This window comes from Pedobacter westerhofensis (genome assembly GCF_900182595.1).
In the GTDB taxonomy this organism is placed as follows: Bacteria; Bacteroidota; Bacteroidia; order Sphingobacteriales; family Sphingobacteriaceae; genus Pedobacter; species Pedobacter westerhofensis.
The window spans coordinates 57,672-173,014 of the sequence record NZ_FXTN01000009.1; the positions used below are offsets into that span (position 1 = coordinate 57,672).

98 protein-coding genes, 2 tRNA genes and 1 riboswitch (2 of these 101 cut by a window edge) are annotated in these 115,343 nt (G+C 43.1%); of the genes, 44 read left to right on the forward strand and 56 right to left on the reverse strand.

The genetic code is table 11. The annotated features are described in order from the left end of the window. Positions 1–212, forward strand: partial view of an ABC transporter permease gene (locus tag FN831_RS17480; RefSeq protein WP_142529483.1) — the 3' end only. 1,009 nt of this gene lie to the left of the window's left edge; the window shows 212 of its 1,221 coding nt (coding positions 1,010–1,221); its start codon lies beyond the left edge, outside the window; it ends in the stop codon at positions 210–212. A gap of 150 nt (positions 213–362) precedes the next feature. Here the strand turns inward: FN831_RS17480 and FN831_RS17485 are convergent, their stop codons facing one another. Further along, entirely contained in the window at positions 363–2,771 is a 2,409-nt protein-coding gene (locus FN831_RS17485; RefSeq protein WP_142529484.1) for an alpha/beta hydrolase family protein, read from the reverse strand. Positions 2,772–2,958: 187 nt separating this feature from the next. Here FN831_RS17485 and FN831_RS17490 point away from each other — a divergent pair, with 187 nt between their 5' ends. Next, entirely contained in the window at positions 2,959–4,263 is a 1,305-nt protein-coding gene (locus FN831_RS17490; RefSeq protein ID WP_185960521.1) for a DEAD/DEAH box helicase, read from the forward strand. A 59-nt stretch (positions 4,264–4,322) separates the two neighbouring features. Here the strand turns inward: FN831_RS17490 and mazG are convergent, their stop codons facing one another. The 4 genes from mazG to mnmD form a co-directional block, all read right to left on the reverse strand. Further along, the gene (gene mazG, locus FN831_RS17495) at positions 4,323–5,132 is read right to left on the reverse strand and encodes a nucleoside triphosphate pyrophosphohydrolase (RefSeq protein WP_142529485.1); all 810 of its coding nucleotides are present in this window, start codon (positions 5,130–5,132) and stop codon (positions 4,323–4,325) included. A 34-nt stretch (positions 5,133–5,166) separates the two neighbouring features. Then, positions 5,167–6,279, reverse strand: coding sequence for an AI-2E family transporter (locus FN831_RS17500; RefSeq protein WP_142529486.1), 1,113 nt, complete (start codon positions 6,277–6,279; stop codon positions 5,167–5,169). 141 nt (positions 6,280–6,420) lie between these two features. After that, a complete protein-coding gene (locus tag FN831_RS17505; RefSeq protein ID WP_142529487.1) occupies positions 6,421–7,374 on the reverse strand; it encodes an aldo/keto reductase in 954 nt (317 codons plus the stop codon). 113 nt (positions 7,375–7,487) lie between these two features. Next, complete coding sequence (mnmD, locus tag FN831_RS17510) at positions 7,488–8,186, reverse strand: tRNA (5-methylaminomethyl-2-thiouridine)(34)-methyltransferase MnmD (protein WP_142529488.1); 699 nt, start codon at positions 8,184–8,186, stop codon at positions 7,488–7,490. A 49-nt stretch (positions 8,187–8,235) separates the two neighbouring features. Between mnmD and FN831_RS17515 the strand changes: the two genes are divergently transcribed. Then, a complete protein-coding gene (locus tag FN831_RS17515) occupies positions 8,236–8,580 on the forward strand; it encodes an MmcQ/YjbR family DNA-binding protein (RefSeq protein WP_185960522.1) in 345 nt (114 codons plus the stop codon). A 100-nt stretch (positions 8,581–8,680) separates the two neighbouring features. Continuing rightward, positions 8,681–9,385: an OmpW/AlkL family protein gene (locus FN831_RS17520; RefSeq protein WP_142529490.1), complete on the forward strand. Its 705-nt coding sequence runs from the start codon at positions 8,681–8,683 to the stop codon at positions 9,383–9,385. A gap of 56 nt (positions 9,386–9,441) precedes the next feature. Here FN831_RS17520 and FN831_RS17525 read toward each other — a convergent pair whose 3' ends face one another. Next, the gene (locus tag FN831_RS17525) at positions 9,442–11,481 is read right to left on the reverse strand and encodes a M13 family metallopeptidase (protein WP_142529491.1); all 2,040 of its coding nucleotides are present in this window, start codon (positions 11,479–11,481) and stop codon (positions 9,442–9,444) included. A gap of 495 nt (positions 11,482–11,976) precedes the next feature. Here FN831_RS17525 and FN831_RS17530 point away from each other — a divergent pair, with 495 nt between their 5' ends. Continuing rightward, positions 11,977–12,522: a GNAT family N-acetyltransferase gene (locus tag FN831_RS17530; protein WP_142529492.1), complete on the forward strand. Its 546-nt coding sequence runs from the start codon at positions 11,977–11,979 to the stop codon at positions 12,520–12,522. Between the two features lie 57 nt (positions 12,523–12,579). Continuing rightward, complete coding sequence (locus tag FN831_RS17535; protein WP_142529493.1) at positions 12,580–15,255, forward strand: valine--tRNA ligase; 2,676 nt, start codon at positions 12,580–12,582, stop codon at positions 15,253–15,255. Positions 15,256–15,328: 73 nt separating this feature from the next. Here the strand turns inward: FN831_RS17535 and FN831_RS17540 are convergent, their stop codons facing one another. From FN831_RS17540 to FN831_RS17565, 6 genes are all read right to left on the reverse strand, one after another. Further along, complete coding sequence (locus FN831_RS17540) at positions 15,329–17,770, reverse strand: TonB-dependent receptor (protein ID WP_142529494.1); 2,442 nt, start codon at positions 17,768–17,770, stop codon at positions 15,329–15,331. Between the two features lie 2 nt (positions 17,771–17,772). Further along, on the reverse strand, positions 17,773–19,125 hold the full coding sequence (locus FN831_RS17545; protein WP_142529495.1) for an HTTM domain-containing protein: 1,353 nt from the start codon (positions 19,123–19,125) through the stop codon (positions 17,773–17,775). After that, positions 19,112–20,230, reverse strand: coding sequence for an imelysin family protein (locus FN831_RS17550; protein WP_142529496.1), 1,119 nt, complete (start codon positions 20,228–20,230; stop codon positions 19,112–19,114). The genes FN831_RS17545 and FN831_RS17550 overlap by 14 nt, the downstream gene beginning before the upstream one ends. Positions 20,231–20,299: 69 nt before the next feature. Continuing rightward, positions 20,300–21,391 carry a DUF4856 domain-containing protein gene (locus FN831_RS17555; protein WP_142529497.1) on the reverse strand — a complete coding sequence of 364 codons (1,092 nt, stop codon included), beginning with the start codon at positions 21,389–21,391 and terminating at the stop codon, positions 20,300–20,302. Between the two features lie 95 nt (positions 21,392–21,486). Continuing rightward, complete coding sequence (locus FN831_RS17560; RefSeq protein ID WP_142529498.1) at positions 21,487–22,128, reverse strand: response regulator transcription factor; 642 nt, start codon at positions 22,126–22,128, stop codon at positions 21,487–21,489. 100 nt (positions 22,129–22,228) lie between these two features. After that, a complete protein-coding gene (locus tag FN831_RS17565) occupies positions 22,229–22,690 on the reverse strand; it encodes a type I restriction enzyme HsdR N-terminal domain-containing protein (protein ID WP_142529499.1) in 462 nt (153 codons plus the stop codon). Between the two features lie 55 nt (positions 22,691–22,745). Here FN831_RS17565 and holA point away from each other — a divergent pair, with 55 nt between their 5' ends. Both holA and FN831_RS17575 read left to right on the forward strand, forming a co-directional pair. Next, positions 22,746–23,771: a DNA polymerase III subunit delta gene (holA, locus tag FN831_RS17570; RefSeq protein WP_142529500.1), complete on the forward strand. Its 1,026-nt coding sequence runs from the start codon at positions 22,746–22,748 to the stop codon at positions 23,769–23,771. A 19-nt stretch (positions 23,772–23,790) separates the two neighbouring features. Continuing rightward, on the forward strand, positions 23,791–24,195 hold the full coding sequence (locus FN831_RS17575; protein WP_142529501.1) for an EVE domain-containing protein: 405 nt from the start codon (positions 23,791–23,793) through the stop codon (positions 24,193–24,195). A 69-nt stretch (positions 24,196–24,264) separates the two neighbouring features. Here FN831_RS17575 and FN831_RS17580 read toward each other — a convergent pair whose 3' ends face one another. After that, positions 24,265–24,786, reverse strand: coding sequence for an acyl-CoA thioesterase (locus FN831_RS17580; RefSeq protein WP_142529719.1), 522 nt, complete (start codon positions 24,784–24,786; stop codon positions 24,265–24,267). 77 nt (positions 24,787–24,863) lie between these two features. Here FN831_RS17580 and amyA point away from each other — a divergent pair, with 77 nt between their 5' ends. Further along, positions 24,864–26,351 (forward strand): alpha-amylase, encoded by a 1,488-nt coding sequence (gene amyA, locus FN831_RS17585; protein ID WP_142529502.1) that lies wholly within the window; start codon positions 24,864–24,866, stop codon positions 26,349–26,351. A gap of 28 nt (positions 26,352–26,379) precedes the next feature. Here amyA and FN831_RS17590 read toward each other — a convergent pair whose 3' ends face one another. Further along, the gene (locus FN831_RS17590; RefSeq protein ID WP_142529503.1) at positions 26,380–27,645 is read right to left on the reverse strand and encodes a type IX secretion system plug protein; all 1,266 of its coding nucleotides are present in this window, start codon (positions 27,643–27,645) and stop codon (positions 26,380–26,382) included. Then, positions 27,645–29,564 carry an ABC-F family ATP-binding cassette domain-containing protein gene (locus FN831_RS17595; protein ID WP_142529504.1) on the reverse strand — a complete coding sequence of 640 codons (1,920 nt, stop codon included), beginning with the start codon at positions 29,562–29,564 and terminating at the stop codon, positions 27,645–27,647. The genes FN831_RS17590 and FN831_RS17595 overlap by 1 nt, the downstream gene beginning before the upstream one ends. A gap of 167 nt (positions 29,565–29,731) precedes the next feature. Here FN831_RS17595 and FN831_RS17600 point away from each other — a divergent pair, with 167 nt between their 5' ends. After that, positions 29,732–30,763, forward strand: a complete 1,032-nt coding sequence (locus FN831_RS17600) for a quinone-dependent dihydroorotate dehydrogenase (protein WP_142529505.1) — start codon at positions 29,732–29,734, stop codon at positions 30,761–30,763. Positions 30,764–30,835: 72 nt separating this feature from the next. Here FN831_RS17600 and FN831_RS17605 read toward each other — a convergent pair whose 3' ends face one another. The 3 genes from FN831_RS17605 to FN831_RS17615 all read right to left on the reverse strand — a co-directional run bounded on the left by FN831_RS17605 (position 30,836) and on the right by FN831_RS17615 (position 31,926). Continuing rightward, positions 30,836–31,018: a spore protein gene (locus FN831_RS17605; RefSeq protein WP_090555001.1), complete on the reverse strand. Its 183-nt coding sequence runs from the start codon at positions 31,016–31,018 to the stop codon at positions 30,836–30,838. A gap of 36 nt (positions 31,019–31,054) precedes the next feature. Next, positions 31,055–31,128, reverse strand: a tRNA-Cys gene (locus FN831_RS17610). 48 nt (positions 31,129–31,176) lie between these two features. Then, the gene (locus FN831_RS17615; RefSeq protein ID WP_142529506.1) at positions 31,177–31,926 is read right to left on the reverse strand and encodes a TrmH family RNA methyltransferase; all 750 of its coding nucleotides are present in this window, start codon (positions 31,924–31,926) and stop codon (positions 31,177–31,179) included. Here FN831_RS17615 and tamL point away from each other — a divergent pair. Continuing rightward, a complete protein-coding gene (tamL, locus tag FN831_RS17620) occupies positions 31,917–34,286 on the forward strand; it encodes a translocation and assembly module lipoprotein TamL (protein ID WP_142529507.1) in 2,370 nt (789 codons plus the stop codon). The genes FN831_RS17615 and tamL overlap by 10 nt on opposite strands. A 48-nt stretch (positions 34,287–34,334) precedes the next feature. Here the strand turns inward: tamL and FN831_RS17625 are convergent, their stop codons facing one another. The 4 genes from FN831_RS17625 to FN831_RS28165 are packed head-to-tail and all read right to left on the reverse strand — an operon-like array spanning position 34,335 to position 37,735. After that, on the reverse strand, positions 34,335–34,865 hold the full coding sequence (locus tag FN831_RS17625) for a hypothetical protein (protein WP_142529508.1): 531 nt from the start codon (positions 34,863–34,865) through the stop codon (positions 34,335–34,337). Between the two features lie 37 nt (positions 34,866–34,902). Further along, positions 34,903–37,224 (reverse strand): patatin-like phospholipase family protein, encoded by a 2,322-nt coding sequence (locus FN831_RS17630; protein ID WP_246101608.1) that lies wholly within the window; start codon positions 37,222–37,224, stop codon positions 34,903–34,905. A 23-nt stretch (positions 37,225–37,247) separates the two neighbouring features. Next, positions 37,248–37,565: a TspO/MBR family protein gene (locus FN831_RS28275; protein WP_262711888.1), complete on the reverse strand. Its 318-nt coding sequence runs from the start codon at positions 37,563–37,565 to the stop codon at positions 37,248–37,250. Continuing rightward, positions 37,457–37,735 (reverse strand): TspO/MBR family protein, encoded by a 279-nt coding sequence (locus FN831_RS28165; protein WP_246101609.1) that lies wholly within the window; start codon positions 37,733–37,735, stop codon positions 37,457–37,459. The genes FN831_RS28275 and FN831_RS28165 overlap by 109 nt, the downstream gene beginning before the upstream one ends. 128 nt (positions 37,736–37,863) lie before the next feature. Between FN831_RS28165 and FN831_RS17640 the strand changes: the two genes are divergently transcribed. Continuing rightward, positions 37,864–38,412: an acyl-CoA thioesterase gene (locus FN831_RS17640; RefSeq protein WP_142529509.1), complete on the forward strand. Its 549-nt coding sequence runs from the start codon at positions 37,864–37,866 to the stop codon at positions 38,410–38,412. 37 nt (positions 38,413–38,449) lie between these two features. Here FN831_RS17640 and FN831_RS17645 read toward each other — a convergent pair whose 3' ends face one another. After that, positions 38,450–39,343: a LysR family transcriptional regulator gene (locus tag FN831_RS17645; protein WP_142529510.1), complete on the reverse strand. Its 894-nt coding sequence runs from the start codon at positions 39,341–39,343 to the stop codon at positions 38,450–38,452. Between the two features lie 206 nt (positions 39,344–39,549). Here FN831_RS17645 and FN831_RS17650 point away from each other — a divergent pair, with 206 nt between their 5' ends. Further along, complete coding sequence (locus FN831_RS17650; RefSeq protein ID WP_142529511.1) at positions 39,550–41,511, forward strand: glycoside hydrolase family 127 protein; 1,962 nt, start codon at positions 39,550–39,552, stop codon at positions 41,509–41,511. A gap of 404 nt (positions 41,512–41,915) precedes the next feature. Continuing rightward, positions 41,916–42,016, forward strand: a riboswitch (SAM riboswitch). A gap of 56 nt (positions 42,017–42,072) precedes the next feature. Continuing rightward, entirely contained in the window at positions 42,073–43,245 is a 1,173-nt protein-coding gene (locus FN831_RS17655; RefSeq protein WP_142529512.1) for a cysteine desulfurase family protein, read from the forward strand. On the opposite strand, the gene FN831_RS17660 is transcribed toward FN831_RS17655, so the two are convergent. From FN831_RS17660 to FN831_RS17675, 4 genes are all read right to left on the reverse strand, one after another. Next, the gene (locus FN831_RS17660) at positions 43,196–44,149 is read right to left on the reverse strand and encodes a bifunctional helix-turn-helix transcriptional regulator/GNAT family N-acetyltransferase (protein ID WP_142529513.1); all 954 of its coding nucleotides are present in this window, start codon (positions 44,147–44,149) and stop codon (positions 43,196–43,198) included. The genes FN831_RS17655 and FN831_RS17660 overlap by 50 nt on opposite strands. 224 nt (positions 44,150–44,373) lie before the next feature. Further along, positions 44,374–44,718 carry a hypothetical protein gene (locus FN831_RS17665; RefSeq protein ID WP_142529514.1) on the reverse strand — a complete coding sequence of 115 codons (345 nt, stop codon included), beginning with the start codon at positions 44,716–44,718 and terminating at the stop codon, positions 44,374–44,376. 136 nt (positions 44,719–44,854) lie between these two features. Beyond that, positions 44,855–45,061 carry a response regulator gene (locus FN831_RS28450; RefSeq protein WP_394348328.1) on the reverse strand — a complete coding sequence of 69 codons (207 nt, stop codon included), beginning with the start codon at positions 45,059–45,061 and terminating at the stop codon, positions 44,855–44,857. Between the two features lie 400 nt (positions 45,062–45,461). Next, positions 45,462–46,364: a glycerophosphodiester phosphodiesterase family protein gene (locus FN831_RS17675; RefSeq protein WP_142529516.1), complete on the reverse strand. Its 903-nt coding sequence runs from the start codon at positions 46,362–46,364 to the stop codon at positions 45,462–45,464. A gap of 185 nt (positions 46,365–46,549) precedes the next feature. Here FN831_RS17675 and FN831_RS27745 point away from each other — a divergent pair, with 185 nt between their 5' ends. After that, positions 46,550–46,723: a hypothetical protein gene (locus FN831_RS27745; protein WP_185960523.1), complete on the forward strand. Its 174-nt coding sequence runs from the start codon at positions 46,550–46,552 to the stop codon at positions 46,721–46,723. A 13-nt stretch (positions 46,724–46,736) separates the two neighbouring features. On the opposite strand, the gene FN831_RS17680 is transcribed toward FN831_RS27745, so the two are convergent. After that, on the reverse strand, positions 46,737–47,702 hold the full coding sequence (locus FN831_RS17680; protein WP_142529517.1) for a DNA/RNA non-specific endonuclease: 966 nt from the start codon (positions 47,700–47,702) through the stop codon (positions 46,737–46,739). Positions 47,703–48,083: 381 nt separating this feature from the next. Here FN831_RS17680 and FN831_RS17685 point away from each other — a divergent pair, with 381 nt between their 5' ends. Further along, entirely contained in the window at positions 48,084–49,460 is a 1,377-nt protein-coding gene (locus FN831_RS17685; RefSeq protein WP_142529518.1) for an aspartate kinase, read from the forward strand. Between the two features lie 526 nt (positions 49,461–49,986). Here FN831_RS17685 and FN831_RS17690 read toward each other — a convergent pair. The 4 genes from FN831_RS17690 to FN831_RS17705 all read right to left on the reverse strand — a co-directional run bounded on the left by FN831_RS17690 (position 49,987) and on the right by FN831_RS17705 (position 57,285). After that, positions 49,987–51,711: a RagB/SusD family nutrient uptake outer membrane protein gene (locus FN831_RS17690; RefSeq protein WP_142529519.1), complete on the reverse strand. Its 1,725-nt coding sequence runs from the start codon at positions 51,709–51,711 to the stop codon at positions 49,987–49,989. Positions 51,712–51,777: 66 nt separating this feature from the next. Beyond that, positions 51,778–55,254: a TonB-dependent receptor gene (locus FN831_RS17695; protein WP_221931353.1), complete on the reverse strand. Its 3,477-nt coding sequence runs from the start codon at positions 55,252–55,254 to the stop codon at positions 51,778–51,780. 238 nt (positions 55,255–55,492) lie between these two features. Then, a complete protein-coding gene (locus FN831_RS17700) occupies positions 55,493–56,596 on the reverse strand; it encodes a FecR family protein (protein WP_142529520.1) in 1,104 nt (367 codons plus the stop codon). Positions 56,597–56,655: 59 nt separating this feature from the next. Next, positions 56,656–57,285: an RNA polymerase sigma-70 factor gene (locus tag FN831_RS17705; protein ID WP_185960524.1), complete on the reverse strand. Its 630-nt coding sequence runs from the start codon at positions 57,283–57,285 to the stop codon at positions 56,656–56,658. A gap of 173 nt (positions 57,286–57,458) precedes the next feature. Here FN831_RS17705 and FN831_RS17710 point away from each other — a divergent pair, with 173 nt between their 5' ends. Beyond that, positions 57,459–59,261, forward strand: coding sequence for a glycoside hydrolase family 35 protein (locus FN831_RS17710; RefSeq protein WP_142529522.1), 1,803 nt, complete (start codon positions 57,459–57,461; stop codon positions 59,259–59,261). 123 nt (positions 59,262–59,384) lie between these two features. Here the strand turns inward: FN831_RS17710 and FN831_RS17715 are convergent, their stop codons facing one another. After that, positions 59,385–59,537 carry a lmo0937 family membrane protein gene (locus tag FN831_RS17715; RefSeq protein ID WP_142529523.1) on the reverse strand — a complete coding sequence of 51 codons (153 nt, stop codon included), beginning with the start codon at positions 59,535–59,537 and terminating at the stop codon, positions 59,385–59,387. Positions 59,538–59,733: 196 nt separating this feature from the next. Here FN831_RS17715 and FN831_RS17720 point away from each other — a divergent pair, with 196 nt between their 5' ends. Together FN831_RS17720 and FN831_RS17725 are read left to right on the forward strand one after the other, a co-directional pair. After that, complete coding sequence (locus FN831_RS17720) at positions 59,734–60,492, forward strand: SDR family NAD(P)-dependent oxidoreductase (protein ID WP_142529524.1); 759 nt, start codon at positions 59,734–59,736, stop codon at positions 60,490–60,492. 157 nt (positions 60,493–60,649) lie between these two features. After that, positions 60,650–61,285, forward strand: a complete 636-nt coding sequence (locus tag FN831_RS17725) for a DNA-3-methyladenine glycosylase family protein (RefSeq protein WP_142529525.1) — start codon at positions 60,650–60,652, stop codon at positions 61,283–61,285. A gap of 138 nt (positions 61,286–61,423) precedes the next feature. On the opposite strand, the gene FN831_RS17730 is transcribed toward FN831_RS17725, so the two are convergent. Then, positions 61,424–61,645 (reverse strand): hypothetical protein, encoded by a 222-nt coding sequence (locus FN831_RS17730; RefSeq protein WP_142529526.1) that lies wholly within the window; start codon positions 61,643–61,645, stop codon positions 61,424–61,426. On the opposite strand from FN831_RS17730, the gene FN831_RS17735 reads away from it, so the two are divergent. Both FN831_RS17735 and FN831_RS17740 read left to right on the forward strand, forming a co-directional pair. After that, on the forward strand, positions 61,644–62,177 hold the full coding sequence (locus FN831_RS17735; RefSeq protein ID WP_142529527.1) for an RNA polymerase sigma factor: 534 nt from the start codon (positions 61,644–61,646) through the stop codon (positions 62,175–62,177). The two genes, FN831_RS17730 and FN831_RS17735, sit on opposite strands and share 2 nt — an antisense overlap. 211 nt (positions 62,178–62,388) lie before the next feature. Further along, positions 62,389–62,862, forward strand: a complete 474-nt coding sequence (locus tag FN831_RS17740; RefSeq protein WP_246101611.1) for an OmpA family protein — start codon at positions 62,389–62,391, stop codon at positions 62,860–62,862. Between the two features lie 126 nt (positions 62,863–62,988). Here the strand turns inward: FN831_RS17740 and FN831_RS17745 are convergent, their stop codons facing one another. Both FN831_RS17745 and FN831_RS17750 read right to left on the reverse strand, forming a co-directional pair. Then, on the reverse strand, positions 62,989–63,324 hold the full coding sequence (locus FN831_RS17745; RefSeq protein ID WP_142529528.1) for a hypothetical protein: 336 nt from the start codon (positions 63,322–63,324) through the stop codon (positions 62,989–62,991). A gap of 375 nt (positions 63,325–63,699) precedes the next feature. Further along, positions 63,700–65,019: a PQQ-dependent sugar dehydrogenase gene (locus FN831_RS17750; RefSeq protein ID WP_142529529.1), complete on the reverse strand. Its 1,320-nt coding sequence runs from the start codon at positions 65,017–65,019 to the stop codon at positions 63,700–63,702. A gap of 113 nt (positions 65,020–65,132) precedes the next feature. Here FN831_RS17750 and FN831_RS17755 point away from each other — a divergent pair, with 113 nt between their 5' ends. From FN831_RS17755 to FN831_RS17770, 4 genes are all read left to right on the forward strand, one after another. Next, positions 65,133–65,846 (forward strand): DUF2490 domain-containing protein, encoded by a 714-nt coding sequence (locus tag FN831_RS17755; protein ID WP_142529530.1) that lies wholly within the window; start codon positions 65,133–65,135, stop codon positions 65,844–65,846. Between the two features lie 83 nt (positions 65,847–65,929). Beyond that, positions 65,930–66,202, forward strand: a complete 273-nt coding sequence (locus FN831_RS17760) for a hypothetical protein (protein WP_142529531.1) — start codon at positions 65,930–65,932, stop codon at positions 66,200–66,202. A 184-nt stretch (positions 66,203–66,386) separates the two neighbouring features. After that, the gene (locus FN831_RS17765; protein WP_142529532.1) at positions 66,387–68,009 is read left to right on the forward strand and encodes a GAF domain-containing sensor histidine kinase; all 1,623 of its coding nucleotides are present in this window, start codon (positions 66,387–66,389) and stop codon (positions 68,007–68,009) included. Between the two features lie 155 nt (positions 68,010–68,164). Then, on the forward strand, positions 68,165–71,362 hold the full coding sequence (locus FN831_RS17770; protein ID WP_142529533.1) for a PAS domain S-box protein: 3,198 nt from the start codon (positions 68,165–68,167) through the stop codon (positions 71,360–71,362). Positions 71,363–71,427: 65 nt separating this feature from the next. Here FN831_RS17770 and FN831_RS17775 read toward each other — a convergent pair whose 3' ends face one another. The 4 genes from FN831_RS17775 to FN831_RS17790 form a co-directional block, all read right to left on the reverse strand. Then, entirely contained in the window at positions 71,428–72,300 is an 873-nt protein-coding gene (locus tag FN831_RS17775) for an inositol oxygenase family protein (protein WP_142529534.1), read from the reverse strand. A gap of 36 nt (positions 72,301–72,336) precedes the next feature. Further along, entirely contained in the window at positions 72,337–73,965 is a 1,629-nt protein-coding gene (locus FN831_RS17780; RefSeq protein WP_142529535.1) for a sodium/sugar symporter, read from the reverse strand. A 102-nt stretch (positions 73,966–74,067) separates the two neighbouring features. After that, complete coding sequence (locus tag FN831_RS17785) at positions 74,068–75,663, reverse strand: RagB/SusD family nutrient uptake outer membrane protein (RefSeq protein WP_142529536.1); 1,596 nt, start codon at positions 75,661–75,663, stop codon at positions 74,068–74,070. A gap of 21 nt (positions 75,664–75,684) precedes the next feature. Beyond that, complete coding sequence (locus FN831_RS17790; RefSeq protein ID WP_142529537.1) at positions 75,685–78,687, reverse strand: SusC/RagA family TonB-linked outer membrane protein; 3,003 nt, start codon at positions 78,685–78,687, stop codon at positions 75,685–75,687. A 173-nt stretch (positions 78,688–78,860) separates the two neighbouring features. On the opposite strand from FN831_RS17790, the gene FN831_RS17795 reads away from it, so the two are divergent. Both FN831_RS17795 and FN831_RS17800 read left to right on the forward strand, forming a co-directional pair. Continuing rightward, the gene (locus FN831_RS17795; RefSeq protein WP_142529538.1) at positions 78,861–79,871 is read left to right on the forward strand and encodes a LacI family DNA-binding transcriptional regulator; all 1,011 of its coding nucleotides are present in this window, start codon (positions 78,861–78,863) and stop codon (positions 79,869–79,871) included. Between the two features lie 87 nt (positions 79,872–79,958). Next, entirely contained in the window at positions 79,959–81,419 is a 1,461-nt protein-coding gene (locus FN831_RS17800) for a glycoside hydrolase family 28 protein (RefSeq protein ID WP_142529539.1), read from the forward strand. Positions 81,420–81,584: 165 nt separating this feature from the next. Here the strand turns inward: FN831_RS17800 and FN831_RS17805 are convergent, their stop codons facing one another. From FN831_RS17805 to FN831_RS17815, 3 genes are all read right to left on the reverse strand, one after another. Continuing rightward, positions 81,585–82,403, reverse strand: coding sequence for a hypothetical protein (locus tag FN831_RS17805; protein ID WP_142529540.1), 819 nt, complete (start codon positions 82,401–82,403; stop codon positions 81,585–81,587). 133 nt (positions 82,404–82,536) lie between these two features. Then, entirely contained in the window at positions 82,537–83,301 is a 765-nt protein-coding gene (locus tag FN831_RS17810; protein WP_142529541.1) for a LytR/AlgR family response regulator transcription factor, read from the reverse strand. 2 nt (positions 83,302–83,303) lie between these two features. After that, positions 83,304–85,025: a tetratricopeptide repeat-containing sensor histidine kinase gene (locus FN831_RS17815; protein ID WP_142529542.1), complete on the reverse strand. Its 1,722-nt coding sequence runs from the start codon at positions 85,023–85,025 to the stop codon at positions 83,304–83,306. A 274-nt stretch (positions 85,026–85,299) separates the two neighbouring features. Here FN831_RS17815 and FN831_RS17820 point away from each other — a divergent pair, with 274 nt between their 5' ends. Beyond that, positions 85,300–85,491, forward strand: a complete 192-nt coding sequence (locus tag FN831_RS17820; protein WP_142529543.1) for a hypothetical protein — start codon at positions 85,300–85,302, stop codon at positions 85,489–85,491. 371 nt (positions 85,492–85,862) lie between these two features. Here the strand turns inward: FN831_RS17820 and FN831_RS17825 are convergent, their stop codons facing one another. The 6 genes from FN831_RS17825 to FN831_RS17850 all read right to left on the reverse strand — a co-directional run bounded on the left by FN831_RS17825 (position 85,863) and on the right by FN831_RS17850 (position 92,383). Further along, positions 85,863–86,228 carry a hypothetical protein gene (locus FN831_RS17825; RefSeq protein WP_142529544.1) on the reverse strand — a complete coding sequence of 122 codons (366 nt, stop codon included), beginning with the start codon at positions 86,226–86,228 and terminating at the stop codon, positions 85,863–85,865. 317 nt (positions 86,229–86,545) lie between these two features. Continuing rightward, positions 86,546–86,617: transfer RNA gene (locus FN831_RS17830), tRNA-Arg, on the reverse strand. Between the two features lie 133 nt (positions 86,618–86,750). Next, on the reverse strand, positions 86,751–87,281 hold the full coding sequence (locus FN831_RS17835) for a hypothetical protein (RefSeq protein ID WP_142529545.1): 531 nt from the start codon (positions 87,279–87,281) through the stop codon (positions 86,751–86,753). Positions 87,282–87,468: 187 nt separating this feature from the next. Further along, positions 87,469–90,291 (reverse strand): lantibiotic dehydratase, encoded by a 2,823-nt coding sequence (locus FN831_RS17840; RefSeq protein WP_142529546.1) that lies wholly within the window; start codon positions 90,289–90,291, stop codon positions 87,469–87,471. A gap of 62 nt (positions 90,292–90,353) precedes the next feature. Then, positions 90,354–91,037 (reverse strand): sensor histidine kinase, encoded by a 684-nt coding sequence (locus FN831_RS27750; protein ID WP_185960525.1) that lies wholly within the window; start codon positions 91,035–91,037, stop codon positions 90,354–90,356. Between the two features lie 626 nt (positions 91,038–91,663). Beyond that, positions 91,664–92,383, reverse strand: coding sequence for a LytR/AlgR family response regulator transcription factor (locus FN831_RS17850; protein WP_185960526.1), 720 nt, complete (start codon positions 92,381–92,383; stop codon positions 91,664–91,666). A 288-nt stretch (positions 92,384–92,671) separates the two neighbouring features. On the opposite strand from FN831_RS17850, the gene FN831_RS17855 reads away from it, so the two are divergent. After that, positions 92,672–93,229, forward strand: coding sequence for a TetR/AcrR family transcriptional regulator (locus tag FN831_RS17855; protein ID WP_142529549.1), 558 nt, complete (start codon positions 92,672–92,674; stop codon positions 93,227–93,229). A 120-nt stretch (positions 93,230–93,349) separates the two neighbouring features. Next, entirely contained in the window at positions 93,350–94,723 is a 1,374-nt protein-coding gene (gene mgtE / locus FN831_RS17860) for a magnesium transporter (RefSeq protein WP_142529550.1), read from the forward strand. A gap of 182 nt (positions 94,724–94,905) precedes the next feature. On the opposite strand, the gene FN831_RS17865 is transcribed toward mgtE, so the two are convergent. Further along, positions 94,906–95,712 carry a phytanoyl-CoA dioxygenase family protein gene (locus tag FN831_RS17865; protein WP_142529551.1) on the reverse strand — a complete coding sequence of 269 codons (807 nt, stop codon included), beginning with the start codon at positions 95,710–95,712 and terminating at the stop codon, positions 94,906–94,908. 298 nt (positions 95,713–96,010) lie between these two features. Continuing rightward, positions 96,011–96,787 (reverse strand): SDR family NAD(P)-dependent oxidoreductase, encoded by a 777-nt coding sequence (locus FN831_RS17870; RefSeq protein WP_142529552.1) that lies wholly within the window; start codon positions 96,785–96,787, stop codon positions 96,011–96,013. A gap of 58 nt (positions 96,788–96,845) precedes the next feature. Between FN831_RS17870 and FN831_RS17875 the strand changes: the two genes are divergently transcribed. Beyond that, positions 96,846–97,064, forward strand: a complete 219-nt coding sequence (locus tag FN831_RS17875) for a hypothetical protein (protein WP_142529553.1) — start codon at positions 96,846–96,848, stop codon at positions 97,062–97,064. 68 nt (positions 97,065–97,132) lie between these two features. Here FN831_RS17875 and ychF read toward each other — a convergent pair whose 3' ends face one another. Then, positions 97,133–98,227 (reverse strand): redox-regulated ATPase YchF, encoded by a 1,095-nt coding sequence (ychF, locus tag FN831_RS17880; RefSeq protein ID WP_142529554.1) that lies wholly within the window; start codon positions 98,225–98,227, stop codon positions 97,133–97,135. A 131-nt stretch (positions 98,228–98,358) separates the two neighbouring features. On the opposite strand from ychF, the gene FN831_RS17885 reads away from it, so the two are divergent. Further along, positions 98,359–98,844 (forward strand): hypothetical protein, encoded by a 486-nt coding sequence (locus FN831_RS17885; RefSeq protein WP_142529555.1) that lies wholly within the window; start codon positions 98,359–98,361, stop codon positions 98,842–98,844. 23 nt (positions 98,845–98,867) lie between these two features. Here the strand turns inward: FN831_RS17885 and FN831_RS17890 are convergent, their stop codons facing one another. From FN831_RS17890 to FN831_RS17900, 3 genes are all read right to left on the reverse strand, one after another. After that, the gene (locus tag FN831_RS17890) at positions 98,868–99,560 is read right to left on the reverse strand and encodes a YgaP-like transmembrane domain (RefSeq protein ID WP_142529556.1); all 693 of its coding nucleotides are present in this window, start codon (positions 99,558–99,560) and stop codon (positions 98,868–98,870) included. Positions 99,561–99,562: 2 nt separating this feature from the next. Further along, complete coding sequence (locus tag FN831_RS17895; RefSeq protein ID WP_142529557.1) at positions 99,563–99,808, reverse strand: hypothetical protein; 246 nt, start codon at positions 99,806–99,808, stop codon at positions 99,563–99,565. A gap of 188 nt (positions 99,809–99,996) precedes the next feature. Beyond that, a complete protein-coding gene (locus FN831_RS17900) occupies positions 99,997–100,449 on the reverse strand; it encodes a KTSC domain-containing protein (protein WP_142529558.1) in 453 nt (150 codons plus the stop codon). Between the two features lie 216 nt (positions 100,450–100,665). Between FN831_RS17900 and tatA the strand changes: the two genes are divergently transcribed. The 9 genes from tatA (at position 100,666) to FN831_RS17945 (ending at position 111,000) form a co-directional block, all read left to right on the forward strand. After that, positions 100,666–100,827: a twin-arginine translocase TatA/TatE family subunit gene (gene tatA, locus FN831_RS17905; RefSeq protein ID WP_142529559.1), complete on the forward strand. Its 162-nt coding sequence runs from the start codon at positions 100,666–100,668 to the stop codon at positions 100,825–100,827. Positions 100,828–100,877: 50 nt separating this feature from the next. After that, positions 100,878–101,555, forward strand: a complete 678-nt coding sequence (locus tag FN831_RS17910; RefSeq protein WP_142529723.1) for a response regulator transcription factor — start codon at positions 100,878–100,880, stop codon at positions 101,553–101,555. Between the two features lie 8 nt (positions 101,556–101,563). Then, positions 101,564–102,928, forward strand: coding sequence for a sensor histidine kinase (locus tag FN831_RS17915; RefSeq protein WP_142529560.1), 1,365 nt, complete (start codon positions 101,564–101,566; stop codon positions 102,926–102,928). 69 nt (positions 102,929–102,997) lie between these two features. Beyond that, positions 102,998–104,287 (forward strand): TolC family protein, encoded by a 1,290-nt coding sequence (locus tag FN831_RS17920; protein WP_142529561.1) that lies wholly within the window; start codon positions 102,998–103,000, stop codon positions 104,285–104,287. A 6-nt stretch (positions 104,288–104,293) separates the two neighbouring features. Continuing rightward, complete coding sequence (locus tag FN831_RS17925; RefSeq protein ID WP_142529562.1) at positions 104,294–105,397, forward strand: efflux RND transporter periplasmic adaptor subunit; 1,104 nt, start codon at positions 104,294–104,296, stop codon at positions 105,395–105,397. 31 nt (positions 105,398–105,428) lie between these two features. Beyond that, on the forward strand, positions 105,429–108,584 hold the full coding sequence (locus tag FN831_RS17930; protein ID WP_142529563.1) for an efflux RND transporter permease subunit: 3,156 nt from the start codon (positions 105,429–105,431) through the stop codon (positions 108,582–108,584). 495 nt (positions 108,585–109,079) lie between these two features. Then, positions 109,080–109,733: a DUF6266 family protein gene (locus FN831_RS17935; RefSeq protein WP_142529564.1), complete on the forward strand. Its 654-nt coding sequence runs from the start codon at positions 109,080–109,082 to the stop codon at positions 109,731–109,733. Positions 109,734–109,747: 14 nt separating this feature from the next. Beyond that, positions 109,748–110,407, forward strand: coding sequence for a DUF6266 family protein (locus tag FN831_RS17940; protein WP_142529565.1), 660 nt, complete (start codon positions 109,748–109,750; stop codon positions 110,405–110,407). A gap of 44 nt (positions 110,408–110,451) precedes the next feature. Then, positions 110,452–111,000 carry an ORF6N domain-containing protein gene (locus tag FN831_RS17945; protein ID WP_142529566.1) on the forward strand — a complete coding sequence of 183 codons (549 nt, stop codon included), beginning with the start codon at positions 110,452–110,454 and terminating at the stop codon, positions 110,998–111,000. Between the two features lie 63 nt (positions 111,001–111,063). Here the strand turns inward: FN831_RS17945 and FN831_RS17950 are convergent, their stop codons facing one another. Continuing rightward, positions 111,064–112,053: a YihY/virulence factor BrkB family protein gene (locus FN831_RS17950; RefSeq protein ID WP_142529567.1), complete on the reverse strand. Its 990-nt coding sequence runs from the start codon at positions 112,051–112,053 to the stop codon at positions 111,064–111,066. A gap of 163 nt (positions 112,054–112,216) precedes the next feature. On the opposite strand from FN831_RS17950, the gene FN831_RS17955 reads away from it, so the two are divergent. The 3 genes from FN831_RS17955 to FN831_RS17965 form a co-directional block, all read left to right on the forward strand. Beyond that, the gene (locus FN831_RS17955; protein ID WP_142529568.1) at positions 112,217–112,654 is read left to right on the forward strand and encodes a DoxX family protein; all 438 of its coding nucleotides are present in this window, start codon (positions 112,217–112,219) and stop codon (positions 112,652–112,654) included. An 83-nt stretch (positions 112,655–112,737) separates the two neighbouring features. Beyond that, a complete protein-coding gene (locus FN831_RS17960; RefSeq protein WP_142529569.1) occupies positions 112,738–113,325 on the forward strand; it encodes a hypothetical protein in 588 nt (195 codons plus the stop codon). Between the two features lie 88 nt (positions 113,326–113,413). Beyond that, positions 113,414–115,343, forward strand: the 5' portion of a protein-coding gene (locus FN831_RS17965; RefSeq protein WP_142529570.1) for a PIG-L family deacetylase. Its footprint extends 506 nt past the window's final position; the window shows 1,930 of its 2,436 coding nt (coding positions 1–1,930); its start codon is at positions 113,414–113,416; its stop codon lies off the right edge, out of view.

The window sequence follows — 115,343 nt, forward strand, 5'->3', positions numbered from 1 at the left end:
TGGGTTTAGGCCTGGGTCTGCTGCAGCAGTATACCCATATCTTTAAGCTCAACCAATCGTCTTATTACCTGGCCTATGTGCCGATAGAATTTCATTTTGCAGATGTCCTGTTACTGAATCTGGCAACGCTGGTGATCTGTCTGATTGTGCTGATTGTACCTTCAATGCTTGTGAGCAGGGTCTCTCCGCTGAAAGCGATCAGGTTTAAATAATATCTTCCGGTACGCAAAACTGTGGTAGGATTGTACCTCAGAACGTAATGAATCAGCTAAGTACGCTGCGAGTGCGCTATTTTTATCAAAATAGCGCACTCGCAGCGTACTTATAGCTCTTTTATAGCGCTGCAAAGCAAAATCACAAGGCTACCTGGCGTTTTTTACATAAGTGTCTAACCAGTTGTTCATCTCCCATAGCATATGCAGCAGGTTTTCTTTACCTCTGTAACTATGTGCCTCGAATGGCAGAAATACAAACCTTGTGGTGCCGCCAAATCCTTTGATTGCATTAAATAAACGCTCGCTGTTGATTGGGAAAGTACCCTGGTTATCGTCAGCATCTCCATGGATCAGCAAAATTGGTGTTTTGATCTTGTCAGCATAACTAAAAGGGCTCATCTCATAATACAACTGAGGGACTTCCCAGTACGTACGCTCCTCATTCTGAAATCCGAAAGGTGTTAATGTCCTGTTATAAGCGCCACTGCGGGCAATACCTGCTTTAAACAGCTTTGTATGTGCCAGCAGATTTGCTGTCATGAAGGCACCATAACTATGTCCGCCAACAGCCATTCTGTTTCTGTCGCCCACACCCAGGTCAGACAATTTATTGACTGCAGCTTCTGCATTCGCTACCAGCTGCTCTACATACGTGTCGTTTGGTTTTTTGCCATCTTTAGCAACGATTGGCATTTCAGCTTCGTCAAGAACAGCATATCCCTGCGTTACCCAGAAGATAGGAGAAGCCCAGATGATGGTTGTAAAGCGGTCTTTTGATCCCCTGATCTGCGCAGCATCCGAAGCTGAGTTAAATTCACGTGGATAAGCCCATATTAAAGTTGGCAAAGGACCGTCTTTTGCTTTGTCATATCCTTTTGGCAAGTACAGGTTGCCGGTAAGATCTACCCCGTCTGCACGTTTGTAAGAAATTTTTTCTTTGCTGATGCCATCAAGACCTGGATAGGGGTTGCCAAAGCTTGTCACCTGCTGGTCTGCCATTCTCAGCTTCAGGTTTTTGATGAAATAATTTGGCACCTCTTTCTGTGATTCCCTTCTGGTGAGCAGAACCAGGTTGTTGGCATCTATTACATCAGCCACATACTCATACGAACCTTCGGCGCTGCGCCAGATGATTTCGTTTTTCTTTGCGGCAAGATCAAATTTTGCCAGGAAAGGCAAATCTCCCTTTGGCGAAGAACCCACGGTATTGTTCATGAGTAATTTTGTACCATTATCTACGGTCTGCACCACATGGCGGCCAAATTTATTCTTCGTGGTAACAGGATCTCCGGGATCGTTATAGGCATCCGTCTGGTTTAGCGCGTAGAGTGTTTCCAGCACGCCCGTTGTTGGGTTGTAGCGGCTTACTTTAGTGGTTTGTTTGCTGCGTAGGCCTTCATAAACCAGGGCTAGCGCCGCATCTCCCCATGAAGTTCCGCGGTAACGGGCTTCGGTTTTAAACAGTTCTTTTGGGGCAGCAGTAAATGGCGCGCCCAGTGCAAAAACGGCATCATGAAACTGAACTTTCTTTTTGATCAGCCCGCTGTCTAAAGGCATTGCCCAGGTTACGGTTGCGGCTTCATCATCCCTCCAGTCATAATCCCGGGCAACATTTTGTGTATTGTCATAGCCGGAAGGCGTACCCTCTGTAGAAGGAAGTTCTGCAAGTACTTTTACCGTTTTGCCGGCCAGGTCGGTGATTTTTACCGTGGATGGGAAGCCCCTGTAGGTAACCAGATAAGAGAAGGGCTTGTTGATCGTTTTCTGTAAAACGTATTTTTTATCAGGCGACAAGCTCAGTGTGGTGTAGATGGCAGGCTGGCCTACAGGTGTTTCTACTCCATTTTTATTTTTCACAAGCTGTGAAGTGCCAAAAAATTCAAATAACTGTTCATCATAGGGCGATTTGATCAGATCCTGATAAGTAGGGCTTGGCGAAGCTTTGCCCAGGTTCTGCTGCACTGTAGGTCCTTTAGGCATTAATGGTTTTGCAGGAACAGCACTTGCCGGCTTTGTAGCCACACGGTATAAAAGCGTCTCGTTATCAACCCAGTTGATGCCATTGCCCAATACCACATTCAGGGGCTGCTTATTTACTTTAGTAGCTTTTGCAGAAGCTACATCAATAATATACAGGTCTACTCCCTTCGCAGTGGTGTTGGTAAAGGAAATTTTGGTCTCTCCCGGATTCCATTCCGGAATACCGGCAAACAGCGGAACAGGCAGACCGCTGATTGCAGACGTTTTGCCTGTCTTCATGTTCTTCAGGCTGAAATTGCTGATAAAGGCTTGTCTGCTCAGGGAGAAGTTGGCAGGGTTTATCCTTAATCCTGCAATGCGGAACTCAGGCATGGCGAGCTGCTCAACAGAAGGGTAGGAGTTGCGTTCGCTCAGCAGCATCCATCCGGCTTTGCCGTCAATACTTATTGTGGGAGTTGGTTTTGCCAGGAGTAAGTCGGCCATAGCTTTCGGCGGCAGCTGATAACTGACCGCATCCTGAGCAAATACCCCCAGCGATGTGCTGAGTAAGAACAGGCTTAGTAGCGTTTTTTTCATAAGGGTAAAGAATTAGTTAATCCGCTAAAATACAATTTCCGCATATGGAAACGGCGCTGATTGTATCAAAATGTTGATACAATCAGGCAGGGCGAATCAGCTCAATTTGGCATTTCCCCGAGGATCATACTGGATATTAGGCATATTTGCGTAAATTTGCAGCAATATCAATTTTAACTGGAAAACTGTGTCGTTAGATAAATTAAAACTTAGTAAGTCCCTGGTAACAGCAATGACTGATGCCGGCTACTTAACCCCAAAAGAAATTCAGGCTAAAACTATGTCGCGTATTCTTGGGGGGCAGGATGTACTTGCTGTAGGACCTGAAGGATCAGGAAAAACAACAACCTATGTTCTGGGCGTTTTAATGCGTTTGAAATATACGAAGGATGATGCGCCGAAGGTGCTGATCCTGGTGGCCGATAAAGACCGTGCGATTGCGGTGATCGACCAGTTTGTTTCGCTCAGCAAGAACAGGGACCTGAACATCGTTGGATTGTATGGTACCGGTGGAGTAGAGGCCGAAGTAAATGAGCTGGTGCTGGGTATCGATATTGTTGTGGCAACACCCCCACGTGCCAGGGCAATCTATCTGAAACTGGGCTTAAACCTGAGTAAACTGCAAACCTTTATTGTGGATGATGCAGAACTGATTATCAAACAGGGGATGCAGCTACCGGTTTGTGAGCTGGCCAGAAGCGCAGGTAAATGTCAGCATCTGGTTTTCACCGAGGTGATCCATGAAAAACTGACCAAGATGACCGACCAGTTCCTGAATTTTCCTACAGTGATCGAGGTTGAAGACTTTGGTGATACCAAAGCTGAAACGGTAACACAGGTGCTTTATCATGTGCCCAACTATAAAACCAAGGTTAATCTGCTGCATACATTGCTGCGTGATGACGAGGTGTTTGATAAGGTGGTCGTTTTCGTGAATACTCGATTGGCTGCACAGAAATTAACAAAAAGTATTGCCAGCAGCAGGGAGATGGAGTTTTCAATGTTAAAGCCCCTGCATTTTGATGAAGATGGCTTTGATGATTTTGAAGACTTTAAAGAAAGTCCTGAAGCAAGAGTACTGGTAGTTGCCAATGAAGGCGAAGGCGCATTAAACCTGGATGGTGTTCCTTTTATTTTCCACTTCGAAGTACCTGAAGAGAAAGAAACCTTCCTGGGCAGGATCATTAAAAACAAAGAAAACCCTGAAGAGGTGGTGGCCATTACTTTCGCTACTGATATGGAGCTGATCCAGGTTAAAAAGATTGAGCAGTCTATCGGCCAGAAGATGGAACTTTCAGACTTGCCGGATGAATTGCTCATCGAAAAAGCCTCTAAGCCAAAAGGATTGGATAAAAACCGTGTCGTAAAAACAAAAACTGATGAGCCTGCCGGTGGTGGTGCTTATCATGAGAAAAAAGAAAGCAACACCAAAACCTATAATTATGGTATTGGCCAGAAGGCTAAAATGACCATGAAAAAGAAGCATTCTTAGGTTAATCTATAATATTCAATAAAAAAGGCAGATCAACGATCTGCCTTTTTTATTGAATATTATTTCACTGTTTTTGCCTCGTTCCAGTAGACATCCATTTCTGCCAGCGTCATATCCTGAAGAGCTTTCCCGCTTTCCTGGGCTTTGCTCTCAATATACTGGAAGCGTTTGATGAACTTCTTATTGGTTTTCTCCAGCGCATTCTCCGGGTTAATACCGATAAACCTGGCATAGTTCACCAGCGAAAAGATCAGGTCGCCAAATTCACTTTCTGCTTTCTCGATGTCGATAGCCTCATTATCTACCACATTATATTCGTTTTTGAACTCTGCCAGCTCTTCCTCTACCTTTTCCCAAACCTGCGCCTTATTGTCCCAGTCGAACCCAATTCCACGGGCCTTTTCCTGTATCCGGCCAGCCTTAACCAGGGCAGGTAATGAAGCAGGAACACCTCCAAGTACAGACTTGTTTCCTTCTTTAAGTTTAATCTGCTCCCAGTTTCGTTTCACATCGTTTTCATCCTGCACCTCTACGTCGCCATAAATATGCGGATGACGGTTAATCAGTTTATCGCAAACACTGTTCAGCACATCCACAATGGTAAAATCATTGGTTTCTGATGCAATCCTTGCATAAAATACCAGGTGCATCATCACGTCCCCAAGTTCTTTTTTTACTTCCTGCAGATCGCCGTCAAGGATAGCATCAGACAGTTCGTAAGTTTCTTCTATGGTGAGGTGGCGCAGCGTCTCCATGGTTTGTTTTTTATCCCAGGGGCATTCTGTTCTCAGTGAATCCAGTATGGTTAACAATCTCAAAAATGCTGATGAGGGATCTGTTGCGGTTACAGGAGGAATAGTATTGGGCATGGCTATATGATTAAAAAGGCAAAAGTACAATTTTCTATTCAGGTTCTTCCAGTTTGATCTTTTTGGTGATGCGGTAAACCTTTCTCTTTTTCGCTGGATTGGCTTTTTCGCCAAGCAGAATTCCCCAGGGCTTTAGCTCATCCACCCTGTCAAATATGATTTTTAACATCGCCAGATAAGGGATGCAGAGGAACATGCCGGAGATCCCCCAGATCATTTCTCCCACCACAATACCTATAAAGGCGAACAGGGCATTGATCTTTACTTTTGAGCCCACTACAAGAGGCATCAGAATATTGCCGTCAAGTGCATGTACAGCAACGAAGGCAATAATCACCAAAAGTACCTTTGCTGCACCGGCTGTAGCAAAAGTAATGAGTATACTGATCAGCAGGGCAGAAAATATGCCTACATAGGGAACAAGATTAAATATTCCGGTAATCAGGCCCAGCAATACTGCATATTTTACACCAAGGATGGTCAACCCAATCATCATCAGCCCGGTTACGATCAGCATCTGCAAAAATAAACCAAGGATGTAGCGTTTAATGATGTACTGAATTTGACCCACTATATCGCTGACTTTTTGTTCGTGTTCTTCTTTGAAGACAGCCTTTAAAAACGAATACAGCACTCCGCGGTAATTTAAAATGAAGAAGGTAAACAAAAGCAGAAAAGCAAGGAATAACAGGGTTGAGGATAGTGTCATCAGCGTAACACCTACCAGCGTGGCACTTGTTGCTATCGCATTTGCTGCACTGTTTTTAAGATAATCTATTTGTTTATGTGCATTCACATGGAAAGTTCTGGATACCCAATGCTGCAATTCCTCAAAAGAATGCGTGGCCTGCTGTTTCAGCAATGGCCAGTCTTGCCCCAGATCGCTTAGTTGATTGGCCAGAAAAGCCATTATTCCTGCAATTACAGCGATCATGACTACTACAGAAACGATTGATGCCAGGCCTCTTTTAAACCTGCATTTGAACTGCAGGAAATTGGCCAGGGGCAACAGTAAAAAAGCGAGCAGGAACGATGCCAGTAATGGTGCAAGGATACTCTGTCCAAGAATGGCAAGATAGCCCAGACAGATGATTGCAAATAAAACCAAAGCCAGTTTGGCATAAAAGGGCAGGTAAATGTGTCTCATCAAATGTGGTGTTTAAGCGTTATTTCTTCTAAAAGACAAATGCCCTGCCAGAATTAACGGACAGGGCAATATGATATGCTGTTCATGGAGGCGTTTCCGTCTACCACTCCAGCAGTTTAAAATGCTGTACTGAATTTCAAGTTACGACCAGGCGCTGGCTTCATCCAGAATAGAAATATCTTCTATATCCAGTTTCAAAGCCGCTGCACGCGCAAGCTCTTCGAGCTGCGGCAGACTTGTCACACTCGCAATCGGAGCGGTGGCGGAGGGTCTTGCAATCAGCCAGGCCAGGGCAACACTCGCAGGCGCTGAATTGTATTGTTCAGAAACTTCATCAAGAGCTTTCAGAATCCTGAAACCCCTCTCGTCCATATAGCTTTTCACTCCGCCGCCTCTTTTGCTTTTCCCGAGATCTGCTTCTGAGCGGTATTTGCCCGTCAGGAACCCGCTGGCAAGTGAATAATAGCCGATTACTCCCAAATGGTGATCGAGACAGATCTGTTCAAATTCCTTTTCAAATTTTTCTCTTTTATAGAGATTATATTCCGGCTGAAAGCTCTGGTACTTCGGCAGGCTTGAACGCTGGCTTGTTTCCAGGGACTCTTTCAGGCGTTCCGCGCTCAGGTTAGACGCACCTATCCACCGTACCTTACCTGCCCTGATGAGCTGATCATAGGCTTCAAGTGTTTCTTCTACCGAAGTATCGGGATCGTCATAATGGGATTGATAGAGATCAACATAATCTGTTTGAAGGCGTTTCAATGAACCTTCAACGGAGGCTGTAATGTGTGCCTTTGTCAGGCTCTTTTTTCCGCTGCCCATATCGCCGCCTACTTTGGTAGCCAGGATCACTTTATTGCGGTTATTTCTTGCTTTCATCCATTTGCCAATGATCTTTTCAGATTCACCGCCTTCGTTTCCTTCTACCCATCGCGAATAGGTGTCTGCTGTGTCAACAAAGTTGAAACCTGCTTCAAAAAAACCGTCAAGTATTTCAAAAGACTTCGCCTCATCCAGTGTCCAGCCAAAAACATTGCCTCCAAACGTGATTGGAGAAACCAGCAGGTCTGTACTTCCTAATTTTCTTTTATCCATTTTAATTGTCTTTGATCTAAAGGGAACAATTTTCAGATAGACATGTTTGGACTGTTAGTAATGGAGTGTGTAATAGGAATGTAATCTGTTCCTGGTCTATTACAAAGTATTTCTTATAAAGCTGAAACTGCAATATGAGCCTGCAAGTTTTTTACAGCACGCAGCATCTCTCTCTTTCCGGGAGCCCCGGGAAGTTTTTCTATCGTCATGCCGAAACTTTTGAGCGCCCTTTTCAGTTTCCCGGTGATGGCGTAGGTAACGAAAATGCCGCCCGGTTTCAAAAAGGAGCAGACATGGCCTATGATTTCGTCAGACCACATTTCTGGCTGGTGCTGTACCGAAAAAGCATCAAAATAAACCAGGTCAAACTCAGGCTCAGCCTTGAAATCCTGTAATGTGGTATGTGGAATGGTCAGTTCCTGGCTTGCATTCAAAGTTGTAGTTGCGCTAAGAGCATTGTCATAATTGTTGATGAAGGTTTCCCAGATCGCTGAGGGTACATATTGGTCATATCGGGTTGATGCTAGGTCTCCGGTGCTCAGGGGATACGCTTCAATACCAGTATAGCTGATGACCAGGTTTTGTTCCTCTGCGTATGCCGAAGTCATCAGGAAGTTCAAACCTGTCCCAAAACCGATCTCGATTATTGCCAGGGGCTGGCCGGGAAAGGATTGTGCAGCAAATTTTAATCCGGCATCTATAAATACATGTTTGCTCTCCTGCAATGCTCCATGTTTGGAATGATAATGCTCGCCAATGGTTTCATTAAACAAGGTATTGGAACCGTCTGCTGTGGGGGTGATGATATTCATTCCTGCAAATTTATCCTATTTACTTAAATTAGCTCAAATTATATTGACGATGGATATAGAAATGTTTCGCGAATATTGCCTGAGTTTGCCGGGTACAACCGAAGAAGTGAAGTGGGAGGATAACCTGTGTTTCATGATTGAAAAGAAGATTTTTGTGATGAGTTCACTGACAGAGGGTTCGCTCGCAATGAAATGCAATCCTGAAGAGTTTGAAGAACTGGTTGCGCGTGATGGGATCAGGCAGGCCTGGCATCTGGCAAAAGGCCAGTGGATAGGACTGATGGACCTGGAAGTGATGCCGGCTGCAGAGCTGAAAAGAAGAATTGCCGAATCGCGACAACTGGTATTAAGTAAACTGCCAAAGAAAGTACAGGAAAAATACAAAGCACAGTGACCTTTTGGGATATGATCGAAATCATATCCTGATGTGCTTAAACACATTATTTTAGCCCGGTAGTGACGATAGATTTGTTTCAAAAATAAATCATGTTATTATGAAAAGGTTATTCGTGTTTGCAGCAATGATGATTGCAGGAATGAGCGTTTTTGGCCAGTCGGCCGATACTAAAGTACCAGAAATACAGTACAGATGGAAAATCAGGCTGCGCGGTGTTGGCGTACTGCCGCAGGAGAGTGCGTCTGTTGGCGTTATAGGGGGAGAAGCAAAAATCTCTAATTCATTTATACCTGAGCTGGATTTTACTTATTATTTCAGTAACCACTGGGCAGCAGAGCTGATCCTGGGCACAACACACCATAACGTTAGTACTGTTGGGTCTGATCTGAGTGCTGTCGGTGCTGGCAGTAATGCGAATGTCGATCTTGGAAAGGTCTGGTTGCTGCCGCCTACCTTAACGCTCCAGTACCATTATCCGGTTGGGAGATTTAATCCTTATCTGGGAGCAGGAATTAACTATAACATATTTTACAGCGCAGACAAGGGTCCGGTAGTTCAAAATATTGAATACAAAAATAAGTTTGCTTTTGCCGCCCAGGCAGGTGTGGATATCGATATCACCAAAAGGTTTTTTATCAATGCTGACCTGAAAAAAATATTCCTTTCTACCACGGCAAGTGTTGATGCTTCCAATTTAACTCCGGCTGGCAGTCCTGCACTTGCCCCGGTATTGGGAAATATTAAGGCTGATGTAAAAATTAATCCATGGTTATTGGGTGCAGGTATAGGATACAAATTCTAAGCAAAAAGCGCCGCTCAGGAATACCTGGCGGCGCTTTTTTTACTATCCGGGATGTGTTACCACATTCTGATTCTGTCCTCTGGCTTTTTGTATAATTTATCCCCTGGCTGTACATCAAATGCTTTATACCAGGCATCCATATTTACCGGGGCACCAATCGTTCTGAAAGGACCGGGAGAATGCGGATCTGTTTTAATCAGCTGTGCTGCACTCTCAGGCAGGATATTGCCTCTCCATACCTGTGCCCATGAAAGGAAGAAACGCTGGTCAGGTGTAAACCCATCGATCTTCTCATTGGATTGTCCCTGTTTGGTTAATTTGAAGGCAGTATAAGCTACGTTCAATCCGCCAAGATCACCGATATTTTCGCCCATGGTCAGTTTGCCGATTACATGTACGGTATCTAGAACCGTATAGGCGTTAAACTGCTCGCCCAAAGCTTTTGTTTTCGCTTCAAACTTTGTACGGTCTTCGGCAGTCCACCAGTTGCGCAGGTTACCGTCTTTATCATACTGGCTGCCGCTGTCATCAAATCCGTGCGACATCTCATGACCGATTACTGCACCAATGCCGCCGTAATTCACCGCGTCGTCTGCATCCGGTGCAAAGAATGGGAACTGCAGGATTCCCGCCGGGAAAACTATTTCGTTCATCGTAGCGCTGTAATAGGCGTTTACCGTTGGAGGTGTCATGCCAAAACGTTTGCGGTCTACCGGTTTCCCAAGTTGAGATACCATTTCTTTATATCCCCATACACCCGTATTTCTTAAGTTCTGGAAATAGGTGTTACGTGCAATGGTTAGTCCCTCATAATTTTTCCATTTATCGGGGTAACCAATTTTTGGTACAAAGGCATGCAGTTTTGCCAGTGCTTTTTCTTTCGTGGCATCACTCATCCAGTCGAGCCCCTTGATGCGGATCTCAAATGCTGCACGCAGGTTATTGATCAGTTCGGTCATCCTGGCTTTTGCTTCAGGCTTGAAATATTTTGCCACATACAGCTGGCCCAGTAATTCACCGATGGCGCCATCTGTTAATGACGACATCCGCTGCCATCTCGGTGTCTCTACCTTCTGTCCTGTTTGCGCCTGGTTAAATGCAAAACTGGCTTTTACAAACGGAGAACTTAAGTTCCCGGCCGCGCCTTTCAGTACAGACCATTCCAGGTATGTTTTCCAGTCGGCCACAGGAACGCTTGTCAGCATGCCGTCCAGCGCTACGAAGAACTTAGGCTGTGCAACAAGTACTGTATCTTGTCCCGGTACCTGTAGTTTTGGTAAAATAGCATTCCATTTCAGTGCTGGTGTAGTCGCGCTAAAAGCGGCAACAGTAAATTTATTATAAGTTTTATAAGGATCACGCATTTCAACGCGCGGCATCTGTGCTTCAGCGAGCTGCTTTTCAATCGCCAGGACTGTTGCTGCCTTCCGGGCTGCTTCAGTGGCTGATGAACCTGTAAGCGTAAACAGGGTAGTCATATAAGTAGTATAAGCCTCACGGATCTTCACCGAGCGGGCGTCATCTTTCAGGTAATAATCGCGGTCTGGCAGAGTTGTACCGCCCTGGCCCAGTGATACCACGTATTTAGTTACGTTTTTTCGGTCCTGCGCTACGCCAAAACTAAACATTGGTGAGGCTATGCCCGAAGTACGCATCAAAAGGGCTTCGTTAAGAATGCCCTGTAGATCTTTGATCTTTGTGATTCGTGCAAGATCAGCCTTGATTGGCGTGTAGCCCAGTTTCTCGATCGTAACACTGTCCATTGCTGCTGCGTAGAAATCGCCTACACGTTTTTTAACTGATCCCGCTGGTGCAGACTGATCGGCCGCAGCATCTTCCACAATGCTTTTTACAGCATTGATATTAAAATCCCTGAGTTCGTTAAAACTTCCCCAGCGCGTTTCTTTTGCGGGTACAGGATTGTTTTTAATCCAGGTGCCGCTCGCGTATTCATAGAAGTCATCGCCGGGTTTTACATTCAGATCCATGTTTGCAGGATCTATAAATTTTTTGGGTGCCTGTTGAGCGTAGGACGAATAGCTTACAGCTACAATGCCCAGAACTGCCACGCAGTTTTTGAGGTGCTTAGGTTTCATTTCTTTCAGTTAATAAAGATACCTTAGAATGAACTTGCTGCGGAATTAAGAAATATGATTAAATAATAGGTAGCAGGTCTTCGACAGGTATCGCAAAGGCTGAAATTAATAAAATATGGGCAGGGAAAAGCTTTCCAATAAAAATATTACCTGTTAAACCAGTAATAGATTTTAGTAAGGCCTAGCTTTTTAATAATTAATCCCGGAAGGAGAAATACTTTGATCGACTTCATAGCTGGAAAAAATGAAATATATACTATTAACATATTTTAACATTTATTATTGTGTGGAAGTGAAAAATTATATTAATGACTTCATTTTTTTGTGTCAATTGGCCGGGTTCAGGATTGCTGTTTGCGGCGCAAATATTAACTATCCTCACTGGGGCATCATCTGCCTTGGCAGATTTGTTATATTTGCAAACTAAATATCCGGCTGGTCTCAGTTCATCATCCGGGTATCTTTAACCAAATAATATTCAATTGAACCGTATAAATGGCTGAATTAAAATTTTTTACACAACGCTTAAAATTAAGATTAGTAGAAATGGCAGATCTTGAAGCCATTCATTTGCTCCATCACCTTGCAGAAACCGATCAGTATAACACCCTTGGGATCCCAAAAGACCTGGAAGAAACCAATATCATTGTAGACGGCTGGATCAGTGACCATCAGAAACGGACAATTAAGAATTATACCTTTACCGTGGAGCTGGAAAAAGGCGGCTTTATTGGCCTCATCGCTTTAAAGCTTTCCTCTTCGAAATTTAACAGTGCAGAAGTGTGGTACAAGATCAACGTAGAACATTGGAACAAGGGCTATGCCACCGAAGCCATCAAAGCGGTAATCGGATTTGGTTTCGGACGATTGAAACTGCACCGGATCGAAGCTGGCTGTGCCGTGGAAAATCTGGCTTCCATCCGGGTACTGGAGAAAGCAGGCATGACACAGGAGGGCAGAAAACGACAGATTCTGCCGCTAAAAACCGGATGGATGGACAGTTTTGAATTTGCTATTCTTGATGAAGAGTGGAAAGGATAAACATTTTCCCTCAAAAACCTTATTTTTGTACTTCAACCCCGATATTTTTATACGATAATGAGCATTTCTACTAAATACGATCCTGCCGAAACCGAAGATAAGTGGTACAGTTACTGGCTGGAGAAAAACTTTTTTCACTCAGAACCTGATGAACGCGAGCCTTATACGATTGTAATTCCTCCTCCCAATGTGACTGGGGTATTGCATATGGGCCATATGCTGAACAATACGATTCAGGATGTGATGATCCGCCGTGCAAGGATGCAGGGAAAAAATGCCTGCTGGGTACCAGGGACCGACCATGCGTCGATTGCTACCGAAGCAAAGGTGGTGGCGATGTTAAAGGAAAGGGGAATTAGTAAGAAAGACCTTACCCGCGATGAGTTTATGGCTTATGCCTGGGAATGGAAAGAGAAATACGGCGGCATTATCCTCGACCAGTTAAAAAAACTGGGTGCAAGCTGCGACTGGGAACGTACGCGTTTTACGATGGAAGATGATCTTTCTGAAGCAGTAATCGATTGTTTCGTTGATCTTTATAAAAAAGGAAGAATCTACCGCGGTATCCGCATGGTAAACTGGGACCCGGCCGGCAAAACGGCTGTTTCTGATGAAGAAGTAATCAGGAAGGAAGTAAACCAGAAGCTGTATTATATTAAATACTCCATTGCCCCTGCCAATGCAGATGGCAATGTTGAATACCTGACGATTGCGACTACGCGCCCGGAAACGATTATGGCCGATGCGGCAATCTGTATCAACCCGAACGATGAGCGTTATACACATCTGAAAGGCAAGACTGTATTTGTGCCGCTGATCAACCGCGAAATCCCCGTGATCGAGGATGAGTATGTAACCATGGATTTTGGTACTGGTTGTTTAAAAGTTACTCCTGCACACGATCTGAATGATTATGAGCTTGGAGTTAAGCATAAACTACCGGTGATCGATATACTGAATGACGACGGTACGCTGAACGAACTGGCAGTGATCCTGGTTGGGGAAGACCGCTTTGCTGCGAGAAAGAAAATTGCAGTGCTGCTGGATGAAGCCGGTCATTTGGATAAGGTAGAAGATTATAAATCACAGGTTGGATTTTCTGAGCGTACAGATGCTGCGATCGAACCAAAACTGTCGATGCAATGGTTCTGTAAAATGGACGAAATGGCCAAGCCAGCCTTAGCAGATGTGCTGAACGGCGAAGTAAAACTGATACCGGAAAAGTTTGTAAACACTTACCGTCACTGGATGGAGAATGTGCGTGACTGGAATATCAGCCGTCAGCTTTGGTGGGGGCAGCGTATACCTGCCTGGTATGATGATAAGGGGAACTGGGTAGTTGCAAAAACGCAGGAAGAAGCATTAGATGAATTCCTGAAATTAAAAGATATTGATGGCAAATTCTCGGAAGAGGAAGCTTATGGCTTTAAACATCAGCTGGCACCTTTTATCAGGCAGGATGATGATGTGATGGATACCTGGTTTTCATCATGGTTATGGCCAATCTCAGTATTCAACGGCTTTAAGGAGCCTGGGAATAAGGATATCAATTACTATTATCCAACAAACGACCTTGTAACTGCTCCGGAGATCCTTTTCTTCTGGGTGGCACGTATGATCATGGCTGGGCACGAGTTTATGGGCAAAAAGCCTTTTACCAATGTATACCTGACGGGGATTGTTCGTGATAAACTTGGGCGTAAGATGTCTAAATCACTGGGAAATTCTCCTGACCCGATTGGCCTGATTGAAAAATACGGGGCTGATGGCGTGAGGGTAGGAATGCTGCTGTGCTCTCCTGCAGGAAACGACCTGATGTTTGATGAAAGCTATTGTGAACAGGGCAGGAATTTTGCCAATAAGATATGGAATGCCTTCCGTCTCATCAAAGGATGGGAAGTGGATGAGAGCCTGCCAAATCCTAACGGACAGGCGATCTTATGGTTTGAAAACCGCTTCAACGAGGCATTGGCCGAAATTGAAGATAACTTTAAGCAGTACCGTTTATCAGAAGCACTGATGACCACCTACAAACTGGTTTGGGACGACTTCTGTGCATGGTACCTGGAAATGGTGAAACCTGTATATCAGCACCCGGTTGATCCGGCTACGCTGACAGCAACGATTGGTTTCTTCGAAAAGGTGTTGAGCCTTTTACATCCGTTTATGCCTTTTATTACCGAAGAGCTTTGGCATGATGAGATCTTTGGTGAGAAAGGTGAGCTGGATTGTATCATTGTTGCCCCGTATCCTGTTGTTGGCACTGCTGATCTTCCCCTGCTGAAGGATGTTGAAGTTGTCAAAAGTATTGTTGCAGAAGTACGTAACATCCGAAATACCAAACAGATCTCTCCTAAAGAAGCTTTGCCTTTGAGCATTAAAGTGAATTCTGCGATAGCTTATGATAAATGGTTAACGATTATCTCTAAGCTGGCGAATATCACCGCAGTAGATTTTGTGAATGATAAAGTAGCTGGTGCATCTTCATTCATGGTAGGAAACGATGAGTTCTTTATCCAGTTAAATGAGACCATTGATGTGGATGCTGAAAAGGAACGTTTGAACGCAGAACTGGTATACTTACAGGGATTTTTGAAATCTGTAGATGCAAAATTAGGCAATGAACGTTTTGTGCAGAACGCCAAGCCGGAGATTATCCAGAATGAACGGAATAAAAAAGCAGATGCTGATGCAAAAATAAAAATTATCGAAGAATCACTGGCAGCGCTGTAAAACGGCTGCTGGTATTGTACTGCTGAGACATATAGGTGCTATTGTATATAGATATCTATATGTCTTTTTTGTTTTACAGTCTGATCTGCAGGGTCAGAAAAATACTCCTTGCATCTGCCGGTATGATACCTGGCCCGGGATAACTTTCTGCACGCCGGGTAAAGTATCTTTTGTCTGCCAGGTTGTTGACCGAGCTTTGTAATGTAAATAGTTTGCTGATTTTATATTCCGCAGAAAGATCCATTACCGTATATGCCGGGATTAATCCATCAATGGCATTACTGGTAAACACCGCATTTGTAGCATCTGTAAATTGCTCACTGGTATATGATATTTGATAACTGGCCGACAGTCGTTTGTGCTGAAAGGACAAGCCTGTTTTGAATATCAGGTCGGGCGCCAGTTCTACTTTTTTATTCTGATAAGCCGGTTCATCACTGTTAACATACCGGGCATTGATGAGTGCCAAATTGGTAAAGAGCGATACGCGGTTATTTTTATCCCCCGCATTGTGGGTAATGAAGTGCAGCAGCTCCAGTTCAGCGAAAGACTCAAAGCCCAAATTTCTGGATTGAGAAACATTCGTCCTGAGACGATAGATGTTAAATGATACCGGATCTACCTGTTGTACCGTACCAATCCTGTTGTTATAATTGATAAAGAAAATGCTGACGTCGTAATTGAAAATACCTGAAATATTTCCACGCATGCCCAGATCAGCGGAGTAACCTTTTTCATCTTTCAGATCAGGATCTGTAACGATGTTGGGATTTGCAGAATGAATATCATTGAAATTTATGGCTCTGTAATTCTGGGAAATATTGCCATACAACTGCATGGCCTGGGTTTGAACATAACTTAGTCCGATGCCAGCAATCACAAAATGACGACTGTTATTTTTGTTCTCCTGTACCTGCTCGCTAAAGAAGATATTTCCTGCCTGGTCTTTTTTTATGTTGGAATAAAATCCATTGGCTTTGGTGATAATATTTTCAAATCTCAGACCTGGGATAATACTAAATTTGGGATTGATTTTAAAGATGTTTTCAGCAAACAATGCCACATTATAATTGGGGAAATTGTATTTGGAATAGGCGTTGGCATCATTAATTGTATAATCAAAATCGGTAGAATTGCCGCTGCTGCCATTATTGCCAATTCCCTGCTGGCGGTCGGTATGTCCCCTGTAAGTCCTCAGGCCTATCAACAGGTTTTGCGGATTATTTTTGAGGTTATAAGCATATAGCAATCGGGTTTCATTGCCGTAGTTGGTATATTTATCTTTGTACAGGTCCCTGGGGAGCCCCGGATCCGGCCGGTTAATAAAATCCAGGTCACCAAGCGCATCCCTGTCTGCTAACAGCCCGAAAAATCTGGAATTAAGTTTAAGGCGGTCATTAATTTGATAGTCCAGTATAGCTGCACCCAGGTTCCAGTCTACCTTAAACCAGTTTCTTGCGCGTACTGACTGATGCGGATCTTCAGCAAATTGTGCGTCGGTTAATCCCCCTGGCTGCTGCGCAAGGTAGTTCATATGTGTATACTGGAGGGTGACCGTCAGCTTATCATTGATTGTGTAACCAACAGAGGCATAACCAGTATTCACATTGAAGCCAGAATTTGGCCGCCATCCGTCACCTGATTTGTGCTGGAACAATGCATAGTATTGCAGCTTCTTTGATTTCCCTGCAATGCTGTTGGTGGTGTTGAAAAAGCCCCATGATCCGGTCGTTTCCCGTGAAATAATTTCCAGTGGCTTATCTGCAGCAGGGCCTTCCTTCAATTTGAAATTGATCAGTCCGCCAAACTGTGTTCCATATTGCAGCGATGCAGCACCCCTTAGTATTTCAATGCGGTCTACCAGTTCTGCCGGGGGCGAGTAATAACTTTCAGGGTACCCCAGCGCATCGGCACTGATATCATACCCATTCTGGCGGGTATTGAAGTTGGTGATCCTGTTTGGATTTAAACCTCTGCCTCCTATGCCCAGCTGTATTCCGGCGCCATCATTTTCCCAGATATTTAAACCAGCCACTTTTGCATAGATCTGCCGGGTATTGTTCGTTGCGGTATTCCCGACCACGTCATTTAGTACAATTACTTCGCTTTTTTTTCCTGCATTAATTGTTGTGCCTTCTATTGCTTTTAGACGGGTAACGCCGAAGGTTTTTTCTTTTTCGGCCTCTATTTTTACATTATCCAGTTGTTTGACCAATTCTTCCATTGTCAGGTTGAGGTTCAGGTCAGTGTTGACCTTTACTGTACGCAGCAAAAGCTGATAACCTACTGCTGAGATTGCTAACTGATAGCTGCCAGGATTGATTTGTGCCAGTTCGTAATTGCCCCTGGCATCGCTGACAGTTGTGTAAGATGTGCCTTTAAACGATATTGATGCATTAGGAAGGACATCTCCACCGGTGGTTTTAATCTGCCCCTTTACTGTAAAGGTTTGTGCCGGAAGTGTATTGGAAGCCATTGTTACGATGACCACGATCAGGATATACAGGTGTTTCATTCTTAATTTTTATCAAATGGAAGTATCCATTTTTTATGGTCAAAAGATTCTGTTTCATTCGCCAGGTTAACTGTACTGTCAATGTACAATCTGCTGCCGCTGCCATTCAGGGTTACATAGCTTTGGGCAGTAACTACGGGATTTTTAATTCCTTTTTTTTGATATTCCTCAGCCAGGAAATGTGCGTATTGAAGGATCATGTCGGGCTGTGTAGCCATCATGTTTTCCTGAAACCGCGTCAGGTATTGCGGGTTGGTGATCTCAGATGTTCTGCCTGTGGAAGGATCTTTAACATGAAAGAATATTGTTCCTCCTTTTTCCATCAGCATAACACGCCAGGAAAAACGGTAGCCTTCTTCCGTCCAGTATAGTTTTCCCGGGTATAGTAAATACCTGAGGGGAATCAGCAGCTGCAGGCTAAAATGTATGATCAGCACCGCATAAATTAAATCCATCTTTTGCAAGGGAATAAGGTAGGATTCAGCATACCGGTGACTACCGTGGCTTTCTTTAGCTTTTACTGAACGGAGCGTATTTAAAAATGATAAGATTTCTAAGTGGGTATCTGCTGAGAAGAAAATGGTAGTCACAGTAATCATGATGTAGGGGAACATCCCTATCTTAAAAAACAATGCCGTAGCCAAATGGAAAATAATAACAACAATATAAGCCGGTTTTCTGGTTTCTTTCCGGATCAGCAGAAAGGGGATGAATAAATCAAATAATGCTCCAAACCAGCTAAATGCACTGGCAACCCAAAATTTACTGAGCAGTTGCCCAATTACAGGCATCCAGCTGCTGGCTGGTAACCATATGCTTAAAGGCATGGCCGCAATCAGCCAGTCGTAGTTTAATTTAGAAATTCCTGCGAACAGATAAACCAGCAAAAGCTGAAGTTTAAAGATGTTAATTGTCCAAGCCGGGACACATTCGGTATATAACTGGGGTTTGCGCCATACATCGGCGGAGAAATAGCGGTTTGCGGGGACAAGAATAAGTAAGAACGCCATTACACTGATCAGGTAATAATGGTTAAGATAAGTAGTCTGATCAATCAGTTCCACGTAGGTAAAACAGAGAAAAAAGGTTCCGATAGCGATCCTGTAAAAGAGGCCAATGGTGACCAGCAGGGATGAAATAACCAGCAGGGCAAACAGTGTGTACATGCCTGTTGCAGCAGGTGCTTTCACCCAATGGAACCCATAAAATGTAAAGTGGAAAACGGGTTGAATGTAAAAGGCTTCGATCCAGCCCTTTAGTATAAAGCGTAGGGTACTGATCAGCATAATTGTCCCGAATGCTATTCTGAAAACAGCAAGCGGGGCAATGTGTTTTGGAGTATTAATCTCCGTCATTATCTCCGAAAGTGATTAAAATACCCAGGGATGAAGTCATGTCTGTTTTGAGCAATACAGTGAGTTTCTGCAGTTCCGTGTAAGCTGCAGTTACCGCTGCGGGGTTGCTGACAATGTTAGCAGAGAGTGGATCCGTTAAACCCTGTAATTTGGTAATCGCAGCAGCAAACTGATTTAAAATCGTGGTGTTCAATGAACTCCCGTCTTTAGCCTTAGCATTGGATTTGATCAGGTAGTCATCCAAACCTTGTCCGTCTCCCTGTGCGCTTTTACCTGTATAAATGTTTTGGATGGCCTGGGTATGCAGAAGCGCCAGCTGCAGCGACATTTTTGAATAATAGGCTTGTACTTTGGTAGGGAAGGTGGTGCCCATTGATTGTACGCCCGCCGGAATCCCTACTTCATAATTTTTAAGGATCTCATAGTCATACACCAACTGGTTAATCAGTGAGCTGGTGGAGCTGCCTGTGGCTGTGCCCACTGAGCCTTCGAATGTTGCTCTGTAGCTGCCCCAACCGCTCAATACTGTGGCTGCTTCGGCCTTAAGCTCTGCTGACAGTTTTGCCAGGTAAGCTCTCCTGTTGGCCGCCCGGGAATCTGTTGTGTACATCAGCAAAATTGCATTGTTATCAGCGCCCGTACCAAATAACAGGTAATCCAGGGCAGGAAGGCCTTTGGCCGATAGGTTGGCCAGAATGTTGGGATCGTAGGTGCCGGCAGTAACGTTAGCATTAATCTGGTTAACATCAGTAGGATAGGTGTTTACATTTACCCTGAGTGTTGCTGTTTCCGCGGGGCCGAACTCGAATACAGAAGTTGACTGCCATTGTTTATAGGCAGCCTGAAAAGCCGACTGAAGGGCAACAAGTTTGGTGTTATCCGGACTTGCATTAAAGGCCGTAACCGCAGCATCCAGGTTAGCTGTGGCCGTTTGAAATGATGTGTAAGCTGGCAGGATGATATTTGCACTGATATTGATCAGCATCGCTTTACGGTCAAACGCCGGGCTCTCCTCCGGAGTTGTTGAACCTCCTGATTTCTTACAGGACTGTATGGCTATAATTGTCGAGGCAGCTATCAAAGCCGCATAAATGAATTTGCGCATGGTATATTATTTTAAAACCAGCCGCATCTGATTGCGGCTGGTTGTTATTATAAACTTTGTATAAAGGATTTACAGTATATCCTTGACGCTGTCGAACCCATATTGGGCTGAAATCGCATCTCTGATACTGTTTAGTTGTGTAAGTGTCAGGTCGTAAAAGTTTTTAGGGAACAAAGCCAGGATCTCATTAATCTTTGCATCTGTTATCTTTTTCTTAGGATTGTATTTCAAAGAATAAACAAATCCATAACATTCAGAAAGCCTGCTGTTCCTTACGATATTATCATTGATAGACTCTTTTACTTCTTTAACCTCCTGAAGGGCGGCAGCGCCTGTAAGTTTCTCAAAAGTCTCCAGGATGATAGTTGCCTGTGCAAGTTTCGTTTTGTCATCCTTGTTGCTGATGGCTGCCCTTCCTTTCAGGAAGGCATCCATCAGGATTTTATTGGCTTTATAGCCCGAATCTACCTGGGTACTGTAACTTCCCCAGAATTTAACACCCGTTTTATTGGTGGGGAAATCAATAGGGACTCCCCAGTATCCGAAAGCTGTGTCCCAGTTGTGTTCCATGGCTGTTCCGCTACCTGTCACTACCGTTGTGTTATTCACCGAACTGCTGATACCACTGTCCATATAATTGTTAACAATCTGGTAGGTGATCAGCCCGCCCATGATCGTTTTATTGAATATCTGTGCGTAGTTAATGCCCGTACCGGTAAGAGCATATTTTGTGGCTGCATTCGCTGTACTCGCACCCACTCCGGCAACACCTCTGCTGGCTGCTGTTGCAGACTGGCTAACTTTTACAAGGCTGTCAATAAACCCGATTACATCTGTCTGGAACAACGGGGCTGTTTGACTGTTGATCTGCAAACCCGAGGTATTGTAAGCCGCGGTAGCAAAAGGAGCACCTGTGTTTGTTAGCATCGCTTTGAGCTTTACGCCATCAACCGGGCCAACTGTTGCATTTCTCATCACTGTACCCATTTCAGTAACCATTCCCAGAACAGTATTGGAAGCGTTTAGATCTACGTTCGCAAAATTATAAGTTGTTGGAACCGTATAAACCGGAATAGTTTCATCTGGCGCAGAATCCTTGCTGCAGCCTGCAATCAAAAGTACCAGTGCCGAAAAACCGAGTGCTGTAAATTTTCTTTTCATATTTGCGTTTATATAAGTTGATTTTATAATAACGCAAATTTAGATTTGGGAACCTTCGGAAGCAATACCCCCGAGGAGGTATATTCATAATGAGTCTAAATAAAGATGTCGTTTAAGTAGCTGAGCAGAAAGATCAGTTCTGACGCATGCTTAAACGTGAAGCCGAGCTTTTTGATGATATTCTTTCGGTGGGTTTTTATCGTGTGAACGCTCAAAAATAGCTTTTCTGCGATTTCTTTGTTGGCCTTGCCTTCAGCGATTAAGTGAATAATTTCAGTTTCACGATAAGAGAGCAAAGGCGTACCATCCACCTTTCTGGGTGGCAATGTATGTCCGAAAAGCGTTTCCTGAATTTTCTTGCAATAGTATTGTTCCCTTTTTACAGTGGCATGTATCGCTTCCAGAAGTTCATCAACTGTGGATTCCTTGGAGACATAATTCCTGATACCATAGTTGATGGTTTCAAGAATATCGTTTTTGCTTTGCCTGTTGGCCAGTATTAAGATTCTGACGGAATCAAACATTGCACCGATATTCTGGATATCGTTAGGAGAATAATCGCGGCCGTAATTAGGATCCATAATAACGATATCTGGTTTTAATGCCCAGATCAGTTGTTTCAACTCTTCCGGAGAGCTGGCTTTGCCAGTTATAACCATGTCCTTTTGCGATGCCAGGGCGGAAATTATCCCTTCACGGGTTAACATTTGATTATCGGCGATAAGTATTCTGATCACGTGGGTGTGTTATTAAGTCTGGTTCTAAACAGGCTTACGTGATGCAACTGAGCTTGGTTGCTTCAGGAACAAGATAATTTTTGAGATAATTTGGGAGTGCTTATAACGAGCTGTACTCCGGCAGGTCCTGAAAAAACAAAAACTTAGAGGTCACATGATCAATCTGCGCATAACAATGTTTTAGTCCATTGGTCACTACCAGCCATTTGGCCTGATGTACAGAATTGTAGCGGGCAGCCTGATCAAACACGCCCTGCGATATCTTAACGGTGGGGGCTTTGCATTCAATCACCATGATCCTTTCCCCGGCAGTGTTAAAGATCACGATGTCCGTCCGCTTTTGTAACTGGTTTAAACTGAGACCCCCTTCAATTTGTATAAGAGACCGGGGGAATTTTTTGTCTCTGATCAGATAGTGGATAAAATGCTGCCTCACCCATTCCTCCGGTGTTAGAACCAGATGCTTTTTCCTTACCTCATCAAAGATGAAATGCTGCTCTTCTTTCAGTGTAATCCTGAAAGGATAGGGCGGGAGGTTCAGTGCTGTTGGTGTAAATGCCATTTGTGCAAAAATAACCTTTAATAATTAGTTTTAAGGGGTTACATTTGAATAATTTATGAGTGCTTCCGATATTATAAAAGACCTTAAAGCTAAAAAGTTTAAGCCTGTATATCTCTTACATGGTGAAGAACCTTATTACATTGACCAGATCATCCATTATATGGAACAGCATATTCTGAATGAGATGGAGAAGGGCTTTAACCAGACAGTTCTGTATGGTAAGGATACGGATATGGCTACGATCCTGAATGCGGCAAAACGATATCCGATGATGTCTGATTACCAGCTGATTGTAGTGAAAGAGGCACAGGACCTCAAGTGGTCTAAAGAAACGGAAGGAAGCAGCAAACAAGCTGAGTTTGTGCAGAATTATTTCGAAAATCCGCTGAGCAGTACCATTCTTGTACTGGGATTTAAGTATGCGAATTTTGACAAACGCAAGAAGATCTTTAAATCTATCACTAAAAATGGTGTAGTATTTCAATCGGATCCGGTTAGGGATTATAAGCTTGCCCAGTGGATTGAAGAACTGGTTAAAGAAAAGGGCATGAAGATCGCTCCGCAGGCTTCAGCGTTAATGGCCGAATACCTGGGGGCAGACCTGTCCAAAATTTCCAATGAACTGGAAAAACTAATGCTCAATATCAGCAAGGATACGACTATTGACACTGATCTTGTCCAGAAGAATATTGGGATCAGTAAAGAATACAACGTATTCGAATTGCAAAAGGCCCTGGCTGCCAGGAATGTCCTTAAATCTAACCAAATTATCAACTACTTCGCAGATAATCCTAAAGCGAATCCCATGGTGATGGTCATGGCCAATCTCAACTCTTATTTCTCCAAAATTCTTAAATATCATTATCTGCAGAATAAAAACGATGCGGCTAAAGAACTCGGTGTAAATCCATACTTCGTAAAGGATTATGAAGTTGCTGCTCGTAACTACAACCTTAACAAGACCTTTGATATTATCAGTCTCCTTCGGGAATACGACTTAAAAAGCAAAGGTGTAGATAGCACAGGCAATGTTACCGATGGTGAACTGCTAAAAGAACTGCTGTTTAAAATGATACATTAATTTACGTTTAAATCATACAATGAACTATTTTTTAGTTAAATCAGAACCTTTCAAATATAGCTGGGATCAGTTTAATAAGGACGGTCGTACTTTTTGGGACGGTGTAAGAAACTACCAGGCCCGCAACAATATCAAGCTGATGAAGGAGGGCGATCTTGTTCTTTTTTACCATAGCAACGAGGGAAAAAATGTAGTAGGAATTGCGAAGGTAGTCAGAGAGTTCTATCAGGACCCGACTACAGATGATGCCAACTGGGTTGTTGTAGATCTTTCGCCCGTGGAAACGCTTAAGAATCCTGTTTCACTGGAACAGATCAAGGCTGAAGAAAGCCTCAAAGAGATATCGCTGATAAAACAGGGCAGATTGTCCGTGATGCAGCTGAAAGCGACTGAGTTCGATAAGATTCTTGAAATGGGCAGCTAAACAGCTGCCTTTCATTTGCCTGATTGTTGCTGCTTGTAATGCGAGGAGAGCTATCCCACAATTAAGCTCTTAATCCTTGAAAAATAATGCTTTCAGTTCTTTGGCATCACTTGCATCCATCTTCCCTGCTAAAATCAGGCGCAATTGTCTTCTTCTCAAAGCACCCGCAAATAATTCAATTTCTTCTTCTGTTTCAGGGGAAAGTTCAGGTACAGGAATCGGCCGGCCGCTCTGGTCTACAGCTACAAAAGTATAAAAGGCTTCGTTGGATTTAATACGGCTGCCCGATGGAATGTTTTCTGCCCATACATCCATTCTTACTTCTACTGAGGTATGAAAAGCACGGGTTACTTTAGCCTCAATAGTAATCACATCGCCAAGTTTAATTGCATGCTGAAAGGAAACGTTATCTACGGAAGCTGTCACGACAATCCGGTTACAATGCTTCTGTGCGGAGATCGCTGCGGCGATATCCATCCAGTGCAGTAACCTGCCTCCCATTAAATTGTTTAATGTATTGGTATCATTTGGTAAAACCAATTCATTCATCACCGTCAGTGAATTTTTAGGATGTTTAGCTATTGTGCCCATATTGGCTGCAAAAGTAAACAAAAACTAACACTTCATGTTATCTCTCTGCGCTCATACAAAAAACGTATATAGAAATAATGATCAATCAAACCCTGATACAGTACTTCCACTGGTATTACAACGACGAATTAAAATTATGGAAAAAAGTCTCATCCGAGGCTAAATCACTCAAAGATATAGGCATAACAGGAGCATGGCTTCCGCCGGCTTATAAATGTACTGAAGGTAGCAACTCTGTAGGATATGATTGCTATGATTTGTACGATCTGGGAGAATTTGATCAGAAGAACAGTGTTCCTACAAGATATGGAACCAAAGAAGAGTATCTGCAGGCCATAAAAGACTTGCACGATCAGGAAATCATGGTTGTTGCCGATGTGGTTTTCAATCACAAAGCCGGAGCAGATGAACTGGAGAAAGTACCTGTTAAACGTGTAAATCCGGATAACCGTGCTGAATTTACTTCTGATCAGTTTGAAATAGAAGCATGGACAAAATTCACTTTTCCGGGAAGAAAAGGTAAATACTCAGAATTTATCTGGGATAAAAGATGCTTTAGTGGTATCGACTGGGCGGAGGACCTTCAGGAAACTGCGATTTTCTCTATTCAAAATGAATATGGTGACGGATGGGAAGATGTTCCCTCAGATGAAATGGGAAATTATGATTACCTGATGTTCAATGATATTGAATTCAGAAATAAAGCTGTCCGTGAAGAGTTAAAGAGATGGGGCGAGTGGTATTATGAAACCTGTGGTATGGGTGGGTTCAGGCTTGATGCCGTAAAGCATATTTCTCCAAGATACCTGGCAGAATGGCTGGATCATATGAAAGCTAAATTCGACAAAGATTTCTTTATCGTTGCAGAAAACTGGATACTGGATGATGTGCAGAAACTAAGGGATTATGTAGATCTTACAGAAGGAAGGATGCAGTTATTTGATTCCATGCTGCACCATAATTTTTACCAGGCCGGACAACAGGGAAGCGATTATGATCTAAGCAAGATATTTAATGATACACTGGTAGAATCACACCCCCAGCTATCGGTAACATTTGTGGATAACCATGACTCACAGCCGCTGCAATCGCTGGAGGCTTATGTGGATTTCTGGTTCAGGCCGCTGGCTTACGCGCTGATCCTATTGAGGGAACAGGGAATACCATGTGTCTTCTATCCGGATCTGTATGGTGCAAAATACATAGATAAAGACAATGATGGAAATGATGCAGATGTAGAATTGATTGGTGTGCCCCAGCTGGACGTAATGGTCAGAACAAGAAGGGATGCTGCACATGGAATTCAACGGGAATACTTTGATCATCCAAACTGCATTGGTTTTACCAGAGAAGGAACTGCAGAGCAGGAAAATTCTGGGGTAGCTGTAGTATTAAGTAATGGAGAAGAAGGATCTAAACATATGGAAATGGGGCCGGCACAAGCGGGTAAGGTTTTCGTAGATGCCCTTGGTCACAGAACCGAAGAAGTAACAGTTGGTGACGACGGATGGGGGGATTTCTTCTGCCAGGCAGGCAGCGTATCTATCTGGGTGCGTAAAAACTAATTGGTCTTCAGCCTAATATGGCTGTAGTTTACTTTTGTACGGTGCTGACCAGATTGTAACCAATCAGTTCATCCCAGCGGCTGCCGGGCCTGCGGTAATAAACAAAGGCCTGGTAGTCATTTTCCGTTTCAAAGAAAGAACCTTCAAAAGTAGTATTGTCGGCTTTGCCGGAAGAGTTGTCCCTCCATGTGTACTGATAATCATATACGCCCTGTTTCAGGTACAGGCTGGCAAAGAATTTCTTTTTTACAGGATCAAATTTGAGTTTGTTTTCTTCAGTGAGGGTATAATTATTAAACCTGCCCACTACATAGATATTCCCGTTGTCAGAAGGGGTTTTTGAATTCAGCGTAAATAGTACGCGCTGATAATCACTGTCGCTATCGTTGTCGATATTGTCCTGGTTACGGACAAAGAAAGCCCCGTTGTCATCGTTAAATTGTGTGTATTTGGGCGCATTGCTGTTCAGGTCCTGAAATAAGACCACATTATTGGTGCTGTCTGTAAATATATCCTGCACATGCTCCCCTTTAAAACGAACGCTGCGCGAATCAAATTTCCTGAATTCATTGCTGCCTGAAAAATCGTTGCTCGCCAGGTCATTGTAAATCAGTGAACCAGGTTTCACAAACGTAGGTTTGGTATTCAGTTTAGCTGTTAAGGGATTGCCATTTTGCAGCAGTACCATCTTTACGTCCTGATAGGGATTTTGAATGCTGATGGTATAAGTAACGGTTACGTTCAGTTTCTGGTTGCTGAACCTTAGTGATACCTCATTGCTCGGTAAAATCTGTGTCCCGATATTTACCTGTTTGTCTGCAATAAAAAACCGTTGTGAACAAACGGGCTTCTTTTGATCACCATCTTCATAAACTTTGAGCAGATAATTTCCCGAAAGCTTTGGCTTAATCTGGTCATTTGGCAGACTGAGCGTATAATGCGTAAATTTCTGAAGGGTCTTCGAAGAATAGGCATAATCTACAATCCTGTCTTCGGTAGTTCCTTCAAGATAATCCAGGGCAGAAATACCCGAAGATTTCCAGTCGTAGGTGCAGTGTTCCACCGTATACCAGTAGTTTTTACTGCCGCCACGCAGGTCGTCAAAAGAAAAAAGCAACTGCTCGGAAGAACCGAGTGTGATTACAGGAAGGGATTGCTCTTTTTGGGCATTGTAGCATTGTACGGTTTTGATCTGTGAATTATACACCTGGTTATCGTACACAAATTGCTGCTGTGCGCAGGCAATCTGAAGGATGAACAAACTTAAAAAGAGCAATACCCCCGTTTTGATCATTAGTTGCTTTCTAGTTCCATAATCTCAGCGGCAAGCTCTTCCCATTTGTTCTGGGCAGTGTCAAGCAACTGTTTTGCTGTCTGGTATTTTTTATTTGCCTCGGCCAGTTTAGCCTTATCGCTGTATACTTTTTCATCGGCAAGTTCAGCTTCAACAGCTTTCACATCTTTGTCCAGCTGGACAGTTTCCTGTTCAATCTTCTGCAGCTGGTCGTTCAGTTTTTTTAGCTGCTGCTGACTGTTCACCGTAACCGGTTTTGGTTCCGCTTTAGGTTTTACTTCTTTCTCCGCAGGTTTTACAGGGATACTCTTTGCAACAGGCGGCACGCGTTTGCTGTTCCAGACTTCGTATTCGGCATAGGTACCCGGATATTGTTTAATCTGTTCTTCTTCGATAAACCAGATTTTGTTGGCTACGTTATCCAGGAAGTACCTGTCGTGGGATACGGCAATGAAAGTTCCTTCAAACTGTTTAAGGGCCTGGATCAGGATGTTTACAGACTGGATGTCAAGGTGATTCGTAGGCTCATCCAGGATCAGGAAGTTAGAGTCTGTTGTGAGCGACTTTGCCAGGGCTACCCTTGATTTTTCTCCTCCTGAAAGGACTTTGATTTTCTTGAATACATCGTCGCCGGTGAACAGGAAACAGCCAAGGATGCCCCTTAACTCTGTGTCTGTATGTTTCGGCGCAAATGCCTGCAGTTCTTCAAGGATGCTGTTTCCCAGGTGGAGCGACTCCAGCTGGTGCTGTGCAAAGAAAGTTGTAGTTACATTGTGGCCAGTCTCGCAGGTACCATCAAATTTCTCTACGCCTGCAACCATCCTTAGCAGGGTTGACTTTCCTTTACCATTGGCACCGATAAGGGCAATTTTATCACCTTTTTCGATAACTGCTTCGGCATTTTCAAGGATATCTATATTCGGATATTTCTTGGTGGCATTTTCAATCCTGATCACGTGCCGGCCGGAAGGTTTGGTAAACTTAAAGCTGAAGTTTACTGTTGGGTTATCGTCGTCCACATCCTCTACGCGTTCCATCTTGTCCAGTGCTTTCATGCGCGACTGTGCCATTTTAGCCTTGCTGGCTTTGGCTTTGAAACGCTCGATCAGTTTCTCTTCCTGTTTAATCTTGGCCTGCTGGTTTTTGAACTCACCTTTCTGAATCTCGCCGCGAAGCGATTTCTCTTCCAGGTAGAAGGTGTAGTTTCCTGCATACGTGGTTAGCTTTCCCTTGCGCGATTCTACCGTACGGTTAACGATTTTGTCCAGGAAGTACCTGTCATGGGATACAATCACGATTGCACCTTCAAATCCTGCAAGATATGTTTCCAGCCATTTGATGGAAGGTAAATCCATGTGGTTGGTAGGCTCATCCAGTAAAAGGATATCCGGTGTTTGCAAAAGGATTTTTGCCAGCATGACACGCATTCTCCAGCCTCCTGAAAAAGTATTCAGCGGGCGGTGCTGATCTGCAGTGCTGAAACCCAGACCGGCAAGGATCTCATTAGCTTTGTACTCAATGTTATAACCGTCCAAAGCCTCAAACTCCTGCTGCTTGTCGCTCAGTTTGTTCAGCACTTCTTCAGAATAGTCAGTTTCTATCTTTTTTAACAGCTCTTCAATTTCGTCATGTATCTGGTTCTGGCGCTCAAAAGCTTCCATGGCAACATGCAAAATCGTATGGTGGGATTCGTAAGATAGCAGATCCTGGTTCAGGTAACCGATTTTCAGGTCTTTAGACATGGAAATACTGCCCGAAGAAGGTGCGTACTCTCCTACGATTATTTTTAATAAAGTGGATTTTCCCGTTCCATTGGCACCAATAAGGCCAATTCTTTCTCCTGGTTTAATGTGCCAGTTCGCTTCATCATATAAAGCCCTTGAACCTATGAGGAATGTTAAGTCGTTTATCGAAATCATGTTGGCTGCAAAAATACAATTTTTAGGCGCATTTTGTTTGATATTCAATAGCATCTCAGCTTAATTTCTACGATTTTATTACATGATCAGGTAATTTTGAACTGTACCGGGCATGGGTGCCGATCTTTTTGATTAATATACTGACCACATTTTTTTATCTTCGTGGCATGTATCGTTTAATAAAGCCTATATTTTTTCAGTTCGATCCTGAGAAAGTTCACCATTTTGTGGTAAAGAGACTGAAGTGGTTTCATGAACACTTCCCGTTGGGAAAGACCATTTTGCGCAGCAGCTTTGATATTCATGTTAAAGGACTGGAGCGTGAGGTGTTTGGGATCAGGTTTAAAAACCCGGTGGGATTAGCTGCCGGCTTTGATAAAAACGGAGAATATGTAGAAGCTTTGAGCGACCTGGGCTTTGGTTTTATTGAAGTGGGTACAGTAACGCCGCTGCCGCAGCCCGGCAATGATTTGCCGCGGATGTTCAGGCTGCCCGAAAATTCGGCACTGATCAACCGGATGGGGTTTAATAATAAAGGCGTGGATACACTTGCCGAAAGACTGCGTGCCTTGAAAGCGAAGGACAAAACTATTGTAGTTGGCGGCAACATCGGAAAGAACAAAAATACGCCTAACGAAGATGCGGTAAATGATTATGTGAAGTGTTTCGACCGCCTGTTTGATGTTGTAGACTATTTTGTAGTCAATGTAAGTTCTCCGAATACGCCGGGCTTAAGGGAGTTGCAGGAGAAGGAGCCTTTAACCCTGCTTTTAAAGACGCTGCAGGAACGCAACCATAAAAACGGTATTGTGCGGCCGATCCTGTTAAAGATTGCGCCAGATCTGACCAATGAGCAGCTGGATGATATTGTTGACATTGTGAAGGAAACGGGAATTGCCGGCGTAATCGCTACGAATACTACGATAGACAGAAGCGGATTGTACAACGCTGCGGAACACGCTACTGAAACAGGTGGATTAAGCGGCAAACCGCTGACACAACGCTCAACGGAGGTAATCCGTTATTTATCTGAAAAATCAAATAAGGCATTCCCGATTATCGGGGTGGGAGGGATACATTCCCCGCAGGACGCCAAAGATAAACTGGAAGCAGGTGCTTCGCTCGTGCAGTTATACACTGGCTTTATCTACGAAGGCCCGGGCATTGTAAAAAGGATCTGTAAGGAGCTTGTGAATTAAAAAAAAATATAAGCGCATAAAAAAACCTTTCAGGATATCCTGAAAGGTTTTTTGTTTTTTTACAAAAAGAACTTATGCTCTTAAAGCTGCAGAAAGTTGATCTAACAACAGGTTGTTTTTAGCTAACTGATCTTTTTTAGACTGTTTTGAACGGCTGCCTAATTCGATGTTTGTAGCTAGTTTCAACGTTTTAACTTCTAAACGTGAAGTTACGTGGTTTTGTCTGTCTTTTCTTTTTAATCTGGTAACTGCCATGGTCTTAACCTTTAGTTTTTTTAATTTAAATAAATCTGGAGGTCGAGAGCGGATTCGAACCGCTGTACGAGGTTTTGCAGACCTCTGCCTAGCCACTCGGCCACTCGACCTGTTGAAATTCAGGCTGCAAAAATAGCAATTAATACTTAAGATGCAATTTATTTATTCAAATTTCTGCTAATATCTGCGCAGAATATTGCTGCGGATACCGCAACATTCAATGATTCAGCCTGTCCAACTCTTGGAATAGTTACCGGATGGCTGATTAAATTCACAATTTCGGGAGTAACACCCTGTCCTTCGTTCCCCAGGACCACCAGTCCTTCGCTGCCCCACTTGGTTTCATACAGGCTGCTGCCGTTGAGCATTGCACCAAACACAGGTATGTCAATGCCCTGCAGCAGTTCCGGCAGTTCATGATAGCTAACCTTCACCCTGCACAGTGATCCCATTGTGGCCTGTACCGTTTTAGGATTGTATACTTCAACCGTATTGGAAGAACAGATCACATGTTTTACTCCAAACCAGTCGGCCGTTCTGATAATAGTGCCCAGATTTCCCGGGTCCTGCACGCCATCCAGTACCAGGGAAAAATTATTTCTTAGTGTATTCTGATCAATCGCAGATGTTTCAGGAATATTAACCAGTGCCAGTATACCCTGGGGAGCCTGTAGTGTACTTATCTTTTCCAGTTCGGCACTCGTTACTTCAAATAACTTTATATTTGCTGGCAATTTAGGTAGTAAAGATTGATATTGTGGCAGAAAATATACACTATGGATCTGATAGTCTGCTGGAATAAACTCTGCAATTGATTTTATTCCTTCGATAATAAATATCCCATGCTCTTTACGGTACTTTTTTTGATGTAATGATTTTATAAACCCTATCTGAGACTTTGAAAGCATATCCTATTTATAAAAATAAATTCCAGTTTCCCGCAATATTACTATTTATTATTCTTTTTATATGCGCCTGCTCCTCTACAAAGTTGATTGAAGATAACCAGGCGATCGTAAAAAAGGTAGAAATAGACAGTATTCCCGGCAAGTATAAAGAGGAGGCGCTCAACTATATCCAGAAAGATATCCGTCCTGCTTCGCGGCTGGGTATCAATGTAGGGCTTTACAATATTTTTTATACACTCTTCAAAATTAAGTCGGTAGGTAAACCTGCTCCGCTGCTGGACAGTACACTGGTAGAGATCTCCAGGAACCAGATTGAGAAATTTCTGATCAGCAAGGGTTACTTCATGGCAAAAGTAAAGTCAGAAGTCCTCATTAAAAAGCAGCGTGCCCAGGTAGATTTTAAAGCCATTACCGGGCCTGCATTTCGTATTGCAAAAGTGAACTATTCAATACCGGATTCTGCTGTACGTAAGGTATACATGGACGGAAAATTCAGGTTCTCGCATTTGCATGAGAATATGCAGTATGATGATGATTCACTGGCCTATGAGCGCGAACAGGTCTATCAGGTAATGAAAGAACACGGATATTATGATTTTTCACGTCCTTACGTCAGGTTCACGGTAGATTCAGCGTTCCGTAACAGCACAACCCATGTGGTGATGTATATCGATGACCCCGATTCCACTAAACATAAGCAGTATAAAATTGGTGAAACAAATATTGTCATTGCGCCCACTACCGAGGGTTTTCCTGATTCTATTAAACTGAATGAACGAATCTTCAGGGGGATCAGGTATACCGATTTGTCAAAACGTTTCAGAAGAAACCCTGTGGTGAGGTACGACTTTATCAAAATGGGCGAGACCTACGATATTTCGAAAGAAAACCTCACCTATGACAGGCTTTATGAGCTAAACGTGTTTAAAAACGTAAAGATCGAATATGTAAAGGCAAAAGACAGTGCAAAGCTTCAGCCTGTTATTCAGCTTACACCGCAAAAACGAATGAGCAACAGGGTAGAGGGAGAACTGCCGTTTAACGCCGGTACAGTTGGTTTTACCCTCAGCAATACCTACGTCAACAACAATATTTTCAGGGGCGCAGAGCGTTTTGAATTTCAGATCAAGGGCGGTTTACAGTCCAGAATAGGCCAGGGATCTCTTTTCAACGATATTTACCAGCGTGATTTCTCTTTAAGTACCAGTCTGGCCGTTCCCCGGCTGATGGTTCCATTTGATATTCCCCTGATGGGCAAGAATGGAATGCCCTACACTATCTTTTCTACCAGTTATGTGTATTCCCTGCAAAAAGATTTATTTGTTCGCCGCGTTTTCCTCAACTCCCTTACATACCAGTGGGTAGAAACCAAATCGAAACTGCATTCATTTACGCCACTTAACTTTGAATACCGCTTTGGTGGCCTGCTGATTGATTCAAACGCCGTAGAGGGACAGCAGCTTTACAAGGATTACCGCTATAATATCACACTGCTGGCAAGAAAGGACATCACCCTGGGAATGAAATATGCGTATACGCTAAACGGGAATAAGTTACTGCTGCCTGGCAACAGCTTTGTATACTTCAGGGGGAATATTGATATTGCCGGTAACGGGCTTGGCGCTGCCAATAAACTTTTTGGAAGCAAACATAACCCGGCTGCGGGCGACTATGCGAGTATCCTGGGGCTTCCCTACAACCAGTATGTCCGCCCGGAAGTAGACATCCGCTGGTATAAAAACCTGGGGCTCGACAGGCAGTTTGTTGCACGTATTAATGGCGGTGTAGGTTATGCTTATGGAAATTCTACTGCTATTCCCTTCGAAAAGCTGTTCTTTGCTGGTGGTGCAAGTGGCGTAAGGGCCTGGCAGGCCAGAACTCTGGGGCCTGGTAATTACAACCGTGGTGACAGGTTAACAACGGAGGAAGCAAGAAGTACCCTCTATGGTATTGACCAGCTTGGGCAGATGCATATCGAGGCTAACCTTGAATATCGCTGGAGGCTTCTGGACAATTTCTTTGGCTCCAAACTTAATGGTGCGGCATTTTTGGATGCAGGTAACGTATGGAACATCTCTTCCGGCAATACACAGCCCGAAACCTATTTTGACTTCAAAAACCTTGGCAACCAGATTGGTGTCGGAACGGGACTGGGCTTAAGGTATGACCTGCAGTATTTTATCTTCCGCTTCGATGTTGGCCTTAAGCTTAGAGACCCGCAGTTTGACCCTTCAGATCAATGGGTGATCGGGAAACTGTTCAATGGCAGCAAAGACTTCAAACGCGATTATGAGCTGAAAAACAGTCCCGATGGATACCACTTCTTTCAGTACAATTTTGGTATCGGACTACCCTTCTAATCCTGTCAGAGATTTTCCCAGATGTGATAGCCGATCCTTCTTCTTCTGTTAAAATGCCCTTTTCAACGTATCAAAGATAGATTCAAAGAAAGTGGACAGATGCAGTCCATTGCTATGATTAAAATAGATATAAACCAGCAGGATGATCACTACAATGATGATCAGTCTCCTGAAGGCAAAGGCCAGGAAGATCAGGATCAGGGGGAACAGCACAAGCCAAAGGCTGTTGATGGTAAATGGATTCAGGCTGCCGTCTTTTTTATAAATATATAGCAGCTTGCTGTGCGTTCCTGCATCATTCTGGTGCTTAATATAAACAAAGGATGATTTGTCAAGCTGCATCGGCAGGATTGCTACCCCGTCATTAAATTTTAGCGGCTGTGTAAAGCCGCTTACTGTAAACGTATATAAGCCGTTGATGGTTTCTACGGGCTGCTCCAGCGAGTCTGCGGCAATAATAGCAAGCTTACTGTTCTTCAGCAAGCTTTCCTTTACAATAAAATTATTGATATCTGATTTCTGGGCGAAAGCTGATACGGAGATCAGTGAGAGTAACAAACAGTAGAAGATCGTTTTCATTTGATATTTAATTCTTTATCCTTGTGATATATTTTTGTTATTCTATGGATCTTTTATTGTAGATCAGATAACCCAAATGTAACAAAATGCCGTTTCTTTTTATCGGATCATCATACAAATTATAGCTAAGGCTAATAGGGCCAACGGGAGTGTGATAAACCAGCCCGGCAGTACCTGCATAATGCAGCCGGTTAAAGGTAGGAGAGTTTTTCACTTCCTGAAACCCCATCTGAGTAATTTCCTGGTAAGGCAGAAATACAAAACCCTCAACCCTGAAATCTATGCTCCTCCGCAAGCGGTAAACGTTTTTCAGTCCGCCGGCTAGATAACTTGATGCCCTGAACTTTTCCAGAAACAATGACCTGCTGTCCTGTAAGGGATAAAAGGCCGGGCTCGCCAGTAAGGTGGCATAGTAGTTTGAGAACAATGGCTGATTGGATATTACCCCCTCGGCCAGATAGCCCAGTGTGTAACGCCCCTCATGAAAGAAATAATTCTCATCGCTGATTTTAAAGCTTACCCATTGCCTGAACTTGCGGATAACTGCAATATCGCCGGCTGCCAACGGCACATTACGTGATATATTCCCGGGTGTATAATTCTCCTTCCCGGTGAAAAAGTTTGCGACAAACAGAAAGTTGCGCCCCCGGTTTGCATATTGTTTGCGGTTAAAAGTATTTTGCTCGAAGGCCAGGCTGGACCGTAGCCCGTTAAAGATGGTTTGATCTAAAATGTCGCCGGTATTAAAGCTGTTGGTGGGGCTATAATTGTCATCGTTATTGATAAACGAGGTGCTCAGTGTAATCCTGGTATTCCTGTTGAGCGGTATCCCTCCCTTGATCTCGATCTTCCTGTCAGACTGCTCAATGTAGGTTGGATGAGGGTTCTCTATAAAGATCTTGCTGGTGTTGTAATAGTTGAAGTGATTATAGGTAAGCTCGGCCGCCAGGAAGAAGGGCAGGCGTGAAGGATAGTCGATCCTTGCATTGAGCTGTGCTGACTCGTAAAACCGGCCTGAATAAAAGTCTGTCCCAAAGGTGTAAGCTTTACGGTCCAGGTAGTTGTATTGTAATCCAAGAAAAACCGTGCTGATCGGCCTGCTGGAAATGTTGCCGCCAAGGTCCAGTTTAAAGCTGCTTTTAGGCTGGGCTACAATTTCGAAGGTATAGCTGTCTGATGAGGGATTATAGGAGATTTTCGGATAAATGGTTTCAAATGTTTCATCCGCAACAAGTTTATAATATCCCTGGCGGATGTCTGCCAGGTCAAATGTAGGCTTGTCTCTTTTAAAAAGGCGCTGGATATAACGTTTCTGCTGACTGTTAACACCTGTTACTACTACTTCATTAAACCTGAGCTGGGGCTTTTTGTTGTTGAAAGCATTTCTTTTGAGCGCAAGGTCTTTTGGATCCGTTCTTCTGTGTACCGCCTGCAAAAGTCTCGGCATGTCGGCCATGGTAGCGTCATATCCTTTTTTGATCAGCTCGGCCACAGGATAGAAATTGCTGGAACTGTATTCCTGCAGGTTAGGCTGGATATATGTCCCGTTACTGCCAATCAGCGTTGAATCTGATTTGGCAAGAAACATAAACATCATCAGGCGGTTCATCAGCCGCTCATCCCCTGTTTTTGGATATTCTTTAAAGTTCTTTGCAGATACATTCACGCCAATGATATAATCGGGCTTAAATTCCTTTTGCATGATATCGGCAGGGAAATTATTGTATAATCCACCATCAAAAACATATTTATTATCAAGTTTTATCGGTCTGTAAATTAAGGGGACGGTCATGGTAGCGCGTACGGCTTCGGCCAGGCTTCCGCTCTTTACCGTTATACTGGTCTGAGAGAACACGTCAGACACCATACAGCGATAGGGAACAAACAGGTTGTCAAAATCATCCTTGGCGATCGCCGATGCCTGTGAGAGCAGCTCTATCAGAGCGAAATTTAATGGGATATCGTTTACCAGGTTATTCCTGATGCTCATTCTCAGTGCAGTATCTACCTGTATTTTTGCCGTGATCAGCGATGCATTGGTGCTGCTCTTTTGAAAATAGAAACTGTAATCGCTCTTGTAACGGCCATTTACCCAGTCCTGAAACTCTGTGGTCAGCGCTATCTTTTCAATCTGCGCCGGCGAATACCCTGCAGCATACAAAGCGCCAACAATACCGCCCATGGAGGTACCTGTAATATAATCTATCGGGATGTGGTTTTCTTCCAGGGCCTTCAGCGTACCGATATGTGACAGTCCTTTAGCACCCCCACCGCTAAGGACAAGGCCCACCTTCTGGCCATCAGCGTGAAATGCCCAGAAACAGATGAGGAAGAATATGAATGTCCTTGAAACGATCACCTTCCTAAATTACAGGTTTTCTTTCAGACCTGATTTAAAATAAAAATATTATAGTTGAGCAGCGTGGCGAAACTAACCCATATGAAATACGGAATAAAGAGTAATCCGGCAGTTTTATTAATTTTATAAAAGACCAGTCCATTGATGAGTATTGCAGCCAGCAAGGCCACAATTTCAATGAGTGCCGCACCTATCAAATGATTATAAAAAAAGAGGAACGACCATCCCAGGTTTAGGATAAGCTGAAAATCGCCACAGTTCTTGCAAAGTGTGCGATGTGCTTTCTTTGTGTCCACACCAGATAGGCAGCAATAGCTATAATTACAAATAATGTTGACCATACCGGTCCGAAAAGCCAGTTTGGCGGATCAAAGGAAGGCTTTGCAATGCCCGGGTACCAGGTCTTTACTGATCGTATCGTAATGAGCCCGCCAAGGGCACCAAAAATCATAGTGATGAGCAGGCTGACTAAAAAAGGAAGGGCTTGGAAACGTTTTTTTTGAACGGGCATATTTTTGGATTTGGCTTCGGCAGAAGGGCTGATACAGCTGACGGGTACATATTTTCGTCAATAATCATGCCCTTCAGATTTGTCTGTCATGCAAAAAAAACTAAATTGCAGGCCTAATCCCAAGCTCAATGCAAGACTTTAAGGCTGTCTCAGATTCCCAGATCACACTTACTGAACTCATGATCCCTTCTTACTCAAATTTTGGTGGTAAGATACATGGGGGTATTATTTTAAGCCTGATGGATAAAGTGGCTTACGTTTGTGCGGCTAAACATTCTGACGGTTACTGTATCACAGCTTCTATTGATGTGGTGAATTTTCTTGCCCCTGTTGAGGTGGGCGAACTCGTATCCCTAATGGCTTCGGTAAACTATGTCGGCAATACCTCAATGATCATCGGGATCAGGGTAATATCAGAAAACCTGAAAACACATGTAGTAAAACATACAAATACCAGTTATTTTACCATGGTAGCTATAGGAGATGATAATAAACCCAAGCAGGTACCGGGGCTAACGCTGAAAAGCCAGGATGATATCAGGCGTTTTTCGCAGGCAATGGACAGGAAAGAGCTGAAGAACAATTATAAAAAGGAAGAAGCATTGCTGAAAAAGGTGTACGACCGCGACAGCTTCCTGGACGTATTACAGAATGAGCGCTGCCAGATCTCTCTTTAGTATATGATCTGCTGAGCGCTATCTCACATAGCCTCTGTTACATCACTTTTCTGATCAGTTCTTTAATACACTGCAATTCCTCAGGATATGGGTTCTTTTTTCGCGTGGCAAAATACAGCGTGTTCTCCAGGATGGGGCTGCCTTCCCAGATTACTTTTACCTGTTCATCTTCTATTTCTTTCTTGCCCAGATGGTTAGGGATGACCGCCAGGCCGTTGCCGCCACTCAAACAGCGCACAATTGAGTTGATATTGGGTACAATGTAGTTGGGCCGGAAATCAGGATATTTATTGAAGTTGAGCTGCCAGAACCTGCGCAGATGTTCCATGTCCCCGGTGGTACCATACCATTTATGCTGAACCAGCCATTCCAGGATTGCATTTTTGTCGCCCTTTTCCAGCAGTGCATCAAAGGCTGTCTGGTTTACATCTATACCCCCCAGCAGCACAATCCTTTCCGAAGAAAAAGCTTCATGCTCTATATTGTTCGTTGCCCCCGTTTGCGGAGTGATGATGAGGTCCAGGATACCCTTCTCCAGGTTTTCCAGCATTTCGGGATAATCTCCAAACTGTATGATCAGGTTAAACGGTAAGGATGATACATAAGGTTCCAGGGTCATCTGGAAAGTTTCAAAGCACATGCCAACGCTGATGGTGGGGGTATGCTTTTCTGTGCTGCGCTGAAAGTTCTTTTCAGCATCTTCCAGTTTAGCAAGGGCTTCGATAATAAAATTATAGAACACTTTACCTTTTTCTGTGGGCACCATTTTCCTGCCGGTGCGGTCAAAAAGCTTATAGCCGATGTAACTTTCAAGTGAACTCAGGTGCAGGCTTACGCCCGGCTGCGAGATAAACAGCGATTGTGCTGCTCCGGTAAGGGTTCCGGTTTTATAAATTGCTTTAAACGTTCTGTACCATTCTAAATTTACCATATTGTATTTGCTCAAAAATATACCCCGCATATTATTGTGATAATAGCTGGCGCAAAATTAATCATAATTCTGTTGCCCCGGTTATGCTGGATAGCTAATATCATTATGCATTGATATCAAGATATTAAGAAGCATAGGTGTATCAAATCTGTCCGGCTTATAAAATATTTATGTAAATAGACTGATGATTTACTAAATTTAGAGATATGAAGTGTAAAGCAATCTTAGTACTGCTGGGACTGGCCATCAATAGCTTGGCTTACGGGCAGCAGAAGGATTATCCAATACAGCCCTTATCCTTTACAAAAGTAAAATTGGATGATGCTTTCTGGACGCCAAGGATAGAGACAAACCGCAGGGTAACCATTCCGGCTTCGTTTGCCCGCTGTGAAAACACAGGCAGGGTAAAGAACTTTGAAATGGCTGCAGCTAAGAAAGGAAAGTTCTGTACGGTGTTTCCTTTTGATGATACTGATATTTATAAAACAATAGAAGGTGCATCCTATTCTTTGGCCATGCATCCCGATGCGAAGCTTGACGCCTATATAGATGCGCTGATTGTCAAAGTTAAAAACGCACAGGAACCTGATGGGTATCTTTATACAGCACGCACGATAGACCCACTGCATCCGCATAAATGGTCGGGCCCTGAACGTTGGGTAGAGGAGAATAACATGAGTCACGAACTCTATAATTCCGGGCATCTGTTTGAAGCTGCTGCTGCACATTTCCAGGCAACCGGGAAGCGCAACTTTCTTGATATCGCTTTGTGGAATGCTGATTTATTGGTGCAAACATTTGGCCCGGGTAAAAGACACGTGGCCCCGGGACACGAAATTGTGGAAATGGGACTGGTGAGGCTTTACCGTATCACCGGGAAACAGGATTATCTGCAGCTCGCAAAATTCTTTATAGATGAACGCGGTAAAAGGGTATATGATAAAAAGAGCGCTGATGTATGGAAAAACGGCAGTTATTTCCAGGACGATGAACCCGTAACGGATCAGGATGAGGCAGAAGGACATGCCGTGCGTGCAATGTACCTGTACAGCGGTATGGCCGATGTGGCAGCACTTACCGGTGATAAAGCCTATATACGTGCAATCGACCGGATCTGGAATAATATGGTGGCTAAAAAGATGTATGTGCAGGGCGGGATAGGTGCAGTGCCAAACGGTGAGCGTTTTGGTGATGATTACGATTTGCCAAATGCAACTGCTTATAATGAAACCTGTGCAGCTATTGGTAATGTTTTCTGGAACCAGCGTATGTTCCTGCTTCATGGTGATTCCAAATATGCTGATGTGATGGAAAAGGTTTTGTATAACGGCCTGATTTCCGGGGTAGGGCTTGATGGAAAATCCTTCTTTTACACCAATGCACTGCAGGTTACAAAAGGTTTTACGCATAAAGAACTTGAAGCGGGACGATCGGGATGGTTTGAGTGCTCATGCTGCCCAACCAATATTGCCCGTTTTTTGCCCTCACTTCCGGGTTATATCTATGCGCAGCGCAACAAAGACACTTATATCAATTTATATATTAGCGGTACGGCAGAACTTCAGATCGCTGGTCAGGCAGTTGCAATCGATCAGCAGAATAATTATCCCTGGAACGGATTGCTGACTTTTCATATTATTCCTCAGGCAGAACAGGATTTTACATTGCGTTTCCGCATTCCGGGCTGGATCAAAAATGAGGCTATTCCTTCTGATTTGTATAGTTTTAATAAAGAGGCTGCTAAACCAATAGTCATTAAGGTAAACGGACAGGCAGTGAAATATAAGACTGAAGCCGGATATGCGGTGATCTCCCGCACATGGAAACCAAATGACCTTGTACAGCTGGATCTTCCGATGGAGGTCCGGCAGGTAGTAGCCAGCAAAAAGGTAAAGGATGATATTGGGAAATCAGCCTTGCAACGGGGCCCGCTTGTTTATTGTGCTGAATGGAAAGACAATGGAGGCAGGGTTAGCAATTTGATTTTGCCCCCGGATATGGTTTTTAAAGCCCAGTTTGAACCTGATTTGCTGGGAGGGGTAAATATCCTCAAAAGCAAAGCGTTTACCGCAATTCCATATTATGGATGGGCGAACCGCGGAGCAGGGGAAATGACAGTCTGGTTCCCTTCCTCTAAGCTATCTGTACCCACTCATCCGGCAAGGTAAATGACAGGCATGCAGGTGTAGACCAATATGTCCGCATATTAACTATATGATGTCTCTTCATGTACTTGAAATGTACTCAGTCAGTACCGGAGCACGTTCTTCTCATGGTTGCTGCACCCTTGCTGCACCCTTGGTTCACCACAGGGGTGCAGCAAGGGTGCAGCAACCATGGGACAATGATGGTTCAGGACATCAGCATAACATATGAAGGACAAATGCATGGTATACCAGATTGTAAAGTAAATATAACGGTACTTAGGTCGAATGCATTAACTGCTAATTTAAGCATTCAGGTTCAATTCAATACAGTCTTCTTTTGCAAAATAAAAAAATATAAAATAAATTATACTAATTTGGTAGACTATCATTATATTTGCTCTTAATAAACAGTTCTTAAATTTATTTACTTATCCAGAAAGACTGAGGGAAAGGCCCTGTGAAGTCTTAGCAACCTGTATTTACAAGGTGCTAAATCCTTCCGCTATAATATGCGGATAGATAAGATCATTTCCATCTGACTCTCTGCATAAGTTTATTTATTCACCTTTAAAAATTGATGGAATGAAAATTTATCTTGACAACGCAGCAACTACACCTCTAAGCATTGATGTTTTCCAGGCTATGCAGCCTTACTTCTTCGAGAATTTTGGTAATCCTTCTTCTGCGCATCATTGCGGAAGGGATGCGAAAACTGCCGTAGAGAAGTCTAGGAAAGTAATTGCAGAACTGTTAAATACCACAGCAGAACATATCATTTTTACTTCGGGCGGTACCGAAGCTGATAATACAGCGATCTTGTCTGCAATCCGCGGAAATCAAATTAAGTTGGCCATTACTACGCCTTTTGAGCATCATGCAGTTTTGAATACATTAAAGCATCTTCAGCAGAACGGAGAGATTGAACTGGTATATCTGCAGCATGATGAACGCGGAAACCTGTCGCTTAGCCATCTGGAGCAACTGCTGGCTGCGGGCGAAAGGGCTTTCGTTTCTGTAATGCACGGAAATAACGAAGTGGGCAACCTGAATGATATTGATGAAATTGCCGAAGTCTGTAGCAGGTACAGTGCTGTTTTTCACTCAGACACTGTACAGACCATGGGTCAATATTTATACGATACACAAAAGCTCAAAGCCGATTTTCTTGTAGGCTCGGCACATAAGTTCCACGGGCCAAAAGGCGTCGGATTCTTATACAAACGTTCTGCAGAGGCCATCCGTCCGTTTATCAATGGAGGTTCACAGGAAAGCAGCCAGCGCAGCGGAACTGAAAATGTCACAGGCATAGTAGGTTTGGCAAAAGCCCTGGAAATAGCCTACGAAAACAGGGATACCTATCAAAAACATATCAGCGATCTGAAAGACAGGATGATCCTGAAACTCACCAATTCAATTCCGGGCGTACAGTTCAATGGAAACTCTGCACAAAAAAATCTGAGTTTATCAACAGTGCTGAGCACAGCCATTCCACAAACCCATACAGGGGTTTCTCCTCTTGATTATCTGGATATTTTCCAGATCTGTGCTTCGGGCGGCAGCGCCTGCAGCAGTCATTCTACTGCAGGCTCCCATGTGTTAAAAGCATTGGGCACTGATCCTGCGCGCAGCACAATCAGATTTTCTTTCAGCAGGTACAATACGGCCGAAGAGGTAGATTATGTTGTGGATAAGCTGGCAGATCTTTTTAAACAATCGTCAGCTCCATTTGAATATTACAACGTTCGTACGGCGTAGCCCTTCCGGCAACTTTTTCAAAACCAAGTTTATGATAAAGGTTAATCGCAGGCTTTAAAAGGGTGTTGCTTTCCAGATATATTTTGGCAGCACCCAATGTTTTTGCTTTTTGAATAATAGCCTGGGCCAGAAGCCATCCCACATTTTTCCCTTGTGCACGTGGTGAAACGGCCATTTTTGCAAGCTCATAATCGTAGTCCGGATCATCCATCTTTACCAGTGCGCATACGCCTACAGGTTCGTTATCTATCAGCGCAACCAGTATACATCCGCCTTTGCTCAGGATATATCCCTCAGGATCATCGAGGGCTTTATAGTCAGCGGCTTCCATCTTAAAATAGGTAGAAATCCATTCTTCATTTAAGGCGCGGAAGGCCCACTGGTATTCTGGGGTGTAGTCTGCAATTTTAACATTTTCACTTTCACGTTTTTTACGCTGCTCTTTTACCCTGGTAAACAGGGATTTTTGCTCCAGGATAAATTCCCATTCTTCAATTGCCTTCCATAAATTATGGTTGGTTTGATCCGAGATCTGTTCAATCGCCGATTCCAGGTCGGTAAACTGATGCTGGATTTTATCATTGATCTCATTTCCTTTTTTGGAAAGCTTCACAATGTTTCTCCTTCCGTCAGCTTTATCTTTCTTTTCTATAATCAGTCCCTTCCTGGACATCTCGGTAATAATCTTGCTCACTGAAGGATGAGAATGCCTGATTTCTTTGGCAATTGCTGTGATTGTCTTTTCTTCGCCCTGCGATAAAACATAAAAAACCGGGAACCATTTTGGTTGCAGGTCAACTTCGTAGAGGCTATATATATGTGCCGCGTCTTCGGTTATTTTTTCTGTGAGCATGCGCAGCCTGCTGCCGATTGCCACTTTTCCAACCTTATCAAAAAACTCCATGCGTATATATGATATGTAATTATGTAACTGGTTACGTAAATGTACACAAGTGCTGCTTATTTTCCATGGGTGTATTATAAATTTAAGATTGGAATGACATTACAAGCTCTTCAACAAGATATATAATTGGCTCCTGCGATAGTAATTGATTCGTATTAAACAGTCCTTTATTGATCGGGGACTGTTTAATTACGATAAGGATGGATGTCTTATTTTTTTTACCGTTATAACTGAACTTCTTCAGTTTTCACTGCTTTGGTTTTTTTAGTCTTTGCAGGTGCTGCCTGTGCGCCTTCTTTTACTACTACACTTGACAGTGGCTGAGGATCAGTTTCAATGATCGCTGCATCTTCTTTTTTGATAAATGACGCCTTATCAATCTTAATGTCAGCGGCAAGTTTCTTCGCCAGTTGTTTTGATCCCTTCGTGATGTCTTTGCTGAGTTTTTTTGATCCTTCTCCAAACTGGGCTGCTATCTCATTTAAGCTGTTTGTTAAACTTGATCTGATGTCTTTTTCTGCGGTTTTTCTGGCCGATTTAACCAGAGACTTAAGCTTACTTTTTTTCATATATCTGTGCTATTGTCCCAAATATATGTTATATTAATGTGTCTTTAATATTATTATTATGTTAAATAATTTGATTTCCTTAACATTAAGGAAGACTATACAGCCATCCTGATTTCTGCTGCTTTCGAGAGGCATGTCAGCAGGTTTTCAATATGAATCGGTTTTGATAGGTAATCTTCATACCCAGCCTCAAACATGCGTCCTTATCTTCCTGCATTGCGTTCGCTGTCATTGCAATGAGAACAGGCTGTTTCATTCTGCTGTTCCGTATTGCCTGGGTAGCTTCCAGTCCGTCCATTTGGGGCATTTGTATGTCCATGAGGACCGCATCAAAATTACGCAGGCCAAGAAGTGAATGTTTACCTGTTTTTAAAAAAGAGGGTCATGAAAAACTGAAAGCATAAATTTCTGCAGGTAAGCTGTGCTTTCGAGATATTGGATCTGAATGCTGCTGAGGCTGGTTGCAAAAATCCTGAGGTTTCTTTGCTGCGCGTTGATAAACAGGTAGGTAAACAGCCAGATCAGGATAACCGGGATAAAAGAAAAGAAGCTTAAAAGGAGCCTGGCCTTGAAAGATTTTAGAAATCGGAAGTTTAAAAAGCGCACCTGCAAGATTACGAAAGGGCTGATGATACGATGTTAAGCCAATGTAAAGTTACAACATGTGTAGCTGTTCTCCCTGTTAAGAATAAATTTATCCCCCAGGGCTCAAATGGCTGCTGCATCAATTTTCCGGCGTAACATTATTTATGCAAAGATCGTTTTCTCAAATAATTCAACATCATCAACGGCCTGTCGGTCTGCAGAATTGTAGCCCCATGACTGATCAGCCAGTCCCAGCTGTCTTTGGTATTTCCCGAATCAAAAGCCAGGTCATCTTCATGACCGGCGTTAAGGCTTGCCCAAAGAGAATTGTACCAGATTTTTGCACCATGTGCGGGGATAAAACTATTGTCTGTCAGAATAGCTGAGGTATCAGTTCCAAAGTTAAGTTCGAAGGCAACAGGTTTAACTGCTTTCTGGTATTCCTCAATAATTTTTCTTGCACCGGGTTTATCCAGGTTTACTACGGCCATAAAGGTAATGCTGTCAAGGATAGCCGGGTAAAGTTCTTTCAGCTCCGGATAGCTTAGCTCTGTTTTGAATAAAGCCTGCTCAAGTGTTCCTGTTGACTTAAGAATTTGATAAGCCTCATTGTAATATTTAATGCTTTTATCCAGGTTGACCATTACTTTACCTTTCGCCAGTAACATTACTTCTTCTAATGTAGGGATGGTATGGTTGGTAACTCTGCCCAGCCCGTTTTTCAAATGAAATTTGCGAAGCTCTGCCAGCGTATAATCTGAAGGTTTTCCTTTTCCGTTGGTTGTTCTGTCTATAGTGCCGTCGTGCATGATTACAATCACTCCATCGCTTGTTTTGCCAAGGTCTGTCTCAATCATGTCAACACCCATTTCTATTGCCAGTTTGTATGCTTCAAGAGAGTTCTCAGGCGCATTGCGCCAGTCGCCGCGATGTGAAACAACCATTACCTTTTTACTTGCCGGATCGTGCAGCTGTTTGATAGTTTCTTTTACCTGAGCTGTTGTCGTTAAAGCGCACAACGGTATAATGATTATTGGAGTAAGTTGAAAAAGCAGTTTCATGATTTAATCTTTAAAACGCAAAGGTAGCTGAACATTTGACTACGCATATTAACATAGTGTTAAGATCATTCACGCGGTGATTTGTCAGCGCAATTTCAATTCATTTGGAAATTCAGGCAATTTATCCGGACATATTGTATTGTAACCAGATTATTACCAAATTTGCAGAACAATAAAAATATAAAATGAAAAAGCTATTGAGTTTAATCGCAGTTATAGCTGTAACTGCACTTGTCTGGTATAAAGAAAATAATCCTGAATTTCACTTTGCGCTGTCCCTGGCAGCTCTTGCTACTGTGGTATATCTGATCAGGCCGTTATTCTCGATCAGAATTAAACGCAACAGGGCAGGGGAGTAAATTCTTTATCAGATTAGTTTCCGCCTTTAAATTTCCTGAGCTCTACCCGGTTCTGCAAAGCCACTGGTAAAGCAGATAAAAGATCGTAGCCTGTTGCTTTTTCGATATCTCTTACCGTGCACAGATAGTTCATCCAGTTTGGTGTGATATCGTTGTCGTTAGGTGTGTCAATGGCGATGATCCTGGTGTTGTCATTAATTCTTTGCAGATCATTACTGCCTTCTGGGATAACCACTACAACTTTCCAGATATTGGAAGGCACCTTGATGTTGCCATTGTCTATCGTCTGTGCATAACCGTTTTTACCGGTACCTCCGCTGCCATAGCTGCCCATAATCACATACACCTCATTGCCCTTTTTTACTTGGGTCCTGCAGTAGCTTTCCAGGTGCTCCCAGGTATGCTGATTATTATTTGGTGCCTGTGGAATCATGTTGTCCATCAGAAATGTAGATGAATTGGCGGCGGTAGAGCTGGTCCGGTCACCGCTCGGACAGTTATGGCCTTTATCGAAACCAGAACCTTTGTAACTTGTATTGTCTGCCTCGTACCATCCCTCCGGAAGACTGGTGTCTGGCCTGAAATTATTTAGACGTTCAGTTTTACCAAGGTCCTCTGCTCCGATATGCCAGCTCACCCAGTTTGGAGCTCCTTTAGACCTGCTGTAACTCTCAACGTAATAACGGTGATCGATCAGGTAATTATCTGCGTTCGCCGTGCTGCTGGTTGCTCCGCTGGGATTTCCGAGCAGAATCTGGCTTGTGCTGTCCTGGACTTGGACGTCCGGCTTCCTTTCAGGAAGGGATTTTAATAACAGCCCTGATGTATCCGGCGAATCAGTTTCGGCAGTCCTGAGCGTGTCTGCTGTTGCTTTGTGCCCATAGGTATTAAAGTCGGTTTGCTGCGACTGCTGACAGCTGCTTTCGCACAATAATAATATACAAAAAGTAACAGGGAATAATATCTTTTTATAGTTCATTGCAATATCTGATTCCTGCAAAGCTAAATTAAACCGGGAGTTATCAAATTGTTAAAACGTTTTTTTGCTCTTTATTAAAGGTTGTTCTGCTAATTTTATGTGCTGATTGGAAACTTATAATTATGTTATTAAAAAATTTAGGATATTACAATAATAGTATATACCTTTAATATTAAAGAAAAACACACACCAAAATAGAAGCTCTGCAGCAGATGCTCAGGGCTTCGCTTTTCTCCTTACTCAAATAGGCTGTGGCTGCTGTTTCCACGCAGGGCACTGCATAATGTTAAAAACATCACCGGATCTGGCAGAAAATTGATATTTTAGGCCAGCGATATGGTCATCCTTTCCGTATGGCCTGATTATTCATTTATTTATACCATGTTAACAGTAGAAAAGATAGGCGGCACCTCGATGAGTGCCCTCAAAGATGTCATTCAAAATATTATTTTGTTTGAACGTACGGGCGAACAGTTATACAACAGGATATTTGTAGTATCAGCATTTTCGGGTGTGACAGACCTGCTGCTGGAGAATAAAAAAACGGGTGCGCCGGGTGTTTATCACCGGATAGCGAAACATCAGAATTTTCATAAACCGCTGAAAGACCTGATCGTAAAATTAAAGGCGATTAATAAGAAATATGCAGAGCTGGGGCTGGATCTCAACGTGGCCGATCAGTTTATTGAAAAGCATATCATGGAGGCGCAAACCTATCTGGAGAATTTGTCTAATATTCTGGCTTCCGGTTACGTAAGCCGTGAAGGCATTTTACAGGCTGCAAGAGAAATCCTGGCTTCTATCGGCGAAAGCCATTCTGCGTTTAACTTTACCAATATCCTGCAAAATCAGGGGATCAATACCAGGCTTGTTGACCTGAGCGGTTTTGGTGATCACCTTCCCTATACGATTGACCAGAGAATAAAACAGGCGTTTAAAAATATCGATTTCGCAAAAACCATTTGTATCGTTACGGGCTATGCCAAAGGTACTGAAGGGATCATGCGCGAATTTGACAGGGGATATTCTGAAGTTACTTTCAGTAAAATCGCCGAGTTTCTAAAGCCTGAAGAAGCCATCATCCATAAAGAATACCATTTGTCTACTGCTGATCCTGGCATGGTGGGCATTGAAAACTGCATCCCGGTTGGGTATACCAATTACGATATTGCAGATCAGCTTGCTGATGTAGGAATGGAGGCAATCCACCCCAAGGCTTCGAAACCCTTAGAGATCAATGGAGTTAACCTCCGTATCAAGAACACATTTGAACCCGCGCACCCCGGCACGCTTATTACCCGTGAATTTGTCTCTGTGCATAAACGCGTGGAACTGATCACCGGTACAGATAAATTATTGATCATTGATGTGTACGATCCGCTGATGGTAGGGAACGTTGGAAGTGACCTGCAGATTATGCAGATTTTCTTTAACCACAAGCTAAGTTATACTTTTAAGGCCACCAGTGCAAACAGCATATCAATTGTTATCTGGGAGCGCGATTTTGATAAGAAACTGATCAGCGACCTGGAAAGCAAGTTTGAAAAGGTGACAGTTGAAAAGGTGGCGATGGTATGTCTGCTTGGCTCCAATATGGATCAGCCGGGTCTGCTGGCTAAAAGTGCTTACGCGCTGACCGAAACAGGTGTGAATATCAAAAGTGCCGGCTTTGCGCTCAGAAAAGTCAATATACAGTTTTTAGTTGCCCGCGAAGATTTCAAAACTGCCATCATTGCGCTCAATAAAGCAATGCAATAGCATCTTCTTTTTATCAGTCATGAACTTCAAAGTAACAAACCGATTGTGCCAAATCCTTGGTCCCTTTTTTAATCCATAGAAAAGCCGGTTTTGCATCCACAAAACCGGCTTTCTGTTATTACCTATCTCCATATCAATTTCAGTTCACGCTCTGAAATCAATCATGGATAATCTTGAATGATTGATATAAAAGTCTGCATAATTAACACTGCATAAAATCCCCGAAAAAGGTGATAATGTCAAAAAAAACAAAAGCCGGTCTGCATCCACAGTGACCGGCTTTTACGTTATTAACTAACCTATCACCCCGACTCTGGTAAGTACCAGAGGCACCCCGGGGAAATTGAAATAAGGATATTTTACAGTGTAAACTTCAGGAAAATAAAGGCCTGCTACAATGCCCAAAGATGGGGATTATGTTCATGCACAAAAGATATATTTTGATATCTGTATATTCTGATATATAGATATCAAAAAGGGGCCAGATCAAATGATATGGCCCCTTATGGTAAAGCAATCAGGTTAATTACCAGCCCGGGTTCTGTTTCAGTTGCGGGTTCAAAGTAATCTCTCCTGTAGGAATAGGGAACAGGTAAAGTTTATCGCTCCATACACGTGCAGTAAAATTAGGATACACGCGGATGTAATTATTGGCATCCACGGTGATATTGGAAACCTGCGAGGCAGGGTACTGAGCTTTCAGTGCCGGCGTTAATTTCATGCCCAGGATGGTCTCCGGGTTATTGATCAGCGTACCGGCTTTCCAGCGGTGCAGGTCGTCAAAACGGAATCCTTCAGAGCCCAGTTCAATTCTTCTTTCTCTTCTGATCTCGTCCAGCAATACCGGAAGCGCAGGGAAGTCAGACTTAGGGTCTTTAACAAGCCCAGCAATCACCATATGCGGCATGCCAACGCGGTCGCGGAGCAGATTGATGGTATTATCAAGCGTAGATTGCGTACATGAACCCAGTTCGGCACGGGCCTCAGCATCGATCAGCAATATTTCTGCATATCTGAAGATAAAGAAATCGTAGGTATCCTGCGAAGCTGTCCAGGCAAGCTGGCTGTTAGACCGGCCTTTGATACACTGGTAACCTGTAGAAGTATTGGTGGTACCGATACGTGGAAGGGTGATCAGATCACCGTTCAGCAGGTCAAATCCCCTGGTAGCGATCTGCTGTTTGTAACGCGGGTCGCGGTTCTGCGCCTCATCATCAGGAGTGTCATCGCCCTTATACAGCGGGCTTAATGAGTAGGGTAAACCGTCTGTACACAGAAACGATCTGACGAAGTTCTTACTGTAACCGTCACCCGACTGTCCCAGCTGCCTGTCGATATCACTGGTAAGGATATTGAGCAGATAGCGCATCGGCAGAATACATTCAGAATTGCCCTGCAGTTCTTCCTGGATGAACAGGTTGTAGTAATCTGTTTGCGGGTGGCCGGTGTTATAAATTTTGAATAATCCGGAAGTCATGATCTGCTCAGCAGCGTCAACCGCACCCTGTAAGAAAGGCGTAGGGTCACCTGCGTTAAAATACTTCCTGTACGTACCTTCCCACAAACATACACGGGCTTTAAGTGCCAGTGCGGCATATTTTGTTAAACGGCCATCCTGCGAAGGCGTAACAGGGATGTTCGCTACTGCGAAGTTCAGGTCTTTTAAAACCGAATCCATCACCTGCTGATGTGGCATGCGTGCACCATAAAGCACACTTGATGACGTATCCGTAATATACTTGTTTACATAGGGAACATCGCCAAAGGCTTTTACTTTTTTCCAGAAATCATTTGCCCGGAAAAACAGCGTCTCACCTACATATACATTCTTTGTTGCCTCGGGCAGGTCTGCCTTGGAATAATTGGCCAGAAAGAAATTACAGGTCCTGATCAGCGCAAAGTTCCAGTTTGTACCAGTGCCGGCAACCGGTGTTGTACCTGCACTCACGGCACCCGTGCCCGGAAGATCTGTTGAGCTTGCTGCCGATGGTACAGTATAGGTATTGGCCAAAAGTGTACTGATCGTCTGGTTGGCCTTGTCATCGGAGTTATCATCCATCCGCAGAAAATTCTGCTGTGGAAGGGCACTATAATATTGATTACAGTACAACTGCAGATCTGTCTCGTTCTTAAAAAACTTTTGCGGGCTGATATCGCTCAGGGGAGCCCGGTCTAAGTAGCTATCCCTTTTGCAGGATACCATTGAGATCATCAGCGCACATATTGTATATAATATATGTTTATTTTTCATGTCAATTTTTTCTTAATCTTTAAATACTATACCTAAAACTGCTTGCTGCAAGCAGCATCGAAACATTTAGAGTGATGCCTGTAAACCAAAAGCTATTGATTTATTGAGCGGGTAGGTGTTAAACCCAACCACTTCAGGATCATAATTTTTGTTCAGCGAGGTGATGGTAAACAGGTTTGCACCGGTTACGTATACCCTTAGCCTTTGCATCTTCATTTTGTTGGTCAGCACTTTAGGTAAGGTATAGCCCAGTGTGATCTGTTTTACCCTGGCATACGCTGCGTTCAGCAGATATTTATCCTGTGCCTGTTCGTTGCCACCGCCGGAAAAACGTACTCTCGGGAAGAAGGCATTCGGGTTTTCAGGTGTCCAGTAATCTGTCGAATAGGTGGATGGGATACTGTACTCGTCATCTCTGAAGGCATAAAAAGTATATTCATTTGGATAAAACCTGTGCGATAATACTCCCTGAAAGAAGGTGGTAAAATCCCATGACTTGTAAGAGGCATTCAGGTTAAGGCCGAAACGGTTATGCGGAGTCTGGTTACCGATCACCTTCAAATCCCCATGGTTTGCAAGCGTGCTGTTGCCATAGTTGATTTTTCCGTCACCGTTTAAGTCGGCATATTTAATATCTCCGGCCAGCCATTTATACCCGGCAAGCGCTGAGTTATCAACAGCCTGTGCTTCAGCATCGGTCTTGTAGTATCCGTTGTTGGTATATCCCCAAACTTCTCCCAGTTCCTGTCCTACCCTGAAGTCGCCTAGGTTGTTTGTAGGGTTTCCGGCATACCTGGTTACTTTTGTATTTGAGTTGTTAGAAAGACTCAGCGTTACTGCATAATGTAAATCGCCGTCCAGCGCTTTATCCTTCCAGTTTAAGCTCAGTTCCCAGCCTTTCGAGCGCAGGTCTGCCGAGTTGGATGGCGGGGTAGCAGCACCCAAGACTGCAGGCAGCTGCAGGCTGTTTACCAGGATGTCTTTTGTATTGTTGATAAAGTAATCAAAGCTTCCGTTCAGCTTGTCATTCAAAAATGCAAAGTCGAGTCCGATGTTTTTTGTTTGTACCTTTTCCCAGGTCTGGTTAGAGCTCAGTAATGTTGGTGCGCGTACAGTCGTGCCCGGTTGTCCACCGATCAGGTAAGGCACTGTTCCGGTCAGCTGTGTTGGGATATAAGGATACTGTGCATATGAACTGATATTGCCATAGGATATCGCGCCAGGCATTGCACCATTTCTGTCCTGTACAGATCTGGTCCTGCCCGGGGTAAGCTGGTCGGGCAGCTGACCGTAGGAAGCCCTGATCTTCAGTTCATTTACGGTGTTTTTGATGTTTTTCATGAACGCTTCGTTGGCGATGTTCCAGCCCAATGAAACCGACGGTGAAAATACATATTTGTCATTTGCCGGGAATCTTGAAGATCCGTCATAGCGTGCATTTACTTCAATCAGGTACCTGTTATCATAGATATAGTTTAACCTGCTGAAACTGCCGATCAGTGCCGATTCTGTTTCCACTCCGCCAACCACTGGCTTGGTATCGGTATTGATCCCGATCGCGGGAAGCGTTGGGTCAATCAGGTTCCTTGCCGTAGCATTGCTGAGTCGGTAGTGGTAATATTCCTGGTTGTAACCAACCAGGGCTTTAACATAATGTTTGCCGGCAAAGGTATTTTCATAGGTAGCATACGTATTTAACGACTTATAAGTGTTGTTCTGTCTGTTTTCTGAAACCTGCGATGGATTGGTCCATGGGAATACGCTCAGGAACTGACCGTCTACGCCATATTCATTATAGGGGATCATATTTGCCTTTTCAAATTCTGAGAAGGTGTTAAAGGTATAATCAGCAACTACACTTAAATGGTCTACCGGTTTAACGATGATCCTGCCGGTAGTCCAGAAATCATTTTGGTTATCAATATCGCGGCCGGAAAGTGCATTTACAGCCATAGGGTTAGTGTAATTTCCCTGCCCTGCGTAATGGCCGTTGCCATCAGGATTAAATATCGGCATGGTTGGCGGTAAACCTGCTGTAAGCCAGCTGCCATTGCCCGGGCCACCCTGGTTGATCCTTGTTGCCGCAGGCTGGTCATTGTCAATATGCGTTAAGGACATATTGAAATTGAAGGTCAGCCATTTGTTAACGTCAGTATTCACTTTTAAAGAGGGCGTATATCTCTGGTAAACCTGTTTGGCACTTTCCTGCAGTCCCTCCTGTTTAAAGTAGCCCATACCAGCGGCGTAAGTTGTTTTTTCTTCACCACCAGACACTGATACATTATGCTGCTGCTGCGGGGCCCAGCCCGGGTATAATTCTTTCACCCAGTCGGTATTCCCAACATACCTGTATTTTTTTGGATTTCCCGGATCAGGATAACCCGTAGGATTGTTGGCGGGGTCAGCTCTGTATGCGGCAGCCAGGGTTGAATCCCGGGCAGTAAAAGGATCTGTGGTATATCCACCGCTCTGCTGGCCGGACCTGTTGGCATAATTGAACATCTTGATGTAATCACCAGAATTTACCTGGTCTGCCAGCTGGGTAGGGCGGGAGATGGTGTAAGATCCTGAATACGTAACCCTTGTTGGTCCTTTTTTACCGGATTTGGTGGTGATCAGCATCACCCCATTTGCGGCCCTGCTACCGTAAATTGATGCAGAAGCCGCATCTTTTAATACCGTTACGCTTTCCACATCATTCGGGTCGATCAGATTGGGATCGCGTGCTACCCCATCTACCAGGATTAATGGTGAAGTGGTAGTCAGATCTGTAGAACCCGGCGCAAGAGTAGTCAGTCCGCGGATATTAAAACTCGCTCCCTGTCCCGGCTGTCCGCTGTTCAGGTTTACATTCAGGTTGGGAATCAGCCCCTGTAATCCGTCACCGAGGTTAACCATCGGGCGGCTGTCCAGTTTATCTGCACTGACGGTAGCAATTGCGCCAGTCAGGTTTACTTTCTTTTGTGTACCGTAACCTACTACCACAACTTCGGTAAGGCTTTTGGCCTCGGGTACCAGTGCAATCAGCAAGGGCGCTGATCCGGAAGCAGTCACATCTTTATCATTATAACCGATATAACTAACTGTAAGTATTGAATTATCCGGTGCATCGAGGGTAAAGAAACCATTCGTATCGGTAGACGCACCTGTTTTGGCTCCTTTGATCCTCACCGTTGCCCCCGGAAGTGGTTGTCCTTTCTCATCCACAACTTTACCTGTGAATTTAACAACTGCCATTTCCGTACCTGTTGCAGATATTACGATCAAGTGATTAGGCAGTTCGCTGAACTTAAAGCCAGAATTGGCCAGGAGGTTGGCAATAACCCCCGGCACTTCCGCATTCTGCACATTGATATCGATTCTTCTGATCGTCGGGAGGTTGCTTTCACTATAGATAAAGTGATAGTCACTTTGCTTCTGTATAGAGGAAATCACCTTCTTAAAATCGGCAGATTTCATATTAAGTGTAACCTTCGTCTGCGAGAAGCCACTTGCAACGACATTTAAGTTAAACAGAATGATTAATAAGGTTGTTAATTTCATGATTAATAGAGACTTTAGTAGCCAATACTTCTCCATTACACCCATTTTGGGGTGTTTAAAAAATTTCATATGTTTACTGGATTAAGGGTGAACAATTGCCGCAGTCTGGTCAGAGACTTCGGCAGAATAGCTTTTGATACATCTAGGGCGGGTATGACTCTAAAGGGAATCCCGCCTTTTTTAAGTAATGTTTTCTCTTGTCATAGGCAAATTGGTTAGTTTTCGGTTTGTTGATTTTTTAATAGATATATACTTTGGATTTGGTTATTCTGTATTTGAAGGGTGCTACAATTTTCAGTGCGTCGAGTGCTTCTGACAGGCTTTCTTTCTCAAAAATTCCCGAGAACCTTTCTATTTTCATCTGGTCATTTACAAAAACGAAGGATATGCCGTACCATCTTTCCAGTTGGGCGGATAGTTCTTCAAAATTTTTATCGCTGAATACCAGTTTGTTTTGTACCCACGAGGTTTCTACGATGGTCCTGTCGTTGTTGGGGTAGTGTGTTAAACTGGTAAGCGCGTAATTTGAAGGCTCACTGATACTTTTTTGTGGCAGATTTCCGGGCTCCTGTTCCGGATGTTTGACTGCGCTGCCATTGTTCCTTACAATTAGCTTTTCACTGGGCTTGAGGATAATGCGGTCTGAGGGCCTGTCATTGAGGGTAACTTCAACAGATCCGCGGATCAGTGTGGTTTCGCTCAGGGGCTCGTTGAGATAAGACTTAACGTTGAAGGCTGTGCCTAAAACCTTTACGTTCATCTTGTTGGCATGGATAATAAAGGGATGGTGGTGGTCTTTATGTACATCAAAATAAGCTTCACCGTTCAGATATACTTCACGTGTCTGGCCGCTAAAGTGCCTGGGATATTTTAATGTGCTGGCGGAGTTTAAGGTAACTATGGTCCCGTCGGCCAGTTTGATTGTTTCCCTGAATGTTGGCCTGGTTTTTTTCTGCAGCCATTGTACAGACAGTGTCTGATTGTTAAAATTAAACTGATGGTAAAAGGCAAAAGCAAGAGATGAGATCAGCAGGAATGCAGCTGCACTATACCAGTATTTTAAATATGGCCTGCGGAGCTTTACCGGGCTGCTGCTATCTTGCTGCGGCCGCAATTCCTTTGTCAGTTCATCAGCCTCAATCTGTGCCAGCAGTTTATTAAACATCGCCATATTGTCTCTTGATGATACTCTCTTTTTATTCCAGAACTGCGTTAAAATATCCTTTCTGTCACGCAGTTGAGGATTTTTGTCAATGATAGCTTTTAACTCAATGCGTTCTGCATCTGTCAGCTCATTCACAATTTTTAAAGTAAGCAGTTGAATAAATCTTTCGTTCTCCATATGAGGATTATATCCTGGTTATGGTAAAGACAACGGAAATTCTAAAATGGCCCACAGGCTTAATGAAATATTTTTAAAAATGAAAAAAGGAACAGCAGGTTCAATAAAGCTTCGTTAAACTTTGATGCAGGAACTGAGTGTTCTGTAAGTACCAGGTTCAGTTTTTTCATCGCTCTGTACAGCTGGTTTTTTACGGTCTTTGGAGAGAGGTTTAAAATTTCGGCAACCTCTTTATACCGTAAGTCTTCTTCTTTGATCAGCCGGAAGATGATCTGGCATTGCTGCGGCAGCATGTCGATAGCCTGCTGCAGCTTAAACATCAATTCTTTGTTTTCCAGTGCTTCCTGTGGGTTGTAGGTATTGACCAGCTCAAATTCATTGCTGTCGTCAATCTGTACAAGATGGATATGGGAGAATTTTTTAATATAATTGAGCGACTGATTTTTGACTGCAACAAACAGGTAGGTGTCAAGGCTTTGAATTTCTGAGAGGCTCCTGCGGTTAGTCCAGCATTTGAAAAAAACCTCGGAAACGATGTCTTCAGCCGCCTCGGTCTGATGGATATACATCATGCAAAACTGAATAAGCGGCTCGTTTAACAGATAAAAAATAGACTCGAAAGCCTTTTTGTCATCATGAATGCTGACCAGATTCCATAATTCTGAAAAATTCTCCTTTTTATTTTTCAATGTGCAGGTGTATTGTGATCCTAACTTAATAAAAAGTAACAATAGTAGTGCAAAAAAATCGAAATTAGTTATATCGACCATTAAAATATTTAAGTTTAAACTTTTTCTATAGGTGCTGTGGGCTAATTGCCTAAAAAATGTGTCTATAACTATTAAACAACTCAATACACAACATGAAGTACTTCTTTCCCATGCTTTTGTTTATTCTGCTCACAGGTATATCCAAAGGCCAGCAAAAACATTCTTTTTCTTTCGCTAAAAGCGACTTTATAATGGACGGTAAACCTTACCAGATCATCAGTGGTGAAATGCATCCGGCCAGGATACCGAAAATGTACTGGCGCCACCGTATACAGATGGCCAAAGCTATGGGCTGCAATACCATCGCAGCCTACGTTTTCTGGAACTATATTGAAGAAAAAGAAGGGGTGTTTGACTGGAAGTCAGAAAACAGGGATATTGCAGAATTTGTGCGTATCTGCCAGGAGGAAGGAATGTGGGTGCTGTTCAGGCCGGGGCCGTATGTTTGTGGGGAATGGGACTTTGGCGGTTTTCCACCTTATCTGCTCAGCATACCTGATATCAGGCTGCGATGCCTTGATCCGCGGTACATGGCTGCGGTAACAAAATATGTAGGGGAAATCTCTAAACAGATCAAACCATTACTGATCACTAATGGCGGGCCGGTAATTATGGTTCAGGTAGAAAACGAATATGGCAGTTACGGAAATGACCGGGACTATCTTGCTGCTTTAAAGAAATTATGGGTTGACAATGGAATTGATGTGCCTTTCTATACGGCTGACGGGCCGACTCCCTTTATGATGGAAGCGGGTACTGTAGAAGGTGCCGCAATAGGTTTGGACAGTGGCAGCAGTGATGCAGATTTTGAACAGGCCACTAAAAAGAACCCTGATGTGCCGGCCTTCAGTGCCGAGACTTATCCGGGATGGCTAACCCACTGGAAGGAAAAATACCAGAAACCTGATAAGGCAAACATCGTGAAGGAAGTTACATACCTGATGGAGCACAAACGTTCGTTTAACCTGTATGTTGTCCATGGCGGTACCAACTTTGGTTTTAATGCCGGGGCCAACGCTTTTACACCGGTACAATTCCAGCCGGATATTACCAGTTACGACTATGATGCACCGGTGAATGAGCGCGGAGAGCCTACAGCGAAATACTATGCCATACGTGATCTCATTGCAAAATACACCGGAAAAAAACTACCAAAGATACCTAAACCAACGGCCGTTACTGTAGTGCCTGCGTTTCAAATGCAGCCTTTTACCAGCATCTGGAACGTATTGCCACAGGCAGTGAAATCTCCGCAGGTAAAAACGATGGAGAGCATGGGGCAGTACAAAGGATTTATTGTTTACCGCAGCAAACTGATCGGGCGCAAGAGCGGGGAGCTCACCATCACCGAGCCTCATGATTATGCTTTGGTATTATTAAATGGTAAGCTGATAGATACAGTTTACCGGGATGGTGGAAAATGGACAATCAAACTGCCGGTTACGGATGTGAAAGACCCTGTTCTGGAAATCCTGGTAGAAAACATGGGACATATTAATTTTGCCCAGTATATGATAGACCGTAAGGGTATTACTGACCGCGTTGCCCTGGAAGGAATGACGCTCTTTAACTGGGAAATTTTTAACCTGCCAATGGAGGATAGTTTTGTTGCCGGATTAAAGCCTGCAGTTGGTACAGATCTGCACGATGGTGTGTTTTTTAAAGGGAGTTTTGCCTTAAATACTGTTGCAGATACGTATCTGGACCTGAGCAAATTTAAGAAAGGTGTGATCTGGGTAAACGGCCATAACCTGGGAAGATACTGGAACGTAGGTCCTCAGTTCCACCTGTACTGCCCGGCCAACTGGCTCAAAAAAGGCAATAATGAAGTTGTTGTGATGGATCTGCATCAGAAAGATGCCGCAGGGATCTCTGGTGTGAAAACGCTGGAATAAATCAGCTATGACACTAAATCAAATAAATTTATGGGTGACGGCTTGCTGGTCACCCTTTTCTATTTTTTCAAAAAAAAACTCCGGTAGTTGAACTGCCGGAGTTTAAATTTCTTTTCACCAGGATTAAGCAGCGCCTCTCACTAATCTCAGAATAATTGCTATAACAGCGATAACCAGTAATGCATGGATAATACCACCTGTGTAAAATCCGCCAAGGAAGCTGATTGCCCAAATGATAACTAGAATAACTGCGATTAAATAAAGTAAATTTCCCATAGTGTTTAAGTTTTAAATAGTTTGTTTCGTTTAAATATTGTAGATGTAATGAACAACCTATTTTAGATCATTTTGTTTTACAATAAAAATTGCAGCTTCCCTGCTGCACCAGAAGCCACCACATTTGGGGATTTTAATACTGCCGGTTTTTCATTTACTTCGAAAAGTTAATTGCGCTCATTTAAATTATATCTCAATGGAAGTACTGGGTAACAAAGTTGTTCTGATCACTGGTGGGGCGGGTGCGCTTGGGTTGGTTACTGCAAAACTTTATTTAGCCAAAGGTTCGTCGGTGATGCTTGCAGACCGTAACCAGGAAGCTTTGGAGCGGGCAGCGAAAATGCTCAATCATCAAAACCTGGCCTGTGTGGTTGCCGACGTTACCAACACGGCTGATACTCGTTTCTATGTAAACGAGACCGTAAGGCTTTTTGGTAAGATCGACGTCTTTATTCATTGCGTGGGCATTATTGGTATGATCAGGCCTGTTGAACAGATCTCCGAACAAGAATTCTCTTATGCCAAATGGGTCAATTTTAGCGGTGCCTGGCTGGGCTGTCAATATGTTTTGCCAGAAATGAACGACGGTGGGAGCGTGATCCTGGTATCCTCAACGGCCGGTCACTGGGGCGCGGCAGATACAGGCCGTTATACAGAAAGCAAACACGCGATGGTACGCATGATGCAGACGCTTTCTTTAGAAGTTGCCCACAGGAATATCCGGGTAAATACCATTGATCCTATTAATTTTGAAGGCAGGATGATGCGCGATCCTGAGGAAGTACTGATCTCGGGCAACAAAGACGAACTGAAAAAAATAATGAAATCAATGATCCCTCTGGGAAGATATGTCCATCCCGAAGATGTGGCGCATTCGCTTTTATTTTTTGGTTCCGTCAGCAGTACATATATAACCGGCACTACCCACGTGATTGCAGGTGGGTTTAACAGCTAAACAAAATGATTAATAAATGTAAATTTGTAGAGTAGTTTCGTCATTAAAGTAATCACTGTTTTTTCAGTGGTGATATTGATGCGGTTGATATAGAGCAGATTACAAAATTTGATAGGCCAGGCTGCCAAACGGCTTGGATTGTTTACTTTTATGGCCTATGGGGGAACGATTTACTGCAGCAGACTATCATTCAATCTGTAACCGGCTTACGGCTATGGATGCTGATCTTCATCGCGTGATCCTCAGTTATGGATATCCGCCGCTGTGGAGCCGGCCAAATACTTTTGAAAGCCTGGTTCATATCATACTGGAGCAACAGGTTTCTCTGGCTTCGGCGCTGGCAGCACTCCATAAACTGAAAGCTCAGATACAGGAGGTTACTCCTGCAAGGTTGCTGCTCCTGTCTGATGAAGAACTGAGAGCATGTTACTTCAGCAGGCAAAAAACAGTTTATGTGAGGTATCTCGCAGAAGCGATCGTTAGCGGGCAAATTGATCTGGCAGCTTTGGCGCAAAAAGAAAACGATGAAATACGGAAGGAGCTAACCAGCCTCAAAGGTATTGGAAACTGGACCGTGGATGTGTATCTGATGTTTGTGCTGCAGCGTGCTGATATCTTCCCCATCGGGGACCTTGCAGCGGTCAATGCCCTGAAGAAGGTGAAATCACTACCGGTCAATACAACAAAGGAAGAGATGGCCGCTATTGCAACGCAGTGGAAACCGTATCGCACAATTGCCTGCATGATCCTCTGGCACGCTTACCTCAGCAGCAGGAGCATCAGGGTTGTTTAAATAGAGAAGCGCTTCGTACCAAAAATAGTACAGTTATAACTGTTGATTCCAGGGAAGCTGTAATGCCAATCTTTGGGAGTGTTTATTTTATTGGAAATCTTTTTTAGCTCATATTTTCAATAAAATCCAACCCTGGTATTATTTTATTTCTTTCTGTAAAAAATAATATTCCCTGGGCAAGATCCTTGTGCTTTTTGCGTAATTCACAGACTTCGGATTAAAGGAAATTCCAGAGATAAAGCTGCGGATATTATTTTTCAGCCCAGTCCTGAGGAAATATTTTTCCTGGTTTGGTATGAGAGTTGGAATAATCAAGGCGTATCTAATTACAATATTATAAACGCCTAAACTTCCAGCCATGATTAACAATTCTTTAAATTATCAAATCAACGACCACAAGTCAGCCTTGAAAAACTTTGCCATGAATTTTACTCAGAACATTGATGATGCAGACGATCTGGTACAGGAGACCATGTTAAAAGCGATCCGTTATTCAAAACTTTATCAGGAAGGAACGAATTTGAAAGGTTGGTTGTATACGATAATGAGAAATACCTTTATCAATGATTACAGAAGGACGGTTAAACAGCGCAGTATTATTGATACTACCGAGGAAGTGAATTCTGCGCAGTTAATGAAAAGCGCTACGCTTAATGAGGCTAATAATAAATTCATCAGTGATGATGTTAACAAAGCACTGGCACAATTAAGTTATGAATATTATACGCCTTTTATCAAATATTTTGAAGGATATAAATATCATGAAATAGCTGATATGTTAAACATTCCGATCGGAACAGTAAAAACGAGAATCCATGTTGCACGCCAGTCGTTAAAAAGCAACCTTAAAATGTACAATCAGGAATTTAAAAAATCCAATAAAATTAATTAGTAACAGGATGGACATATTGCCGGAATCAAATTACGGCCTGTAATTCGTCAACGTGTTAAAAATCATAAACAGCCTTCAGTAAAAGAAGGCTGTTTTTGCTTGAGCCCAGTTTTTTAAATAATCGTAAAACCCTGAGGTTTAACTGCAAACTATATAAAAATAAGGGTGTTGTGTTTGGATTATATCCAAAAAACTTTATAAAATTATTTATATGAAACACAAGAATACCACCCAACTCCTCGCTTTTCTATTGATGTTTATTTTAGCTGGTGCAACCAGTGCCTCTGTTTTGTTAAAGAAACCAAAGTCTGCGCATTCTTCAGCATCAAAAGCTGCGTCGCTGGCTGCAGTCACCAAAAACCTGGAATATGATACTGATAAACCTTCAATCCGTGATGCGTATTATAAAAATCTGGACGAACTGGCAAAAACTGTTAAAAACAATAATTATGCAGTTTCTCTGAGGGGCCATGCAGATTCCAGAGGTAAGTACAAATACAATTGGGTATTATCTGAGAACCGGGCTATTAGTGTCAAAAATTACCTGGTGACTAAAGGGGTACAAGAGAACAGGATCATCACTACTCCTTATGGAAGCACTGTACCTATTGCTACCAATGCTACCGCTGCCGGACGTCAGAAGAACAGAAGAGTAGAAATTGAATTGAAAAAAATCAAGGAATAATACTTAAGATCCTATAAAAAGAACATCAGGCCTGAAGCACTCAGCGCCTGATGTTTCTTTTTAATACAAACTCACCAACCTAAGTTTTGTCTGACCTGATTTAAAGCGGTCAATATTTTTATGTAATTAATCCTCTGCGTTTATCCATACACTTTTTCCGTATACCGCAACTTTCGACGGATTTAACAGGTCATAATCAAGTTCCCATTCCTCAGCTTCATTTAAAATCAGGTCAGCATGGTCATAATGTTTACCATGGTTTAGCATGTTAATTAGTGCTTCCTGTCTGGTCGTACGGTTCATCTCATTCCGGTAAACAGATCTTACAGGTATCAACTCATTGGAAGAAGCTGGTGTAACAGAGAAAAAATCCTGAATTGCAGTAACCAATTTGCTAAGAGTTGAAGGAGTCTGTACGCGGGCCGACTCAGATACGAATTTAAATGATTTGTGATTTTCCATTACGAGACCTGTTTATTTATATACAATGATAAACAAAACTATTGACAATGCAAGTGTTATTGTTGAATTATTACACAAAACGGGGAATTAATTACCCTACTGGTATTGCGTTGAAATTAAATCCTGACAATCAGATTCCGATTTTGCAGATTAAGGCTGTAACTTGCTATTATATGTGTATTTATGTGATGATAAGTGTAAAGGCTGTCGAATAACGACTTGATAATATAATTGGATTTCTAAAGATTTTTTTGACAAGACTGGGGAAATATTTGCCTTTGTCTACTGTTTATTCCCCATTGTTGTGTGCCAGAAAACAGAGGGGCCCGACTTTTTATAAAAATCGGGCCCCTTTAATACTATATGATGCTAAATTTATTTCACAGCAACTCTCCAGATCGTACTGCTCACATCATCTGCTACCAGAATCGAACCGTCAGGTGCTACCGCTACATCAACCGGACGGCCGTATACTTCGCTTTTTGATTCATCAGAGATAAATCCGGTCAGAAAATCTTCCAGTTTTCCCGCTGGCTTCCCATTTTTAAAAGGTACAAATGCAACCTTGTAACCCGATAGAATGGATCTGTTCCATGAACCATGCTGGCCAATGAATGCACCATTCTGATATTTCGCAGGAAATTTATCTCCGGTATAAAAAGCCAGTCCCAGTGAGGCTGTGTGTGAACCTACGGGCATATCAGGAGCGATGGCCGACTTCACAAGATCCGGGCTTTTTCCTTTCATCCGCGGATCTTCGTTCTGTCCGTAATAAGAATAAGGCCAGCCATAAAAGGCGCCTTGTTTAACGCTGGTAATATAATCCGGAACCAGATCGTCGCCCAGTCCGTCTCTTTCGTTAACGGCTGTCCACAGTACTTTTGTGCCCGGCGCCCAATCCAGTCCCACAGGATTCCTCAGTCCGGAGGCGTAGATTTTCTCGCCTGTCCCATCAGGGTTCACTTCCAGGATATTGGCACGGCGCACTTCATTTTCCATTCCATTTTCACCAACGTTACTTCCCGATCCAACAGAAATATATATCTTAGAGTTGTCTGCATTCGCAATCAGGTTCCTTGTCCAGTGATTGTTATATCCACCGGCAGGCAAGGTCACAATCTTTTTGCCTTTACCGGTAATTTTTGTTTCTCCCGGCTGGTATGGATATTGGAACAGCCCGTCTGTATTGGCTACATAGAATGAATTGGCGATCACAAGCATTCCATAGGGCTGGTTAAGACCAGATAGGAAAGTGCTTCGTATTTCAAATTTGCCGTCGTGATCCTTGTCCCTGAACAGCAATACCGTGTTTGCACTTTCGCCGCCCACTTCAGACTTAGCTTTGCCGCTGATCGTATTTACTACCACATCTTTTGCATTGCGCTCAGAGTTTGACAGGGCCACAAAGATATCCCCGTTTGGAGCGACATAAATGCTTCTGGGGCTTTTCATGTTGGCTGCAAAAGCCGATACTGTAAAACCTGCCGGGGCAACCGGAGTTTTGCCGGCAGGCCATCCAACAACCTTGCTAAAATTGTTTTTTGCAGCATTGGTATCGGCGGCGGGTAAGTTTAATGCCGCCGTAGTTGCAGAATCCTGAGACAGGCTATCGGTATTTGTGCCCTTGTTTGTCTGCGGGTTGCTGCAGGCAACAATAAAAGGCGCCGCAGCCAATAATATAAAAAGTCTTTTCATAATGATGTTGTTAATAAGAGTTAACCAGCATTATCAACGGTTTCTACAAAAAAATGTTTGGAAGTTCCGTATCGCAAGACCGAACTTTTTTGTGATAAGCGGGTTGTGTTTGCATGAATAAAAACCAGGCCATCAAAAAATTACAGCTGGCACCGGCTATAACAGCTGTATTGATCATTTGCTGTCTGACAGTATCCGGCCAGCAGAACGGTGCATGGTTTTTCCTTTCCCACACCCAAAAACTGAATAAAAAGTTTGATATTCTGGCAGATGTGCAATTGCGAAGTACAGATCACCTTGCTTATCTTTCTACTGTGTTGTTGCGTACAGCATTCAACTATAAACTGAATAAACGTCAGGCTGTTGCCCTGGGCTTTGCACATAAGGGCGACTGGGAAGTTGAAGATAGCGGTAAACGATACCTGCCGGAACAGCGTATTTATCAGCAGTATATACAAAATTTTAAACTGGAACGGATTGAAATGATGATCAGGGCCAGGCTGGAACAGCGTTTTGTAAAGGAAGACAGCTATCAGTTCTCTCAGCGCGCGCGCTTACTGCTCAGTGCACAGGTACCGCTCATAGCTGATAAAGATTTTACGCATGGTATTTACGCCAATTTGCAGGATGAAGTCTTTCTGAATGTGCAAAACAGAGAAAATGTGAACGGTAGTGTTCTTGATCAGAACAGGCCCTATATTTCTGCAGGATACCGGTTAAGTAAGAAGATGGATATAGAGTTTGGTTATACAAGATGGCTTCAGCGCGAAGAAACCGGCGACAGGACAGCACATATCATGCAGCTCATGATTACCACAAATCTTTAATAACTCCCTGCAACAGAAAATACAACCTTGGAGAGTAGAAAACACAAAACATAACTTTAAAAGCTCTTGTTGAATATTTGCCTATGAAAACATATACAAATACAAAAAACATTACTGCTAAAATATTCTATGACCTTTTAAAGAGCAACTTTAAAGAGATGTTTCCGAAAGAAACGCTGGGATATGGAATTAATCAGAATCTTATTGCCATAGAGGATAAAGGAAAATCAATCTATGAAATTGAGGTCACAGATGAGCTGTTTACGCTTTTGCCAATTGATCCCGCTGAAAAGAAAATTGGTAAAAAACTTGAGCAGTTTATCGAAGCGTCACTACTGCCAGCGGATGAATTATAGTTCATTTTTCCTCATGTTTGCCCGTTCTGAATAGTGTAATCATTTTTATGCCTGGTATATCTTAATGCCTGTATGCAAACATATTAGCGTGTTTTAGTTATTCCTCAAAGCGCTGTGTCAAATAGCGGCAAATGTGCCGTTTTAATATTGCTTAATCGTATTTTTGATGCGCTAATGATTATCAATGACCGATCTTACATCAACTGCTTATTCTGCTTCTGAACAATATAGTTTTCCTGGCTATCCCCTCCTGACTAATGAAAGCGAGCGCCAGGAAGCATTGGATTCTTATCATATTTTAGATACGGCAGAGGAAAAGGATTTTGATGACCTGACTACACTGGCCTCTGCCATATGCCAGACACCAATTGCGCTGGTTAGCCTGGTTGATCACGACAGGCAATGGTTTAAATCACACAAGGGCTTGCCGGCAACAGAAACACCAAGGGACTATTCTTTCTGCGCCCATGCCATTGCTTCGTCAGACGAGATCATGACGGTTCCTGATGCAACAAAGGATTTACGTTTTGCAGCTAACCCACTGGTTACCGGAGAAACGAACATTGTTTTTTACGCGGGAGTTCCGCTGGTAAATGATGATGGTTTTTCCCTGGGAACCCTTTGTGTAATTGACCATCACACCAGAGAATTAAGCAAGGAGCAGATCAGCGCGCTCGTGATCATTGCTAAGCAGGTGATCGACAAATTAGAACTCAGACGGAAAAATATGGAGCTGCGGGAAAGTAATGACCGCCTCAATCTTGCGCTGGAAGCGGCTACACTGGGCTCGTATGATGCAGATATGAGAACGGGAATGGTCAGCGGTACTGCACAATTTAGAATTAACTTCGGACTGGGTGCTGATGAGGCACTCAATTTTTCCGATCTTTTTAATGTGATCTTACCAGAATATAGGGAAAACGTAGAAGAAATGGTTAATGCCGCCATTATGAACAATAGCGTTTACCAGGCAGAATACGAGATATTATGGTCTGATGGTTCCAGGCACTGGATCAGCGCATCAGGCAAACCAAGATATGATCAGGATGGAGAGGTGACCAGAATGGTTGGCGTTACGCAAAATATTACTGCACGTAAAGATCTGGAACAGCGGCAAGCTGAATTTTTGGGAGTCGCCAGCCATGAGCTTAAAACTCCGGTGACTATCCTGAAGGCTAACCTTCAACTGCTAGACCGGTACAAGACAAATCCATCAAATCCAAATTTTCCCCGTCTGATTGATTCTGCAATAAAAAGCATGGAGAAAATCAATCACCTGGTAGATGACCTTCTGAACATGCACCGTTACGGGGCAGGTCAGTTGCTCCTCGACAAAACGATCTTTAATATCTCCGAAATGTTAGAACTCTGTTGTAACCATGTAAGGGTGTCAGGAAAACATCAGCTGATCGTAGAGGGAGATCCCAATATCGATATATTTGCTGATGAGCACCGGATTGATCAGGTGGTGGTCAACTTTGTTAACAATGCTGTCAAATATGCTCCCGGCTCTGTAGAAATTCATATAGGCGTTGCAAGAGAGGGCGATTTGGTGAAAATATCTGTCAGGGATTTTGGTCCGGGTATTCCTGCAGATCAGGTGCCGCATTTGTTTGACCGGTATTGGCGGGGTGACCATTCCGGTGCAAAATATACAGGTCTCGGATTGGGCCTTTATATCTGTGCGGAGATCATTAAAAAGCATGATGGACAAATTGGGGCGGTCAGCGAACTTGGCAAGGGGAGTACCTTCTGGTTCACCGTTCCTGCTTCTCTGGCCGGTTCAGCGGCGAATGGGAATATATAGCAGATAATCTGTAATTTATATTTATTCATACAGGCGATCCATGGATGTGGAGCGGCATGGACTTTAATGAACGAATTGAACGGCAGGTATCCGGATGACTTTTTCTAACTTCAATTTGTATTAGCTATTATACTGTTAAAGCTCTCCATAAAGAAGTGACTAAAATTCCAATACCTGCCAATGAGAACGAGCGGTTAGCCGCCCTGCACAACTATGCCATACTGGATTCATTAAATGAAAACGAATTTGACCGCATTACAGAACTCGCATCGCTGGTTTGTGATTGTCCGGTTGCACTGATCTCATTTATTGATGAAAAAAGGCAATGGTTTAAATCTATATTGGGTTTTCCGGCGCAAGAAACGTACAGGGATCTTTCATTTTGCCAGTATACGATTATGGATACTGAGCTTTTTGAAGTGAGGGACGCCATTCTGGATGAACGGTTTAAGGATTATGATATGGTCCTTAACGATCCCAACATCCGGTTCTATGCAGGGTGCCCGCTCACAGATCCCGATGGTTATGCACTAGGATCGCTCGCGGTTATTGACTATCAGCCGAAAATCCTTTCCGAAAAACAACGCAGGTCGCTGGTCCTGCTTGCCGGCGAAATTATGGCCCTGATTACCGAGCGGCGGCAAAAAGAAGAGCTCAGGCATTTTGAGAAGATCTTTAAATTGTCAAACGACCTCATCTGTATCAACGACAGCCAGGGCCTCTTCAAAAAAGTTAATCCTTCCTTTACAAAAATCCTTGGATGGGATACCAGCTTCTTTTTGGGTAAACCAGTAATGGATCTTGTACACCCGGAAGATCTGAGCAGCAGCAGGCAGGTGCATGAAACGCTTTTGATGGGGCAGAGCACGATCCAGTTTACTCACCGTTTGATAACCAAAGACGGAAATTATAAGTCCGTACAATGGACCATTACCCCCGAAATTGCAACAGGCCAGCTCTTTGCGATAGGCAGGGATATTACCGAGGAGAAGTTAAAAGAGGAAAGGCTGGCTGCCAGCGAAGAAAAGCTTCGTGTATTTTTTGAAAATGCACAGGGTTTGATGTGTACGCATGATCTTCACGGAAACTTTTTGTCATTTAACCAGTCGGGGGCTGCCCTGCTTGGCTATACCCGCGAAGAAATCTGTCACCTCAGTTTGTTTGATATTGTTCCTGAAGGCAGAAGTGCTGATATCAGCCATTACCTTTTTGATATCAAAAAAACTGGTACAGCGAAAGGACAGATGGTGATCCGTCATAAGGATGGATCTTCATTTGTCTGGATGTTTAACAATGTGCTCTCCGGCAACGGCGGGGAAGAGCCATACGTCATCTGCAATGCCGCAGATATTGATGACAGGTATCATTTGATCAACGACCTGCAGCGTACCAGGGAAATGCTGGTGCAAACCAATGAGGTGGCCCGGGTTGGCGGATGGGAACTGGATTTTAAAACACAGGAAGTATACTGGACAGCGGTTACAAAAGAAATGCACGGTATTGATACCAATGCAATGCCCGGCAATGTCATCGATTTTTACCGGGGCGCCAACAGGGATATCATGAATAATGCGGTTGAACTGGCGGTTAATTATGGTAAGTCCTGGGACCTGGAACTGCAGATTGTGAATACCAGGGGAGAAGAAGTATGGATCAGGTCTATCGGACATACGGAATTTGAAAATGGCACCTGCAAAAGAATATTTGGTACGATACAGGATATCAATGATAAAAAAACCGCAGAGCTCGAAGTAACGCGGTCAAGGAAATTGCTGGATGACATCTTAAACGCCGCCACAGAAGTAAGTATCATTGCTACTGACCCTCATGGCGCAGTAACGGTTTTCAATACCGGTGCAGAGCGCCTGCTTGGATATAAGGCACAGGAAGTGCTGGGTAAGCAGGCGGCTGATATCTTCCATTTGCCGGAAGAAATTGAGGCGCTGGACAGAGAGTTCTCTGATGATCCGCGCGACCGGGTTTATGGCTTTGATGTGTTTACCCGGAAACTGGGACGCCAGAGTTTTGAGCAGCGTGAGTTTACTTATGTGTGCAAGGATCGGACCCATCGTATCGTTTCTCTTATGGGAACACCCATTCGTGATGCAGAAAACCATATTATTGGTTACCTGGGAATCGGCGTAGATGTTACTGCGACGGTAAAACAAAGGGAGGAACTGCAGGTGGCCAAAGAAATTGCAGAGCAGGCCAATATGGCCAAATCGGAATTTCTGGCAAATATGAGCCACGAAATCAGGACGCCGTTAAATGGGATTATCGGATTTACAGACCTGGTTTTGAAAACAGAGCTTGATGAAAGACAGCAGCAATACCTTTCTATCGTTAATCAGTCGGCAGAATCCCTGTTAACGATTATTAATGACATCCTCGACTTTGCAAAAATAGAGGCTGGAAGAATGGACCTGAACATAGAAAAGTGTGATATCTATCAATTAGCTGCGGATGCAACAGATATTATTACACATACCATCAGGCAAAAGGGCTTAAGTATGCTGATGAACATTTCGCCCCACCTTCCACGATTTGTCTGGGCTGATGCTGTCCGTTTAAAGCAGGTGCTGATCAACCTGCTGGGAAATGCGTCTAAATTTACTGAAAATGGAGAAATAGAGCTGAAGATTGAATTGCTGGCAGCAAATAAAGGCAGATCCACCCTGCGGTTTGGCGTACGTGATACCGGGATCGGGATCAGCAAAAATAAACAGGGAAAGATATTTGAGGCCTTTTCGCAGGAGGATGGTTCAGTCACAAAAAGATATGGCGGCACGGGTTTGGGATTAACCATCTCCAATAAACTACTGGGACTAATGGGCAGCCAGCTTCATTTAGAGAGTGAGGCAGGCGAAGGGAGCCTTTTCTATTTTGATCTCGCATTCAAAGCCGAAGCAGGAAATGCCGATGAAATCCAGGTGCCGGGACTGCCGGGAAATGCGGGTGTGATGGGGACTTTTACAAGCCCGCTGACGATACTGATCGCAGAAGATAACCCCGTGAATATGCTGCTGACCAAAACTGTAGTGAAACGCATTGTGCCCAATGCCAGGCTGATTGAAGCGTTTAACGGACGGGAAGCACTTACGTGCTGTAGTGTCAGCTTGCCCGACCTGATATTAATGGATATCCAGATGCCTGATATGAATGGCTACGAAGCCACCACCAGGATAAGAGCCCTGGAACAGGATGGACATGTACCTATTATTGCTGTTACAGCCAGTTGTTTAAGAAGTGATAAAAAGAGATGCTATGATGCGGGGATGGATGATGTAGTCACCAAGCCCTTTGTTGAGGAAACTATTGCATCGGTGATTCAAAGATGGGTTCTCAAAAAATAAAAAAGCCAGTCCTGTGATCTAAGTGCGATAACAGGACTGGCTAAAGATGATGAGAACGGTACATATCAGAGTTTCACTGTTGCCGGTAAATATTTAGCGATCAGGTCTTCATAATATGGCCTGAGTTCGGATACCACCGGTGGTTTGGGGCTCTTGGAATAGAGGTCGTAGGGATTAAATTTGTCTACCCATTTGAACATCTCCTGATCGTGTGCGTTGAGCAGGTGATCATACTGGTGCTCTCTGTGCTGAGAGTAGAACGAGTGGTACCTGATCATGTATAAGGCTTCTTCAGGAAGATAGTCCTTTGTAATGTGGTACAGGTACTCATCGTGGCCCCATGACATATGTACATTGTCTAATCCGCACTGGTGCGTATATACACCATACTTAGTATTGTAACGCTCGTCGGTACTGTCCGGATTATCGGCAAAGAATTCCGGGTAAACGATCTTATCAGAAAATTGACATCCCACCGGGAATGAATCACCTACTACGTTCCACTGGGGCTCGCCAAATAAGCACAGGACCTTACCGAGGTCATGGATAAAACCGGTTAATACAAACCAGTCGGGATGGCCGTCTGCACGGATTGCTTCTGCTGTTTGGAGCAAATGCTGCAGCTGATCCAGGGAAATATCAGGATCTGAGTCGTCAATCAGTGTATTCAGGTATTCCATCGCCGACCACCATGGCATTTCCATTTTATCAAACTTCAGGAAGTTTGCTTTTTTTGCAAGCACATTGCCGTAAGTCTGATATTTATGGTTAAGACGATAGAATTCCCGTACCGGTTCAATCTCGGGGCTATCATAGTTTCTGAATTCATCTTTGCTCTTTGCCGGAGTACCTGGTTCAGGATACCTCTTCAGTACATCGTCTTCCCATTCATCCAGGCTAGACAATGGAGAGATCTCCTGTTTGCTTAACTCTTTCATACGCTTTAGTTTTATAATGATAATTTAATTATTTACTTACCAAAACACGGTATATAATGCTGCAAGTATCCCGCAGATGATTACCGAGGCCACCATAAATGACGGACTAACTTTAAACATTTTCGTATCTATCTCTAATCCCTGCGGATTATTTTTACTCTTGGGATCGGTCAGTGTAATGATGATCATTACCGCAATAATTATGCAAAATACCCAGGACATCCGGTTTAAAAACGGAATAGCCTCAATCGCCCCCCTGCTGATTTCAGGAAGGAATTTAAACAGGGTTGACAGGGGTATCGTAAGCAAGGCTGCTGTGAGGGCAGCTTTTGAAGTTGTTCTTTTCCAGAAGAAGCCCAGCAGGAAAATAGCAAACACCCCCGGGGAGATAAAGCCTACATATTCCTGTATAAACTGGTACACCTGGTCGAAGCTGCGCAGCGCAGGGGCGATGATAATGGCAATCAGCGATGCGGCTACTACAGACCAGCGCCCTACATTTACCATCTTCTTTTCTGAAGCACCCTGGTTGATAAATTTTTTATAGATATCGAGGGTGAAGATCGTGGCGATGCTATTGCATTTTCCCGCCAGGGAGGCTACGATCGCCGCGGTCAATGCCGCAAAGGCAAGCCCTTTTAATCCTGTTGGCAATAAGTTCATCAGCACCGGATAGGCATGATCTGGTTTTACCGTACCGGAAGCATCCATCATTTCTTTGTGGAAATAACCATGCTGATACAGTACCCATGCACAGATGCCGGGGATCACAACGATCACAGGGATCAGCATTTTTAAAAAGGCAGCAAACAATAAGCCGCTGCGGCCGGTCTTCAGGTCAGCTCCCAGCGCCCTTTGTACGATGTACTGGTTACAGCCCCAGTAGTTCAGGTTGTTAATCCACAGGCCGCCTACCAGCACGGCGATCCCGGGCAGTTCACTGTAGAATTTATCGCCTTTGTGAAAGATCATATGAAAGTGATCACCGGCTTCTGCCCTTAACACCGGAAGGGCCCCCAGTACGGTACTGATGCTGAATTTATCAGATACCATGTTCAGTGCCATATAACAGGTAACCAGTCCGCCGGCTACGAGCACAAAAACCTGGATCACATCGGTATATCCGATCACCTTCATACCCCCAAGGGTAATCAGTGCCGAAAATATGGCCAGCGCGATGATGCAGGTATTGAATGGAATGCCGGTAATGGTTTCAATGGCAATGGCACCTAAGAAAAAGATCGAGGTTAGATTAACGAAAACATACACCAGCAGCCAGAAAACAGCCATCAGTGTACTTACTGTATTGTTGTACCTGCCCGATAAAAACTGGGGCATGGTATAGATTTTATTTTTGAGATAGATGGGCAGAAAAAATACCGCTACAATAATTAAGGTAGCTGCTGCCATCCATTCATAACTGGCAATGGCCAGTCCCATGGCAAAGCCGGAGCCCGACATTCCGATAAAGTGCTCTGCCGAAATGTTGGAGGCGATGATAGAGGCACCTATTGCCCACCAGGTTAAAGAGCCTTCGGCCAGGAAGTAATCCTTTGTGCTGGTACCCGTTTTTTTCTTATTCCAGTATACCCAGTATCCGTAACCGGATACGATAATGAAATAGATTAAAAAAACAACGTAATCGAAGACTGATAAATGGTTCATGTAAATTGTGATAAACAGCTACCTGATACATTTCAGGTAGCTGTGATCATTTCGGTTAATGATTAAAACAAATATGACGATTCCTTATAAGATTGCCTATAACTAATATCCCGGATTTTGCACCAGCTTAGGGTTCAGTGCAAGCTCTGCACGGGGAACCGGGAAGATCCGGTGGTTGGGGTCTGCATCTGTTTTGATACTGTAGGTACGTTCATACAGTCCGTAACGGATCAGGTCATTCCTGCGCCATCCTTCCATAGGGAACTCCCTGCCGCGCTCATCAAGGACATCGGCAAGTGTTACTGAAAGCAGGGGAGCAGCCTTGGCGCGGGCGCGGACAAGGTTTACGAGTGATAGGGCTGTCTGTCCCTGTGTAGCATTAGCACCTCTGAGGATGGCTTCTGCTTTTTCTAAAAGCACATCAGCATACCTGAACATCGGTACATCATTTCCCTGGTCGCGTACCGGGCTTAAACTGTCAGGGTAGAATTTAATGCTGCGGGCACCTTCTTCATTGGCAAGCTCATCATTACCAACATCGAATGTAGCGATGTTTCTAAAGATGATATCCGGAGTAAACTCCAGTTGGTGCTGGATGGCTGCTGTTGGTGCACTGCCAGTGTAAGCGTCGCTTAAACCTTTATTGGTGGTGCTCACCAGGATTGGTGTACCATCATTGTTGTATTGCTTACCGGTCAGGTATGTTTTTTTCCTGACATCGTTTGCGTCAGTATACAAGGCAATAAATGTTGGCAGTGTATACATTGGCCCTGCCGGAGTATATGGCATTTTGTATTTGGTCTGCAGGCTTGGGTGCATGGTAAAACGTGCATAAGTCATACCCAGTGCGTTTAATCCGTCATATGGAATTGCGTAAATAAAATCTTTCACCGCGGGCCCGTTGCTTGGTTTAAACATTGCCAGGTAGTCAGGTGACAGTTCGTACTGAGCACTGGTAATCACGTTGTCACACATTGTTACCGCATCCTGCCATCTTGCTGTGCCTGTATAGTATTGTGAATTCAGGTACATTTTAGCAAGTATAGCATAGGCAAGGCCTTTTGTTGGTCTTCCATAAGTTGCAACACTGTTTGTTCCGCTTAGATTTGGGATTTGAGCAAGCAGTTCTGTTTCGATAAACGTAAAGATCTGTGCACGGCTTTTGGTGCTTAGATCTGCGGTTGGATCAGCGAAGACAGTGGTAAGCGGCACATTGCCAAAGAGATCCATCATATAGAAATAGCACATGGCGCGCATTGTTTTTACTTCAGCCAGGGTTTGTGTTTTGGCCGCGCTTTCAGGTGCACCGGCAAAAATGCTCAGTACCTGGTTGCACTGGCCGATGGTTCCAAATCCCCATGACCATGAGGCAGCGATGTTTCCATTATCTGAATTGTACGTGTGTAAAAACAGCTGTGCATAGGTTGCGCCATCATACCAGTTACCACCGCGGGCTACCAAGACGTTTTCGTCTGTGCTCAGGTTTTGAACAAACCAGTAAGGACGGCCCGGACCTGTATAAAATGAAGTGTAGATTGGCCCTGTAGCCTGAACGAACTGTGCCGGCGTAGTAGGAAAGTTATCCGGGGTCAGTGCCGATCCCGGAACGGTATCAAGCTTCGTACAGCCGGTAAGATAAGCGCTTGCTGCCAGCAGAACCAGCAGGTTTAATTTTTTATATTTTCTGAAGTAATTCATGTCGGTTAATTTTGAGGGTTATTATAAATCTAATTGCAGGCCGGCAAGGAAGCTGCGGGTTCTTGGATAGAAGTTATTACTATCCACGCCAATGAATTGTCCGCTTTGCTGGTTGTTTAAGTTTAAACTCAATTCCGGGTCTACGCCTCTGTATTTTGTAATGGTTAGCAGGTTGGTGCCGGTGATGTATACGCGAAGGTTGTGTACATAATTTCCTGCGATTTTAAATTTGTATGCTAAGGTAGCATTGCTCAGCCTGATGAACTTACCGTCTTCAAGGTATTTTGTTGAGTACAGGTTGGCATTGATATCTGTAACCGGTTCACTCAGTGTGATGGTTGGTATACCATGAGTTGAAGCCTGCGCCGGAGTGTTGAAACTTGCCAGTGAAGCGTTCATGATTTTGTTACCGCCCTGGCCGCGGAAGAAGAAGTTCAGCGTCCATTTTTTGTAACTGAAATCATTTCCAAATCCAAAAATATAGGTTGGCTGTGCATTACCAGCATAGGTTTGGTCAGTACTTTTTGGCGTTGTTGTTGGCTGTCCGTTAGCACCCATGAAAGTAGATACACCATTTACAACACCCAGGTATTTTAGGGTGTAAAACTCTCCAAGCGGATATCCTGCTTCGATAATTGAAACCCTGATACCGCTCTGTCCTGGTCCTTCAGGACCACCGGCATAGATTTTTGATATGTTACTGCCAAGGGAAGTAATCTTGTTTTTATTGAACGAGATATTGCCATATACACCCCAGGTAAAATCTTCAGTTTTTACCGGCGTACCATTTAAGCTGATCTCCACACCTTTATTGCTCATAGAGCCTACATTGGAAACCGTTGTAGATACAAAGTTGTTGATCAGTGAAACAGGTTTATCATAGATCATATCCGTTGTTTTTTTGTTGTACACATCAACTGAACCACCCAATCTGCCTTTCAACAGGGAGAAGTCGATACCAGCGTTCGTGGTAGCAGTACTTTCCCATTTCAGGTCAGGGTTAGGATTCTGGATCACACCAACCGCACCAACATAAGCTCCGCCGGTAGAAAAACTACCTTTGGTACCATACAGTGTAAGCGGAGTATATGGAGAGAAGCCCAGGGAATTTCCTGTCTTACCATAACCCACGCGCACTTTCAGGTCGTCAAATATTTTTTGGGATTTCATGAAGTCTTCGTCAATGATCCTCCATGCGGCAGACCCTGCAGGGAAGTAACCCCATTGATTGTTTGTACCAAAAGCGTTTGAACCATCACGGCGAATGGAAGCCTGAAGGATATATTTACCCAGGTAGCTATAGTTTAAACGCGAGTAGAAAGAGATCAGTTTTAGCGTCTGTTCCTGAACAGAACCAAAGTCTGCACGATTTCCTGTCTGGTAACCCAGCGCAAGATTGTTCGATCCCGTTGCATCACCGGGGAAATTCTGTGCTACAGACTGGAATCCGTCGCCTGTATTGGTTTCATCATATGAATAGCCAACGAGTGCTTTTAAGTCGTGCTTATCACCAAATTTATGGTCGTATGTTAAGTAGTGCTCCATTAATTTTTTGGTGTCTTCGTAGGTAGAGCGGATGGCTTTACCGCCCAGGTTCGGAGCTAATTCAGAAGCCTGGTTGTAATAGGTACTGTTATCAGTTTTTCTGGACTGGTATGCGATGTTCAGGTTATAAACGATGCCAAAAGGTAACTGCAGTTCTGCCCTTGTATTGGCAAGCATCAGGTTAACTTTTTGTTTGTATGTATCGTTGGTGATCAGTCCAACAGGGTTATAGCCCAATTGTAAAGTTGGATCGTTATAAAATGATCCGTTTGCATTATAAATTGTACGTGTAGGTAAATACTGTACTACGGATTTAAATAGTCCCGGGTTTTGTCCGTTGGTAGTTGCCAGCGGCATATCATCTACGATCAGGTTGGAGTTGCTCACAGAATTGCTTACTGAGAAGTCCAGTTTCAACTTGTCATTTAAAGTTTTCTGAGATAAGTTTAAACGTCCGATAAACCTTTTCAGGTCGCTGCCTTTTACAATCCCCTGATCGCTCAGGTAATTGACGCTACCGCCAAAAATTGTTTTATCCGTACCGCCACCAAAAGATAAATTGTGGTTTTGTGCGTAAGCGTTGTCACGTTCTACAGCCTTTTGCCAGTCGGTATTTCCGCCGTTGTCATTCGCAGGGGTAAAAGAAAGACCGTTAGCCTGCACATATGCTCTTTGCTGGGCCGCTGTTGCTACCTCAAATTCATTGGCTACTGATTTTACAGAACCGTAAGCATCGTATGTCATCCTTAACTGGCCTGACCTTCCTTTTTTGGTTGTCACGATGATTACACCATTGGTAGCTCTTGTACCATAGATTGCAGCAGCTGATGCATCTTTCAGTACGTCAATAGAAGCAATGTCTGATGGTGCCAGCAGTTTGAAATCCGCGCCAGGCACACCGTCAATAATATAGAAGGGAATAGAAGCATCTCCACCACGAAGTGATGAAGGGCCGCGGAGCGTAACTGTTGGCGTAGAGTTAGGGTTACCGTCGCCGGTGATATTTAAACCGGCAACCTTACCTTCAAGCAGTTCTGCAGGTGTAGAAACTACCCCGGCGTTAAACTGCTCGGCTTTGATGGTAGTGATGGCACTGGTCAGCTCTTTCTTGGTTGTTGTACCGTAACCTACTACAACTACGTCGTTCAGTTTGTTGCTTACATCGGCGAGCGCAACATTGATGGTAGACTGGTCGCCCACAACAACTTCCTTTGCTTCGTAGCCTACAAAACGGAATACTAAAGTACTGCCCTTGGTCGCAGCGATAGCGTACGCCCCGTTCATGTCTGATGTTGTGCCTTTGGTTGTACCTTTAATGACAATGGTTACAGAGGGAATAGTAACACCCTGAGCATCTTTCACAACACCTTTCACAGTGATGGTTTGTGCATAAGAGTTAGTAAAGGAAAAAAGGAAAGCCAGGCAGAGGATGCTGCAGTAACCTTTAATCCCAGATAGTTTGGGTCTAAGTTTGTTCATACATTTGATTTTAAAGTCTGTTATATTTGGGTAATTGAAACCTTTAAATTGGTTTATTCATCAAAACTGTGAATAAAAAGTATATTATTTGGTTTTACTCAAAATTTATTTACGAAAACGTTTGAGTTGATTGCTATATTGCTGGTTCAACGACACCCAAAAATTTTGTGCAAATGAAGGAGACGATTACGATTAAAACATTAGCTAAAGAGTTAAATATCTCTATCAGTACTGTTTCCAAGGCTCTTAATGATAGTTATGAGATCAGTATCGAGACCAAGCAAAAGGTTTGGGACCTCGCTAAAATGTTAAAATACAACCGTAACCCTTCAGCAAGCAATCTTCGCAGCCATAAAACAAAAACGATCGCAGTGATTATTCCTGAGATTGCCAACAATTTCTTTTCACAGGCCATCAATGGGATTGAGGAGGTAGCCCGTCAGCGTGGTTATCACGTTCTGATCTATCAGACCCATGAAAATACCGATCAGGAGATCGCTTTTACTGACAGCCTGCTGAGCGGAAGGGTAGATGGCATACTGATCTCCGTTTCCAGTGATCATGATAACCGGGATCATTTTACTGCGCTGGTAAAAGAGATTCCTACGGTGTTTTTCGACAGGGTATATGAAGATATTGATGCAGCCAGGATCACCACAGACGATTATGAAAGTGCCTATAATGCCACCAGCTATCTGGTAGAATGCGGCTGTAAAAAGATTGCCTATCTGTTTGCACTAAACAACCTCAATGCAGGGAAACAGCGGATGTCTGGTTACCAGGATGCGCTTAAAGCCCATCAGCTGGCTTACCGTGAAGAACTTACTGTAAACTACGATAAGGATGCTGACCTGAACTATCAAAATATAAAGGATCTGATGCTGAACGAACGGCCCGACGCGGTGATCTCATCGATTGAAGACCTTGCACTGCCCTGCTATTATGTATGCAAGGAACTGGGTATCCATATTCCTGATGATCTCAAGATCATCAGCTTTTCCAACCTGAATACTGCCCCGCTGCTAAATCCTTCCTTAACTACCATTACCCAGCCTGCCCTTGAAATGGGAAGACAAGCTGCCGCCATTCTCTTTAAAATATTAGATAAGAAACATTTTGAGCCTAATGAATGGCTTACGCTGAAATCTACGCTGATCAAAAGAGATTCAACGGCCTGCCACTAACCGGGTATACCGAAACCGTTTTCGTAAAAATAATGGCCTCTTTATATTATAATTTATAGTTTAGCCAGCCTTTACACTATACCAGATATGTTTTTAAAAAATGCCGCTTTCCTCTTTTTATTGTTTTTACTTATAAATTTCCGCTCAGTTCAGGCAAAGCCGAACAAAGATTTTGACATTACTGCTTATGGTGCTGTGGGAGATGGAAAAACAGATAATGCTGTGGCCATCCAGAAAACCATTGATGCCTGTTCAAAATCAGGCGGTGGAAAAGTGATCGTACCGGCAGGGAAAGTTTTTATGTCTGGCCCCTTTGATCTGAAATCAAACATTGAATTTATTGTGGAGGTAAATGCTACTGTGATTGCCAATCCTGATGAGAAGATTTATCAGAAGAGTGCTTTCCGTGAAAACAAGGGCGAAGGCACAATCTGGATCGGCGGGGAGAACCTGGTGAATGTAACGATCTGCGGAGCAGGTACCCTGGATGGTAATGGCATTTCTTTTATGGGTGCCGAGCTGGGCGATTCTTTTGTATTAAAACCATTCAATATAATTGATCCGCGGCCGCACCTGCTTACGATTGTTGGAGGCAGGAATATCCGTATCCGTGATCTGACGATCCGTAATTCGGCCTACTGGACGGTGCACCTGATCGGATGTAATGACGTGGCGATTGATAACATTACGCTGCTGAATAACCTGAAAGTTAGAAACAGTGACGGGATTGATCTTGACCATAGTAAGAATGTGCGGATCAGCAACTGCTATATTGAATCGGGCGATGATTGTATTTGTTTAAAAAACCGCAGGGAATATGAAGAATTTGGCCCCTGCCAGAATATTGTAGTCAGCAATTGTACCATGACATCGCGCTCCTGCGCAATCAAAATAGGTTCTGAGAATATGGATAGTATCAGCCATGTGCTGATCAATAATTGTATCATTAAAAAAAGTAACCGGGGGATAGGCATCCAGAACCGTGATGAAGGGACAGTATCTGATGTGATCTTTTCCAACATCATTGTAGATTCTCATTTGTTTTCTGACGTATGGTGGGGCAAGGCAGAGCCTATCTATGTAACGGCCTATCCACGTGCAAAAGGCAATAACAAGGATGCAGGCTGGCGTTTTCCTAAAGGTGAAACAGAGGGCAGGGTAGGTGCCGTAACGAATATCTATTTCAGCAATATCAGGGGAGTAAGCGAAAACGGTGTATATGTTGGCGGTTCATCAGCTGACAAGGTTTCAGGGATTGTGTTTGACCAGGTTGATCTTAGCATAGATAAAACTACCAGCATACCCGGAGGTACGTACGACCGCCGGCCCAGCAATGTGGAGGGCTTGTTAAAAGGGCTTACTTCTGCGTTTTACTTTGACCAGGCAAATCACATCACGATCAGGAACAGTGCTGTAGTCTGGGGTAGTAACCGCCCGGATTATTTTGGCCACGTAGTGGAGAGCCACGGTGTTACAGACCTGAAGATTGTAAACCTGGAAGGCGAATCTGCCTTTCCAGGAAAACTTGAGAGGATAAAAAAGGAATAGAGCGGGTAAGCCGGGAGATGGCCTGTGAGTCCGTGGTATCTCCGTAATGCGAGCGGTATTGCTGCGACATATAGCCCTATATGTCGCAGCAATACCGCTCGCATCACGCTACAAAGTTGGACCCACAGGCCAGCTGCAGGCCGGCAACACACACCGCCGGTACCCTTATAATTTTGATATCACAAAGTTCCCAAAGTAAGCCATGGCCTCGGCTTCATAACTATAGGGGCCACTGAGGAAAAAGTATTTAAGCGTATGGGCTTTGAACATCCGGGTATCCAATAATTTGATCTTGTTCATATATACCCTCATATCTTCCCCTTCTATCGACATAGAAATATGAATGGTCGTATTTGCATAGTTACTAAGCGGGAAATCAAGGTTAGTGTTTATTTGAGTGTCGCTGCTGGCATTGTTTACCGCTTCATTCCAGAAATGCAGCTGTGTTCCCACGATCGCGTTATCGTTATAGGCATCATTCATATACGCCCGGCCGGAATTATCCCTGGCAAATCCGAAGATTAATGGTCCCATATCCTTTGCTTGTGTACTTCTGGTGAGTATATCAAATTCTACGGTGAAGTTGCCCGGCATGGCAAGGATGCTATCGATCCTGTAGGTTGTACGCGGAGCCAATGCCAGCCATTTACCGGATACATCAGGAATGGTCACAATACTGCCTCCACCGCTGCTTTTCCATTTTTTTGGCATACGACCAGCTTTGTCTGAGGCAAAATTATCTTTAAAATAGACAGTACTTCCGGGAACAAAGGAATACACTTCCTCCAGTTTCGGCATTGGTTTGGAAGACTTTCCTTCAGCAGTTGTTCCAGCCCCCTTTTTGCCATTTATCATGCCGTCAACTTTTCTGTCTACTTTATCCTCCAGCTTCTGCTGAAGTTTTTTAAATAGCTGAGCCTGGGCCTGGTTGATGCCTGCTGTAAATAAAAGAAGCAAAACTGCGGTAATAATCTTGTTGTTCATGATCTGATTGATAGGTATATATCAGTCAAATTTACAGACCCCCGACTTAGTAAAACAGGATGGTAGTTCAGCGTTTTGAATTCGCCGTGATTGGCTTTGAATTTAATGCACTTCAGCTTAGATGCCCTTTGGCTTATAAGTTGTTCAGATAGCTCATTACCTTGTTCTTCTTGTTTTGAGAAACAGGAATTTGCAAGTCACCCTCCAGTAATAGCATATTTGTCTTTTTTCTGTATCCCGTAATGTGTTTTAAGTTTACAAGGTGGGATTGGTGCACGCGCATAAATCCAGTAGGGCTGAGCTGGGTGTCAAATTCTTTGAGCGACTGGGATACCAATATCTTTTGTCCGCTCTTCAATAAAAACCTGGTGTAACTGTTATCGGCTTCAACAGTCAAAATATCTTTGACCGGAATAATGAATATTTCATCAAGTGTCTTTAGCACAATCTTTTTATCGTTCTGATCCTGATGGGTATAGTTATGAATAAAGGTCTCCAGCTGCCGATGGTAGTGCTGTTCGCTCAGGCTCTTCAATGCTTTATCTACTGCGCTCAGCAGATCCTGCGGCAGGTAGGGTTTTAAGAGGAAATCCAGCGCGCTGAATTTAAATGCCGGTAAAGCGTAGTCTGCAAAAGCGGTGGTAAAGATCACCCTGAACTGGTCATTTTTTTCTTTCTGCAGCTCTTGCAGCCAGTCGAAAGAAATGCCATCAGGAAGATTGATGTCGAGGATCAATAAGGTCTGTTTGTGTGCCGACCAGGAGATGCCTGCTTCTTTAATATTGTTGCAGGGATGCAAACTCAATTCCGGAAAATTTTGCTTCAGTGTTTCTTCCATGATATCCAGCCACTGCTGATCATCTTCAAGTAACAGGCATGAAATCTTTGGATGGTTCATTGTTAAATTGCGATATGCAGGTGTACAGCGGTACCCGGGTAATCTATATCCTGCTGGGTACCTACTCTTAGTGTAACATAGTTTGTTTTCTCCCTGTTAAACTCAAGGATACGCTGGTTCAGGATGTCAGTTGCCATGGAGCGGTGCATTTTATTATTGGCATGCTCCCCTGTAAAATCGGCTCCCGGGCCATTATCCATGATAAAAATATGTATTCCGTCTGATTTCTGTTTAATCACAATCCTGATCTTACCATTCTGGTGATCCTTAAGGCCATGTACAACTGCATTTTCTACAAAGGGCTGCAGCAGCATTACCGGGATTTCTATATTTTCAGTTTCAATGTTTGGGTTCACATTGATTTCATAAGTAAAGCCAGGATGGTGATTAAGCTGCTGCAAATGAAGGTAATTGTCCAGGATCTCTATTTCCTCATCCAGTGCGATCAGATCTTTATCAGAATTTTCCAGGGTTAACCTGATCAGTTTGCTGAAGCTGTTCAGATATTCCATTGATTGCTCCTGATCCTTCAGATAAATAAACCGCTGAACACTTTGCAGCGCATTGAAGATAAAATGAGGGTTCAGCTGCAGTAACAGCAGCTGGCGTTTAATCTGCGATTTTTCCAGCGCTTCTTTAATGCTGTAGTTTTTTACTCTCAGATAGATCAGGACGGATACCAATAGGATGATCAGCACCCCTGCAATGATCAGGAAGAGCTGTTGCCTGAGTTGTTTTTTCTGCCTGATGTTCTCATGTTCCAGGTTATTGATGCGGCCCTGTTTTTTTAATGACTCATAATTTGCGGTTATCTCGGCTACCTTTTGTTCATAGTTTAGCTTTGAAAGCGAATCTTTAACAGTATCATATTGCTCAAGATACTTTAATGCTTTAGGCAGGTTGGCCAGGGATTTATGGGCATGGTATAAGTTAAAATAGAGCTGTTTTCTCTCCTGAGGATTTGCGCTTTTAAGGGCGGTATCATAACAATTGATCCCTTCTTTATATTGTTTGGTCTGCACCAGGGCGTAACCAAGGTTATTCAATGTGATAACCGAGGCCGGTTGTTTTAAGCCGCTGCGTATTGCCAGACTGTTTCGGGCATTGAGGATGGCGCTGTTCCAGTCTTTTTCTTCGATAAAATAATTGCTCAGGTTTGTACGCAGTACAGCTTCGAGGGGCAAATTGTTCAGTTTCCTGGCCAGGCTTATGCCTTTATTAAATGTATTTACCGCGAGTTTTTTTTCTTTAAGCTCCGCATATACCCCTGCGAGGTTGACAGTAGTCTTAAGCCGGTCAAGGTTTTCTGTTTTATTGGAAGAAAGTGCTTTTAAATAATATTCACGTGCTTTTGGAAGTTCTTTCAGTATGGAGTAAACTGTGCCTACATTAGTATAAACCTTAGCCAGGCCGGCAGGATCATTCGCAGCCTGATACTCATCCAGGCTAAGGAAGTAATTTTGCAATGCTTTATCCGGGTTTCGCTGCATCAGGAATATATTTCCGATCAAAGAATAAGCCTTTGCCATGGTAACTTTATCATGTGCTGCTTTCCCTTTGTTTAAGATGTTCCTCAGCGTGGCGCTGGCCTGGTCAAACTTTTTTAACTGAATGAGAGAGTCTGCTATTGTAAAATGATGAAGCTCTGATAAATGAGCTTTATTGGGTTGCGCCTGAATATCAAAATTGCAGAATAAGATGACGGCAATAAAAAAAGTTCTCAAGGGCGTTTGATTTTATTTATTTAACCCAAACCTAATGTAAAATGAGGTGCTATCAAAATTTTGAATGGTATTATTAGTGTTGTTTTTGTTTAAAGAAGAAGATATTCTGTTCTACATTTTAACACTTAAGAGCTGTAAGTTGTGCTTCGGCAAATCAATTTGTATTAAGATATCGACCATTCTGTTTGAATTATGCAATTAATGCTTCGATTATTGCAATCTGCAGGGTGCTTATCCGATCTATATTTGTATAATCAAACATAAACAGACCGCTATGAAAACATTATTCAACCAACATCAAAACTATTATCCCTTCTATAGCTGCAAAAAATCTGCAGACCAACGCTATAGTTTAGAACAAATAAGGGAAAAAGCGATTACTGATCATATCAAATCGATGGCGAAAGAAAAACAACAGGATCAGCGTGAGGAATTAACTGATTTAATGATTATTATTTATCTGTAGCCGGTTAAATGAAGAAAATGTACTTACATAGAGGAAGTTCTGAAGGGAAACACCGGGATTATGGGTTCTTTATCTATATTTTTCTGGTGTTGATATTTACGTGCCGTTTATTGCTGGAGTTTTTCAGTAATATTTGAAAGGCGTAATCTTGTTATGCGGCTGTTCTGGCCGGTAACGAGCTTGTTTCCGCTTGGCTTGGCTTTTGTTTATTAGAGCTTCACAGCTACCCCACTACTACCATACTACTGTTTCTGACTACCCCCGGGGGTATTCTAATCGCAGTTTTGTTTTTTTAAGTAGTTACTAAACTGGATTTATATGCAAAACGCAGCTCTGCTTGCACAAGGTGCTTCTAATATCTTGATTTGCAATTATTCTTTTAGGGGTTTTAGGATTTTGACATACTTTTTAAGTTCTTTAAATGCTTTGGGATGTTGATTTTCATTAAGTGTAATCAGAATAACTCCATTTTTGCCTTTTGCCTTATATTTCAGCTCCGCTTCAGGATTTTTCATAACACTAATAGACTTGATTTGATCAGGATTTATTATATCCTTATGCGCAGTGTCCAGTTCATATTCCTTCTCATCATGAATAATTACATATAGTGGAGTTGCTCTTTTCCTTAAAGGTCCGTCAAGATGAATGATTGGCGCTGCTCCTTTTTCTAATCTATTTTGTGCAAAAGATGTCAGCCCCATGAAGGTAAAGATGACCAGGATTTTTATTGACTTCATAAAATCTAAAGAATTTGATTTAGTTATCTTAAAGATAAACAAATCATCTGCAAATAGCGGATTTCTTAGTTACCCTGTAGAGGTAAATTTATGTGTTTCAATAATCGCGTACTTCAAAGTCTAAATGTTTCCAGCATATTCGACAGGAATGATCGGCATCTAATTTGCGGCGTTCTGCGCCATTTGTATTGAAAACAAGATTAAAGGGGTTGAAGGAAACATAAGCAAACATTACCTTGCTTATTACTCTGGATCATAAAATAAAGTCAAAGAAAAGCGCCTTAAATATTCCTAAAGGCGCTTTTTATCTTTATATGTGTCCCCGAAGGGATTCGAACCCCCATCGTTGGTACCGGAAACCAAAATTCTATCCATTGAACTACGGAGACAGTTTGGCGAAGATAGGAAATTATGTATTGATTTCATTTATTTTTCAAAAATAGAAATTGAGCCCTATCTGCTTTATGTCCCTGTTATTTCTGCAAGAACATCACAGATCTGCAATAGTCAGGATGATCCTGATTACTGATGTTTTCCTAAATTTCCTGTCATTGACAAGATCTCAAATGTATAGCTGAGCTGTGTCTTATTTTTCTGGTAGGTCTGCAATGCATCCCATAAGCTATTAAATTTGATTTCCTTCAGATTATTCTTTACATCGCGGCAGAAAGCAATCACACCATGGTCTTTCCATTCATTGCTGCTGGTAGAAAGTTCGATGTAGGGATAAGATTCACCTTTTGAAAGCAGGGATATCTTAAAACTCTCAAGGATATCGGTAAGGAGTCTGAAAGGTGTTTCACTGTCCCGGTAAAGGTCTGGGAAAAGATCATCAAGGTGAATGGTATTGATATTCTGTTCGAGGGTTGCAACCTGTTTAAGAAAGGCTACCCTGATCTTGTCTGCAGATTCATCAGGTACAGATAGTTCTACCTGCAGTAATTTCACTGCCTGCAGTGCCTGCGCCATAGATTTTCTGGACTCTTCGTTGTCTGTTTTCAGATACAGCTTGTGTGCAGACTGAAATCGCTCTATTGCTTCTAAACTTGTCATCAGTAAAGATGGAGCATTAAAATAATTTTTGATTGAAGGTTTCATAAATCATCTATTGCTGGCAGTAATCAGCTCATCACTAAAACTGCAATGTTACCACTTATGTAAAAATAGTAATTTTGTTGAAAGTCAGGAATATTTTGTAAATTAATTTTATGGAATCCAACTACTTGTAGTCAAATTTATCTCATTTGGCACTTTGTTGCAAACGTCCTATCCTGGTTTTTATTTTTTTAGTAAGATAATAGTACATTATCATTTCATGCATACGCTGGTCAGTACTGAAAAGTCTGTTCGTGTGCATATGAAACAGGTCGAATAACATTTTTTCCTTTTCAATACCATCACATTTCTCCAGTACGTCTAAAAAATATTTACAGATCGCTGTGATTTTTTTCTGGTTTGTTTTTTTGGGATGTACCGCCTCAGTGTCTGCGATAAATTTTTTATATCCCACGTTAATCTGTTTAGACCCTTCAGAAGGAATTGCTATTTCAGCAGCAAACTGCGCGGCCATTTTCTCAGTAAAACTGAGTTGCTCTTGTGTGCTAAATCCGGCCGAATGCATTACCTCTTCAATCAGCAGGATGGATTGATGGTAATAAAAGTTAACCGTGCCTGTTGTGCCAACCAGGTATAAGACATAACTGCTGTTCCTGCCAAAACATTTTTCTACCAGGTCTATTCTTTCGGGGCCGTAACGCTCCATCTCCCTCTGGTACGTTTTTAACTGCAGATCCGAAACCATGCCCGATTTAAAATATGGACTAAGCAGATGAGACAGGCCGGAGACCAGTTCTGCAATGTCGTCTTTCTGCCTGGCTTTCAACCTTAACCGGATATGGTATGAGGGATCGCCGTAGCGTATAAAGAACCAGTTTTTCAGCTTCTTTTTTACCATTCGGAGGTAATCCCTGGCAATGAGCAGCAACAGGGCATCACTGTTTCCCGGCTGACAATAAATCTCAAAATAGACCCACTCTTCTCCGGGCAAAAATGCACTTTTTATGTGTGGATGATCTACCTGGTTTTGCAATGGGTAGGGCTGGTATACCTGCTGGCGGTGTTCAAAATTGACGATAAACTCAGAAAGATAAGGCTGATGACGGTCATCATGCACCGGATATGGAGCGGAAATGAACGTTTCCTCAATGTAAAGGGCAGCCCTGTTTTTACAGAACAAAAGAAAGGCTGTTAAATCTTCTGTATGAGCAGGATTAAAGATCAGTGTCTGGTCTGCAAAACCACATTTGAAGCAATTTTTCAGGTTAATATCATAGAGCCACTCTTTGCATGCCGGTAATGCCTGTTCCATATTTTTCCAGTTACAAACATGATTTGGAATCAACCATTTTTCGGGCGACAAAACCACATTTTTGTACTGCAGCCTCTGGTAATGTATCAGGCCCGGGAACATCTCTGTGAGATTAATGTTCAGGTCAGAGCGTATGTTCTGATGTTGGAGGTCTGAAAGAAACCGGTAGACCGAAAGATCCGACCGAGTATAGTTATAGGCAGAAGCCAGCTTAGGAACAATGCGTTTTTTGTATTTAAGGGAATGAAGGACAAGTTCGTCATTCTCCACGCTAAGCAGGATATCATCAGGATCAATAATTTGATTACTTTCTGACCAGCTTAAAATTGGTACTTCATATTCATAAATAGATTTTCTGCGGTTGATATTGTCGGCATTTTTTTCAATCTGATAGGCGATGTCGAAAAACAGAACACCAGGATTTGCGTCCTGTTCCAGCCGGGCAAAGTTGTTCCCTGTAAAAGTAATTTCATCACTCGCCATGGAGAACCTTCCTAACAGGGCATTTGCCGTACATCCGCCGATTTGCCTGATGATCAGGTTTTCTCCGTCATAATGTAACATCACACTAAACGTATTGGGCAAGGATACCTGGTTTTGCTGATCTTCATCTTTAAACTGTTCCAGTTGTACCGTCTTTTGCTGCATCATCCCATTCAGCAGAAACTGATGCAGCGCAGAATAGCCTATGCTGTTTGCTGAGGGCCGGACCTGCTGTCTGTATATTTTCAGGTCCTGTATCAGCTGATCTTCTTCCTTGTTTTGTGTGAGCGACCGATAACCAATGCCAATTTCCGGATCCATGGCCACCATTAGCGGAATCTTCTTTTGCTCAAACCTTTTAACGAATTTAGTCTTAAAATCCTTTAAAGAGCTGTTGTCGGACGGAACTAAATACTGATTCAGAAAGCTGATGATTTCCCGGATGATATGCAGGGGTTTTTCCGGGATATGTCCCGATGTGTGTTTCCGCTCTGCAATGATATAATCGTTTTTTTTTTCTTCAAAAGTAAAACCCAGCCTGCTGAAATAATCCGTACCTGTGATATTTGGCTGAAAGTCAGTGAGCAGCAACTGAGTGCCTATTAATTGTTCAATAAAGTAGTTGCTGAGTGAAAAGCTCAGGCGATGAGTACTGTGTAAAAAATCGCGCAGCTCAGAAAGGGTTCTTTGCAAGCGGCAAAATTTGAGTGTTTCTGTTATGGTCCGGGAAGCAGATATAGCGGAAAGTTCAAAAGCGCCGTCTTCAATGTTCAGATACCGCAATTCATTTCCGCTTACATATCCCGAAGTATTGGTCCTCACAAACAAAGCATGGTTGCTAAGATATTTGGGGTCGAAGTTAATCCGTTCTTTTTCCTGCCAGTTAGGAAAGCGGTGTTCGATTGTTGAGGCCGATAAAATGATCTGTCCGGGCTGTTCCTGTCTCAATACCGGAACCAGAGAGAATGCTGCAAAATTACCATAAGGGGTAGCCCTGAACTTTGCACGGTTAAAATACTTCCAAATCGTAAATCTGATTTTGATATCCAAATCCCCCAGACCAGAATAATCCAGATCTTTAATCACTTCAAAAAATGCAGGCGACGATTCATGGATATATTCTTTTAATTTATCCCATACAGCGCCGGGTTCTTCATGAACAGAAAATACTGGCGTACGACAAATACTGAGAGGCGAGAATGTTAACTTCATTTTCCAAAATCAATTACAATGTTAATAAATTAATACTAAAGATATGAAATTGGTAATTCAGTTTAATTATTTTGTATTTTAATTTTTATATAAACTTTGAATAAATTATCTACGGTTTCATGATGAAATTCATACCGGTTTTTATACGCCTGATCCAGCCTTGATCTGATATTTAACAGACCCTTATTGTGGCTTACTGCTGTGCTATTTCGATTTTGCAGATTGCTGGTTTGTAGGATAATGTGTTCACTTGTTGTTTGTACAAAAATTTTTGCAGGATACTTTTCATCCGAAAGGTTTCCATGTTTAAAAATATTTTCCACCAGCGTGAGCAAGACAATTGGGATAATTGAGACCTGACTATCGTGCAACTGTTTAGTGTAACTGATGTTCAGTTTATGGTTAAAGCGCAACTGATTCAGTTCAATTATATTTTCTACCTGCTCCAGTTCCTTTGTCAGTTTAATCGTTTGCGTATTGCTGTCCAGTGCAAAGCTCATAATTCCGGATAATCTCATTACCGCCTGGTCTGCTTCTTCAGGATTTTTCTTTGCAGCGTATTTAATAAAACTTAGCGTATTGAAAAGTAAGTGAGGATTGATTTGCGCCCGGAGGAAGTCTTGTTCTGCGCGAAGCAGTTCGTTTTTTAGTTTTTCATTTTCTATGGCTTGTGTAAAAGCTTTTTCTTTTCTTTCGTAATAGCTGTATAGGAAGTAATATCCAGTTCCATACAAAATAAAGGTCATTCCTCTATATAATGTAGGTATAAGATATCTCCGCTGTAAAAAAGAATCCTGATAGTAAGAATACCCCATGTTTTTGAAAAGTATTGTAAACGAATAGGTTATGAAGAAATAAACAGCTAATTCAAGGATAGTGAAAAATGGAATATATAGAATATCGGAAAATCGATTATAATATAATCTCTTAAGTACAATGGCGGAATGGAAATAAAAGAGACCAATATTCAGGGAATAAAATAAAAAGTAAACAAGAGAGGGAAGAAGATTGGTGACCAGTGAGGTCATCGCGATCTCGTAAAAAGCAAATATTAACCAGCAAAGTATGTGTACCTTATATTGCTTGGTAAAGTCTGATATAGAGCTTGTTATACTCATTTCATATAATAAATAAGGTATGTAATATAATAAATTAAGGCAATTTTTATTTCTTAAATATCCTTGGGTTCATCATTTAAAAATATAGTTATGAACCTAAGTAAAAGAAATTTCAAAGTATCAAAAAAGACATTGTTTGTTTTTAAAAACCAATCTGGTATGAGACCGTTTATAATCAGTTCTGATCAGAACACTTCCTTCTCAGTTTTGACGTCAGGCACTGTTCTACCAAAGCATCACCATTAACAATTTTACTATGACTTTAAAGTGTGTTTCTTCAAAAAATCAAGGAACACACTTTTATACTTTTCACCAATCTGATAACTTTTACCGTTCGCAATCCTGGCAATATTCCCATCTACACGGTCCAGATAATTGAGGGAGATAATAATCGACTTATTGATCCTGAAAAATACATCCATAACCTGTAATTTATCTTCCATTGCTTTCAGTCCGATATATGTGATCTCATGACCGGTTGTGGTATGGATCATGATATAATTCAGCATTGCTTCTATGTAGACAATGTCGCTGTACTTGATTTTGATGAAACTGCTTTTCTGGCCCCCTTTGATAAAAAGGAACTGATTTTCATCACGCTGCAGTTTAATAATATCCTGGAACTTATTACCCAGGTCTTCGATCTTTTGAGTAAAGGAGAGATAGGTAACCGGTTTCAGCAGGTAGCCGTCAGCTTTGGCACCGAATGCTTCCGGAGCATACTCACGATGTGCAGTAACGTAAACGAGGAAATGACAGTAATTGCTCATAATGTCTGCCGCATCAATACCGTTCAGCACAGCCATGCTGATATCCGAGAAGATAATATCCACATGTCCTGTTTCCTGCAGATAAGCTATCGCGTGCCTTGCATCCGAAAATGTAGACAGAAGATTTAAACTGGGAACCTGGGCAATCAATTCGCTCAGTTCATCTACAGCATGTGGTTCATCATCGATGACAATACAACTCATTATCATAAGGACATTATTTATGTAGGCAATCAACTAACAACTAGACATAAAGATACAACCATTAGGAATAAAGTGTTCATATTTTGATGAATATTGCTTTGTCATATAATATTTTACCCCTTTCATATAAGTTTTTCTTATCAATTCATCGTCCATTCTATCTTGGAATTATTAAACGGAATGAACCAAATGTCTACCAATGAAGCCGTTGTGAGCTTTGTTTTGCAGTTGAGCAGCACAAAGTTCACAACGGCTTAATTACCCCAGTCTTAACCAAATATATCCCTGATGAAAAATAAAGAAAATACTAAACGGAAGCTTCTCGACGCTGTAGGTAACATTATCAGAACTGAAGGATTTACCGGATTAGGCGTCAACAAAGTGGCTAAATCAGCTAAGGTGTCTAAAATCCTTATTTACCGGTACTTCGGCAGTTTCAGTGAATTATTACGTGTCTATATCCTGGAAAAGGACTTCTGGAAAAACTATCTTTCAGATCATACAACAGAAGAAGAACAAGGCCTTCAGTTGTCTGTACGCGAACAGGTTTGCAAGATACTCGCAGAACAATTCAACAACTTTTACAATCACTGTGAAATGGAGGCGATGCTGGTGATGGAGATCTCCAATGCTAATGCTTTGATTAAAAACCTGGTTAGGGACGAGAGCGTAGCTGCACCCTCTCCTTACAGCGGTGTAGTTTCTACATTGTTGCTGGCAGGCACAGATCATCTGATTCTTGCCGAACAAGACAGTAACAATGTCAATCAGCCTGAGGATTCTTCAATGCGAAAAACCGATCTGATGCAATCGATTGGGCAGATTGTAAACTGGACTTTAGGCTAATTTTATGGCTTTGTAAAACTCCATTTATTTTGTTCTTTCTGTAATGCGTTTTTAAAAATAAAACATCACTTTTGCAGTCTTGAAAAAGCAGTAAACGATGTAAAAATAAAAGCGGTAATTATGGAAGAAAAGGTTGTTGAAGAGGTTGTTGAACTGATTGAGCGTAACGTTGAGGGAGAATTAAGAGATTATTTGGATGCACTCAATATATCAGATGTAGAGCATTTAATAGACGATCTTCCGCAATACGCAGTAACCTTTATTGATACCATATCCGTTAAAAGGGCGGTAAATGTTTTCAGGATCCTGGATTTTCCAACTCAGGAGAAGATTATCAAAAAACTTCCCGGAGAAAAACTTGCTGAACTCATCAACCTGCTGCCACCTGACGACAGGACTTCCCTGTTCTCTGAGCTAAAAGGAGATGCTGTAAAAAAGCTGATCATCCTTTTGCCGGCTAAGGACAGGGTAGAAGCGCTATCCCTCTTAGGTTATAAAGAGGATAGTGTTGGCCGTTTGATGACCCCGGATTACATCGCTGTTAAGAAGGATTGGACTGTTAAAACGGTTTTGGCGCATATCAGAAAGTACGGCAAGGACTCTGAAACGATCGATGTGATCTATGTGATTGATGAAAATGGTGTGCTCCTGGATGATATCAGGATCCGGGAGATCCTACTGGCTGATCCCGGTGTACCGATTGTTGAATTAACCGACAACCGTTCTATTGCACTGAATGCAAATGATCCCCAGGAAGAGGCGATCAATGTTTTTAGAATGAACAACAGAGTGGCACTTCCTGTGACGGATGATAACAATGTACTGCTGGGAATCGTAACTGTAGATGATATTCTTTGGATTGCCAATGAAGAATACACCGAGGATATGCATAAGATCGGGGGCACGCAGGCACTTGACGAGCCTTATCTTGATATGCCGATCTTTGGACTGTTTAAACGTAGAATAGGATGGCTGGTGGTTCTTTTTCTTGGAGAAATGTTGACGGCAACAGCTATGGCACATTTCGAAGCGGATATTGCCAAGGCAGTGGTGCTGGCAATGTTTGTTCCGCTGATCATCTCGAGCGGAGGGAATAGTGGTTCCCAGGCTTCTACACTGATTATACAGGCCATGGCGCTTGGAGAAATTACTATTGGCGACTGGTGGCGTGTAATGAGAAGGGAACTGATCTCAGGACTAATGCTCGGGATTGTCCTGGGCGCGATTGGATTTCTGAGGATTTTTACCTGGACGCTTTTCTCAGACTTGTACGGACCGCACTGGGCACTGCTGGGTGTCACCGTAGGAATTGCGCTGGTGGGCGTAGTCTTATGGGGATCTCTCGCAGGATCAATGCTGCCGCTGCTCTTAAAGAAACTGGGTGCCGATCCCGCAACATCTTCCGCTCCTTTTGTCGCTACACTGGTTGACGTTACGGGACTGATTATCTATTTTTCTGTAGCGGTCATGTTCCTTACAGGGGTCTTGCTGTAGCTGTAATTGAGTATAACAAAGTATATTTATACATAGATATCTGTAGCTATAGGTATCTATGTATATTGAAAAATCTGATACCCGCGATGCTCCCCGCAAGCCGGTCTAAACTTTTTCTGAGCTCCGTCAGTTTCCCTGAACGTATCAGCCAGGTTATAATTAAGCCAATCAGCATGTCCGAATTATTTAACTAAACCTGCAAAGCGCTGATAAAATGCTGTCGGGCTTTTCTCATTCTTAGGTTCAAATTTTCCGGCAATGATTGGCAGGTAGATTACCCTTCTGCGGCTTTCTTCACCTGTCACTGCAGATTGTGCAACGCGGTGCCAGAGCCTTCCGTCATGGATCGTTAGGTCGCCTGCGTTGGGAACGATAGCCACTTCCTTTTGGTCGGCCTTGTTGTCGAGGAAGTACCTTTTCCGAAATAACATGTTGTATAAACTTTGCTTGTGTGTCCCCGCCAAAACCCTTAAGCCTCCATTTTCCGGTTTTACATTGCTGAGGTGTATCCCTACATTCAGCATTGGGTTTAGCCTTGCACCCTGGAAAATATCCCTGAGGCCGTCGGTGTGCCAGCCCATTTGGGTAAACTTGCTGTCAACTCCGTTTACATAATGGTTTAGTACCATCCCGTCTTTTTCCTCTGTGCCCAGGCGGGCTCCGGGACCGATCAGGTCCAGTAATATTTCAAATCTTGGATCATGTGTTAATCCTGCAAATAATGGATGGTGCTGGTTGATGAAAGCAAAGCGCTGCACCAATGGCGAGCCATCGAGGTCTTTTCCGTATTTTATTGGTATGCCGTTTACTTTAACCCTTTGCTCGGTGATCCATTGCTTCTGAACCTGTGATGAGGCTTCGATAATATCATTTACGGTTTCCTGTCTGATGAAATTTTTGAAATGAATAAAACCGTTCCGGTTGAAAAATTCTTTTTGCTCAGCGGTAATTTCACTGCCTAAAGTGAATTTTATAGATAAGTTGTCCATGACTGTAAATTTTAATACGAATGAATAAATAAGATAGTAGCGCCCCAAGCCTGTGAAACGGGCCTGGAGGATGTTGATTAATCAATAAGGGATTTAGAGATTAACAGCAACAACAGCAACATACAGCCCTTTGAGAAAAGGACATTCGCATTGAGCATGCGCTATGGATATGTTGGTTGTTTGTCATCTGAAATAAAGTCTACTTAATTAGTAGTCATTACAAATGTAGTAAAATATTTGTCCAAACAAATTTTATTTGAGATATTTTTCAGGGCAGGATATCTTATGGGGCATTTGGCTAACGGCTGTACAAACCCGCGCCAACCCGCTCAACAAGGGCCTTTGGTAAATGGCCTGCGAAAAAAGAAGAAATCTTATTCATAAAGCCCGGTATGATCTCTGCCTTTTTACTGAACATTCCCTTTAGGCCGCTTTGTGCCACCTCTTCGGGCAGCATATTAAATTTCTCTGCGAGATCGGCGAAAGCATCCAGACCGGCACGGCTGGCAAAAGCAGTATCAGTAGGACCGGGGCAGAGACAGCTAACAGACACAGATGAGTGCTGTAGCTCGTATCGTATCGCCCGGCTGTAATTGAGAATAAAGGTTTTGCTGGCCGCGTATAATGAGAAGCTGGGAAGCGCCTGGTAAGCAGCAGTACTGGATATATTTAAGATGTATGCCTGCTTTTGTTGTTTGAGCAGGGGTAGTAAATGGTACGTTAATTCCACTACTGCATTGATATTTAGCTGAAGCATATTCATTTGATCACTGAGCGGCAACTCTGTAAAAACTCCCCATACCCCGTAGCCTGCACTGTTGATGAGGATAGATAATTCTGAGGTGTAGGAGCTGCACCAGTCGGCTACTTTTTCGGCGGCACCATTTTCAGAAAGGTCGGCAGGAAGACACGCTGTCTGAATACCATACTCTTTTTGCAGTAAGGCTGAAAGCTCCTGAAGATCTTTTTCTGACCGGGCAACCAGCAATAAATTATAGCCGGCTTTTGCAAGCAGCAGGGCGATTGATTTTCCGATGCCTTTGCTGGCACCTGTGATCAGAGCGTATTCAGTCATGTTCGGTAAATTTAGTTTGGTAAAATAACAGCTTTAATTCTCCAAATCATAATATGAGATGAAGATGAGGAAATCCCTGGCTTTATATTATTATACAAATGGCCGCCCTAAAAACGAAATGAGTGATAAAGTTCATGCTACACTCTTTAAAGACAGGGCAGGGCTAAAAGATGATACCATCAAAGAACCGGTAACCGTAAAGGATGTAATCCGCGAGCTGGTTCCGCCAGTGCTTTTTAAAGCTGCAAACAAATATTTAAATAAAGCGGAACAGTAATGTCTCCTGATAAAAAATCCCGGTTTAACCTTACAGCTAAAGCGGGATTTTTATGAAGTTATATTTTATTATACGTTAAACCTGAAGTGCATGATATCTCCATCTTCCACAACATAGGTTTTTCCCTCAACACCAAGCTTTCCGGCATCTTTACAGGCGTTCTCTGAGCCTAATGTCACGAAGTCAATATACTTGATGACCTCAGCACGGATAAATCCTTTCTCGAAGTCGGTGTGGATCACACCAGCTGCCTGCGGTGCAGTAAAGCCTTTAGTGATTGTCCATGCCCTTACTTCCTGTACTCCCGCTGTAAAATACGTATACAGATCAAGTAAGCGGTAAGCAGCTACGATCAGCTTATTCACACCGGATTCCTGTAGGCCCAGGTCAGACAAAAACTCCTGGCGTTCTTCATAGCTTTCAAGTTCTGCAATCTCAGATTCTATTTTAGCAGAAATAATCAAAACTTCGGCATTCTCATCCTTTACAGCTTCTTTCACACGGTCAACATATGAATTTCCGTTGATCACAGAATTCTCATCTACATTACATACATACATTACCGGTTTTTGGGTGAGTAATCCCAAGCCCTCGATAAAGTCAAAGTCATCTTTTTCAAGTGCTGCAGAACGCACTGATTTTCCGCTTTCCAAATGTGGTTTGATCACACTTAAAACCTCAAACGTACGTTTTGCTTCTTTATCAGTTTTAGCTAGTTTTTCAACTTTCTGAATACGTTTTTCAACGGTATCAAGATCTTTCAGCTGCAGTTCAGTATCAATAATTTCTTTGTCGCGTATAGGATCAACAGAACCATCTACGTGGATCACATTTCCATCATCAAAACAACGCAATACATGTATGATCGCATTGGTAGCCCTGATGTTCCCTAAAAACTGGTTCCCAAGTCCTTCACCTTTTGATGCCCCTTTTACTAAACCAGCGATATCAACAATTTCAATCGTATTAGGTACTACACGATTAGGTTTTACCAGTTCTTCGAGCTTGGTTAGCCTTTCGTCAGGTACGGTAATTACACCGATATTTGGTTCAATTGTGCAAAACGGAAAGTTTGCCGCCTGAGCTTTTGCGTTTGATAAACAGTTAAACAGGGTAGATTTCCCAACATTTGGTAAACCAACTATACCACATTGTAATGCCATGAATGATTATTTTCTTGATTTGCCGCAAAGGTATCAATTTTTTTAAATGCCTGATGCAATAAACTTGCGCCAGACCCAAATATTCATTATGTTTAACAACTTAAATATAAGTTTTAATCTATCCCAGCAATATGGACAACTTTGAAGAAATAGAACCGGTTTCGCAACATGAAGATGAAGTGGATGCATTATGGGTTTCAGAGGATGTGCGAAGTTATTTGTATGAGACTGCTAAATGGACAAAATTCCTGGCTATTGTAGGGTTCGTTTTTGCGGGAATGACGGCGATTGGCGCATTTGGCGCAGGTGCAGTATTGAATACTATATCTGCAGTACAGCCAAACAGTCCTTTGATGAAAATCGGTGCGGCAGGCCTGACGGTGATGTATTTGCTTTTTGCCGTCTTCATTTTCTACCCCAGTTATCTGTTGTATAAATTTTCTGCGGCTACAAACCAGGCGGTTTTATTTGCAGATCAGCCAAGTTTATCTGTTGCGATGAGCAAAATGAAATCCTACTTTAAATTCTGGGGAATCCTGACCATCATTATCATTGCATTTTATGCTTTTGCGATCATACTGGTGGCAATAGGAGGCATTGCAATGGCATCCCGATAAAGGTCAAGGCAAAGCCCGCCGGTCTAATACCGGGCAGGGCTTTCTATTTCATGTTTAAAAGTTTTGATTTCTTTGCTCAGCAGTTGCTCAAAATAGGGATTGAATAATCTTGCCAAACCTATTCCTACCCCGCCAACAGGAGGATGGTAGGACAAAACGATCTTAAGGTTTGTGCCCATCCCGTCTGGTATTTGTTCAAACTCTACTTTCCCGACATGCTGAAGTACTGAGCCTTTTGCCGATCTCCATCCGATCAGACGGCCGGGCTCATCTTTCACGATTTCTGCAGTCCAGTCTACCGGGAGAATATTGCCAAGCACCTTGCTTTTCCAGTGCGAAACCTTTTCGCTCAGCATCTTTACATCAAACAAATGATTTACACTGCCTGGAAGATTATTCAGATTTCTCCAATAGGCATAAACCTCTGCCGCATGACGGTCGATCACAAACTCGCCGCGGATATTAACCGCCTGTGGTTTTGTTCCGTCTATATCCAGCTGTTCGTAAAACAGGCAGCGGCCGGTAAAACCTCTGTATGTGAGGTATGCACCATATAAGAATTTTGGTTTAAAAGGATTTCTGAGCCCTTTGCTAAGCAGTATTGCTCCCGCAAATACAGAAACAAATCTTTCTGTCAGACCTACATTCTCATGCTGCTGTTTTTCTATTGAAAAATTACCCGATCGTAATTTAAGATGTTCCTGATGCGTCTCCATATTTATTTCTTTTGTTCAATAGCCTCGCCGATTGCAGCAACTTCTTCATCACTGAGCTCGCCCCAGAGTTGTTCCCATTTCTGATCTTCATCCAGTCTGATCTGTGTGATCTGCTCATCTCCTGATTTGCAGACAAAATATTCTACGCCATCACTGGTTTCATCAGGTTTAACGGTAATCGTTTTGCTTTGTCCGTCCAGGTTGATAACAATGTCAAACTCTGGATTATGTAATTCTAGCTCTGCCATAATTTATCTTTTATATCTAGGTAACAGATTTAGGGCATGAGTGTTTCGGGAACTTGAGTTTAATTGATGGACGCGTTTTTTTTTTGCGCCAGGCGCGCATAAAAAAAACACCTGCAAAAATTAGTCTGCAAGTGTTTATTATTTTAATATCCCGGATTTACCGTCCGGAGATCTGAAAACTTAAAAGCTTAGTTCTGCGCTTCTTCCAGTTTCACGATATTCCTGTAAGGGAATGAAGTGAAAATATGACGGCGTGCAAACCTGCCCGGAGAATCGGCATTGACTAATTTCACATAAATCGCTTTAGGTACTTCAAAATATTCATATGCACTTCCGTCAAGGAAATACACTGTAAGCACCAATCCTGCCCATTTATAGTCAGCAATACCACATGTAGCAGTTGTAGCTGTATATTCTTCAATTGAAAGCGCAAGCGTTTCCGGAGCAATGCTTACCAGGAAATGGTAGGCCTCAATAATTTCTTTACTTTTTACCTCAGCGGCTAATTTAGCTTCGTCGCTTTCCTGAAATTTATCCGGATGATATTCCTTCATTAAATTTCTGTAAATAGTTTTTAACTCTTTAAGTTCGGCATCTTTCTGAACACCCAATAATTTTCTGTAATCAACAATCTTCTTCATAATGTATTTAAGGGGCAATAACTGTTTGTGATTAACAGGCTGAATGGCAGGATCAACCGATGGATCAGGGAAACATTTTCGCAAAGGTACAATTTTAAAAACGAAACTAAGATTAAGGTTATGTTATTGATATTTAATCACTTTTTAATTTGCTTTTAATCCGGCTTTAACTGGCCCGTTTTAATTTTGATTATACCTTTTAAATTTTCAGAACATATGTTCAATTCAACATTACTGGCTGCCCTGGGCACCCCCGAAATCCTGGTGATCCTCGTTGTCGTGCTGCTCCTTTTCGGCGGCAAAAAAATCCCTGAGCTGATGAAGGGACTGGGACAGGGAATTAAAGAATTTAAAGACGGTCAAAACGGACATGAATGAGTTTGGAAATAGATAGTTACCTTTATGGCTCAACTAACACCACTCAGCCCATGTTTAAGATCGGATTAGCAGAAGATGATGTCAAGATTGCCAGCCTTATAAAAACCGGGCTTCAGGAGCATAATTACAGCGTAACCACTATTTCTGATGGCGGTATGGCCTTAAATGCTTTCCAGGAAGAAGACTTTGACCTCATCATCCTTGATGTGATGATGCCCGGCATGAACGGTATCGAAGTATGCCGCCAGCTGCGGGAAACGAATAAAAAAGTGCCTATTTTAATGCTTACAGCCCTGGGCTCTGTAGACGATAAGGTACTTGGGCTCAACTCCGGCGCCGACGATTACCTGGTAAAACCCTTCCATTTCAAAGAACTGCTTGCCAGGATCGAAGCGCTGCTGAGGAGGCATGCCCCGGCCTTTACCCAGCAGAAAAACCTGCTGAGCTATGCTGGCATTATACTGGATACCTACAGCAAAACCGTTCAGCGCGAGGGGAAAGATATCCAGCTGACTGCAAAAGAATTTACACTTTTAGAGCTCTTCCTCAAAAACCCAAACCGGCTACTGTCACGCCAGTACATTGCCGAAAATGCCTGGGATATCAGTTTTGATACCGGTACCAATGTCATCGATGTATATGTAAACTTCCTCAGGAACAAGATCGAGAAAGGATTTGATACCAAGCTGATCCACACTAAAATAGGGATGGGTTATATTATGAAATAAAAAGACAAATGAAGATAAAAGATCGTTTGGCTTTGTATTTTACGCTGATCAGTACCCTAACCCTGCTTTGCGTGCTGATGGTGGTTTATTTTTCCTTCGGGAAAGTCATGGAAACAGAATTCTTTGAGCGGCTCACCGACCGTACAATGGTTACCGCCAAGCTTTATCTGAAAGCGGACGAGATTTCAAGCGACGCACTGAATAAGGTACGCGAGCAATATCTCGAAAAGCTTGACGGAGAAGTGATCCGGATCTATAACGAGCGAAATAACCCTACTTTTATCGGAGACGACCAGCAGTTCTGGACCAACGAAACCATAGATCTGGTGCGGCAGCAGGGCAAAGTGCGCTTTAAAGATGGCAACAGACAGGTTGTCGGGATTTTTTATAAAGACAACCAGGGAGATTTTGTGATCATTGCTTCGGCCATAGACCATGCTACAGAAGTAAGGGTACAGCAGCTTCTGAAAGTCATGATCATTGTTTTTATCGTGATCTTTCTGGGCTTACTGATTTGCGGGCGCTGGATAGCCACACGCATCCTTGCCCCGCTGAATGTGTTCATTGAACAGGTGAAACTGATCAAATCAAATAACCTGCATTTCCGCGTGGAAGAAGGCAAAAACAAAGATGAGATTACGCTCCTCGCGCAGAATTTCAATAACCTGATGGAACACCTTGAGCACTCATTTATCCTGCAGAAAACCTTTGTGGCCAATGCCTCCCATGAGCTGCGGACACCCGTTACCAGAATGATCATCGGTACAGAAATCGCCCTTTCCAAAGAACGTGAAAAAGAGGACTACGCAGCTGCACTGCATTCGGTGCTGGAGGATGCAGAAAAATTAGAGAACATCATTACAGCGCTCCTGAACCTCGCCCAGGCCGATCTGGAATACAGCTCATCCAAAGCCATTGATATCCGGCTGGATGAACTGATCTGGCAGCTGCAGTCAGAATGGAATTATAAGAAGGGAGCCGGAAAGCTGAACGTTGAGATGATCAACCTGCCTCTGGAGGATGAATCCTCCCTGATCATCAGGGCCAACCCAACGCTGTTACAAATTGCACTGGACAATATTATAGGCAACGCCTTTAAATTTTCCGATAATCAGCAGGTTAACTGTGTAATGGAAATGACACCTGCGGGAATCATCCTTACCATCAGCGATCAGGGCGTGGGCATCGCCGCAGATAAACTGGAAGAGATCTTTAAGCCCTTCTACAGTTTATCCGGCAAAGCCGAACATGCGGGCAATGGAATGGGTCTTTACATGGCCCATAAAATCATCACTTTGTTTGGCGGAAAGATCAGCGCTGAGTCATCAATTGGCGGCGGAACTACCTTTAAAATGGCATTTTGTTCATTTTAACCAGTTTTTAATTACCCTTTAATTCACCTTTAATTTTGCCAAATTAGATTTGTTTAAAACAACAAGTCAATGGTAACTACCCCTCTCAAACTTTATCAGTTCATCCTCTGCTTAACCCTGCTAGGTTTCGCAGAACAGGCAGCAGCCCAATCGGCCGATACGCTGCAGCTTAGTTTGCCGCAGGCCGAAAAACTTTTTGTACAGCACAACTATCAGTTAATTGCCCAAAATTACCAGACGGATCAGGCAAAAGCCGATATGATCACTGCCAAATTATTTGATAACCCAACGCTGACTGCCGAAACTCAGTTGTATAACCCTGATACTAAAAGGTTTTTTGAAACCTCCAAAACAAATGGCGAATACCAGGCTTCAATTTCGCAGCTAGTAAAGCTCGCCGGCAAACGCAACAAGAATATTCAGCTGGCCACGGTTGGTGTAAAACTGGCCGAGTACCAGTATTTCGACCTGATGCGCACCCTCAGGTATAACCTCAGGGCAAACTTTTACAAGACATATTATGCACAGCAAAGTGCAAAGCTCTACCAGCAGCAGATCAGTTCGCTGCAAAAGCTGCTTTCGGCTTCCGAAGCACAGTTCAAAGCAGGTAATATCGCCGTAAAGGATGTGATCAGGATCAAGTCACTTGTTTACAGCCTCCAGACAGAATATACCAATTTGGAGAATAGTATAGAAGATATGGAAACCGATCTGAAGCTGATGACCAATATTAAGGCCGACAGCAATATCAGCCTGGTGATGGACCCTGCAGAAGAACAAAATTATCAGCTGGACAAAACTGTATACACTACCTTACTTGATTCTGCACGTAACAACCGCGCGGATCTCAAGCTTACCCAAACGGGTATCAGCTATGCAGAAAAAAGCCTGATGGTACAGAAAGCACTGGCTGTGCCGGATGTTCAGTTATCGCTGGTGTACGACCTTCAGGGAAGCCATCCGAATAATTATACCGGCCTTGGACTAAGCATTCCACTGCCGCTGTTTAACAGGAACCAGGGCGAAATCAAAAAAGCAAAGATCGCTGTTGACGCCGGAAAAAACATGCTGAACCAGCAGGAATCTACTTTAGAAAACGAAGTTTCCAACAGCTATAAAACAGCACTGAGGACAGAGAACCTCTACAAGGGTTTCGACAAAAACTTCAATACAGATTTTGATAAGCTGATCACCGAAGTGATCAAAAACTTTAAAAACAGGAATTTAAGCCTGATCGAATTTATGGATTTCTATGACTCTTACAGACAGAGCACGCTTCAGATGAATGATATGAAATATCAGCGCATGAATGCCAAAGAAGAAATCAATTATGTTACCGGTTCCACTATTTTCAAATAAATTACCATGCAAATTCATCTCAAAAAATTCAGTATGCTTACGCTCAGCATCCTGACGACTGCCATCGTTTTACAGAGCTGTTCTGAACATCCAAAAGAACAGCCTAAAGATGATAAATTTACGCTTACAGACTCACTGGTGAACCGCCTGCAGATAGACACGGTGAGGAATCCAAACAGTAGACCCAGCTTAAGCTTCTCTGCTAAAATAGCTCCCAATGAAGAAACAACATCCAGAATATTCCCGATGGTAAGCGGCAGTGTACGCTCCGTGCCGGTAAAACTGGGCGACCATGTTTCTAAAGGACAGGTTTTGGCTACGCTCGGCAGCCCCGAGATGGCGACCTTTGATAAGGACGCCATCAGCTCATCTGCCGAACTCAATAACGCGAAAAGAACGTTGAAGCAGGCGCAGGATATGTTCAACAGTGGCCTGTCGTCAGCAAGAGAACTGGAAGAAGCTAAAAACGATTTTCTGGTAAAACAGGCGGAAGACAAACGCAGCAGGTCTGTGCTGAGCCTCAACGGCGGCAGCACAAATGGCAGTTATACTTTAAGATCGCCGATCTCAGGGTTTGTGATCGAGAAAAACCTGAACAACAATATGGCCATCAGACCGGATAATAACCAGAGCCTGTTTACCGTGGCAGACCTCTCTACGGTATGGGGTGTGATCAATATTTATGAGTCTGATATCTCAAGCATTCAGCAGGGCGATCCGGTAAAAATTTCGATCCTTTCTTATCCTGATAAAGTCTTTACAGGTAAAATAGATAAAATCTATAATGTTTTAGATCCTGATAGTAAGGTGATGAATGCACGTGTGAGCATCGCCAATCCGGGCCTTTTATTAAAACCAGGAATGATGGCAACGGTACAGATTTCTGCAAAAACAAATAGCGATCTGCCCTCAGTGAATGTCAACAATATCGTGTTCGACGAAAATAAAAATTACGTGCTGGTGCTGGATAAAGTGAAGAAGATCAGGATACAGGAAGTGACGATAGAACGCCAGTCGGGCGACACTGCATATATCAGCAGCGGCCTCAAAGCGGGCGACCGTATAGTTGCTTCAAAAACGGTATTCCTTTACCAGAGCCTTAAGGACTAATTTTTCAGGACGCTAGATTAAACTCATTGTAATGAACAAATTCATTAAATCGATCATAGGTTTTGCCCTAAAAAATAAATACTTCGTATTTTTTGCCACGCTTGTGATGATCGTGGCCGGCTACCTAAGTTTCAAGAATACCACCATAGAAGCTTTTCCTGATGTCACCAATACCAATATCACCATCATTACCCAATGGCCGGGCAGAAGTGCTGAGGAGGTAGAGAAGTTTGTGACCAGGCCGCTGGAAATAGCGATGAACCCCACAGAGAAGAAAACCAGTATCCGCTCTTCATCATTATTTGGATTGTCTATCGTGAAAATCACGTTTGAGGATGATGTGGATTATGCTTTTGCCAGGGTGCAGGTAAACAACCACATGGATGATGCAGATCTTCCGGCAGGTGTTTCTCCCGGCATACAGCCTTCTTCCGGCCCAACAGGTGAGATCTTCCGCTATACATTGCAGAGCGATAAAAAATCTGTCAGGGAACTGAAAACCCTGCAGGACTGGGTAGTGGAAAGAGAGATCCTTTCTGTACCAGGAGTTGCCGATGTGGTAAGCTTTGGCGGAGAAGTAAAAACCTACCAGATCACGGTAGATCCGCAAAAATCTATACAGTACGGCGTAACCGCAAAAGAAGTTTTTGATGCAGTATCCAAAAGTAATATCAACGTTGGCGGTGATGTAATTACGCAAGCCGGACAAGCCTACGTGGTACGCGGTATAGGTGTGCTCAACAATATCGACGAGATCAAAAATGTGATCGTGGATAATATTAACGGGACGCCGGTATATGTAAAGACCATTGGCGAGGTAACTGAAAGTGCACTGCCCAGACTGGGTCAGGTAGGCAGGGATAACGACCCCGATGTAGTAGAAGGCATCGTGGTGATGCGCAAGGGCGAAAATCCCAGCGAAGTACTTAAACGCCTCAAGGAAAAGATCACCGATATCAATGAGAACATCCTGCCCGCGGATGTGAAAATCAACACCTTCTATGACAGGGAAAACCTGGTAAACTATGCCATCCATACGGTAATGCACAACATGATGGAAGGGATAATCTTCGTAACTGTTATTGTATTCCTTTTCATGGCCGACTGGCGGACAACAGTGATTGTTTCCATCATCATACCACTGGCATTGCTTTTCGCTTTTATCTGTTTAAAGCTGAAAGGTATGTCTGCCAATCTCTTATCGATGGGGGCGATAGATTTCGGGATCATCATAGACGGGGCCGTCGTGATGGTTGAGGGTATATTTGTAGCGCTCGACCATCGGGCGGAAAAAGACGGAATGGAGAAATTCAACAAGCTGAGCAAGCTGGGAATTATCAAAAGGGCCTGTCTTGAAAACGGTAAAGGGATCTTCTTTGCGAAGCTGATTATCGTAACCGGTCTGCTGCCGATCTTCACTTTTGAAAAGGTAGAAGGTAAAATGTTCTCACCGCTGGCATGGACCTTAAGTTTTGCCTTGCTGGGCGCACTGATCCTTACCTTTACCCTGGTACCTGCACTGGCAAGTGTATTGCTGAAGAAGGATGTAAAAGAAAAACACAACTTTTTTCTGCGGGCAATTACCAATGGAACGATCAGTATTTACAATGCGGCGTTTAAAGCGCGCAAGCTGGTGTTCCCGGTAGCGATGATCATCCTGGTAGCGGGACTGTTCAGCTTTAAATTCCTCGGAACAGAATTTCTGCCGACACTGGACGAAGGGTCGATCTATGTAAGGGCCAGCGCACCGCTGAGCATCTCGCTGGATGAAACCAAAAAGCTTTCCAATGAGATCCGCAAAATCTTCCTTCATTTTGATGAAGTGAAACAGGTGGTCTCCCAAACCGGAAGGCCAAATGATGGTACGGATGCTACAGGATTCTATAATATGGAGTTCCTGGTGGATATCTATCCTAAGGATGAATGGAAGCGCCACGAGACTAAGGAGCAGCTGGTAGAACGCATGCAGGAAAGGCTCAAAGGATATCCCGGAATTGCACTGAACTTTTCACAACCTATTTCAGACAACGTGGAAGAAGCGGTATCCGGTGTGAAAGGATCTATAGTGGTAAAGATGTTCGGCAACGATTATAATTACATCGAGAACGAGGAAGAAAAGATTGAGGCCATCCTGAAAACCGTACCCGGTATCGAAGATTTGGGTATCCTCAGAAACCTTGGACAGCCAGAACTGCAGATCAATCTTGATCAGACTAAAATGGCTTTATATGGTGTAACTACCGAAGATGCCAATGCAGTTATTGAAATGGCAATCGGCGGAAAGGCTGCTACACAGATTTTTGAAGGCGAACGCAAGTTTGACCTCAGGATCAGGTATCCTGATTCGTTCAGGCAAAACGAGCAGTCTATAGGTAATCTGCGTATCCAGAGTTTATCCGGTGCAAAGATCCCGCTGAGCGAAATCTCCACAATCAAAAAGGTAACCGGTCCGAGCATCATATACCGTGATAAACACGAACGTTACGGTGCCATCAAATTCTCTATCAGGGGAAGGGATATGGGCAGTACGATTGCCGAAGCGCAGGCTAAGGTAAATGCGAAAATTAAATTACCAAAAGAATATAATCTGCAGTGGGCAGGTGATTTTGAAAATCAGCAAAGGGCAACTGCAAGGTTATCACAGGCAGTACCGATCAGTTTGCTGCTGATCTTCTTTATCCTGTTCGTACTGTTTGGAAATATTAAAGATTCCCTGCTTGTATTAAACAATGTACCTTTTGCCATGGTGGGCGGAATACTGGCCCTCCTGGCATCAGGGGTAAACTTTAATATCTCTGCCGGGATTGGATTTATTGCACTGTTCGGGATCTGTGTACAGAATGGGGTGATCCTCTTAACCAGGTTCAAAACGAATATCGCAGACCTGAAGTATCATCCTACCTGGACATTTTCAGATGCGCTGAAAGATGGTATCGCTACGAGGCTGCGCCCGGTGATTATGACCGCGATGATGGCTGCTATCGGATTGATGCCTGCAGCTTTATCTACCGGAATTGGCTCTGAGGCTTCCAAACCGCTGGCGATTGTGGTGATAGGAGGGTTGATTACAAATACGCTGTTCAGTCTTTTTGTTTATCCTATAGTTTTCTACTGGGCATACAGGAAAAAAGCTGACCACATAGTAGATACAAGAGATTTGGCAAGAGCGGCGCAAAATAGTATTTAAGAATAGTTTTTCAGTTGGTTAGGGTTGTGTTTGCAGGAGCATAAAAGGATTGGCAGATCCACTATGTTCCTCGCCAAACACTGGGAAGGGGTGCTGCGCAAGCAGGCCCCTTTTTAACGTAATACACCAACTATATACTGGTCGTCCTTTGTTCGTAGGTTGCTCGTGATTACAAGGTTATTACGTAGGATCAAAATTAGATCTAATTCATTCTTTAAGCGCCTCCAAAGCATGTTTATCAGGTGTTTGCAAAGGATAAATATCATTTCAAACACGGAACAAACACGAATCAAACCCGTACCAAACCCGTCACAAATATAACGTTGATTTAACGTAGATACCCCGTATATACCTTGTAATACTGAGCAAAACCCGACCAGCGTACGAACGAAGCAGGATACTATGAAATAAAAATATGCATAAACTCTTGCAAGTTATTCCTGATATGTTTAAATTATTTGTAATTAATTGATTATTAACATAATTCTTTATTTTATGGCCAAAGCAAACATGGATGCCTGGGATGGTTTTATAGGTAGAGTTGGAGATACAGTTACTTACATTAGAATGGGGAAGCTGGTTAAGCGTAAGATCGGCATATCCTCTAAACCCGCAACCAAAGACCAGCGTAAATCCCGTCAAAAGATTAAAATTACAAATGAGTTTATTTCACCTGTAAAGGAGTTCATCCATGTTGGAATGAAACCTGAAGGGCTTGCGCAAAAAAAAACTGCGAATGACCTGATGCTTTCGCATACGCTCTTGAATGCGATTAAGGGTGAGTACCCCAATCAGGAAATTGATTATACCAAAGTTCAGTTTACTAAAGGTAAGATGCAAAAAACTACCGGCCTTCAGGTCAGCCTGAATGAAGACGGCCTGGAATTCTCCTGGGATACCGACCTCGTCAAAAACCAGTTCAGACACGATGACCAGCTGATGGTTCTTGTTTATCTTCCGAAGCTGAAAAGTGCAGAATTTGAAACCCATGCTACAAGAAGATCAGCAGGTAAATATCAGTTTTCGATGATCAGAGATGAAGATCCAACGTTAATGGAGATCTATGTGTCATTCATGTCTACTGATCAGAAGCGCGTCACCGACAGCGAATATTTAGGACAAATGATACTTCCTGCTTACGAAGAATAAAAATAAAATAGATTATGTCGCATTATCAACCTGGTGGTCTTGGCGAATTTCGCGGAAGAACGGGTCAGACTGTCGTATACAGATGGCGCCACCTTAAAATTGGCAGATCCAGTCCCGGCAAGTCCAGTAAACAACCTTCAGACCGGCAGAAAAAACAGCGCTCCCGTCTGGGATTAATTTCCCACTATCTGAGAAAGTTTGTTTTGGTTATACGTGATGGTTATCCCTCAAAAAGAAGATTGATGACTCCTATGAACGCTGCTGTAAAACAAAACTTTCATACCGCCATTACAGGTGAGTATCCAAATTTTACCATCGATGATTCACTGGTACAATTGAGCAAGGGAACACTGGATTCTGTTTACCGCCCAAAAGTAATCATCAGGGAAAATGGTGATATTGCAGTAGAATGGATCAACTCCCCCCGGCAAAAAATGGGTGTGGAAGATCATGATAAAGTTCATTTTGTTTTTTACAGCGATGTTCTTCGGCTCAGACAGTTGTTGTATTGGGATCATCTTGCCCTGCGACGTGATGGTCATGCTAATATGCCAGATACAGTAACTTATTTGAAAGGGCCGGTACATGCCTGGATGTTCCTGGTATCTGAAGATGGAAAGCGGGTTTCCAATTCCAGGTATCTTGGAGCGTTTAATTTCCAAAAGAAGCCTTGAAAAAATATCATGCATTGAATAATCAATAATAAATATATTTGTGCATGAGCAAAACCATAGTCATATCCGAAGAAACCATCATCAATAAAATATACTTGGTTAGAGGTCATAAAGTAATGTTGGACAGACACCTAGCAGAAATGTACGGAGTTGAAACCCGTGTGCTCAACCAGGCTATAAAACGGAATGAGAAGCGCTTTCCTGCCGACTTTATGTTCCAGATGACCAGTGATGAACTATCGGATTGGAAATCACAGAATGTGATATCCAATAAGGAGAAGATGGGCTTAAGGAAGTCACCAAATGTCTTCACCGAACAGGGCGTGGCGATGTTGTCTAGCGTGCTAAATAGCGAAACAGCCATAGAAGTGAATATACAGATCATTAGAACCTTTACCCGCATCAGGCAGATGTTGAGCGAACATACTGAACTTCGCCTGGAAGTAGAGAAAATCAAAAAGAAACTGGATAATCAGGACAAGAATATGGAAGTGGTATTCAAATATCTGGATGAACTGCTGGAGAAAAAAGACCAGCCTAAACCGGAACGCAAAAGTATCGGTTATACAATCAATCCCGGTGAAACTAAATAGCGAGTACCTAATAATCCAAACTACACAAACATGATGAAATTTAGCTAAACAGCTGCAAATGATCTACTTCTCTTGAATATCTTCCTTTTTTATCTCCGTAGGTTTCTCATCGTTTTTCTGTATCGAATCACTTCCTGTTTCAATCTCTACTTCACGGGTAGTAACAGCATAGTGGTTTGGCTTGATCTCTGATCCGTAATTGATTGCATAAGCTTTGGTAAACTCTGCGCCAAAAAAGAGGATAATCGAAGAATAGTAAGTCCATAGCAATAACACAACTAAGGAACCAGCCGCACCATAAGTACTGCCAACATTACTCTGATTGATATAGATAGAAATCCCAAATTTACCGATCATAAATAATATCGCGGTAACCACTGCTCCGGAGATGACATCCCGCCATTTGATCTGCGCATCCGGCAGTACCTTAAAAATCACCGCGAAGATCAGAGAGATCACGCCCAGCGTAATTACCTGGTTCAGGATATAAAAAAAGATAACCGACACCTCACTAAAGGTTTTTTCCAGTTTGGTACTAAAACCATCAATCAGTGAGGTTACGCCGAGAGAAACCAGTAACACAAATCCCAAACTGATGATTACCGAAAAAGACAAAAACCGGTTTTGTAATAATTTAAGCCATCCTCTTTTTGGTTTGGGCTTTAATCCCCATATCGTATTGATCGAATCCTGTATTTCCGCAAAAACTGTGGTGGCACCAATTAACAACGTTACACCTCCAATCACTATCGAAAAAAAGCTTTTGTTGCTCACTGCAGCATTTTTAATAATACCCTGAATCTGCAGGGCACTTTCTTTGCCCAAAAAATCAACAAGCTGATAGTATACCTGTCCTTCAATGGCTTCCCTTCTCCATACAATACTGCAGATGGAAATGATCAGGATCATCAGCGGGCCCATTGAAAATACCGTATAGTAGGCGAGAGAGCCGCTCAGCTTGGTCACTTTATGATCTGAAAATCCGGAAAATGAATCTTGCAGTACTTTCCAAAGACCCTTGAGTGTAATTTTTTTATTTGCTGTGGCTTCCATCTTTATCTATTTTTCTGTATTGAGGTATGCCTTGAATAACTTATCAAATTATAATTTGTTTTGATAAAAGAAATTTGAGACCTTGTGTAAAGTTCCGTTGAACAGTATTTTGAAAATATTGTCTTTTGTTAAACATATATGTTTCAACGGATGTTATTACCTTATGAAGAGATTGTTTACTACAAATTATAATCATCGTAGTTTAGATATTGCCTTGCTTATTCTGCGTTTAGGTATTGCAGGATTAATGCTTACACACGGAATGTCTAAACTCAATACGCTGCTTGATGGCGGCGCGATCCAGTTTGCAGATCCCTTTGGCTTTGGCGCAACAGCCTCACTGGCACTGGCAGTATTTGCAGAAGTATTTTGTTCTTTCCTGCTGGTATTGGGATTGGCTACGAGGCTCGCGGTACTGCCTTTGATCATCACCATGCTGGTTGCGCTGCTTACGGTTCATGCCAATGATCCGATCGGTAAACAGGAACCGGCACTGCATTATTTGCTGGTTTACGTTGTCCTGCTGATTACGGGGGCCGGGTCAATCAGTTTTGATAAATTGATCAGCCGCAGAAATACCCGTTCAAGAAGGGGATACTAACGCAATAATTCTATATTTGACCGTTATAGTGTTGCAGGATCGTATCCGCAACCTATCAAAAATATGCCCAACCCCTCAAAAAGATGAAGAAATTAGTATTGATATGCCTGGCAGCTGTAACCCTTTTTGGTTGTGGCGTAAATAAACAGGCGCAGCAAATCAAAGCGCTTGAAAAATGCAGGTACAGAGTGATCTCGGCCAGCAATATTTCTGTTGCAGGAACGGATGTGAAGCGTCTGATGAACAATCAGGATATTAACCTGGGCAGCCTGCCTGCACTTGCATTCGGGCTCCTGAGAAAAGATGTGCCCCTGCGTGCAACCGTAAATATGGAAATCGAGAACCCTGCCGGAAACCTGGCGGCGATCAATCAGTTTGAATATAAAATACTGATCAATAACCAGGAACTTGCCGATGGCTTTGTAGACCGTCAGGTGAGCATTGCCGCAGGACAGACGGTAACCGTACCTGTTGCTGTCAATGTAAATGTGTACCAGTTTATTTCCAATGCAAGGGTAATGTCTGAGATTTCAGATTTCCTGCGCGGAGGTGACAGAAAAGGGCTGGTTACTTTAAAAATCAAGCCTAGTATCATGGTAGGCGGCACGCTGATCAAATACCCTGGTTACATTACGATCGACAAAGAATTCAGCAGTAAGATTTTACTGTAGGGCTTTACATATTATTGTTACGTTGTTTGAACTCAGGATGCTGATTGCTGAGGTATTTTTAATTATTTTCGGCAATTAATATTGCTGTATGAATTATCGCCTGCCGTTTTTATGCCTCCTGAGCATTGCTCCTTTTTTTGTGAAAGCCCAGGCTTCAGCACAGCTGAACGCCGCTGAAATCAGACAGGGCCTGGCAGCTTTAAACGTTACAGGGAGCGTTTTGTATATCGCTGCACACCCTGATGATGAAAATACCCGCTTGCTTACTTACCTGTCAAAAGAAAAGAAAGTGCGTACCGGCTACCTGTCATTAACCAGGGGCGATGGGGGACAAAACCTGATCGGAACCGAGCAGGGAGATTTACTGGGCCTGATCCGTACACAGGAATTGCTGGCCGCAAGGCGGACAGATGGTGCAGAGCAGTTCTTTAGCCGCGCCAATGACTTTGGATTTTCCAAAACCTCTGAAGAGAGTTTTAAAATATGGGGAAAGGAACAGATCCTTTCTGACGTTGTATGGGTAATCCGCAACTTTCAGCCGGATGTGATCATCACACGTTTTCCTGAAGATGCCCGTGCCGGTCACGGACACCACCAGGCTTCGGCAATCCTTGCCCGGGAAGCATTTGCCGCTGCGGCAGATCCAAAGCGCTTTCCTGAACAGCTGAAATTCGTAAAAATATGGAAGACCAAACGAATTGTCTGGAACACCTTCAACTTTGGAGGCGCAAACACTACTTCAGACGATCAGATAAAGCTTGATGTGGGTGTTTTTAACCCGCTCCTGGGAAAAAGCTATGGAGAAATTGCTGCTGAAAGCCGCTCTAATCATAAAAGCCAGGGTTTTGGCTCTGCACTGCAGCGTGGTTCTGCAATAGAGTTTTTTAGTCCGGTGGCAGGGGATGCCGCTCAAAAAGATCTTTTTGAAGGCCTGGACTTTAAGCTGGACAGAAATAAGGGGACTGAAAAAGCTCAGCAAATGCTGAATGCGATTAATGCAGCTTATGATGCTGCCGCTCCGGCTAAATCTATTCCTGCTTTACTGCAATTGAAAGAGGAGGTGAAAAACCTGCCTTTTAAACATCAGCAGCTGGATGAACTGATTCTTGCCTGTGCAGGGATCTGGATGGAAACAACTACGCCAGAGCCGGCATACGCACTGGATGATTCTGTTCCGGTGCTGGTTAGTGTGATCTCACGCGTAGGAGCCGGCTTTCCAATGAAAATTACATTACAGGATTTAAGCAGGGGGAAGGTCTCAGATTTAAATCCTAACCAGATGGCTACACAAACAGTGATATTGTCTGCAAGGTCTATCGGTATTACGCAGCCATACTGGCTAAAGCAAACACATCCAACCGGAAGTTATTTGATTGACTCGCTGAACCATTTGGGCATGCCTGAAGCACCGGCGCCAAGTGCAGGAGTATACAGGATCAGTTTTGGAAAGCAGTTTATTGATATCACGCGGCCAATCGTTTATAAACATACAGATCCTGTAAAAGGGGAATTATACCAGCCACTCGTTATTGCGCCGCCGGTAACGGCTACCATGACAGAGAAATCATTCCTGTTCAGCAACAATACACCAAAGAAAATTACAGTACAGCTAAAGTCTTTTAAAGAGGGACTGAAAGGACTGATCAGTCCTCAGGTTCCTGCAGGATGGAAAGTTTCTCCTGAAAAAGTTGAGATTGACCTGCCGGCTAAAGGAACGGTAAAGAACCTTGAATTTATCATTACGCCTGCTGGCACTGTTTCCAGCGGTAAACTGTCGATTTGGGCTGCTGTAGATGGAAAAACGTACAATCAGGGTCTGAAAGTTTTATCCTATGACCATATCCCTGTGCAAACGCTTTTTCCCTTTGCCGAAGCTAAGGTAGAAAGGGCAGACCTGAAATTTGCTGGTATGAACATTGGCTATATCGCCGGTGCGGGAGATTTGATTCCTGAATCACTTACGCAAATCGGGTATCACGTAACCTGGTTAACAGAAAAACAGGTAATTGATGGTGATC

What these genes read in the sequence shown, in the direction of transcription:
- FN831_RS17825 (WP_142529544.1), bottom strand. Translation starts at nt 86,228, where the DNA reads ATGAAGTCAATAAAAATCCTGGTCATCTTTACCTTCATGGGGCTGACA.
- FN831_RS17675 (WP_142529516.1), bottom strand. Translation starts at nt 46,364, where the DNA reads ATGAAACTGCTTTTTCAACTTACTCCAATAATCATTATACCGTTGTGC.
- FN831_RS17710 (WP_142529522.1), top strand. Translation starts at nt 57,459, where the DNA reads ATGAAGTACTTCTTTCCCATGCTTTTGTTTATTCTGCTCACAGGTATA.
- FN831_RS17730 (WP_142529526.1), bottom strand. Translation starts at nt 61,645, where the DNA reads ATGGCTGGAAGTTTAGGCGTTTATAATATTGTAATTAGATACGCCTTG.
- FN831_RS17485 (WP_142529484.1), bottom strand. Translation starts at nt 2,771, where the DNA reads ATGAAAAAAACGCTACTAAGCCTGTTCTTACTCAGCACATCGCTGGGG.
- FN831_RS17775 (WP_142529534.1), bottom strand. Translation starts at nt 72,300, where the DNA reads ATGAAAGAGTTAAGCAAACAGGAGATCTCTCCATTGTCTAGCCTGGAT.
- amyA (WP_142529502.1), top strand. Translation starts at nt 24,864, where the DNA reads ATGATCAATCAAACCCTGATACAGTACTTCCACTGGTATTACAACGAC.
- FN831_RS17920 (WP_142529561.1), top strand. Translation starts at nt 102,998, where the DNA reads ATGGTAACTACCCCTCTCAAACTTTATCAGTTCATCCTCTGCTTAACC.
- FN831_RS17785 (WP_142529536.1), bottom strand. Translation starts at nt 75,663, where the DNA reads ATGAATTACTTCAGAAAATATAAAAAATTAAACCTGCTGGTTCTGCTG.
- FN831_RS17835 (WP_142529545.1), bottom strand. Translation starts at nt 87,281, where the DNA reads ATGACAAGTTTAGAAGCAATAGAGCGATTTCAGTCTGCACACAAGCTG.
- FN831_RS17535 (WP_142529493.1), top strand. Translation starts at nt 12,580, where the DNA reads ATGAGCATTTCTACTAAATACGATCCTGCCGAAACCGAAGATAAGTGG.
- FN831_RS17940 (WP_142529565.1), top strand. Translation starts at nt 109,748, where the DNA reads ATGTCGCATTATCAACCTGGTGGTCTTGGCGAATTTCGCGGAAGAACG.
- FN831_RS17650 (WP_142529511.1), top strand. Translation starts at nt 39,550, where the DNA reads ATGAAGTGTAAAGCAATCTTAGTACTGCTGGGACTGGCCATCAATAGC.
- FN831_RS17910 (WP_142529723.1), top strand. Translation starts at nt 100,878, where the DNA reads ATGTTTAAGATCGGATTAGCAGAAGATGATGTCAAGATTGCCAGCCTT.
- mgtE (WP_142529550.1), top strand. Translation starts at nt 93,350, where the DNA reads ATGGAAGAAAAGGTTGTTGAAGAGGTTGTTGAACTGATTGAGCGTAAC.
- FN831_RS17885 (WP_142529555.1), top strand. Translation starts at nt 98,359, where the DNA reads ATGGACAACTTTGAAGAAATAGAACCGGTTTCGCAACATGAAGATGAA.
- FN831_RS17590 (WP_142529503.1), bottom strand. Translation starts at nt 27,645, where the DNA reads ATGATCAAAACGGGGGTATTGCTCTTTTTAAGTTTGTTCATCCTTCAG.
- ychF (WP_142529554.1), bottom strand. Translation starts at nt 98,227, where the DNA reads ATGGCATTACAATGTGGTATAGTTGGTTTACCAAATGTTGGGAAATCT.
- FN831_RS17505 (WP_142529487.1), bottom strand. Translation starts at nt 7,374, where the DNA reads ATGGATAAAAGAAAATTAGGAAGTACAGACCTGCTGGTTTCTCCAATC.
- FN831_RS28275 (WP_262711888.1), bottom strand. Translation starts at nt 37,565, where the DNA reads ATGGTCAACATTATTTGTAATTATAGCTATTGCTGCCTATCTGGTGTG.
- FN831_RS17595 (WP_142529504.1), bottom strand. Translation starts at nt 29,564, where the DNA reads ATGATTTCGATAAACGACTTAACATTCCTCATAGGTTCAAGGGCTTTA.
- FN831_RS17720 (WP_142529524.1), top strand. Translation starts at nt 59,734, where the DNA reads ATGGAAGTACTGGGTAACAAAGTTGTTCTGATCACTGGTGGGGCGGGT.
- FN831_RS17840 (WP_142529546.1), bottom strand. Translation starts at nt 90,291, where the DNA reads ATGAAGTTAACATTCTCGCCTCTCAGTATTTGTCGTACGCCAGTATTT.
- FN831_RS17725 (WP_142529525.1), top strand. Translation starts at nt 60,650, where the DNA reads ATGGGGGAACGATTTACTGCAGCAGACTATCATTCAATCTGTAACCGG.
- FN831_RS17680 (WP_142529517.1), bottom strand. Translation starts at nt 47,702, where the DNA reads ATGAACTATAAAAAGATATTATTCCCTGTTACTTTTTGTATATTATTA.
- FN831_RS17515 (WP_185960522.1), top strand. Translation starts at nt 8,236, where the DNA reads ATGGATATAGAAATGTTTCGCGAATATTGCCTGAGTTTGCCGGGTACA.
- FN831_RS17695 (WP_221931353.1), bottom strand. Translation starts at nt 55,254, where the DNA reads ATGAAATTAACAACCTTATTAATCATTCTGTTTAACTTAAATGTCGTT.
- FN831_RS17665 (WP_142529514.1), bottom strand. Translation starts at nt 44,718, where the DNA reads ATGAAAAAAAGTAAGCTTAAGTCTCTGGTTAAATCGGCCAGAAAAACC.
- FN831_RS17875 (WP_142529553.1), top strand. Translation starts at nt 96,846, where the DNA reads ATGAAGATGAGGAAATCCCTGGCTTTATATTATTATACAAATGGCCGC.
- FN831_RS17790 (WP_142529537.1), bottom strand. Translation starts at nt 78,687, where the DNA reads ATGAACAAACTTAGACCCAAACTATCTGGGATTAAAGGTTACTGCAGC.
- FN831_RS17660 (WP_142529513.1), bottom strand. Translation starts at nt 44,149, where the DNA reads ATGGAGTTTTTTGATAAGGTTGGAAAAGTGGCAATCGGCAGCAGGCTG.
- FN831_RS17745 (WP_142529528.1), bottom strand. Translation starts at nt 63,324, where the DNA reads ATGGAAAATCACAAATCATTTAAATTCGTATCTGAGTCGGCCCGCGTA.
- FN831_RS17520 (WP_142529490.1), top strand. Translation starts at nt 8,681, where the DNA reads ATGAAAAGGTTATTCGTGTTTGCAGCAATGATGATTGCAGGAATGAGC.
- FN831_RS17870 (WP_142529552.1), bottom strand. Translation starts at nt 96,787, where the DNA reads ATGACTGAATACGCTCTGATCACAGGTGCCAGCAAAGGCATCGGAAAA.
- FN831_RS17945 (WP_142529566.1), top strand. Translation starts at nt 110,452, where the DNA reads ATGAGCAAAACCATAGTCATATCCGAAGAAACCATCATCAATAAAATA.
- FN831_RS17960 (WP_142529569.1), top strand. Translation starts at nt 112,738, where the DNA reads ATGAAGAAATTAGTATTGATATGCCTGGCAGCTGTAACCCTTTTTGGT.
- FN831_RS17915 (WP_142529560.1), top strand. Translation starts at nt 101,564, where the DNA reads ATGAAGATAAAAGATCGTTTGGCTTTGTATTTTACGCTGATCAGTACC.
- FN831_RS17600 (WP_142529505.1), top strand. Translation starts at nt 29,732, where the DNA reads ATGTATCGTTTAATAAAGCCTATATTTTTTCAGTTCGATCCTGAGAAA.
- FN831_RS17550 (WP_142529496.1), bottom strand. Translation starts at nt 20,230, where the DNA reads ATGCGCAAATTCATTTATGCGGCTTTGATAGCTGCCTCGACAATTATA.
- FN831_RS17580 (WP_142529719.1), bottom strand. Translation starts at nt 24,786, where the DNA reads ATGGGCACAATAGCTAAACATCCTAAAAATTCACTGACGGTGATGAAT.
- mazG (WP_142529485.1), bottom strand. Translation starts at nt 5,132, where the DNA reads ATGCCCAATACTATTCCTCCTGTAACCGCAACAGATCCCTCATCAGCA.
- FN831_RS17810 (WP_142529541.1), bottom strand. Translation starts at nt 83,301, where the DNA reads ATGAACCATCCAAAGATTTCATGCCTGTTACTTGAAGATGATCAGCAG.
- FN831_RS17890 (WP_142529556.1), bottom strand. Translation starts at nt 99,560, where the DNA reads ATGGAGACGCATCAGGAACATCTTAAATTACGATCGGGTAATTTTTCA.
- FN831_RS17935 (WP_142529564.1), top strand. Translation starts at nt 109,080, where the DNA reads ATGGCCAAAGCAAACATGGATGCCTGGGATGGTTTTATAGGTAGAGTT.
- FN831_RS17540 (WP_142529494.1), bottom strand. Translation starts at nt 17,770, where the DNA reads ATGAAACACCTGTATATCCTGATCGTGGTCATCGTAACAATGGCTTCC.
- FN831_RS17820 (WP_142529543.1), top strand. Translation starts at nt 85,300, where the DNA reads ATGAAAACATTATTCAACCAACATCAAAACTATTATCCCTTCTATAGC.
- FN831_RS17735 (WP_142529527.1), top strand. Translation starts at nt 61,644, where the DNA reads ATGATTAACAATTCTTTAAATTATCAAATCAACGACCACAAGTCAGCC.
- FN831_RS17765 (WP_142529532.1), top strand. Translation starts at nt 66,387, where the DNA reads ATGACCGATCTTACATCAACTGCTTATTCTGCTTCTGAACAATATAGT.
- FN831_RS17655 (WP_142529512.1), top strand. Translation starts at nt 42,073, where the DNA reads ATGAAAATTTATCTTGACAACGCAGCAACTACACCTCTAAGCATTGAT.
- FN831_RS17715 (WP_142529523.1), bottom strand. Translation starts at nt 59,537, where the DNA reads ATGGGAAATTTACTTTATTTAATCGCAGTTATTCTAGTTATCATTTGG.
- FN831_RS17805 (WP_142529540.1), bottom strand. Translation starts at nt 82,403, where the DNA reads ATGAACAACAAGATTATTACCGCAGTTTTGCTTCTTTTATTTACAGCA.
- FN831_RS17900 (WP_142529558.1), bottom strand. Translation starts at nt 100,449, where the DNA reads ATGAAGAAGATTGTTGATTACAGAAAATTATTGGGTGTTCAGAAAGAT.
- FN831_RS17625 (WP_142529508.1), bottom strand. Translation starts at nt 34,865, where the DNA reads ATGAAAACGATCTTCTACTGTTTGTTACTCTCACTGATCTCCGTATCA.
- holA (WP_142529500.1), top strand. Translation starts at nt 22,746, where the DNA reads ATGAGTGCTTCCGATATTATAAAAGACCTTAAAGCTAAAAAGTTTAAG.
- mnmD (WP_142529488.1), bottom strand. Translation starts at nt 8,186, where the DNA reads ATGAATATCATCACCCCCACAGCAGACGGTTCCAATACCTTGTTTAAT.
- FN831_RS17955 (WP_142529568.1), top strand. Translation starts at nt 112,217, where the DNA reads ATGAAGAGATTGTTTACTACAAATTATAATCATCGTAGTTTAGATATT.
- FN831_RS17640 (WP_142529509.1), top strand. Translation starts at nt 37,864, where the DNA reads ATGCAAGACTTTAAGGCTGTCTCAGATTCCCAGATCACACTTACTGAA.
- FN831_RS17925 (WP_142529562.1), top strand. Translation starts at nt 104,294, where the DNA reads ATGCAAATTCATCTCAAAAAATTCAGTATGCTTACGCTCAGCATCCTG.
- FN831_RS17850 (WP_185960526.1), bottom strand. Translation starts at nt 92,383, where the DNA reads ATGAGTTGTATTGTCATCGATGATGAACCACATGCTGTAGATGAACTG.
- FN831_RS17700 (WP_142529520.1), bottom strand. Translation starts at nt 56,596, where the DNA reads ATGGAGAACGAAAGATTTATTCAACTGCTTACTTTAAAAATTGTGAAT.
- FN831_RS27745 (WP_185960523.1), top strand. Translation starts at nt 46,550, where the DNA reads ATGAAAAAGCTATTGAGTTTAATCGCAGTTATAGCTGTAACTGCACTT.
- tatA (WP_142529559.1), top strand. Translation starts at nt 100,666, where the DNA reads ATGTTCAATTCAACATTACTGGCTGCCCTGGGCACCCCCGAAATCCTG.
- FN831_RS17865 (WP_142529551.1), bottom strand. Translation starts at nt 95,712, where the DNA reads ATGGACAACTTATCTATAAAATTCACTTTAGGCAGTGAAATTACCGCT.
- FN831_RS17565 (WP_142529499.1), bottom strand. Translation starts at nt 22,690, where the DNA reads ATGGCATTTACACCAACAGCACTGAACCTCCCGCCCTATCCTTTCAGG.
- FN831_RS17530 (WP_142529492.1), top strand. Translation starts at nt 11,977, where the DNA reads ATGGCTGAATTAAAATTTTTTACACAACGCTTAAAATTAAGATTAGTA.
- FN831_RS17950 (WP_142529567.1), bottom strand. Translation starts at nt 112,053, where the DNA reads ATGGAAGCCACAGCAAATAAAAAAATTACACTCAAGGGTCTTTGGAAA.
- FN831_RS17690 (WP_142529519.1), bottom strand. Translation starts at nt 51,711, where the DNA reads ATGAAAAATAAACATATATTATATACAATATGTGCGCTGATGATCTCA.
- FN831_RS17575 (WP_142529501.1), top strand. Translation starts at nt 23,791, where the DNA reads ATGAACTATTTTTTAGTTAAATCAGAACCTTTCAAATATAGCTGGGAT.
- FN831_RS17685 (WP_142529518.1), top strand. Translation starts at nt 48,084, where the DNA reads ATGTTAACAGTAGAAAAGATAGGCGGCACCTCGATGAGTGCCCTCAAA.
- FN831_RS17615 (WP_142529506.1), bottom strand. Translation starts at nt 31,926, where the DNA reads ATGCTTTCAAAGTCTCAGATAGGGTTTATAAAATCATTACATCAAAAA.
- FN831_RS17895 (WP_142529557.1), bottom strand. Translation starts at nt 99,808, where the DNA reads ATGGCAGAGCTAGAATTACATAATCCAGAGTTTGACATTGTTATCAAC.
- FN831_RS17525 (WP_142529491.1), bottom strand. Translation starts at nt 11,481, where the DNA reads ATGAAACCTAAGCACCTCAAAAACTGCGTGGCAGTTCTGGGCATTGTA.
- FN831_RS17645 (WP_142529510.1), bottom strand. Translation starts at nt 39,343, where the DNA reads ATGGTAAATTTAGAATGGTACAGAACGTTTAAAGCAATTTATAAAACC.
- FN831_RS17800 (WP_142529539.1), top strand. Translation starts at nt 79,959, where the DNA reads ATGTTTTTAAAAAATGCCGCTTTCCTCTTTTTATTGTTTTTACTTATA.
- FN831_RS17855 (WP_142529549.1), top strand. Translation starts at nt 92,672, where the DNA reads ATGAAAAATAAAGAAAATACTAAACGGAAGCTTCTCGACGCTGTAGGT.
- FN831_RS27750 (WP_185960525.1), bottom strand. Translation starts at nt 91,037, where the DNA reads ATGACCTTTATTTTGTATGGAACTGGATATTACTTCCTATACAGCTAT.
- FN831_RS17795 (WP_142529538.1), top strand. Translation starts at nt 78,861, where the DNA reads ATGAAGGAGACGATTACGATTAAAACATTAGCTAAAGAGTTAAATATC.
- FN831_RS17605 (WP_090555001.1), bottom strand. Translation starts at nt 31,018, where the DNA reads ATGGCAGTTACCAGATTAAAAAGAAAAGACAGACAAAACCACGTAACT.
- FN831_RS28165 (WP_246101609.1), bottom strand. Translation starts at nt 37,735, where the DNA reads ATGCCCGTTCAAAAAAAACGTTTCCAAGCCCTTCCTTTTTTAGTCAGC.
- FN831_RS17555 (WP_142529497.1), bottom strand. Translation starts at nt 21,391, where the DNA reads ATGAAAAGAAAATTTACAGCACTCGGTTTTTCGGCACTGGTACTTTTG.
- FN831_RS17740 (WP_246101611.1), top strand. Translation starts at nt 62,389, where the DNA reads ATGAAACACAAGAATACCACCCAACTCCTCGCTTTTCTATTGATGTTT.
- FN831_RS17500 (WP_142529486.1), bottom strand. Translation starts at nt 6,279, where the DNA reads ATGAGACACATTTACCTGCCCTTTTATGCCAAACTGGCTTTGGTTTTA.
- FN831_RS17930 (WP_142529563.1), top strand. Translation starts at nt 105,429, where the DNA reads ATGAACAAATTCATTAAATCGATCATAGGTTTTGCCCTAAAAAATAAA.
- FN831_RS17755 (WP_142529530.1), top strand. Translation starts at nt 65,133, where the DNA reads ATGAATAAAAACCAGGCCATCAAAAAATTACAGCTGGCACCGGCTATA.
- FN831_RS17760 (WP_142529531.1), top strand. Translation starts at nt 65,930, where the DNA reads ATGAAAACATATACAAATACAAAAAACATTACTGCTAAAATATTCTAT.
- FN831_RS17545 (WP_142529495.1), bottom strand. Translation starts at nt 19,125, where the DNA reads ATGACGGAGATTAATACTCCAAAACACATTGCCCCGCTTGCTGTTTTC.
- FN831_RS17750 (WP_142529529.1), bottom strand. Translation starts at nt 65,019, where the DNA reads ATGAAAAGACTTTTTATATTATTGGCTGCGGCGCCTTTTATTGTTGCC.
- FN831_RS17780 (WP_142529535.1), bottom strand. Translation starts at nt 73,965, where the DNA reads ATGAACCATTTATCAGTCTTCGATTACGTTGTTTTTTTAATCTATTTC.